This is a genomic window from Caulobacter sp. BK020, from assembly GCF_004342605.1.
Taxonomy (GTDB): domain Bacteria; phylum Pseudomonadota; class Alphaproteobacteria; order Caulobacterales; family Caulobacteraceae; genus Caulobacter.
The window spans coordinates 54,205-135,642 of record NZ_SLZL01000012.1 but is presented as its reverse complement, the minus strand read 5'-3'; the positions used below and the strand labels follow the sequence as shown (position 1 = coordinate 135,642).

Below are 81,438 nucleotides of genomic sequence, written 5' to 3'. Positions count from 1 at the left end.
GCGCGGCGACGTCAACTACGCCTGGCCCACCGCCGAGATCGCGGTGATGGGGGCCAAGGGGGCGGTGGAGATCATCTTCCGCCAGGAGGCCAAGGACCCACAGGCCCTGGCCGCCCGCGAGGCCGAATACAAGGACCGCTTCGCCAACCCGTTCGTCGCCGCCTCCCGCGGCTACATCGACGACGTCATCATGCCCCACGGCACCCGCAAGCGCATCGTCCGCGCCCTCAAATCCCTCAAGGGCAAGGAATTGTCCAACCCCTGGAAGAAGCACGACAATATCCCGCTCTAGGCGAGGTCGTCGCTACTTCACGACATCCATCCGCACGCTGAGCGTCCCGTCGGGATTGCCGGGCGACTTGGGCGCGCCGCCGAACGCAGCGGCATAGGCCGGAGCCAGCAGCGTCTGGAAGGCCGAGAGAGGCACGACGACCTCGTAGTCGCCCTCGGCGTAGGGGCCGACCACATAGGGATCGATCAGCACCGTCAGCCCGCCGATCTTGCCCGGGATCGTCGACGGGGCCAGGACCACCACAGTCTGGTTCCACTTGGGGCAGGCGAACATGGCGCTGAAGGGGACGGCTCCCTCGCGATGAGTCTTGGCCTGGGCCACCGCGTCGCAGATCGCCTTGTCCAGCACGGACATGTCGGCGTTCGGGCGGAACAGGGCCTTGGGCTGGACCTCGCGCCGGGCGGCGTCGTCCCAGACCAGGCTGGAGCCGCCGTGGTTGGGGTGGGCCCCGCCGGTGTCCTCGAACCACAGGGCCCGCAAGCCGACCAGCGGCGGGGTGTCGGCGACCAGGAACCACTGGCTCTGGCGGGCGTAGGGCCGCCAGGGGAACTTGCCGTCCGAGGCCTTGCGGTCGGCCTGGGCCTTGGCGGCGAAGGTCTTCAGGCCCGCCGTCTCGCGGTCGTAGAGCAGGGCGTGCAGGGCGGGATGGTTGGCGATCTCGGCCGGCAGGCGCAGGGCGACCTTGGCCGCCTCGTCGGACTGGTCGAAGGCCAGGGGACGAGCCATGGCGGGGGACGCCGGAGCGGCCTTCGACACCGCGACCGGCGCTTGCGGCGGCGCGGCCGGCTTGCGCCCGCAGGCGGCCAGGACGACGACCAGGCCGAGGGCGGCGAAGGGCAGGGTTTTGATCGACGGCATGGACATTCCTCCAGAACGCCGCCCCCGCCAGCTGGCTCCACCCTGCCTTGCACGGCTCGAACCGTCCATGGACCCTTTCCAGCGTGATGACTCGTCGCCCAATCGGCCGAACGCGGTTAGATCGACGCGGCGAAACGGGGGCGAGCATGAGACCTCAGGGGTTGTGGCTGATGCTGGCGGCGAGCGCCGCGGTGCTGGGGGCCTGTTCGACGACCACCCCGCCGACGGGGCCGGCGACGGCCCCCGCCGGCATGAAGTGGAACGCCTTCGCCACGCCCGACGCCGAGCAGCGTCTGGCCTACGGCCTGCCCGACAGCGACGCGGTCGGAATCATCTTCTCCTGCCGGCGCAAGGCGACCAGCGTCGGCTTCCTCACCAACCTGGTCGAGGGCAAGCCAGGGTCCGGGAGCGTGCGTCTGCGGTCCGGCAAGGTCCAGGGCCGCTACGCCGCCAGGCTGACCCGATCCGAGATCGCCGACGGCCTGGATGCGACCGGCCAGATCCCCCTGGCCGATCCGGTGTTGGCCGCCTTCGAGCAGACCGGCCTGATCAGCCAGATCGAGGACAGGGCCTACCCGCAGGATGCGCGTACGTCCGCCGAACGGGCCGACATCAGGCGCTTCTTCGGCTTCTGCCGGGGCTGACCGGCGCTTTCGGTTGACGCCCGCCGGGCGCGCCCGTCAAATGCCCAAGCCCGCGTGGGGGTGGATAGCCGGTGGCGACCGCGAGATGGACGACCAGGTCGCCTTTCTCCAGAGAACCGAAGCCTTGCGCGCCGCGGTCGATCGGCGGCTGGCCGAGCTGGCCCCGCCCGTGGGCTCGGCGCCGGACCGCCTGGTCGAGGCGGTGCGCTATGCGCTGCTGGCCCCGGGAAAGCGCTTCCGTCCGATGGTGACCTTGCTGGCCGCCGCCGAGCTGGGCGCGCCCGAAGGCGCGGCGCTGGACGTGGGCTGCGCGTTCGAGATGATCCACGCCGCCTCGCTGATCCTGGACGACCTGCCGTCGATGGACGACGCGGGCCTGCGTCGCGGCCTGCCGACCATCCATCGGGCCTTCGACGAGGCGACGGCCATCCTGGCCGGGGTGGGGCTGCTGAACCAGGCCTATGCGGTGATCGCCGCCGACCGGGGCCTGCCGGCCGCGCTGCGATCCGAATTAGCGGGGCGCGCGGCCCAGGCCGTCGGCTTTTCCGGCCTGATCGCCGGCCAGGCCCGCGATCTGTTCGATCGCGACCAGTTGCGCGATCCGGCCGTCCTGGAGCGGCTCAATCACCAGAAGACCGGCGTGCTGATCGTCGCCGCCGCCCAGGGCGGGGCGCTGGTGGCCGGCGCGCCCCCGGCGGCGGTCGAGGCGGTGGGCGTCTTCGCCCGCCATATCGGCCTGGCCTTCCAAATCCGCGACGACCTGATCGACGTCCAGGGCTCGGTCGAGGCGGCGGGCAAGGACGTCGGCAAGGACGTGGCCATGGCCACGGTGGTCTCGACCCTGGGTCCAGCCGGCGCCCGCCAGGCCATGGAGGCGCACCTCGCCAAGGCCTCCGACGCTCTGGCCCAGGCCGGGTGCAGCGGCCTGCTGGGCCGCTATGTCGGCGAGCTGTTCGCCCGACGCAAGGCGGCGGCGTGACGGGCCAAACCGTTTCGCCGGACCCCATCGCAACGGTCAGCGGCGCGGTCCACGCCTATGGCGGTCGGCCCGTGCTGCGCGGCGTCGACCTGGTCCTGCGTCCGGGCGAGATCTACGCCCTGCTGGGCCCGAACGGGGCCGGTAAGACCACCCTGGTCCGCGTCCTCTGCGGGCGCATCCGACCGGACGGCGGCGCGGCGCGGCTGAACGGCCGCGATCCCGCCCGGGTCCCGGCGGCGCGCGCAGGCCTGGGCCTGGTTCCCCAGGAGATCGCCCTCTATCCGAACCTGACGGTGGCTGAGAACGTCAGGACCTTCGCGGTCCTGGCCGACGTGCCGCGCGCCGGACTGGCCTCGGCCGTGACCCGGGCTCTGGACCTGACCCGCACGACCGACCGGGCGCAGACGCCGGTCAAGCATCTGTCGGGCGGCTACCAGCGCCGGGCCAACATCGCCGCCGCCATCGTCCACCAGCCGAGCCTGCTGATTCTGGACGAGCCCACGGTCGGCGTCGACCTGGACGCCCGCGAGGCGCTGGACGCGGTGATCCGCGGCCTGCGCGACCTGGGCGTGGCGGTGCTGATGACCACCCACGACCTCGACCAGGCCGCGGCCCTGGCCGATCGCGTCGGCTTCCTGCGCGAGGGCGAACTGGTGCTGGAGGGGGCGCCGAAAGCCCTGGTCGCCGAGGCGTTCGGCGAGCGGATGGAGATCCAGGTTCACCTGGCCGAGGAGGTCGACGCCCTCGCCCAGGACCGCCTGGCCGCCGAGGGGCTGGAGCGCACGAGCCGGCCGACGGTGTGGATCCGGCTGGACGCCGACGGCTACGCGGCGGCGGGCCGGCTGGACCAGCGCCTGCGCGCGGCGGGGCTGGCCCCGCGCGAGATCCGGGTACGCGCGCCGTCCCTGGCCCAGCTGTTCAGTCGGGTGGCCGGGCGGGCGTCAGCGGCGTGATGCGGGCCTTGCGGAAGATGGCCGCCATGGCGCGTGTGATGGCGCTGGGCCTGTGGCGCGACCGCGGCGCGCTGCTGATGACCTTTCTGCTGCCGCCGCTGGTGTTCCTGATCTTCTCCTCGGTGTTCGCCGGGACGACGGGCGACGATATCCAGCTGAAGCTGGCCGTGGCCGACACGGCCCATACCCCAGACTCCGGCCGGTTGGCGGCGGCGCTGGTCCGCTCGCCCGAGGTCCGCGCCGAGCTCGCCCCGACGGCCGACGCCGTGCGGCGACGTGTCAAGGCGGGACAGGCCGACGCTGGCTTGGTGATCCGCGCCGACCCGGCCTCGGCCGACAAGCCGTTTCTGATCATCGCAGACCCCAGTCGCGCCGTGGCCGCGCCCCTGGCGCAGGCCCGGGTGCAGCAGGTCCTGGCCGACGCCCTGCCGGATGTCACCCTGCGGCGCACGGTCGCCCAGCTGGAGCCCGCCCTCGGCGGCTTCACCGACGAGCAGATCGAGAACGCCGACAGCGCCGCGGCCCTGATGCGCCAGGATCCCGAGCACGACGACGGCGGCTTCTTCGAGCGCGAGGCGGTCAAGGACGCCAAGGTCGGCGGCGGGGTGATCGCCTATTACGCCGGGGCGGTGATGATCCTGTTCGCCCTGTTCTCGGCCATGCAGGGCGCGCTGGGCCTGATGGACGAGCGGAGCACGGGCGTGGCCGACCGCCTGCTGGCGGGCGCGGCGGGCATGGGGCCGGTGGTCAGCGGCAAGTTCGTGTTCCTGGTCGGGCAGGGGATGGTGCAGGCGCTGGTGATCTTCGCGGCCGCCCAAGTCGTGTATGGCGTGACGGCGGTCCAGCATGCGGTCCTGTGGCTGCCGACGACCCTGGCCGCCAGCATCTGCGCGGCCGGGCTGGCCCTGGGGCTGGTGTCGGTGTGCCGCACGCGCGAGCAGGCCCAGATGCTGTCGACCTTCGTGATCCTGGTCCTGGCGGCGATCGGCGGCAGCATGGTCCCGCGCTTCCTGATGCCGCCCTGGCTGCAATCGGTGGGCTGGCTGACCCCGCACGCCTGGGCTATCGAGGCCTATCAGGCGATCCTCTGGCGCGACGCCGGGGTCGGGGCGGTGTATAAGGCCTGGTGCGTGCTGACCGCCGCCGGCCTGGCCGGCCTGGTCGTCGCGCAACTGCTGGCGTGCCGGATTCGGCGATAGACAGGACGACGATGGCGACCCTTGGTCTGCACCTGGCCCTGTTCCTGGCGGCCCTGGCCTTCATGGAGGGCTTCGCCTGGGTCATGCACCGCTACGTGATGCACGGCTGGCTGTGGGTTTGGCACCGTTCGCACCACGAGCCGCGCACCGGCCTGTTCGAACTCAACGACCTGTTCGCCGTGGTGTTCGCCGCCCCCGCCATCGTGGCGATCTATTTCGGCGTCCACGGCGCGCCCTGGCTGCTGCCGATCGGCCTGGGGATCACCGCCTATGGCGCGATCTATTTCGTGTTCCACGACGGCATGGTGCACCAGCGGTTCAAGGTCCCCCTGGGCCGGTCGCGCTACTGGAAGCAGCTGATCCAGGCCCACCGGATCCACCACGCGGTGCACACCAAGCACGGCGCGGTGTCGTTCGGCTTCCTGCTGGCCCGGCCGGTACGGGAGCTGAAGGCGAAGCTTCGGGAGCGGGACGCCGACGGCGCACTTCCGTAGACCATCAACCGTCGGCGGTTTCGGGGAGGGAACCATGACCGAGACAGTGATCAGGACGCCCTGGCACCTGTGGCTGGTGGGCGTCATCGCCGTGCTGTTCAACGCCATCGGCGTCTTCGATTTCGTGATGAGCATGACGCGGGGCGCGGCCTACATGGCCGGCGCGGGCATGACGCCGGAGCAGATCGCCCACTACCAGCACCTGCCGGCCTGGATGACCATCGACTGGGCCGTCGGGGTGTTCGGCGCCTTGACCGGCTCGGTGCTGATCGTGTTGCGCCACCGGCTGGCCTGGCCCGCCCTGGCCGTCTCGCTGGCGGCGTTCCTGGTCAGCGTGGCCTACACCTACCTGCTGTCGGACGGCGGCCGGATCATGGGGCCGCAAATGGCGGTCATGAGCGCGGTCATCGCGGGGCTGCTGGCGGTCTTCACGGCCTATGCGTGGTGGATGACGCGACGTGGCGTGTTGCGGTAGGGGGCGGGAACCTCCTCTGTGGGCGCTGTCGGCGAAGCTGACTGAGGGGGCTTACCCTAGATCTTCGACCACAACGCTGGCCGTTGCGGGGTCGGACCCCAGCGGTCCAGGGTCGCCGAGCGCAGGGCCACGACGCCGCCTTCCAGCGCCCGCCAGGCCTTCATCCGGCCGCTGACCACCACCCGCTCGTTCCAGGCGTGCTCGCCGGCCTTGACGACGTCCAGCCCGATCTGACGATAGACCCCGCGCGCCGCCCCGATCGCCCAGGCGCAGCGGACCGGCAGGTCGCGCAGGCCCCAGCGGGCCGAGGCGTAGTAGGGCTCGGCGGCGTCGACCAATCGCCTGGCCAGGGCGGCCACGGCGGCGCGATGGGCGGTATTGGCGACCGCGTCCTCAGGTATGGAAAGCTCGACCAGCCAGTCGCCGGGGACGTAGACCCGGCCGTTGCGGGCGTCCTCGACGATGTCGCGGGCGATGTTGGTCAGCTGGAAGGCCAGGCCCAGGTCCTGGGCGCGGCGCAGGGTGGCCACGGCGTCCGGCTTCACGCCCATGACCAGGGCCATCATCGTTCCGACCACCCCGGCCACGCCCCAGCAGTAGTCGAGAAGCTCGTCCAGCGTGGCGTAACGCCGGCCGGCCACGTCCATGGCGAAGCCGTCGATCATGTCCAGCGCGTAGCGTTCGGGAATGCCGCGGCGCAGGGCGACGGTCTGGAAGGCGGCGAACACAGGGTCGGTCGGGGTCTCGCCGGCCATGGCCGCGCGGGTCTGGGCGTACAGCGCCTGCAGCCGGGCCGGGGCGTCGGCCACCGGGCTCATGCCGTGGCCCAGGGTCTGGCCGTCGATCACGTCGTCGCAATGGCGGCACCAGGCGTACAGCATCTCGGCGTCGGCCCGGGTCTGGGCGTCGAACAGGGCGGCGGCGGCGGCGAAACTCTTGCTGCCCTTCTGGATCGCCTCGCGGCTTTGAGCCTCCAGATCACTCATGCGTCGGCGGTCGCGTAGTCGTCGATCATCAAGCCCGCGGTCGCCTTAGCCGAGCCAACCACGCCGGGGATGCCCGCGCCCGGATGGGTGCCGGCCCCGACAAAATAGAGGTTGGGGATCACGTCGTCGCGGTTGTGAGTGCGGAAAAAGGCGCTCTGGGTCAGGATCGGCTCCAGCGAGAAGGCCGCGCCTTTCCAAGCATTGAGATCGGCCACGAAGTCGTCCGGGGTGATGAAGCGGCTGGTGACCAGGTCGGCGGTCAGGCCCGGAATGTAGTGCTTCTCAAGATAGGCCAGGATCTTGTCGCGGTACTTCGGCCCTTCTATCGACCAGTCGATGTTGGCAGTCTTCAGGTTGGGCACCGGCGACAGGGCGTAGAAGGCCGAGCAGCCCTCCGGAGCCATCATTGGGTCGCTGGCGGTGGGATGGTGCAGATACAGCGAGAAGTCGTCGGCCAGACCGTCCTTGCCATAGATCTCGCCGATCAGCTCGCGATAGCGGGCGCCAAAGCAGATGGTGTGGTGACGGATCTCCGGGTGGGTGGTCTTCAGCCCGAAATAGACCACGAACAGCGATGGGCTCCAGCGCTTGGCTTCCAGGGCCTTGCCCACCTTGGCGCCCCTCGGATCGTCGGCGAGAAGCTCGCGATAGGTGTGCATGACGTCGGCGTTGGAGGCGACGGTGTCGAAGGCCTCGAACCGGCCGTCGGCGCGGATCACGCCGGTGACGCGGCCGGCCTGGGTGGTGATCTTCTGGATCGGCGCCGACAGGTGGACCGTCCCGCCCAAATCCTCGAACAGTTTCACCAGCGCCCGGATCAGGGCGTGGGTGCCGCCGCGCGGGAACCAGACGCCGCCGCGGCGCTCCAGGGCGTGGATCAGGGCGTAGATCGACGAGGTGGCGAACGGGCTGCCGCCGACCAGCAGGCTGTGGAACGACAGCGCCTGGCGCACATGCTCGTCCTTCACGAAGCCAGCCACCTTGTCATAGACGCTGCGCCAGGCCTGCAGCTTCATCAGGGCCGGAGCCGAGGCGATCATGCTGCCGAAATCGAGGAAAGGCACGGCGCCCAGCTCGACATAGCCCTTCTGGTACAGCTCTTCGGAATAGGCGTGGAAGCGGCGATAACCCTCGACGTCGGCGGGGTTGCGGGCGGCGATCTGGGCGTCGAGCTTCTCCTGGTCGTTGACATAGTCGAAGACGTCGCCGTCCTCCCAGACCAGGCGATAGAACGGGTCGACCGGCAGCAGCTCGACATAGTCCTCGATCCGGCGGCCGGAGAGCGCGAACAGGTCCTTCAGGCAGTCGGGATCGGTGACCACCGTCGGGCCGGCGTCGAAGGTGAAGCCCTGGTCATGCCAGACATAGGCCCGGCCGCCCGGCTTCTCGCGGCCCTCGAAGACGGTGACGTCGAAGCCCGAGGCCTGGAGGCGGATCGCCAGGGCCAGGCCCCCGAACCCCGCGCCGATCACCGCGGCCTTCGGCTTGGTCTGGGTCATGCGTCTTGTCCTCCGAACGCCGAGCTTTCATCGATGCACTTGATGGCCGCCGCGATCGGCACGGGCGGCTTGCCGATCAGGATCCGCGCCTTGTCCCATCGGCTCAGGCGGGCGGCGTAGAAGCGCTGGATCAGCCCGGCGGGCAGGCGGTAGAAGCGCTCCAGCACCTTGTAGCGGTCCTGCGGCGCGCAGGCCCGGAACAGCATGCGGTTCAGCAGGCGCAGGAAGCGCCGTTGCCGCCAGACGGCCTTGGACCGGGCCTCGACGCAGGCGCGGACGCTGGCGCTGGTGATGCGGGGCAGGGCGGCGATGGTCTCGGCCAGGCGGGCGGCGTCGGGCAAGGAGTAGCCAGTGGTCGGCTGGAACAGGGCCGCGCGCAGGCCCACTTCGGCGACGTGCGGCCCGGCCTCGCGCCAGTAGGCGTCGATGTCGCCGCCCAAGGCGATGGGCAGGATGCCGTCCTCCTCGCGCTCGACCTCGGCGATGGTCCAGCCCTGGGCCTTGGCGTAGGCGGCGATGGCGCGGCGCAGGGCGGGACGATCCAGGGCCGGGCCGTCGCTGTAGCGGGTGTCCTCGATCAGCAGGCGCGTGGCGTCCAGCGGCAGGACATAGACGAAGCGATAGCCGTCCTCCTGCGAGACCGTGGCGTCCATGATGATCGGCCTGGTCAGGCCGTGCGGCCCGGTCAGCCGCACGCCCTGGCCGACGAACTTCTGGTAGCCCAGCGCCAGGCTGGGGCTCTTGCGCGGGCCGCGTCCGTCGATCACCGCGCCGGCCGCGATGGTCAGGCCGCCGGCCAGGGTCACCTGGTGCGGATTGATCTCCACCACGCTCGCTGACAGCCAGGCGTCGGCCCTCAGGGCGGCCGTCACCACTTGGTGCAGGCGCTCGGAGGTGATGGCCACGTAATCGGTCGGCAGCCGCCGCTGGTGGGCGGGAAACCGCACCTCATAGCCCGACCAGCGATGGACGATCAGCGGCCGCAGCCAGCCGGCCTCGACCGCGTCGACATCGGTGGCGAAGTGGCACCAGGTATGCTCGCCCCCGACCGTCGGACCCTGTTCCAGCAGGATCACGCGCAGCCGCGGCCGCAGGCTTTTCAGCCGCAGGGCGATCAGGCCGTTGGCCAGCCCGCCGCCCACCAGGACGACGTCGGCGCGTTGGGTCGGAGGCGCGGAGACCATCGTTCGGCTCTAGCATGATTGGGCGAAGCTCAAGCGACTTCCTGCGCGTCGCGGCGGATATTGCGCGGCGCGAGGGTAGGGGCTAGGCAACGCCAAACAGGAGACGGCGATGTCGCAAGCCAAAATCATCGACGGCAAGGCCTTCGCGGCCCAGCTGCGCGAGCAGGTCGCCGCCGAGGTCGTCAGGCTGAAGGCCGAGCACGACCTGACGCCGGGCCTGGCCGTGGTGCTGGTCGGCGAGGATCCCGCCAGCCAGGTCTATGTGCGCAGCAAGGGCGAGCAGACCCTGGCCGCCGGCATGCATTCGGAGACCCACCGCCTGCCGGCCGAGACCTCGCAGGCCGAGCTGCTGTCGCTGGTCGAGCGGCTGAACGATGATCCCGCCATCCACGGCGTGCTGGTGCAGTTCCCCGTCCCCGACCACATGAGCCAGGCGGCCATCGTCGCCGCCATCTCGCCGGACAAGGACGTCGACGGCCTGACCGTGACCAACGCCGGACGCCTGGCCAGCGGCCTGCCGGCCCTGACCGCCTGCACCCCGGCCGGCTGCATGGTGCTGCTCAGGGACGTGGTCGGCGACCTGCGCGGCAAGCGGGCGGTGGTGGTCGGGCGCTCCAACCTGATGGGCAAGCCGATGGCCCAGCTGTTGCTGGCCGCCGACTGCACCGTGACCATCGCCCATTCGCGCACCCAGGACCTGGCCGCCGTCTGCCGCGAAGCCGACATCCTGGTGGCCGCCGTCGGCCGGCCCCAGATGGTCAAGGGCGACTGGATCAAGCCGGGCGCGACCGTCATCGACGTCGGCATCAACCGCATCCCCAAGGACGACGGCAAGACCCGCCTGGTCGGCGATGTCGATTTCGAGGAGGCCAAGGCTGTGGCAGGGGCCATTACGCCGGTGCCGGGCGGCGTCGGGCCGATGACCATCGCCATGCTGCTGGCCAACACCGTCAGCGCGGCCAAGCGGCTGAACGGCATCGCGGAGTAGGGCTTCGGTCCCGCGCGGGTCCGAACGGCGTCAGGCCGGGATCTTGCCGGTCCAGCAGACTTCGAGCTTCGGCAGGGCCGCGTCCCACCAGTCGCCGACGGGCGAGCCGACATTGCCTTCCATGCGCAGATCGCCGCGGGCGTCGTTCGGATAGATGGCCCAGTTCAGCCAAAGGTCGTGACTTTCCCCGTCGGCCACCACCGACAGCTCCCGGGGCGCGCCGACCCCCGGAACGTCGGGACGCGGCGCCCGCAGGCCCTGCAAGCCTTCCAGTATGGACCGTACGGCCGGGCAGGACCGGGAATCCGCCCACTGCACGATTGGCGCCTTCAGCCTTGACCCCGTAACGCGCCGGACGATCCAGTAGGCCGTCCTGGACGAGTCCGTCCCGGTCCAGTCGACATAGAAGGTGTTCACCGACCAACTGCCGGTTCGCGCCGCCATGGTGTCGAGCCCGCCGAAGGGCTGGCGCTGACCTACCGAGATTTCGACGGCCTCGGTCCTGGTCTTCTGGAAATCATCGTCCGGCGCGGCCAGGGCGCCGGGCGCGATCAGCGTGGTCGCCAGGGCGGCCGCCAGCCAGGATTTGGTCATGCCTCGTCTCCGTCGCCGAAGCGCCGAGGCTAGCAGTCCGGGCAACTCGCGCCTAGCGCGTATGGTGTTCGCCGCTCAGGCCGCCGCCAGGAGGACGTGGCCGCCGCGCTCCGGCATGGGGCGCTCGACGTGCGGCCAATAACGGCGGGCCAGATCAGGCGGCCCCAGGTCCTCGATGGCGGTGAAGCCCAGGTCGCCCAACAGCGCGTGCAAGGCGGCGGGTTCGAAATAGCTGAGCCAGGGTTCGCCTAGGGCCGCGACGCGCTCGGCCCGGAGGACGTGGGCGGCGCGCGCTTCGCTCGAAAGCATCCCGGGCGGGTCGGCGTAGTCGAACACCACGGCCGAGTCGGGCAGGGCGCCGATCATGGCCAGGGTGGCGCGTACGGCCTCCAGGGTCAGGTAGGGCACGACGCCGAGGCAGATGAAGAACGCGGGGCGGCGATCGTCGAATTCTGCGCTTCGCAGGCCGTCCAGCAAGGTGTCACGCTCGAAATCGACGGCGGCGTAGACGACCTTGTCCGGCGTGGCGATGCCAGCCTCGCCCAATCGGCGGCGCTTCCAGGCCTGGGTGGCGGGATGATCGACCTCGAATACCGTGACGCGCTCGGGGAAGGCATGGCGATAGGCCAAGGTGTCCAGCCCCGCGCCCAGCACCACTACCTGGTCCAGGCCGTGATCCTCGACGGCGCGGGCGAGGGCGTCTTCGGCGAAGGCCGACCGGGCGGCGATGAAGGCCCGCATGGCGCGGCGTTCCGGAGGGGCCAGGGCGTCGCTCGCGACCGCCTCGGCGCCCAGGCCCAGGATCGGCAAGGCCAGCGGATCGGCGAAGATCCGGCCGTTCTCAAGCAGCTGATGCGCCGCGCGGTGTGTCGCCGCCATCCAGGCCGTGCGGCTGGGCTCCCTCTCGATCATGCGCCTTGTCCCGTCGATCCTGTCGCCGACATAGGAAGCCGATCTATCCTCGACGAGGCGAGGCCAAAGAAAAAGCCCCGGCGTCGCCAGGGCTTTTCAAGATCTGCGATGTGGATCTGATCAGTTCGCCAGATAGTCGGCCACGCGGCCTTCCAGCTCGGCGGCCAGGACCTTGCCCACCGGGTGGGTGTCGACCTTGATATCGTCGCGGACGCAGGCCTTGATGGCGTCGATGTGGGCGTCGACCAGGAACATGGGGGCGGACAGGCGTGTCGCCGGATCGTCGATCAGCTTGCACAGCGAGCCGGCCAGGCGCGTGATCAGCGGGAATTCGTAGGTGGCCCCAAGGCCCTTCAGGTCGTGGGCGCGCAGGTAGAGGGTCTCGACCGTTTCGGGGGTCAGGCCCTGGGCGCGAACCTCCTGGCGGGCGGCCTCCAGCTTGACGATCTCGTCGTTCAGCCACTGGGCGAAGTTGCCCGACAGGCTTTTCAGGGCGGCTTCGGCCTTGGCGATGGCCGCCATGTCGATCCCGCCTCGTCCGCCAACCTTGAGCTTGAGCATGTTCGGCACCTGAATCACTTCCGCGGCGGACTTGTTGGTCACGGACGCTTCTCCCTGGGCATTGGTCTGGAATATAGGATCAAGGCGTTAACATTAGATGAGACGCCCGTTTTAATCTGACCAATGGGCGGGTGGCGCCCTGACCAATAGTGCTCCGTGTTGTCAGGCCGAGAACTGCTCCGTCAGAACCCGCTCTTCTAGGCTTCGACCTGCGTCGAAGAGCATGGAAAGGCTGGCGCTGCTGTCCTCGGCGATGTGAACCTCGACGACGTCGCGAACCTCGAAATTGTCGGCCACGGCGCTTACCGGCCTTTTATCGCACTCAAGCACCTCGAACGTCACCCTGGCGCTCTGCGGCAAAAGCGCGCCACGCCAGCGGCGCGGGCGGAAGGCGCTGATCGGAGTCAGGGCCAGCACCTGGGCGCCGATCGGGATGATCGGGCCATGGGCCGACAGGTTGTAGGCCGTCGAGCCGGCCGGGGTGGCCAGCAGGGCGCCGTCGCAGACCAGTTCGCCCATCCGCACCTTGCCGTCGATGCTGATCCTCAGCTTGGCGGTCTGGCGGGTCTGGCGCAGCAGCGACACCTCGTTGATGGCCAAGGCCCTGTGCTGCTTGCGGTTGGCGTCGATGGCCACCATGGCCAGCGGATGGATCACGGCCCGCTCGGCGGCGTTGATCCGCTCCAGCAGGCCGTCCTCGCTGTACTCGTTCATCAGGAAGCCGACCGAGCCGCGGTTCATGCCGTAGATCGGCGTCTGGCGCTGCAGGGTGTCGTGCAAGGTCTCCAGCATGAAGCCGTCGCCGCCCAGGGCCACGATCACCTGGGCGTTCTCGTCGCCTGCGTCACCATAGCGCGCCGCCAGCCGCTCGCGCGCCTCCTGCGCCTCGGGGCGGTCACTGGCCTTGAAGGTCAGGCGAGTCACGAAGGGCAGGGGCTGGAACATCGCGCCAAGTGGCTGGATCGGCGGCGGGTTGTCAAACCTGGGTTTTGGACAGTCCTCGACGCGCCAGCCGTTGTCGTCCCGGACAGCGCCGCGCGCTTCCGGGGCGACAACCGTCTTCAGCGAACTATCGCCTCAGGCCGCGCCGAGCGCTCGCCGGAAGGCCATGGCCGCGATGTCCGGGGCGAACGGACCGAAGGCGCCGCTGGCCTTGCGGGCGGCTTCGGCGCCGCCGCCCGGACGGCCGCCGTTCAGTTCGCGCACATGGGCCAGGATGGTGGGGAAGACGCTGCGGTCGATGCCCACGGCCGAACAGGCCAGGGCCAGCAGCTCGGGACGGTCGCTGTCGACCGCCCGCCGCACCTGGCGGATGTCGAAGCGGCCCAGGCGCGCCAGGGCGAACAGGAACAGCGGCAGGCGGCGCTCGCGCAGCACCCGCAGCAGGTAGCCGGGCCGCAGCTGGCCGGCGGCGTCCAGCTTCTCGACCAGGGCCGCCTCCATCTCCTCGCGGTCCTCGGCCTGCTCCACGACCGGCCGGTCGTCGACGGTCTCGGCCCCCGAATGGGCGCCGCGCAGGGCGGCCTCGACGGCCTTGGCCATCCGGTCGGGGTCCAGCTGGAAGCGCGCCGTCAGGGCGTCGCGCAGGGCGCGGCCGACCCACAGGTACAGCTGTTCGGCCAGGTCGCCGGAAAGGTTGGGGTGCCGCGACAGGGGCGAGCGCAGGGCGACCACGTCGCGGGCCTTGTCGACCAGCTGGCGCAGGCCTTCGGGCGAGATCTGGGCGGTCGGGTTGGAGGCCAGGGCGGTCAGCACGGCCGAGTCGTCCTTGGCCAGGATGGCCTCGACCACCGCTGGCGACAGCTGCGGGCGGCGGGCGATCTCGATCTGGTGCTCCAGGGTGGCCTGGACCAGCAGGCGGATCAGGTCGTGATCCTGCAGGATCGGGCTGCGGGCGATGATCGGCCGAGCGATCTCGATCTCGTCCAGGGCCAGGATGTTGATCAGGGCCGGCGGGGCCCAGGCGGCGTCGGCCAGGCTTTGGGCCAGGCGGGCGCGGATGTCGCGCTCGGCCTCGACCACCAGGGTCATGAAGATCGAGTCCAGCAGGATCTGGACCTCGGGCGCGGTCGGACGGCCCGCGGCCTGGCCGGCGTCGCACATCTCCACGATGCCGACGAGCAGGCGTTCGCGATCGGCCGGCTCGCGGCTGCGGGCCAGGGACAGGAGCTGCGCGGTCTGGGCGGAAGGGCTCACCAGCCTCCTCGAAATCCGAGCTTAACCAAGAGGGACCTTGGCGGCGTCAGATGAAAACATGCTTAAACAGGGGAATCCACGCACGGACGACGACAAGCGTCGCGATGCCGCGGAAAGACGATCGCCAGGGAGATGCTGACGCATGGGCCAACCTCTGATCCTCGCGCTCGATCAGGGCACGACCAGCACCCGGGCCATCCTGTTCCAGGCCGACGGCAAGCCGGTGTGCGAGGCCAGCCGGCCGCTGCGCCAGAGCTATCCGCGCGACGGCTGGGTCGAGCACGACGCCGACGAGATCTACGCCGCCTGCGTGGGCGTGCTGCGCGACACGGTCGAGAAGTGCGACCGCGACAGCGCCGACATCGTCGCCCTGGGGATCACCAACCAGCGCGAGACGGTGGTGGTCTGGGACAAGGCCACGGGCCGCCCGATCCATCCGGCCATCGTCTGGCAGGACCGGCGCACCGCCGACATCTGCGACCGCCTGCGGGCCGAGGGGCGCGAGCCGGTGGTCACCGCCGCCACCGGCCTGCTGCTCGACCCTTATTTCTCGGGCGCCAAGATCGCCTGGATCCTCGACAAGGTCCCTGGCGCGCGGCGGCGATCCGAGGCGGGCGAACTGCTCTGCGGCACGATCGACTCCTGGGTCATCTGGCGCCTGACCGGCAACAGGGCCCACGTCACCGACGCCACCAACGCCTCGCGCACCCTGCTGTTCGACATCCAGGCCCAGGACTGGTCGGACGAGATGCTGGCCCTGTTCGACGTGCCCCGCGCCCTGTTGCCGGCGGTGCTGGACTGCGCGGCCGACTATGGCCAGGTGACGCCGGACATCCTGGGCCGGCCGCTGCCGATCCGCGGCGTGGCCGGCGACCAGCAGGCGGCGCTGATGGGGCAGGGCTGCATCCATCCGGGCGAGATGAAGGTCACCTACGGCACTGGCGGCTTCATGCTGGTCAATACCGGCGAGACCCGGCCGCATTCGGCGTCGCGGCTGCTGACCACGGTGGCCGCGCGGGTGGGCGGGCGCACGACCTACGCCCTGGAAGGCTCGATCTTCGTGGCCGGGGCGGCGATCCAGTGGCTGAGCGAGGGGCTGGGCGTGACCGGCGGCCCGCGCGGGGCGGAGGCCCTGGCCCGCACGGCGCGAGCCGACCACGGGGTGGTGGTGGTGCCCGCGTTCACCGGCCTGGGCGCGCCCTGGTGGGACGCCCAGGCGCGCGGCGCGGTGTTCGGCCTGACCCGCGACGCGGGCCTCGCCGAGATCGCCCAGGCCACCTTCGACTCCTGCGTCTTCCAGGGCCGCGACCTGATCGAGGCGATGCGCGCCGACGCGCCCTCGGCCTTTGACGACGCGGCGCTGCGCATCGACGGCGGCATGGCCAAGAGCGCCTGGTTCAGCCAGCGTCTGGCCGACCTGACCGGCCTTCCCGTGCACCGGGCCAGCTACCAGGAGACCACCGCCCTGGGCGCGGCCCTGTTCGCCGGGGTGGGCGCGGGGGTCTACGGCTCGCTCGAAGAGGCGGTGAAGGCGCGGCCGGAGGCGGAGGTGCTGACGCCGGCGGTCAGCGTCAACGCGCGGGAGGAAGCCTACGCAAGATGGCTGGACGCTTTGCCAAGGGTGAGATCGTGAGACCGCCCATGGCCTATCCGCCCATCGGCCAGATCCACCGCCTTTCCCCGAAGCTCGACGCCGTGATCGCGCCGGGCGCCGAGATCGAGCAGCTGGCCGACGGCTTCATCTGGACCGAAGGCCCGGTCTGGGTGCGCGACGGCGGCTATCTGGTGTTCTCCGACGTGCCGGGCAACGTCATGTACCGCTGGAGCGCGGCGGACGGGGTCAGCGAGGTCCTGAACCCGTCAGGCTATGACGGCCCGCCCACCGACGCCTTCGCCGAGCCGGGCCAGAACGGGATGGCCTTGGACGCGACTGGTCATCTGCTGGCCTGCGACCACGGCAACCGGGCCCTGGCCAGGATCGACCTGAAGACGCGGCGGAAGACCTTCGTGATCGACCGCTACCAGGGCAAGCGGTTCAACAGCCCCAACGACCTGGCCGTCGCCAGCTCGGGCGCGATCTATTTCACCGATCCGACCTACGGTCTGAAAGGCCGCAACGCCTCGCCGCTGCGCGAGCTGGACTTCAACGGCGTCTATCGCTTGGCGCCGGACGGGACGCTGGACCTGCTGGACGCCGAACTGACCTTCCCCAACGGGATCGCCCTGTCGCCGGACCAGAGCCGGCTCTATGTGTCGGTCTCGGATCCGGAAGACCCCAAGCTGGTGGTCTACGACCTGGGCCCCGACGGCCTGCCCATGGCCAAGACGCTGTTCTTCGACGCCATGCCCTTGCGCGCGGCCGGCGGCCCGGGCCTGCCGGACGGCATGTGCCTGGACACCGAGGGGCGGCTCTACGCCACGGGACCAGGCGGGGTGTCGGTGCTGACGCCGCAGGCCGAGCTGATCGGGGTCATCGAGACGGGCGCGGCCATCGCCAACTGCGCGTTCGGCGAGGACGGCCGCACCCTGTTCCTGGCCTCGAACCACACCCTGGCGCGGGTGCGGCTGAAGACGACGGGGCTGGTGTGGTGAACCGACCGGGGACCGGCGCATGCGCCGGTCCCCGTCTCGGGGCGCGACGCTACGGATTGCTGTCCAGATACGCCTTCACCCGCGCGAAAAGCTCTTCGAACATCGGCGTCGTCAGGCGGCCGGTGTTCGTGTTCAGCCGCGAGCAGTGGTAGCTGTTGAACACCCGGTAGGGACCGGCCTGGAACTCCGTGCCGTGGCCGGGCAGGCCGGCCGAGGCCTTCAGGCCCAGGGCCTTGAGCAGGTTGCGGCGGGAGACGTCGCCCAGGGTGACGATGGCCTTGAGTTTGGGGAACATCTCCAGCCGCGCGGTCAGGAACGGCCGGCAGTTGTTCTCTTCCGACGTCTCGGGCTTGTTGCCGGGCGGGGCGCAGCGGACGGCGTTGGTCACCGCGCTGCCGATCAGCCGCAGGGAGTCGTCGGGCCGGGCCTCGAACTTGCCGGTGGCGAAGCCGTACTTGATCAGGGTGTCGTAGAGCAGGGTCCCGGCATAGTCGCCGGTGAACGGCCGGCCGGTGCGGTTGGCGCCCTTGCGGCCGGGCGCCAGACCCACGACCAGCAGCCGCGCCTCGTGGTCGCCGAACGACGGGGCCGGGCCGTTGAACCAGTCCGGATAGAGTTCCTGGTTCTCGCGGCGATAGGCCACCAGCCGCGGGCAGCGCGGGCAGTCGCGCGGGGGTTCGGCGGGCGAGGGCACGACCTCGCCGACGATGTTGGAGGGCTGGCCCATGCTCAGTCTTCGTCGTCGTGCGGGTCGGCGCCGCGGGCCGGGTCGGTGACGAAGCGGGGCAGGCTGCTGGAGCGCTGCGGGCGGCCGATGATATTGCCGAGGTCCGCGAGGTCCACGAAGTTGTCGGCCTGGCGGCGCAGATCGTCGCTGGTCATCGGCGGCTGGCTCTTCATCGTCGAGACCACGGTGACGCGGCGGCCCTTGCGCTGCACCGCCGCGACCAGGGATCGGAAGTCGCCGTCGCCCGAGAACAGCACCAGGTGGTCGACGGTCTGGGCCATCTCCAGCATGTCGACGGCGATCTCGACGTCCATGTCGCCGCGCCAGCGCTTGCGGCCCTGGCTGTCGGTGAACTCGCGGGCCGGCTTGGTCACCAGGGTGAAGCCGTTGTAGTCCAGCCAGTCGACCAGCGGCCGGATCGGGGAATACTCCTCGTTCTCGGCGATGGCGGTGTAGTAATAGGCGCGCACCAGCACGCCGCGCTTGCGGAACTCGTCCAGCAGCTTGCGGTAATCGATGTCGAAGCCCAGCGCCTTGGCGGCGGAGAAGAAATTGGCCCCGTCGATGAACAGCGCCAGGCGCTCGGTCGGGTAGAAGGTCACGTGATCGGAATTCCTTGAAAAATCAATGCGATCAAAGCGAGCTCGATCAGGCGGTGGTGGTCGCCCTGGGCTGCAGCCTGCCCGGAGCATACCCGAGTCGCGAGGTCTTGCTCGACGCGGCCGTCGACGCTCTGGCGTTGGAGGGCCTGGCCGTGGCGGCGCGGTCCTCGTGGTGGACCTCGGTCGCCTGGCCCGACCCGTCCGCGCCAGCCTATCTCAACGGAGTCGTGCTGGTCGAGACGCGACTGTCGGCGAGCGAGGTCCTGGGCGCCTTGCATCGCGTTGAGGCCCGCTTCGGGCGGGTGCGCGCCGAGGCCAACGCGCCCCGCACCCTGGACCTGGACTTGATCGCCCATGGCCGCGCGGTGCTGGACGGGGCGGTGGTCGCGCCCCATCCCAGGGCCCACGAGCGGTTGTTCGTGATGGGACCGCTGGCGGAGATCGCGCCGGACTGGCGACATCCGGTCAGCGGGCGGACGGCGGCGGACCTGGCGGCGACAGCCAGCGTGGGGGTGGACGCCAGGCCGCTGACATAGGGCGGATCAATACCCTTTCATCCGTCATCTCGGGCCTTGTGCCCGGGACCCCTTTGTCCGCCGCAGGTGCGCGAGCGTGGCGCGCTGGCGCGCCAAGGCGCTTCACCGTCAGCTGAACCAGGGGTTCCGGGCACAAGGCCTGGAATGACGAATGAATTTTAGATGTGCGATCCACCCTGGACGGATCGCATGCCCCACATTGCCAAACTTTAATTCGCCCCCTGGCCAAGGCCGCCGGATAGTCCGGGCCAAAACGTGCTGAGCGCCGCCGTGCTCGCGCCTTCTGGGACCTCCTGCATGACCCTGACCCGCCACCTGCTCGCCTGCGCCGCCGCCTGCGCGGTGCTGGCCTCCGCGCCCGCCTTCGCCGCCGACCTGAAGAGCGGCGTCGACAAGTCCGCTTTCGACACCGCGACCAAGCCCGGCGACGACTTCTGGACCTACGCCAACGGGACGGCGATCAAGGCCAATCCGATCCCCGCCGACCGCAGCAGCTACGGCGTCGGCGCCATCCTGACCGAGCAGGCCGCCAAGCGCACGGTCGACCTGATCCAGGCGGCCGCCAAGGACGGCGGTTCGCCCGAGGCTCGCAAGGTCGGCGACTACTACGCCAGCTACATGGACGAGGCGGCCATCGAGAAGGCCGGTCTCGCGCCGATGACGGCGGGCCTGGCGCGGATCGCGGCGATCAAGACCCGCACCGATCTCGCCACCGTGCTGGGCGGCAATATCCGCGCCGACGTCGACGCGCTGAACGCCACCGACTTCTACACCGACAACGTCCTGGGCCTGTGGGCCTCGCCGGCGTTCGACGACACCAGCAAGTACGCGCCGTTCCTGCTGCAAGGCGGCCTGGGCATGCCCGACCGCGAATACTACCTGTCGGACAAGGCGGCGATGAAGACGGTGCGCGAGAAGTACCTCGCCCACATCGCCAGGATCCTGACCCTGGGCGGCGTCGCCGACGCCGAGGCCAAGGCCGCGCGGATCATGGCCCTGGAGACGAAGATCGCCCAGGCCTCGGGCAGCCGCGCCGACAGCGCCGACGTCCAGAAGGCCAACAACAGCTGGACCCCGGCCGACTTCGCGGCCAAGGCCCCGGGGCTGGACTGGAAGACCTTCTTCGCCGCCGCCGGCCTGGCCGACCAGCCGCGCTTCATCGTCTGGCACCCGACCATGGTCGTGGGCCTGGGCAAGGTCGCCGCAGACGAAAGCCTGGACACCTGGAAGGACTACCTGGCCTTCCACTATCTGGACCACTATTCGAACCTGCTGCCCAAGGCCTTCGTCGACGAGCGCTTCGCCTTCTACGGCCAGGCCCTGCAGGGCACGCCGCAGCTGTCGGCCCGCTGGAAGCGCGGCGTCAACTCGACCAACGCCGTGCTGGGCGAGGTGGTCGGCAAGCTCTATGTCGAGAAATACTTCCCCGCCCGGTCCAAGGCCGAGGTGTCGGCCATGGTCGACAACATCAAGGCCGCGTTCGTCACGCGCATTGACGGCCTGGACTGGATGGCCCCGGAGACCAAGGCCGAGGCCCGCCGCAAGGTCGAGGTGCTGAAGGTCGGGGTCGGCTATCCCGACACGTGGCGCGACTATTCGGCCCTGGAGATCGTACGCGGCGACCCGGTCGGCAACGTCCAGCGCTCGGAACGGTTCGAGACCGCCTACTGGATCGGCCAGCTGGGCAAGCCCGTCGATCGCGGCCAGTGGGTGATGACGCCCCAGACCGTCAACGCCGTGAACCTGCCGATGCTGAACGGGCTGAACTTCCCGGCCGCCATCCTGCAGGCCCCGTACTTCGACGCCGACGCCGACGCGGCGGCCAATTACGGCGCCACCGGCGGCACGATCGGCCACGAGATCAGCCACAGCTTCGACGACCAGGGCGCCCAGTTCGACAGCCAGGGGCGCCTGCGCAACTGGTGGACGCCGGCCGACCTGGAGCACTTCCAGAAGGCCGGCGCGGCCCTGGCCGACCAGTTCGACGGCTACAAGCCGTTCCCCGACCTGGCGGTGAACGGCAAGCAGACGCTGAGCGAGAACATCGCCGACGTCGCCGGCCTCGCGGCCTCGCTGGACGCCTACCACGCCTCGCTGGGCGGCAAGCCGGCCCCGGTGATCGACGGCCTGACAGGCGACCAGCGGTTCTTCCTGGCCTACGCGCAGTCCTGGCGCGGCTACAGCCGTCCGGAAGCCGAGCGCCAGCAACTGGTCACCGACGGCCACGCCCCCGACCAGTACCGCGCCGACACCGTGCGCAACCTCGACGCCTGGTACGCCGCCTTCGACATCAAGCCGGGCGACGCCCTGTACCTGCCGCCGGAAAAGCGCGTGAAGGTCTGGTAGGGAAGGTCTCGCCGTCGTCCCGCGCCGCTCCGGGACGACGCCGCCTGTCGAGGACAATTGATGGCCGCCATCGAGGTCGATCCCGCACACGTCCGCGAGTTCGTCGATTCCGACGCCTTCTATGACTGGCTCTCGCGTCACCACGACCAGGAGCGCGAGGTCTGGATCAAGATCCACAAGGTCGGCTCGGGCCTGCCCTCGATCACGCCCAAGCAGGCGATCGACGTGGTGCTGTGCTGGGGCTGGATCGACGGGGTCAAGAACAGCTTCGACGAACGCAGCTTCCTGCAGCGCTATACGCCACGCGGCCGGAAGAGCATCTGGAGCCAGATCAACGTCGACAATGTCGCCCGGCTGGTCGCCGAAGGCCGGATGACGCCGCACGGCCTGCGCGAGGTCGAGGCGGCCAAGGCCGACGGCCGCTGGGATCGCGCCTATGGCAGCGGCAAGGGCCTGAAGATCCCCGACGACCTGCAGGCCGCGATCGACGGCAGTCCGGCGGCCACGGCGATGCTGGGCAAGCTCACCGAGCAGAACCGCTTCGCCCTCGCGTTCCGCGTCCACAACCTGAAGACGGAGGTGGGGCGCCGGAAGAAGATCGAGACCTTTGTCGCCATGCTGGAGCGGGGCGAGACGATCTATCCGCAGAAGGCGCGGTAGGGTTCGCGAGCTTATTGCGCCAATGGCGGAGTCGCGTGGGAAGGGGCCGTTGCGCCAAACGTCACCTTACAATACCCCAAGACGAATATTCAGCTTGGGATCGTGCATGCGCTTAGCTTTGGTCGTGCTCATTCCGGTCGCTGCAGCGATTGCAGGCTGCCAGCCGAGGCAGGTGTGGCTTTCGCCGCCTGGGCCAAAGGCCGCGCTTTGCCGGAGCTTGGCGACGAACCTGACCCGCAACAATGACACTCTAAAGTCGACCTTCGACGATCCGCGAAAGCCGCCGCCCTTCGAGGAGCTGCAAGATGAAGCCGTCCTACCAGGGGGGCGCACTTATGTGTCGATGGTGACCAATCTGAGCGACGCCGAGCTTCTTCGGGCGATCGACCACCACGAAATAACGCCCTCGTACGTCTACGAGTACGCCGAAAGGCTTTATCGGCGTGGTCGCCCAGAAGCGGCTCTTCCACTGGCATGGGCGGGTACTATTTCGCCGTCACCTCAGAGATACCGGATGTCGAAAAAGGGAATTCAGTATTCAGAGGCGACCGTAAATCAGATCGGCGGCGACATGGCTTCCGAATGCCTCGCGACCGAAATCTGCAAGGATTTGATAGCAGAGCGCCCCCTTTACTGGGACCACTGTCAGGCGATGCGGTACAGGAACCCGACGCGGTAGGTCGTAGAGTCCGCTCAGGGTCCGAAAGCTCCCCGGCTTAGCCCGGTTGGTTTAGGATATTGTCCCTAACCGGGTCGTCGAGACGCTCCGCGCCACGGGCAGCTGACGCCCGGCGTCGTTCCGCTGGACTTCTCCGGCCAAACCCGGCATAAGCGCCCCCTCGCGAAAGCCGGGACTTTAGCCGCTGCGGCGTTGTGCAACGCCGCCCAAGGTCCTATTTTGCGATAACCAAGGCTCATAGCCCGAGGAATTCATGGCCCGCGTCACCGTCGAAGATTGCGTCGAGAAGGTTCCCAACCGCTTCGCTCTGGTCCTGCTGTCCGCCCATCGCGCGCGCGGCATCTCGGCCGGCGCCTCGCTGCTCGTCGACCGCGACAACGACAAGAACCCCGTCGTCGCCCTGCGCGAGATCGCCGACGACGTGGTCGACCACGAGGGCCTGAAGGAACAGCTGATCACCACGCTGCAGCGCGTGGACGAGCACACCGAAGCCGAGGAAGAGGCCGAAACCCTCGCCCTGCTGGCCGATCCCACCCACATGCAGATGAGCGAACTGGAACTGGTCCGCGCCCTGCAGAGCGACCGCGATGGCGGTCAGGAGGAGCGGTACTGAGCCCCGACGGCGCAGACCCTCTCATTCTCGAAGCGGCGCCCGCCGCCGCTCCTTCCGAACGCGCGCCCGATTCCGAATCGGGCGCGTCTTCGTCTCTGCCGGCCGCCAACGACACGGCCCCGGCGACTCCAGCCGCCGCCAAGCCCCGCCAGAAGTTCCTGCGCCAGTACGAGCTGATCGAGCGCGTCCACGCCTACGATCCGACGGCGGACGAGGCGCTGCTGAACCGCGCCTATGTCTACGCCATGCGCATGCATGGCAGCCAGACCCGGGCCAGCGGCGATCCCTACTACGCCCACCCGATCGAGGTGGCCGGCATCCTGACCGAATACCGGCTCGACACCGCCACCATCGTCACGGCCCTGCTGCACGACGTGATCGAGGACACCCCGGTCACCAAGGACGAGATCGCCAAGCTGTTCGGCGACGAGATCGGCGAGCTGGTCGAGGGCGTCACCAAGCTGTCCAAGCTGGAGCTTCAGGCCGAACACGCCCGCCAGGCCGAGAACCTGCGCAAGTTCATCCTGGCCATCTCCAAGGACGTCCGCGTCCTTCTGGTCAAGCTGGCCGACCGTCTGCACAACATGCGGACGCTGCACTTCATCAAGAGCCAGGCCAAGCGCGAGCGCATCGCCCGCGAAACGCGCGACATCTACGCGCCGCTGGCCCGCAACATCGGCTGCCACCGCATCTGCACCGAGCTGGAGGAGCTGTCCTTCGAGCACACCAACCCGGTGGCCCGCAACGCAATCATCCGCCGCCTGGACACCCTGCGCGCGGAGCAGGGCGGGGCGGTGGCCCTGGTGAGCCAGGAGATCTCGGCGCGGCTGGAATCCGCTGGCCTGCCGGCCCGGGTCTTCGGCCGCGAGAAGTCGCCCTATTCGATCTGGCGCAAGCTGCAGCGCAAGTCGATCGGCTTCTCGCAGATGTCCGACATCTACGCCTTCCGGGTGATCGTCGACAGCGAGGAGGACTGCTACCGCGCCCTGGGCGTGGTGCATCGCGCCTGGTCCAGCGTGCCCGACCGCTTCAAGGACTTCATCTCGACCCCCAAGCGCAACAACTACCGCTCGCTGCACACCACGGTGGTGGGGCCGCGCGGGATGCGCATCGAGATGCAGATCCGCACCGAGGCCATGGACCGGGTCAACGAGGAGGGCGTGGCCGCCCACTTCCGCTACAAGGACGCCTCGTACGGCCTGGACCTGGAAGGCATGGAAGCCGCCGGCGGCCGCGACCCGCTGGCCAACCTGCGCCAGCTGGTCCAGGTGCTGGAGCACGGCGGCGACGCCGAGGAACTGGTCGAGCACGCCAAGCTGGAGATGTTCCTCGACCAGGTGTTCGTGTTCACCCCCAAGGGCAAGCTGGTCAGCCTGCCGCGGGGCGCCATGCCGCTGGACTTCGCCTATGCGGTCCACACCAGCGTCGGCGACACCTGCATCGGGGTGAAGATCAACGGCGAGCTGAAGCCGCTGCGCACCCTGCTCAACAACGGCGACGTGGTCGAGGTGGTGCGGGGCTCCAAGCCGGTGGTGCCGCCGGATTGGCGTTCCTTGACGGTGACCGGCCGGGCCCGCTCGGCCATCCGCCGCCACATCCGCCAGACCGAGAAGGAAGAGTTCCTGCGCCTGGGCCGGGCCTCGGTGGAGCAGGTGTTCGAGCGGGCCGGCAAGAAGCTGAAGGACGTGTCGCTGCGGCCGATCCTGGAACGCTTCGCCCTGGAGACCGAGGACGCCCTGTTCGACGCTGTCGGCCGAGGGCGGGTCTCGCCCAGCCAGGTGCTGGAGACGGCCTTCCCGGGCATGAAGGACACCGATGTGGCGGTGGCCACGGCGCGGCGCAAGATCGAGGGCGGCACGGCCGCGCGGCTCTATGTGCGCGGCGGCGGCCTGACGCCCGGCGTGTCGCTGCACTTCGCCCACTGCTGCAGCCCGGTGCCGGGCGACCGCATCGTCGGCATCCTGCGCGAGGACGGAGAGGGGCTGGACGTCCACACGATCGACTGCCCCAAGCTGGCTGAATACGAGGACCGCGAGGATCTCTGGCGCGACCTGAACTGGACCCCGGAGGCCGAGCGCGAGACCGTCTCCCTGGCCCGTCTGCACGCCACCATCGGCAACGCCCCGGGCGTGCTGGGCCAAGTCTGCACGATCATCGGCGAGGCCGGCGGCAACATCGTCAACCTGCGCATGCACCACCGCCAGAGCGACTTCTTCGACGTCGACATCGATGTCGAGGTCCGCGACGCCAAGCACCTGACCAACATATCGGCCGCGCTGCGCACGTGCCCGACGGTGGAGACGGTGGATCGGACGCGGGGGTAGGGCGTTCAGCGCCTTTCCCGATCATCTCCCAATAGATCCGTCATTCCGGGCCTTGTGCCCGAAATGACGGCTCAAAAATGGAGAGAAGCTCGGCGAGCTTACGCCCGCACCGCCCCGTGCAGCGCCTTCAGCGTCTTCAGGAGGCCCGCCGCGTCGTTCAGCGGCAGGCAGCTGGGGCCGTCGCACAGGGCCTTGTCGGGGTCGGTGTGGAACTCCAGGAACACCCCGTCCGCCCCCGCCGCCACGGCGGCCTTGGCGATGACCGGCACGCCTTCGCGGCGGCCGCCGGTCGAGCCGCCGGCGGTGCGCGGGTCGGCGCCGGGCAGCTGGACGGCATGGGTGGCGTCGATGGTCACCGGCACGCCCAGGCCCTGCATCTGCGCGATGCCCAGCATGTCGACCACCAGGTTGTTGTAGCCGAACGAGGCGCCGCGCTCGCACAGCACGATCTGCAGGTCGGGCGCGGCCTCGCGGGCCTTGTGGACGATGTTCTTGCAGTCCCAGGGGGCGATGAACTGGGCCTTCTTGACGTGCAGCCAGCCGCCTTGGGCGGCGGTGGCGCGCGAGGCGGCGACGATCAGGTCGGTCTGGCGGCACAGGAAGGCGGGGATCTGCACCAGGTCGGCGACCGCCGCCACCGGCTGCGCCTGGTCGACCTCGTGAATGTCGGTGGCGATCGGCACGTCCAGCTTGGCCTTGACCTCGGCCAGCATGGCCAGGCCGTCCTTCAGGCCAGGACCGCGATAGCTGGTGATCGACGAGCGGTTAGCCTTGTCGAAGCTGGCCTTGAACACATAGGGCAGGCCCAGCTCGGTCGTGATCGCCTTCAGCTCGCGGCCGACCTCCAGGGCCAGGTCCAGGTTCTCCAGCACGTTCAGGCCGGCGATCACCGCCAGCGGCTGGCCGGCGCCCATCGACAGGTTCCAGCGCTTCAGGGTGACGACGGACATGGCGGATCTTCCTCGCAAATCGGTGGCGCTGCTTATGCCTTAAGCGCGGCGACCGCGTCGAGCGTCGCGGCGGTCAGGGGCGAAGGCAGGGTGTCCAGCGAAAACCAGCCCCAGTCGGCCAGGGCGTGCGGTTCCCGGATCGCCGGCTCGCCCGTGCAGCCGTCGGCGCGATAGGTGACGGCCACCCAGTGGCTGTCCTGCGCGATCATGTCGGTGACGCACAGCACGGGGCCGGCGACGATGGCGATCCCCAGCTCCTCGAGGATCTCGCGCTCGGCGCAGGCGCGGCCGGCCTCGCCCCAGTCCAGCTTGCCGCCGGGCTGGCCCCAATGGCCGGCCTCGGGCTGGCGGCGGCGCTGGACCAGCAGGATCCGACCCTGGCCGTCGAGGATGGCCGCGCCGCAGCCGACGCGGGGGCGGGGAGAGGAGGTGTCGTTCACGCGGAGGATCCGGTCACTTGAAGCCTGGCGCGCCGAGGCGCACCTTAGGCGGACATCTGACACAAGGCGCGACCGATGGCGACCAGCGTCCAACTGCCCGACGACCTTGAACGCTTCGCTCGCGACTGTGTGGACGCGGGACGGTATGACACGGTGACGGACGTGGTGGCGTCGGCGCTCAATCTGATGCGCGACATCGAGCGTCAGCGCGCCGAATTTAACGTCATGCTGGCCGCCGCGACCGCCGAAGCCGATCGGGATGGTGCGTTCACGGCGGAGGAAATCTTCGCGGAGATTGACGCAAAGCGCGCCGGCGAGCGTTGAGTCGGGCCGAATTCTCGCCGCTCGCTCGGCGCGACTTGATCGAGGCCGAGGCCTGGATTCGCGCCGACCGTCCTTCCGCGACGACGGCCTTTCGAGCGGCTGTGCTACGCGGGGCGGCGCTTATCGCCGAACAGCCGAAATGCGGCGTCGAGCGGCTGGAAGTCGCCGACGCGCCGCACCGTTTTCTGGTCGTCCAGGGCTTTCCCTATCTGCTGATCTACAATGCCGATCGACGTCCTCCACTGATCGTCAGAGTGCTGCACGGCGCGCGCGATCTGCCCTCGCTACTCCGCGGTTTGTAGACTCGCCGCCACCGGCCTATATCCAGCCCTCATGACCAACGACGACGTCCTCGACGAATTCCGCGCCGCCGGCGCCCTGCGCGAAGGCCACTTCGTGCTGTCCTCCGGCCTGCACAGCCCGGTCTTCCTGCAGAAGAACCTGGTTTTCATGCGGCCCGAGCGCTGCGCCCGTCTCTGCAAGGCCCTGGCCGAGAAGATCGTGGCCACGGTCGGCCGGCCCGACGTGGCCGTGTCGCCGGCCGTGGGCGGGATCATCCCCGGCTACGAGACCGCCCGCTGGCTGGACGTCGCCTCGATCTATGTCGAGCGCGAGGGCGGCGGCTTCAAGTTCCGGCGCGGTTTCCACCTGGAGCCCGGCCAGAAGGTCGTGATGGTGGAAGACATCGTCACCACCGGCCTGTCGTCGCGCGAGTGCATCGCCGCGATCCAGGCGGCCGGCGGCGAGGTGATCGCCGCGGCCTGCATCGTCGACCGTTCGGGCGGCAAGGCCGACGTCGGCGTGCCGCTGGTGGCCCTGGCCAGCCTGGAGGTCCCGGCCTATCCGGCCGACGCCCTGCCGCTGGAACTGGCGGCGATCCCGATCGAGGATCCGGGCAGCCGGCGCCTGAAGGGCTGACGCGCATGCTGCGGCTCGGCGTCAACATCGACCACGTGGCCACGATCCGCAACGCGCGCGGGGCCAGCTATCCCGAGCCGGTGCGGGCCGCCGAGCTGGCCCTGGCGGCCGGCGCCGACGGCATCACCGCCCACCTGCGCGAGGACCGCCGCCACATCAGCGACGCCGACATCGGCCTGCTGACCGATCTGTGCCTCAAGCGCGGCAAGCCGCTGAACTTCGAGATGGCGGTCACCGACGAGATGGTCGGCATCGCCCTGCAGGCCCGGCCGCACGCCGCCTGCCTGGTGCCCGAGCGCCGCGAGGAGGTCACCACCGAAGGCGGCCTGGACGTGGTGCGCGGCGCTAACCGCATCGCCGAGGCCACCGCCCGCCTGCGGACGGTGGGAGCGCGGGTGTCGCTGTTCATCGAGGCCGACCCCGCCCAGATCCAGGCCTCGGCGGAGGCCGGCGCCCAGGTGGTCGAGCTGCACACCGGCGCCTATTGCGACGCCGCCCGCGAGGGTCACGCCGACCGCGCCGCCGCCATCCTGGAACGGCTGAAGGCGGGGGCGGAGCTCGCCGCCGGCCTTGGCCTGGAGGTCCATGCCGGCCACGGCATCGACTACGCCACCGTCAAGCCGATCGCCGCCATCCCGCAGGTCGCCGAGCTCAATATCGGGCACTTTCTCATAGGCGAGGCGATCTTCGTGGGCCTGCCCCAGGCCATGCAGCGGATGCGGGCGCTCATGGATGCGGCTCGCCTGGAGCATGCGGCATGATCATCGGGATCGGCTCGGACCTGTGCGATATCCGCCGGATCGAGAAGTCTCTCGAGCGCTTCGGCGACCGGTTCACGAACAAGGTCTTCACCGAGATCGAACGCAGGCGGTCCGAGCGCAAGCCCGACCGCGCCTCCAGCTACGCCAAGCGCTTCGCCGCCAAGGAGGCTTGCTCCAAGGCCCTGGGCACCGGCCTGAAGCGCGGGGTGCACCTGGCGGGCATGGGCGTGGTCAACCTGCCGTCCGGCAAGCCGACCATGGCCCTGACCGGCGGCGCGGCCGAGCGCCTGGCTTCGATGGTCCCCGAGGGCATGACGCCGGTGATCCACCTGTCCCTGACCGACGACCATCCCTACGCCCAGGCCTTCGTGATCATTGAGGCTGTCTGATCTTCCTTCTCCCCTTGCGGGAGAAGGTGTCGGCGAAGCCGACGGATGAGGGGGCGCACAAACGACGCCGCCGCGACGGGTCCCTCAGCCGCAGCGTTTCCGGTCTTCGCCCCCTCATCCGACCTCCTTCGGAGGCCACCTTCTCCCGCAAGGGGAGAAGGGCGTTCTCCGGCCCCCGCCTTGCAACCTGGATCCCAAGCGCCACCGACGGCGCCGTTCTGGGACGAAAGCCCATGGCCATCTGGAGCGATGTCGACACCAAGGCGGGCCGCGCGCCCCAGCCCAAGCCCTGGCAGGCGCGGCCGTTCGCCTGGCTGCTGGTCGGCTGGGGGTTCTTCGCCCTGGTGCTGGTGGCGATCCTGGCCACAATTTGAGCCTGGATTCCACAGTTAAGCTGGGCCGCGAGTCGAGCGGGGCGCGACGTCGCGCCGCGTACGCCATGACGGCGAGTTAACGGGCGCCACGCTTGCCCCCGTCGTAAACCCCGTCTAGCTAGGCGCGTCGGGTTCGCCCGCCGTCCATTCCGTCGAGAGCCCCGTAGCGCATGACCGAAGCCGCCGACACCGAAACGCCCGAGGACAAGGCCGGGGCGGTCAAGGAGTTCATCGAGATCGTCAAGACGGTCGCCTACGCCCTGGCGATCGCCCTGGTGCTGCGGGTGCTGCTGTTCCAGCCGTTCACGATCCCGTCGGCCTCGATGGAGCCCAACCTCTACCAGGGCGACTACATCATCGTGTCGAAATACAGCTACGGCTGGTCCAAGCACTCGATCCCGTTCAGCCCGCCGCTGTTCGACGGCCGCATCCTGGGCAAGGCGCCCACCCGCGGCGACATCATCGTCTTCAAGCTGCCGCGCGACCCCAATGTCGACTACATCAAGCGCCTGATCGGCCTGCCCGGCGATCGGGTGCAGGTGCGCGGCGGCGTGGTCTACATCAACGGCAAGCCCCTGCCGCGCAAGGAGCTGCCCTCGGCCCTGGTCGACACCGGCTATGGCACCATCCGCGCCGGCCGCTTCGAGGAGACCAATCCCGAGGGCCGCAAATACGCCACCCAGGACTATGGCCCCGACAGCGACGCCGACAACACCGGCGTCTACGTGGTGCCGCAGGGCTGCTACTTCTTCATGGGCGACAACCGCGACAACTCGCTGGACAGCCGCTTCGACCCCGGCGTCTCGGCCTTCAAGACCGGCCCCGGCACGTGCAAGTGGGACTACGCTAACGACCAGTACATCGGCATGCAGGAAGGCGTCGGCTTCGTGCCGGCCGAGAACCTGGTGGGCCGCGCCCAGCTGATCCTGCTGTCATGGAACGCCGACGCCCACCTGTTCAAGCCGTGGACCTGGTTCACCGAGGCGCGTCCCAGTCGCTTCTTCCGCGTCCTGAAGTAGGTTTGGCTGAACGACCTCTCGCGATATCCTCGTCCTTCGACAGGCTCAGGATGAGGATATCGAATGCATCGCCTCGTGGGCTGTGAACGCCCCAGTAGCCCTCATCCCGAGCCTGTCGAAGGACGAGGGCGCACCCAGAGCATTGCCAATGGATAGACGCGCCGTCGCGGTCGGCGACCTGGAGCGCCGGATTGGCCATACGTTCCAGGACCGCCAGCTGCTGGAGCTGGCCCTGACCCACGCCAGCGTGGGCGACGGGGCCAAGAAGACCGGCGACAACGAGGTGCTGGAGTTCATCGGCGACCGCGTGCTGGGTTTGCTGGCCGCCGAGGCCCTGGCCGAGCGATTCCCCAAGGCCAAGGAAGGCGAGCTGGCGCCGCGCCTGAACGCCCTGGTCAGCCGCGAGACCTGCGCCCGGGTGGCCCGCGCCGCCCAGCTCGGGCCCGCCCTGCGCCTGTCGGCCTCGTCCAGCAAGATCGGCGGCCGCGAGACCGACTCGATCCTGGCCGGCGCCGCCGAGGCGCTGATGGCCGCCCTCTATCGCGACGGCGGGCTGGAGACGGCGCGGCGCGTATTCCTCGACCTGTGGGCCGACGAATTCGAGCGCGCCAACCAGGGCAAGCCGCGCGATCCCAAGACCGCCCTGCAGGAATGGGCTCAAGGCAAGGGCAAGCCGTTGCCGACCTACCGCGTGCTGGACCGCACCGGCCCGGACCACGCGCCGGTGTTCACGGTCGAGGCCTCGGTGAAGGACGTCGATCCGGCCATCGCCAAGGGCAAGTCGCGCCAGGAGGCCGAGAAGGCCGCGGCCAAGGCGCTGCTGGAGCGGGAAGGGGCGGGGGTCTAGGCGCCCCTACTGGCCTTCGGCCGTCTTCCCCCAGAGGGGGAAGAGCCTTAGGTGCGAGCGCTCCGCCCCCTATGGGGGCGGACAGACCGCGAAGCGGTCAGGTGGGGGCAAGTGTTAGCCCCAGAGCCCCATCGGTGCTACACGCACCCGCAATGACCGACACCACCTCTCAAAACCAAGCCACCCGCGCCGGCTTCGCCGCCATCATCGGCGCCCCGAACGCCGGCAAGTCCACCCTGGTCAACCGCATGGTCGGGGCCAAGGTCTCGATCGTCACCCAGAAGGTCCAGACGACACGCTTCCCCGTGCGCGGCGTGGCGATCACCGGCGACACTCAGATCGTGCTGGTCGACACCCCCGGCATCTTCACCCCGCGCCGCCGCCTGGACCGCGCCATGGTCCGGTCCGCCTGGAGCGGCGCCGAGGACAGCGAGGTGGTCGTCCACCTGGTCGATGTCCAGGCCGAACTGGCCGTGCGCGACCGCAGCGCCACCCCGGGCGAGCACCGCTCGGTGCAGGACGTCCAGACCATCATCGAGGGCCTGAAGGCCGCCGGCCGCCAGGTGATCCTGGCGCTGAACAAGATCGACGGCGTCAAGCGCGAAACCCTGCTGGCCGTCACCCAGGACCTCTACGACACCGGGGTCTATTCCGAGGTCTTCATGATCAGCGCCGCCACCGGGGCCGGCGTCGACGACCTGATGGCCAAGCTGGCCTCGCTGATGCCGGAGGGGCCCTGGCTCTATCCGGAAGACCAGACGGCCGATCTGCCGGCTCGCCTGCTGGCCGCCGAGATCACCCGCGAGAAGATCTATCTGCGCGTCCACGAGGAGCTGCCCTACGCCGCCTCGGTCGAGACCACGGCCTTCGAGGAACGCCCCGACGGCAGCGCCCGCATCGAGCAGACCATCTATGTCGAGCGCGACGGCCAGCGGGCCATCGTGCTGGGCAAGGGCGGCGAGGTGATCAAGTGGATCGGCAAGGCCTCGCGCGAGGAACTGCAGGACATCCTGGACCGCAAGATCCACCTGTTCCTGCACGTCAAGGTCAAGGAGAACTGGGCCGAGGAGCGCGGCCTGTTCAACGACATGGGCCTGGACTTCGACGTTTAGGACCTTCTCCGATCCGCCCATCCCGGCGTTTCCATCCGGGTTCGGCATGCGCGGCGATGAGCGGCGTGAGGAAGGCTTGACTTCGCCGCGCGCACCCTGTCCTTGGACCGTGAACAGACAGGGAATATCGCGCCCGTGAGCAAGCTCGACATCGCGCCCGCCGAGGCCGCCCAGCCTTCGGTCGACCTGGACGCCTATTTCGCCCGCATCGGCTATGACGGCCCGCGCGAGCCGACGCTCGATGTGCTGCGCGCCCTGCACCAGAAGCACCCCGACGCCATCCCGTTCGAGAACCTCGACGTGCTGCTGGGCAAGGCGATCAGCCTGGATCCGGCGCAGGTCGACGCCAAGCTGATCGCGGCCGGGCGCGGGGGCTATTGCTACGAGCAGAACGGCCTGTTCAAGCGGGTGCTGACGGCGCTGGGCTTCGAGGTCACGGGCCTGATGGCGCGGGTGCTGTGGATGGTTCCCGACCACCTGCCGCCGCGCCCGCGCTCGCACATGGTGCTGGCCGTGCGGATTCCCGGCGACGACACGACCTGGCTGGCCGACGTCGGCTTCGGCGGCTGCGTGCTGACCGGGCCCCTGGCGCTGTTCTCGGACGCGGTTCAGGCCACGCCCAACGGCGATTTCCGCATCCTGCCGGTCGACGACCTGGGCGGCGAGCGCCAGGTCCAGGCCAGCCTCTCGGGCCGCTGGGCGGCGACCTATCAGGTGGCGCTCGGCGCCTGGGCCGACCAGGACTACGAACAGGCCAATTTCTACACCTACGCCCATCCCAGCTCGCACTTCACCTTCAGCCTGACGGCCGGCCGCACCACCCCGACCGCGCGCTACGCCCTGAAGAACAACCGCCTGACCTGGCGCGACGCCGGCGGCGCCCTGGTCGAACAGCGCGACCTGTCGGCGGAGGAACTGGAAACGACCCTGCGCGAGGTGCTCGGCCTGCCGGTCCAGCCGGCGTGGCGGCCGTTGATCGAGCAGATCGTGGGCTGGGGAACGGCGGCCTAAACGGCATGAAAGCGATTTTGCACCCTCAAAATCCGCTCATCCCGGCGAAAGCCGGGACCCAAGCTGAGCGTGCGGTTTCGCATGGAGCCCAACAGGCCAAGGCCGTTTGGGTCCCGGCTTTCGCCGGGATGAGCGGAGCAAGGGATGGATTGGCGCGGGGGCTGGTCCGCTGATGGAATGGGAGGACGAGGCCTTCGTGCTGTCGGCGCGGGTCCATGGCGAGACCGGGGCGATCGTCGAGCTCTTGACCCAGGACCGCGGCAAGTTCGCCGCCCATGTCTCGGGCGCGGCCTCGCGGCGGATGAAGCCGTTCCTGCAGGCTGGGGCCAAGGTCATCGCCCGTTATCGGGCCCGGGTCAGCGACCAGCTGGGCGCGGCCAGCCTGGAGCCGATCGGCGAGGGGCCTTCCTCGCTGTTCGACGAGCCCTTGGCCCTGTCGGGGCTGTCGGCGGCCGCCGCCGTCGCCGCCGGGGCCCTGCCGGAGCGCGAGGCCCATCCCGGCGCCTTCCACGCGCTCGAGGCCCTGATCGCCGCCCTGGCCATCCCTGACATCTGGCCGGCCGTCTATGTGCGGTTCGAGGCCGGGCTGCTGCAGGACCTGGGCTTCGGCCTGGACCTGTCCAAGTGCGCCGCCACCGGCGCGCTGGACGACCTGGTCTATGTCAGCCCGCGGACGGGCCGGGCGGTCAGCCGGGCGGCGGGCGCGCCCTACCACGACAAGCTGCTGCCCCTGCCGCCGTTCATGCTGTCGGCCCAGGGCGGCCTGGCGGAGGGCGACGTCGGGGCGGGGCTGGACATCACCGGCCATTTCCTCGAGCAGTTCGTGTTCGGTCCCCTGAACCGGCCGCTGCCGCCGGCCCGGGTGTGGCTGCTGGACCGGCTGGGCGAGGCGGGGCGGTTGTGATGACTCGCCCGCTTGCCCCACCTGACCGCTGCGCGGTCTGTCGCGGCGAGGGGGCGGAGCCTTCACGGCGAGGCTCTTCCCCCTCTGGGGGAAGACGGTCGCGAAGCGACCCGCAAGGGGCAAGTCCGCCACATCCCGAACTCTCGAACCCAGCCCGCCACATCTGCTACTGTGCCCTCCACGCGTAACGAATCTCCCCGATGAACAAACCAGTCCTACCTCCCCCCGGCGGCCCGGAAGACGGCCGCATCCTCGACGAGCCGCTGAGCGAGGCGCTGTCCAAGCGCTACCTGGCCTATGCGCTGTCGACGATCGGCTCGCGGGCCCTGCCCGACGTGCGCGATGGCCTCAAGCCCGTGCACCGGCGCGTGCTGCACGCGATGAACAACATGCGCCTCAACCCCGAAGGCGCCGCGCGCAAGTGCGCCAAGGTGGTCGGCGAGGTGATGGGTAACTTCCACCCGCACGGCGACCAGTCGATCTACGACGCCCTGGTCCGCCTGGCCCAGGACTTCGCCCAGCGGGTGCCGCTGGTCGACGGCCAGGGCAACTTCGGCAACATCGACGGCGATAACCCCGCCGCCATGCGCTACACCGAGTGCAAGATGACCGCCGCGGCCATGCTGCTGCTGGACGGCATCGACGAGAACGCGGTCGACTTCAAGCCGTCCTACGACGGCCAGGACGAGGAGCCGGTGGTCCTGCCGTCGGGCTTCCCGAACCTCTTGGCCAACGGCAGCTCGGGCATCGCCGTGGGCATGGCCACCTCGATCCCGCCGCACAACCCGGCCGAACTGATCGACGCCTGCCTGCTGCTGCTGTCCAAGCCCGAGGCGACCACGGCCGAGATCCTGGAGCGCGTGCCGGGCCCGGACTTCCCGACCGGCGGCGTGATCGTCGAATCCCGCGAGAGCCTGCTGGAGACCTACGAGACCGGTCGCGGCGGCGTGCGCACCCGCGCCCGCTGGGAGAAGGAAGACACCGGCCGCGGGACCTACCAGATCGTCGTCACCGAGATCCCCTACCAGGTCAAGAAGTCGGACCTGGTCGAGCAACTGGCCGACCTGATCGACAGCAAGAAGGCCGCCCTGCTGGGCGACGTGCGCGACGAGAGCGCCGAGGACATCCGTCTGGTCCTCGAGCCCAAGTCCAAGAACGTCGAGCCCGAAGTGCTGATGGAGAGCCTGTTCAAGCTCTCGGCGCTGGAAAGCCGCTTCCCGGTCAACATCAACGTGCTGGACGCTAAGGGCACGCCGGGCGTGATGGGGATCAAACAGGCGCTGATGGCGTTCCTGGCCCACCGCCGCGAGGTGCTGACCCGCCGGGCTCGCCACCGCCTGGCCAAGATCGAGGCCCGCCTGCACATCCTGGACGGCCTGCTGATCGCCTACCTCAATCTGGACGAGGTGATCCGCATCGTCCGCTACGAGGACGAGCCCAAGCAGAAGCTGATCGCCGCCTTCGCCCTGTCGGAAATCCAGGCCGACGCCATCCTCAACACCCGCCTGCGCCAGCTGGCCAAGCTGGAGGAGATGGAGATCCGCCGCGAGCACGCCGAGCTGGTGGAAGAGCGCGACGGCATCCTGGCCATGCTGGCCAGCGACCGCAAGCAGTGGGACCTGGTCGGAACGGGCCTGCGCCAGGTGCGCGCCGTGCTGGTCAAGATCAGCCACCCGCACGACAAGCCGCGCCCCACCGGCGTGATCGGCCGTTCGATCTTCGAGGACGCGCCAGTGGTCGACGCCGACGCGGCCCTGGAGGCGATGATCGTGCGCGAGCCGATCACCGTCATCCTGTCGGACCGCGGCTGGATCCGCGCCGCCAAGGGCAAGATCGACGACCCGTCCGAGCTGAAGTTCAAGGAAGGCGACAAGCTGGGCTTCCTGGCCCCGGCCGAGACCACCGACAAGCTGCTGCTGTTCACCAGCGACGGCCGGTTCTTCACGATCAGCTGCGCCAACCTGCCGTCGGCGCGCGGTCACGGCGAGCCCGTGCGGATGATGATCGAGCTCGATGACAAGGTGAAGATCATCGACATGTTCCCGTTCAAGGCTGGGCGCAAGCGCTTCGTGGCCTCGAAACAGGGCTACGGCTTCCTGATGCCGGAGGAGGAGGCGGTGGCCAACCGCAAGGCCGGCAAGCAGGTCCTGACCGTCGACTCCGCCGGCGCGGCTTTCTGCCTGGAGGCGGTCGGCGACCAGATCGCGGTGATCGGCGACAATGGCAAGATCCTGATCTTCCCGCTGGAGGAACTGCCGGAAATGCCGCGCGGCAAGGGCGTCAAGCTGCAGTCCTATCGCGAGGGCGGGTTGCGCGACGCGATCTCGTTCACCACCGAGGGGGGTGCCTTCTGGATCGACACGGCCGGCCGTCGCCGCGACTGGACCGAGTGGAAGGACTGGATCGGCCGTCGCGCAGGCGCCGGCAAGCTGTCGCCCAAGGGCTTCCCGACGTCCAAGCGGTTCCGGCCGAAGTGATGAGGGCGGTGGCCGCGCGTTTCTCCCTCCCCCTGGAGGGGGCATGAACGTGATGCGTCGCACCGCCGGCGCCCTGGCCGCGCTTCTGGGGCTCACCGCCGCCGGTTCCCTGGCCGCCGCGCCCTTGCCCTCGACCCGGCCCGAGACGGCCGGCTTTTCGGCCGAACGGCTGCGCAGGCTCGACGAGACCATGCAGGCCCTGGTCGACCAGGGCCAGATCGCCGGCGGCGTCACCGTGCTGGGCCGCCACGGCCGGATTGTGTCGCTGAAGGCCTTCGGCAAGCGCAGCCTGGAGACCGGCGAGGCCATGCCGGCCGACGCCATCTTCCGCATCCGCTCCGAGACCAAGGCGGTCACCGGGGTGGCGATGCTGATCCTCTACCAGGAGGGGCGGTGGCGGCTGGACGATCCGATCACGGAGTATCTGCCCGAACTGGCGGACCTGCGCGTGGCCTCCGGCGTCGACGCCCAGGGACGACCGATCCTGACCCCCGTCAGCCGTCCGCCGACCATGCGCGAGCTGATGACCCATACGGCCGGCTTCGCCTACGGCTTGGCCGACGATCCGGCCAGCGTCGCCGACCAGGCCTATTACCGGGCCGGGGTGCTGCAGTCCGACAGCCTGGACCACCTGGTGCGCAAGGTGGCCATGCTGCCGATGTACGCCCAGCCCGGGGTGATGTGGCGCTACAGCGTCGCCGCCGACCTGCAGGGGCTGATCGTCGAGCGCCTGTCGGGCCAGACCCTGCCGGTGTTCATGGAGGAGCGGATATTCCGTCCCCTGAAGATGAAGGACACCGCCTTCTGGGCCCCGGCCGAGAAGCTGCCGCGCCTGGCCGCCCTCTATGACGGCGATCCGGCCACCGGCAAGCTGATCCCCGCCAACGAGGGGCCATGGCGCGACGTCTCCCGGCCGCCGGCCGCGCCGTCGGGGGGCGGGGGGCTGCTGTCCACCGCCGGCGACTTCGCCCGCTTCGCCCAGATGATCCTGAACGGCGGCGAGCTGGACGGGGTGCGGATCCTGCGGCCCGAGACCGTGGCCTTGATGCGATCCAACCATTTGCCGTCCAGCTTCCAGGTCACCACCAACGGCACGGCCGGGGTGCTGCGGCCGGACCAGAAGCCGTTCCCGTTCAGCGCCGGCATGGGTTACGGCCTGGACGTGGCCGTGGCGGTCGATCCGCACCTGTCCGGCGCGCCGGTCGGTCCGGGCACGATCAGCTGGGGCGGCAGCGCCGGCACCTGGTTCTGGATCGACCCCAGCAACGACCTGTTCTTCATCGGCATGATCCAGCGCCTGGGCGGGGTGGGCTCGGGCCTGGACGCGACGACGCGCACGGTGGTCTACCAGGCGCTGGAACGCCCGCCGGTCAAGGAGGCGCGGCTGAACTCTTCCTCGCGATAGAACACATGCGAAAAGATTACAGGTCGTTCATTCCATGAATACCACGTCATGAAGCAGACGTAACGCGTATTCGTAGAACAATCCGGTCATTCTACCTCTCGAAGGCGGCGCGGACGGCGTCGCCAGGACGGGGGAGACGGACATGAGCCGGTTCATCGCCAAGCTTTCGACGGCGGCAATCCTGGGCCTCGCGGCCTTGCCGGCCCTGGGGCTTACCCAGGCCGCCCACGCCGCGCCGGCCAGGCCCGCGGTGCTGGCCACGATCCGGATCGGCGACCTGGACCTTTCGCGCCCCGACGACGCTCGCCGGTTCCAGGCCCGGATCGACACGGCCGGCGAGAGCGTCTGTGACGCCCGCGCCCGGGCCGAAAAGCTCGACCGCTGGTCGGCCCGCGCCTGCCGGATCGATATCCGCGACGAGATCCAGTCCAAGCTGTCGCGCCGACAGGCCAGCGCCCTGCGGGCGGCTGGCGGCTAGGTCCGAGATCCTCCCTCCGGGGAGGTGGCGGGAGCGCCGGGCGCGCCACGTGGCCCGGCCGCTTTATCCCTCAGAGCGCTCACGGCGTCGCCTGTCCCCAGCCCCAAGGGGAGACGCCACGAGGCTCCCGCCGAGCTTTATCGCTGGAGCGCGTGTCCCCAGCGGGGGACTTATCCTCGGGCTATCCGGTACGGACCCCAGCGATTTCAACGCTCTGAACTTTCTCGACCCCAATCGATCCTCACCCTTCCTGGGCGCCCTTATTCTGACCTCACCTCGACGCGGGGAAAGGGCGCATGGCCAGCGACCGATGCGGCGGCGGGGGGCGATCGAGCGGGACTGGGCTGGAGGGGGTTACTCCAGCGTGTCCGGGGCCTTCCATCGTTGGGAAGCCCGCCCGCCGTCGGCGTCGAACGGGGATAAAGCGCGTGATTTGCCCATAGGCCCGCGCCCCTGGCGTCCGGTTTCTCCCGAAAGGGATCGAGACCGGGTCCGGCTAAGCCTCAATAGGGCTGCCCACCGGACGCTGGCGGAAAACGAGCGCGCGGAGCGATCGGCTTCGTCGAAACGGTATTTATCAAAAGACCTCCGGACGATGTCCGGCGCTCCGCGTCCCTTTCCACCAACTCAGCGAGAGATCGCGTGAGGTCGCTAACACTTGCCCCCACCTGACCGCTGCGCGGTCTGTCCGCCCCCAGAGGGGGCGGAGCGAGGCTCTTCCCCCAAGGGGGGAAGACGACCGCGAAGCGGTCCGTAGGGGGCAAGGGACGGTGCAGGATCGGCACAAAACGCCTCCCCCGACCGGTCGCTCGTCGCTAATCTCCCCGCCGTCCTCCAGCCTTTGGATTCGCCCGTGTCCCAGATCGCCGTCGCCGACCTCACCAAGGACCAAGCTGACGCCGAACTGGCCTGGCTGGCCGACGAACTGGCGGCGCACGACCTGCGCTATCACCAGCAGGACGCCCCGACGATCAGCGACGCCGAGTACGACGCCCTCAAGCGCCGCAACCTTGAGATCGAGGCGCGGTTTCCCGAGCTGATCCGCGAGAACTCGCCGTCGATGCGGGTGGGGGCGGCGCGGGCCGAGCAGTTCTCAGCCGTCGAGCACGGCGTGCCGATGCTGAGCCTGGACAACGCCTTTTCCAACGACGAGGCGACCGAGTTCGACGCGCGCATCCGCCGCTTCCTGCGCCTTGGGGACGAGCCGGTGTTCTACACCGCCGAGCCGAAGATCGACGGCCTGTCGGCCTCGCTGCGCTACGAGAACGGCGTGCTGGTCCAGGGCGCGACCCGGGGCGACGGCAAGGTGGGCGAGGACGTCACCGCCAACCTGCGCACCATCGCCGACATCCCCCACCGCCTGAAGGGGGCGGGCTGGCCCGAGGTGATCGAGATCCGCGGCGAGGTCTATGTCGAGCTGGAGGCCTTCGCCGCCTTCAACGCCGCCGCCCAGGAGGCCGGACAGCGCACCTACGCCAACCCCCGCAACTTCGCCGCCGGCTCGCTGCGCCAGATCGACCCGAAGATCAGCGCCCAGCGGCCGCTGCGGTTCTTCGCCTATGCCTGGGGCCTGGCCAGCGGCCCGTTCGCGGCCGGCCAGTGGGAGGCGCTGGGAAAGCTCCACGACTGGGGCTTCGTCACCACCGCCCCGCCGGCCCGGCGCGTCCAGGACGCCCAGGGCCTGCTCGACGCCTATGCCGCGTTCGAGGTGCTGCGGCCCAAGCTGCCGTTCGACATCGACGGCGTGGTCTACAAGGTCGACGACCTGGAGCAGCAGCGCCGCCTGGGCTTCGTCTCGCGCTCGCCGCGCTGGGCCATCGCCCGCAAGTTCCCGGCCCAGCAGGCCCGCACGATCCTGGAGGCCATCGACCTGCAGGTGGGCCGCACCGGGGCGATCACCCCGGTGGCGCGGCTCAAGCCGGTGACGGTCGGCGGGGTAGTTGTGCGGAACGCTACTCTGCATAATGAGGATGAGATCGTTCGGAAGGACATTCACATCGGCGATACAGTGGTGCTGCAACGCGCGGGCGACGTTATTCCCCAGATCGTGAACGTTGTAGCGTCGGAGCGACCGCCGAACGCCGAACGTTTTATTTTCCCTAACACTTGTCCCGTCTGCGGTAGCCACGCGATCCGCGAGATTGGAGAAGCTGTGCGGCGATGCACAGGCGGCCTCGTCTGTTCGGCTCAGCTCACCGAAAGGATCAAGCTCTTCATTTCGCGGAAAGCTTTCGACATCGAAGGCTTTGGCGAGACCTACGTCGAGCTGTTTCACGAAAGGGGCCTGCTGAAGGATCCCGCCGATATCTTCCGTCTGCGAAGCCGCGCGAAGGAGGTCAGGGCAGCCATCATCGAGCGCCGCAAGGAGCAAGCCTTGCAGCGCCAAATGCTGAAGGGGGAAGGGGCAGGCGGTAAGACGATCGACGATAGTGATAGAGCCTTTGAGGGGCTAGAGACCCTATTCGACAACATCGACGCCCGTCGTCGGATTTCGCTATCGCGCTTCGTGTTTGCACTAGGTATTCGTCACGTGGGGGAAGAGACGGCGCGCTTGTTGGCTGAGCACTTCGGGTCGCTGGATAGACTGCGCGCCGGCGTGATTTCGGCCGCCGATCATTTCAGGCCACGCCAGCGTTTATTGACCATCGACAAGCTTGGCCCGGTTGTCGCCGAGCGGTTGGCGGCAGCTGCATCACCCTTGGCCGACTGGTTGGAGCAACTTGGTGCTGGAGGAAGCATCTCTCAGCTCTTGGCGGCCCACAAGGTGAAGGGTGTCAGCGCCTCGGTCGCGGCCGGATTAGCCGAAGCCTATCCGTCGGCGCAGGCTTTGTTGGACGACCTAGCCGCTGTGGCCGAACCGCAGTCGAAGGCCTCTTACGAATACCTCACCAGCCTCGACGGCCTGGGTGAGGTAGGGGCGGAGTCGCTGATCGAGTTCTTCCAAGAGCCCCGCAATTTGGCTCTGCTGGACGATCTTATCGCGGCCGTGGTGGTCGAGGACGTCTCAAAAACGGTCGCCGAGTCGCCAGTGACTGGAAAGGTCGTAGTGTTCACGGGAACGCTGGAGCGTTTCTCGCGAGATGCAGCCAAAGCAATGGCGCTGAGTTTGGGTGCAAAGGTTGCCGGTTCGATCTCGGCAAACACCGACTACCTCGTCGCGGGTCCTGGAGCCGGCTCTAAACTCGACAAGGCGCGAGCCCTGAACGTAACGGTCTTGACCGAAGATGACTGGCTGAACCTTATAGGTGAGCAATAGATTTGGCTGTCGGGGGGCGGGCATGAGTGTAGTTGCGATTGATTTTGAGACGGCCAACGAGACTCGAGCGAGCCCATGTTCCATGGGCCTCGCCTGGATTGAAGACGGCCAAGTGTCACGCGTGGAGCATCACTATATCCGTCCGCCTGGCATGAGGTTCGCGCCGTTTAATATCGGGTTCCATGGCATTGGACCAAAACAGGTCGAGGGTGCTGACGAGTTTCCGGAGTTGCTGGAACGTTTGAGGCCAGTGCTCCAAGGCGCTCTGATCCTGGCGCATAACGCCTCGTTCGATATCAGTGTGATCCGTCGAACCTGTGAGCACTACGAGGTTCAACCACCGGAATTCGACTACATGTGCACTGTTCAGATGGCGCGGAGCGTTTGGCCGGAGCTGTCATCACACAAGCTGAACGTGGTCTGCGGCCATCTGGGGGTGGATTTCGACCATCATGACGCGAGCGCTGACGCTTATGCCTGCGGACAGGTGGCCCTGGCCGCTGCGGCGTTGAATGGCGTCACGCACCTGCGTGACTTGCCGAGCAGGATCGGAATGACGTTGGGAAGGCTTGATCACACTGGCTATGTGCGACCGCAGGGGGCGTATATTCCTCGTTCGTATGCGCAGGTGGAGTCGGTACGCGTCGCGCCGCTCGTGGGGCGGCAAAGCCTTTTGGGGGGGTGTACCATTGTCTTCACCGGCTCGCTGGAGACAATGACCCGCGACGAGGCCAAGGCCCAGGCCGAGGGGCTGGGGGCCAAGGTCGCCTCGTCGGTGTCCAGGAAGACCGACCTGGTGGTGGCCGGTCCCGGCGCCGGCTCGAAGCTGAAGACCGCCTCCGAGCTGGGGATCCAGGTGATGACCGAGGACGAGTGGCTGGAGATGGTGGCGGGATAGGGCGAGCCTTGTTCGAACTTGGCCATCAATTCATGGCCGGTTCAGGCGAACGCGCGTTAGAAAGGGGCAACAACCCGGGAGGAAGACCCCATGAAACTGCCTATCCTAGCCGCCACGCTGGCGCTCGCCGTCGCCGCCCCGGCCTTCGCCCAGGACGTCACGGGCCTGTGGCAGACCCAGACCAACGGCGGCCAGGTCGAGATCAGCAGGTGCGGCAACAGCCTGTGCGGCAAGCTGGTCAGCTCGGATCACATCAAGAGCGACCCGGCCGTGAAGGACACCAAGAACAAGGACGCGTCCTTGCGCAACCGGCCGCTGAAGAACATGCAGATGCTCTACGACTTCACCGGCGGGCCGACCAAGTGGACCGGCGGCAAGGTCTACAACGCCGCCGACGGCGGCACCTATTCGGGGACGATCACCCTGATCTCGGCCAACGAGCTGAAGCTGAAGGGCTGCATCGTCGCGCCGCTGTGCAAGACCGAGAAGTGGACGCGGATCAAATAGTCGTCCGACTGCGGGGCAGGCCGGCGGGCCTGTCCCGGCCGGCCGTCTTACCCCGTCACCGTATAGATCATGATCCCGGTGGCCACCGACAGGTTCAGGCTGTCGGCGCGGCCGCGCATCGGGATCTTGACGTTGACGTCGCAGGCGGCGGCCAGTTCGGGCGGCAGGCCCTGCTGCTCGTTGCCCATCAGGATCAGCGACGGCTTCACATAGTCGGCGCTCCTGTGGTCGACCGTGGCGGTCAGCAGGGTGCCGATCACGCTGCCGGGCCAGGTCTCGCGCCAGGCCAGGAACTCGGCCACCGAGGCCTTGGCGATCTTGACCGCGAAGATCGAGCCCATGGTGGCCCGCACGCCCTCGACCGAATAGGGGTCCACGCAGTCGCCGACCAGGATCACCCCGCCGCAGCCGGCCGCGTCGGCGGTGCGGATCACCGTGCCCAGGTTGCCGGGGTCGCGCACGGCCTGCATGGCCACCCAGCACGGGGCGCTCTCGGGCACGATGGCGCTGAGCGGCGCATAGACCTGCTTGAACACCCCGACTACGGCCTGGGGATTGTCGCGGCGCGAGACCTTCTCAAGGATCTCGCGATTGACCTCGATGACCTCGCCGCCGGCCTTCAGGCAGGCCTGGCTGGCCTTCTGCAGCATCGGATGGTCGGCGGCGTCTCGGCCGTACATCAGGATCCGGGGGGCATGGCCGCAGTCGATCGCCTCGATGACGATCTTCAGGCCCTCGGCCAGGAACAGGCCGCTCTCCTCGCGCTCCTTGCGCATGTGCAGGGCGCGGACGGCCTTGACTGTGGCGTTCGACAGGGAGGTGACGGTCTTCGGCGCTTGGGGGGCGTTCATCGCATCACTCCGAGGCCCAGCGGGCGAAGAACGACAGGCCGATCTGGCGGTCGCCCTTCTCCTCGACCAGCGATAGCTCGCCCCAGTCGATCACCCCGCCGCGTCCCTTCAGCTCCTGGGCCAGCAGGCCCGACATCGCCGCGCCCGAGACCCGGGCGGCATAGGCGTTCATCAGCAGGAACGAGGCGTCGGGAGCCAGGATCTGCGCGCAGTTGGCGGTCAGTTCGGCCAGGTCCTCGAACAGGCGCCACACCTCGCCGTCGGCCCCGCGGCCGAACTTCGGCGGATCCAGGATGATCCCGTGATACTGCGAGCCGCGCCGCACCTCGCGGGCCACGAAACGGCGGGCGTCCTCGACGATCCAGCGGATCGGCTTGTCGGACAGGCCGGCGAAGGCGGCGTTCTCGCGAGCGAAGCCGACCGACTTCTTGCTGGCGTCCACGTGAGTGACGGCCGCCCCGGCGGCGGCGCAGACCAGGCTGGCCACGCCGGTATAGCCGAACAGGTTCAGCACCTTGGGCTGGCGGCCCCCCGGAGCTTGCGAGACGGCGCGGACCCGCTGGTCCTGCCAGGCCCAGTTGGCGGCCTGTTCTGGGAAGAAGGCCAGGTGCCGGAACGGCGTGAACTGGCCGTGGAACTTCGCCTCGCCCCAGGCCAGGGGGAACTTCTCCAGCGGCTTGCCCTTGAAGCGCCAGCGGCCGGCCTCGTCCTCGTCGGTGGGGTCGAACACCGCGTCGGCGGCGTCCCAGGCCTTCGGGGCGAGACGCGGCGCCCAGAAGCATTGCGGCTCGGGGCGCACGACGGTGTAGCGGCCATAGCGCTCCAGCTTCCGGCCATGGCCGCTGTCGAGCAGGGCGTAGTCGGCCCAGCCGGTGGTGCGCATGACGAGAGGGGCGGCGGCGACGGTCGGATCCATGACCCCGCCAATACGCGCTCAGGGCAAGGCCCGTCCAGTCCGCGCCAGCAGTCGGGGAAGCAAAGGATTGGCGCTGCGCGGCGTGTGCGGGGTCTTGTCCCAATGGAACGGCGCGACGATGAACTGGCTAAGCGCCTTGGCCGCGGCCAGGCTCTGCAGCGGCCAGTAGAAGATCGCGCCCAGCAGCGGCAGGGGCCGCTGTCGATGCCCCGCCCGCCGCTGGGCCTCGGCTCCGGCGATCGCGATGCAGGTCCAGCCGAAGAACACCAGCATCCAGTCCATGGCCGGTACGGCGGCCCAAAGGTCCAGCCGCGATCCCGCCCACTGCACCAGGAGCCAGAGGAACAGCGGACCGTGCAGGTGGGACGAGACGAGCGGCAGGGCCAGGGTCAGGATCAGGGCGGCGGCCCCTCGCGGGGTGTGCATCACCCGGCCTCGGGCATGGACGGCCAAGGTTTGGAGGTGACCCTTGATCCAGCGCGCCCGTTGCGGCGTCCAGATCTTCAGCGTGGCTGGGGAGGTCTCAAGGGTGGGACGAGTGATGACGTCCAGCCTGTAGCCCTGGGCGGCCAGGCGAAAGCCAATGTCGGCGTCCTCCGTCACGTTGTAGGGATCCCACCCTCCGATGGCGCGCAAGGCGTCGGCCCGAAAATGATTGCTGGTGCCGCCCAGCGGGAAGGCCAGGCGCCAGCGCGCCAAGGCCGGCAGGAAGACCTCGAACAGCACGGCGTATTCGAGGGCGAACTGGTCGGGCAGGAAGCGCGGGTCCGGCTCGATCCGTAGCGGCGCCTGCAGGCAGGCCAGGCTCGCGTCGTCCTGGGCGAACCGCGCGGCGGCTTCACGTAGCTGGCCGGGATGGGGCGCATCCTCGGCGTCGTAGATAACCACCAGGTCGCCGTGGGCCCGCCCCAGGGCGACGTTGCAGGCGCGGGGCTTTGTCTGCGGCGAGCCGGGCGGCGCGATCAACACCTGGAAGCCGGCCGGAAGGTCCAGGGCCGCGAAGGCCGCCTGGGTCTCGTGATCGTTGGCTTCCAGGGCGATCAGCACCTGCAGGCGGTCGCGCGGATAGTCCAGCCGCGTGAGATTGGCGACCAGCTCCGCCGCCACCGCGGCTTCCCGATACAAGGGAGCGATGATCGTGTAGGCGGGCAGGGCTTCGTCGGGTAGCGAGGTCGGGGTCATCGGCGCTCGCGGTGTGAAGGCGGCGACCAGCTTGACTCCCGAATGGCCCATGAACCCGACGAAGAACAGCATGTGGAGGGCCTCCCACGTGGCGTGGGTCTGCAACGTCGCCAGGAGCAGCAGCAGCGCCAAAAGGATCGCCAGTCCCGCCATCTGGCCCCGAGATAGCCGCCGATGGGCGCCGTCGGGCAACGGTGCGGCGGCCTGGGCGGCGCCGTTCTCCTGAACCTTGATCCGATGCTTGACGCCTGGCTTTGCGCCGAACCCGCGTCGCTGGTCTCTTTCTTCTCGCGCCATCGCCCCCGCCACGCACAATCGGATCCGGCGAGCAGTTAGCGAATCTTCAACCTGAAAGTGTCAAACGGAAAAACACGCGTTTCGAGGAAATCCAGAGGAGTTGCGGCGTTTGGGTGATTCCCGTTTAGTGTGACATTCGGGGACGAGGCAGGGGAACGCCATATCGTGACGGTCGCGTTGAAGAAACCGCACAAGTCGGCCCGCAAGCCGAAGGGCGACGGCCACCTGCGTCGCGGAGAGATCCTGGCCGCGGCCGAACGCATCTTCATAGCCGAAGGCTACGCCGGGGCGACGATCCGCAAGATCGCCGACGCCGTGGGGGTCTCTTCGACCGCCCTTTACATGCACTTCCGCGACAAGGACCAGATCCTGCTGGAGATCGGCGACGACGCGATCGGCCAGCTCCTGGCGGTGAACGTCGATATCGCGCACCGGCCGATCGACGCGGTGGAGCGGGTTCGGCTGATGCTCGAGGCGTACATGAAGTTCGCGCTCGACAATCCCAACACCTACCAGCTGGTGTTCTGCGGATCGCGCGACGTGATCTCCAAGGAAAAGCAGGCCGCCACCGCCGAACTGGGCGACCGCTGCTTCGCCGAGTTCAGCGGCCCCATCCACGAAATCGCTGCCGCCGGGCGACTGCGCACCGGCTCCGGCGAGAGCGCGGCTCAGGTGCTGTGGGCGGCCTGTCACGGTCTGGTGGCCCTGCTGATCACCATGCCTGACCGCAATTGGGCGCCCCGCGAGGAACTGATGAAGGTCACGCTGGACGGTCTGCTGCACGGCCTGGTCACGGACTGATCCCATGCGCGCGGCCTTGCTCGCCGGCCTCGTCGTCGGCCTGGCGGCGGTCGCGGAGCCCGCCGCCGCCCGGATGGCCGCCGAGCGGGTAATGTCGCTGGATTCCTGCGCCGACCAATATGTCCTGGCCCTGGCTGCGCGCGAGACCATCGTCGGCGTGTCGCCGCGCGCCGGTGCGCCGGATTCCTTCCTTCGCGCCAAGGCCGCCGGCTTGCCGAAACGGCGAACGACGCTGGAGGCGGTCCTGGGCGCCCGCCCCGAGGTCGTGGTGCGCCAGTGGGGTGGCGACGCCCGGCTGACGGCGGCGCTGGCCCGGCGCGGCGTGCGCACGATCAGCCTTGGCGACGCTACCGATTTCGACGGCGTGCGGGCCAATGTCCGGCAGGTGGCCCGGGTGTTGAACCGCGGGGCGGAGGGCGAGGCGTTGCTGGCGCGGATGGACGCCGACCTGGCGAGGGCGGCTGGCGCCGGCCGGGGACGGGCCGCCTTCTACCTGACGCCGGGCGGTTACACGGCCGGGCCCAATACGATGATCGACGCCATGCTGCGGGCGGCCGGCTTCGCCAACGCCTCGGCCCAGCCGTATTTCTCGCCCGCGCCGCTGGAGAAACTGGTGCTGGACCCGCCCAAGGCGGTGGTGCTGGGCTTCTTCGACCTGACCCGGGCCGGCGCTGACCGATGGGGCCCCGGGCGTCACGAGGCGCTGCGTCGGGCCAGGCGAGGGCGGGTGGTGGCCTCCTTGCCTGGCGCCATGCTGGGCTGCTCGGCCTGGTTCGCCGCCGACGGCGCCCGAGCCCTGGCGGAGGCGGCGCGATGAGCCCGCGTCGCCTGGAGCTTTGCCTGCTGCTGGCCCTGATCGCTGCGGCGGCCGTCGCCGTCAGCCTGGGCGAAAGCCCGCTGAGCGCCGCGCAATACCATCAGGCCCTGACCGATCTGGCCTCGCCGCCGGCCGAGGTGCTGTGGACCATCCGCCTGCCGCGGGTTCTGATGGCCGCCCTGGTCGGGGCGGGTCTCGGCCTGGCGGGGGCGACGATGCAGGGGTTGCTGCGCAATCCGCTGGCCGAGCCCGGGGTGCTGGGCGTCTCGGCCACGGCCGGCCTGGGCGCGTCCCTGGCCATCGCCAGCGGTTTGGCGGCGTTCCCGGGCGCGATCGAACTGGCCGCGCTGGCGGGAGCCCTGGCGGCCGGCGCGGTGGTGGTCGGCCTGGCGGCGCGGTTCCGCGAGCCCGAGGTGCTGATCCTGTTCGGCGTGGCCCTGTCGGCCTTCGCCGGCGCCCTGACCGCGCTGGTGTTCAACCTGTCGCCGTCGCCGGTGGCCATCGCCGAGGTGCTGGCCTGGCTGATGGGCTCGGTCGAGAACCGCGACCTGACCGACATCCTGCGGGCCCTGGGGCCAATGGCGGTCGGGGCGGGGCTGTGCCTTTACGCGGCCAAGGGCCTGCGGATGCTGACCTTGGGCGAGGAGGCGGCCCAGATGTCGGGCCTACCGATGGCGCGACTGCGGGTGGCGGCGGTGGCCGGTTCGGCCCTGCTGGCGGGCGCCTCGGTCGCGGCGGCCGGGGTGATCGGCTTCGTTGGCCTGGCCGCGCCGCACCTGGTGCGGGCCGCCGTGCGCGACGATCCAGGCCGGCTCCTGCGGCCCTCGGCTTTGGCGGGCGCGGTGCTGCTGGTCGCCGCCGACCTGGCCGCCCGCCTGATCCCGACCGAGCAGGAGCTGAAGCTGGGCGTGGTCACCGCCCTGTTCGGCGCGCCGGTCTTCGCCCTGCTGGCCTGGCGCGCGGCGCGGAGCTGGCGGTCATGACGGCGGCCTGGACCCTGACGGAGATCAAGGCCCGGCGCGGCAAGGCGCTGGTGCTGGACGGCGCGTCCTTACACGTCGCGTCCGGCGAGGTCCTGGGCGTGGTCGGCCCGAACGGCGCGGGCAAGACCAGCCTGCTGCGGGCGGGCCTGGGCCTGATGCCGCTGGAGGCGGGACAGGCGCAGCTGGGCGATCGCCCGGTCGGCGAGCTGAGCCCCGTCGAGCGTGCCCGTATGGTGGGCTACCTGCCGCAGGAACGCCGCCTGGCCTGGAACCTGCCGGCTTTGGAGGTCGCCGCCCTCGGCGCGCCCGACCTGCCGCCCCGCCAGGCCATGGCCGTCGCTCGCGAGCGCCTGGAGCGGGTGGGTGTCGCCGACCTGGCGGAGCGGGGTGTACTCGACATGTCGGGCGGCGAGCGGGCCCGTGTGTTGCTGGCCCGCCTGCTGGCGACGCGCGCTCCGCTGCTGGTCGCCGACGAACCCGTGGCGGGGTTGGATCCCGACGCGCAACTTCTGACGCTGGACCTGTTGCGCGCCGAGGCGGCGGCTGGGGCTGCGGTGGTCGTGACCCTGCACGACCTGGGCCTGGCGGCGCGGTCCTGCGACCGGGTGCTGGTGCTGGACCAAGGCCGCGTGGCGGCGGAGGGGGCGCCGCGCCAGGCCTTGTCGTCCGACGTGCTGGCCAAGGTGTTCCGGCTTGACGGGGCGCTGGTCGAGACGCCAGCCGGTCTCGTCGTGGCGGCGCGACGTTCGGGGACGCCGTCGCGCTAGGTCGCGCTAGACGGCTAGCGCGTGCCGGGCACGTAACCGCCCTGCGGGATCGCCGTGGACGATCCGCCGATCGGCGGCAAGCCGCTCGGCGTCGTCCCTGTTGGCCCCGCATAGCTGTAGCCCCCGCGCTTGAGGTCGCTCGACAGGGTCAGCGGGGCCACGCCGCCGTTCAGGCGGGCGCGGTAAACCATGGTCGTCTCGATGGTCCGCATCACATAGTTGCGGGTCTCGGAGAACGGGATGCACTCGATGAAGTCCAGCGGATCGGTGGTCGCGCCGCGCGGGTCGCCGCACAGGGCGACCCACTGGGCCGGACGGCCGGGGCCGGCGTTGTAGGCGGCGGCGGCCATGATGTAGGAGCCGCTGAAGTTGCTGACCATGCTACCCAGATAGGTCGAGCCCAGGCGCATGTTGTAGAACGGGTCGGACAGGCGATCGACGCTGTGGCTCTCGCCCAGCTGGCGCGCGACGATGGCGGCGGTGGCCGGCATCAATTGCATCATGCCGCGGGCCCCGGGGGCGGAGCGGGCGTTGGGGTCGAAATTGCTCTCCTGGCGCGAGATCGAATAGACGAAGGCCGTCTCGGCCGCGCCCGGCCCCGGGGTGAACAGGTGATCCAGCAGCGGATAGCCGCGCTCGGGCAGGGTGAAGCCGCGCTGGGCGGCTGTGCGGACCGCGCGCATGGCCAGGTCCGGGTCGCCGTAGCTGCGGGCCAGATCCACCAGCAGCGCTTCTTCCTCGGCGGAGGGCAGCTGGTCGTCGATGAACAACACGAAGATCCGCACCTGGTCGCGCGCGCCGGCCGCCATCAGGGTGCGCACCGCCCGCACGAGCTCGCGGCCCTCGAAGCGGGCTCGGTCGGCCTGGGTGATCGTCGGGTCCTTGTCGAGGCGGATCTCCTTGATCCCCGCCTTCTCGGCGGCCAGCTGGCCGTAGAAGGTGGTGATGTAGCGCGCGCCCTCGGCATAGAAGGCCTGGGCGGCGATGCGGTCGCCCTGGGCCTCGGCGGCGCGGCCCTGCCAATAGAGGGCGCGGCCCCGTGTGATCGGCGAGGCGCCGATCTCGGCGATGCGGGCGAAGTGGGCGGCGGCGCGGTCGGCGTCCTTCAGCCGGGTCAGGGCGATCCAGCCGGCGTAGAACTCGCTTTCGGCCGCGTCGGCTCCCGCCTTGAGGCGGGCGTTGGCCGCGGCGTAGGCGCTCGCGCCGTCGCCGTTCTTCAGGGCCGAGACCACCAGCTGCTTGCGCTCGCGCCAGATGGCGGAGGCCGCGTCGTCGCTGGGCGGCGGGGCGGGGAACTGGCCGACCAGCGGCAGGGCAAGGGTGTCCAGGCCCCTGCGGCGCAGATAGGCGGCGCGTTCGAAGACCACGCCGGGCAGGGCCTGCTGGGCGGGCGACAGCGCGGCGTAGAGGTCGTTGGCGTTGCTGGCGTTCGAGCGGAAGGCGATGCGCGCTTGGGCCGGGGCCTGCTGGTCGTAGGGCAGCAGGGCGACCATGTCGCGTGCGGCGGGGCCTTGCGGTCCGTACAACAGGACATCGGCCCGGCGGACGTGGTCGTCGCTGGTCAGCGACGTTCCGAACCGCGCCAGCATGGACCGCTGGGCGTCGAGCTCGAACACCTGGTCGCGCCACCAGCGGCGAATCAGGTTGGTCGCGTCGCCGGTGCGGCCCGCGGCCTGGTAGGCGGCGGCCAGGGCCATGGCGCCCTCGGCGGTCTGCGGATCGCGGCCGCCGAACCAGGCGATCATCCGCTGGGCGTCCAGGCCGGAGGTGATCAGCGCCTTCTCGGCGGCGTTCTCGCGACGCTGGGCCCGGGGCCAGCCCGAGAGGTCGCGGCGCGCCTGGTCCAGTTCGAAGAAACTCATGCTCTCGGCCCCGGCGTCGACCAGCGACCAGAGGGCGATCTTGCGCGACAGCGGGTCCTGGATGCTCGACATCGCCATGCGGATCGTGGCGGGGTCGCGGCTGGTCACCGCCATGCGCAGGTTGGCGGCGTCGGCCTCGGCGGGCGTGGCGAAGGTCGCGGTGGGCGGCGTGGTGATCAGGCCCTGGGGCGTGGCGCTGCCCGTATAGGGCTGGGGCGCGCGGGGGAGGTCGACGTCATCCTGGGCCAGCGCCACACCGAAGAGCGCCACCACCGCGGACCCGCCCAACAACACCTTGCCCAACCCTGACGCCAAAACGTCGTCTCCTTCGATTCTCCGCCCCGCGGGGCTGTATTCTCGCCGTTTTCGGATGAACGAGGGGCCGATTTGCGGCGCTTGCGACCCTGATTGGCGCTTATAGACCGCTTCGCGGCGGATTGACCCTTGCAGAAACGTCCCCAAATCGGTGCAGACCGTCACGGACCGGTTGCGGGACATGGGGAGCGGGACATATTGTCCGCCCCCATCCTCAGGCCGCAACCGTCGCGGCGCGTTTCTCACGGCAAATTGCAAGTCATGGCTCATTCTCCGTTCAAGGGCGTCATTCCGGCGCTGGTCACGCCATTCCGCGACGGCGCGGTGGACGAGAAAGCCTTCGTGGCCCTGGTCGAGCGCCAGATCGCCGGCGGGGTGCACGGCCTGGTGCCGGTCGGCACCACCGGCGAGACCGCGACCCTCAGCCACGACGAGCACAAGCGCGTCGTCGAGCTGTGCGTGCAGACTGCTCGCGGCCGCGTGCCGGTGATCGCCGGCGCCGGCTCCAACTCGACCGCCGAGGCGATCGAGCTGGTCGCCCACGCCAAGGCCGTCGGCGCCGACGCGGCCCTGGTGGTTTCGCCCTACTATGTGCGTCCCAGCCAGGAGGGCGTCTACCAGCACTACAAGGCGATCAACGACGCCGTGCAGTTGCCGGTGCTGGTCTACAACGTGCCGGGCCGCACCGGCTCTGACATCGCCAACGAGACGCTGGAGCGGCTGTCCAAGCTGCCCAACATCGTCGGCATCAAGGACGCCACCGGCGACCTGACCCGCGCCAGCTTCCAGCGGATCATGTGCGGTCCGGACTGGGTGATGCTGTCGGGCGACGACCCGACCGCGCTCGGCTACGTCGCCCACGGCGGCCATGGCGTGATCTCGGTGACCTCGAACGTCGCGCCGGACGCCTGCGCCACCTTCATTAACGCCTGCATGAACGGCGAGTGGGAGACCGCGCTGTACTGGCAGGATCGCCTGGTGCGGCTGCACAAGGCGTTGTTCCTCGACGCCTCGCCGTCGCCGACCAAGTTCGCCATGGCCCATCTGGGCCTGTGCGAGCCTGACGTGCGCCTGCCGATCGCCCCATGCAGCGACGCGGTGAAGCCGGCGATCCTGGAGGCCATGCGCGAGGCGGGTCTGGTCTGATGACCAAGCCGATCGCCGAGAACCGCCGCGCGCGGTACGATTACTTCATCGAGGAGACTGTCGAGGCCGGGCTGATGCTGACCGGCACCGAGGTGAAGTCGTTGCGCGTGGGCCGGGCCAACATCGCCGAGTCCTACGCCTCGGTCGAGGGGCGCGAGATCAAGCTGATCAACGCCGACATTCCGCCCTACGGCCACGCCAACCGCTTCAACCACGAACCCCGGCGCCACCGAAAGCTGCTGCTGCACCGCAAGCAGATCGACAAGCTGATCGGCGCTGTCCAGCGCGACGGTCGCACCCTGATCCCGCTCAAGCTCTATTGGAACGAGAAGGGCTTGGCCAAGCTGGAGATCGGCCTGGCCAAGGGCAAGAAGAACCATGACAAGCGCGAGACCGAAGCCGCCCGTGACTGGCAGCGCGACAAGGCGCGGCTGATGAAAGGCGACCGGGGGGACTAATCGCCGCCCCGCTGTTGGCGTGCCGGCGGCGAAACCGCCAGGCGGGCAAGTGTTTGCGGACACGGCTCTTCGACCTCGGGCTTTCGCGGCGAGTGGGTGGGGAGGCGCGGAGCGGTCCGGGCCCAGCCCGGATGACCGTGAGTTTTGTTGTGCGTTTCGGCTTGGCTCGACCGCTCCGCGAAACCGTTCTTCTCAAGGGACGGCGACTGAGGGCCTGTTTCATCCCGATCGACGTTTCCCCTCGGGCGGGCAGGATCAAAGTCGCCCGGAAGGGGCCGTCGGCGACTCCGACTGATCCTGGAACGGGCCGGTTTTTGCTTCCCGGCCCCGTCGACCCGATTGTCCCGCCATCGTCCGCCCCGGACCTTGGGACCTTCTGAGCCCCGCCTCCCGAAACGACCCGACCGCCAGGCCCAGCCGGCCCCGCTCGGTTCCATCCCCATCGCCTGCTTGGGCCGGTACCAAGAGCCCTCCCCCGCGATGGGGACCTGCTCAGTATGGGCTGGGTTTGAGGTCCGAGGACCGGTGACGCTGATTTTTCTTCAGGGCGTTGGAAAGGTTGGGTTTCTTCCTGTCGTTCGCCGGGATAGATGCGGCTCGATCCCCGCGCCGGGTAGGCGCGCTCACGCCAAGACCTCGCGAGCCGATCCGCCCGTTGAACCGTCGAGTCCGTCGGTGTACACTAGTTGCGTACACATGGAGGCGCGCATGGCGGATCCGACCACTCCCGTTGGCGTCCGAGCGCTCCGGGAAAATCTCAGCGACTATTTGCGTCGCGCCCAGCAGGGAGCGTCCTTCGTGGTAATGTCCCGGGGCGAGGCGGTGGCTGAGTTGCGGGCGCCGGAGCGTCCGGCCTTGGCGCAGCGCCAGCCGGGCGCCTTGAAGGGACGCATCGTCATGGCGGAGGATTTCGACGCCTGGCCTGACGACCTGCTCGACGCATTTGAGGGCAGCGACGGGTGAAGGTGCTGCTGGACACCAGTGCGCTAATCTGGTGGCTGTCGGATTCTCCGCGTTTGCAGACCGAGGCGCGGGCGACGATCTCGGATCCGGGCAACGAAATCCTTGTCAGCGTCGTCTCCCTTTGGGAGATCGCGATCAAGGTCCGAATCGGCAAGCTCCAGGCCGAGATCGAGGAGATCGAAAACCAGGTCGAGCGCGAGGGCTTTCGGCGGCTCGCGATCCAACCTGCGCACCTGCGAACACTGATGTCGCTGCCGCAACATCATCGTGACCCGTTCGATCACCTCCTGATCGCCCAGGCCATCGACGAGGACGCGATTTTCCTGACCGGCGATCGGCAAGCGACCCGATATCCCGTGCGAATGAGCGCGGCGGACTAAGGCGCGGTCGCCATCCAGATCACGTGCCGCGCGCCACGGCCCTTGTGGGCGCGGACGCCGATCTCTTCGACGGCGTATCCCGCCCGCTTCAGCCGTGCGGTGAAGCTGTTGTCGCGGGTCGACGACCAGACTTCAAGGACCCCGCCGGGCCGCAGGGCGCGCTTGGCGGCGGCCAGGCCCATCGGGCTGTAGAGGCCGTCGTTCTCCTTGCGGGACAGGCCGCCGGGGCCGTTGTCGACGTCCAGCAGGATGGCGTCGAAGGCCGTCTCTCCAGCGCGGATCCGTTCACCGACGTCGCCCTCGTGGATGCTGACGCGGGGGTCGTCGAGGCTGGCGCCGTGAAGCGCCGCCAGCGCCCCCCGGGCCCAGGTGACGACGCCCGGTACGAGCTCGGCGACGACGATCCGCGCGTCGGGCCCGAAGGCGGCGAGCGCGGCGCGCAAGGTGAAGCCCATGCCCAGCCCGCCGATCAGCACCCGGGCTCCGGGGCGCTGACCAATTCGCTCGAAGGCGAGGGCGGCCATGGCCTCTTCCGAGCCGCTGAGCCGGCTGTTCATCAACTCGATGCCGCCGGTCATGATCGAGAACTCGGTCCCGCGCCGCATCAGCCGCAGGTCTTCGCCGTCGCCGGGCACCTGGACGGTGTCGAGATGCTGCCAGGGGATCATGGGGGACTCGCGGGTTGGGGACGCACACTCATGGCCCACGTAGAGGGTCATGATCAACGGCTGTGGAATGAGTGAGTGTCCCCCGCCACAACGGCCGCTTGACGCAAGGACCCAGCGGCGCGACCTTCAAACCTAACAACGATAACCTACGGAGGATCCGCTCATGGCCGACGGTGCATCGCCCATCGCCACGTCGCTCAAGGACCAGGTCGGCGAGGCCGAATGGAAGGCCCGCGTCGATCTCGCGGCGCTCTATCGCCTGGTCGCCGTCCACGGCTGGGACGACATGATCTTCACCCACATCTCGGCCCGCATCCCCGGGCCGGAGCATCATTTCCTGATCAATCCCTACGGCCTGTTCTTCGGCGAGATGACTGCCTCGTGCCTGGTCAAGGTCGATCTGGACGGTAATGTCATCGACAAGACGCCGTACTTCATCAACCCGGCGGGTTTTACGATCCACTCGGCGGTCCACGCCGCCCGCGAGGACGCCCATTTCGTCATGCACTTGCACACCGACCAAGGCGTGGCGGTGTCCGCGAACAAGGAAGGTCTGCTGCCGCTGTCGCAGCATTCGCTAATTGTCTTGCCACAGCTCGCCTATCACGATTATGAAGGCATTGCGCTCAACCTTGACGAACGGGAACGCTTGGTGGCCGACCTCGGCGAGAAAAAGCTGATGATGCTGCGCAACCACGGCACCTTGTCGGTGGGGGCGACGGCGGCCGAGTGCTGGCTGGGCATGTTCTTCCTGGAACGGGCCTGCGCCCAGCAGGTGATGGCGCTCAGCGCTGGCCGCGACAACGTGCTCGAAGCGCCAGACGCCGCCCAGGCCGAGGTCCGCAGCCAGACCGGCATGGGCATGGGCATGATCGCCGGCCTGGCCTGGCCGGGCTGCCTGCGCAAACTCGACCGGGAGTCCCCCGGTTACACGGATTGACGCCCAGGCGTCGAAAACGAAACGCCGCCGTGGCCCTGGGGACCGCGGCGGCTTTCTTTTGCGCGCTGGGCCGGGTGTCCGGACCGGCTTGGGCCGGCGCCTGGCCCATGAAGGATGGCGAGGGGCTGGCCATCCTCAAATATGAGGATCAGAAGGCCGACACGGGCTTCGATCCGAACGGCGTGGAGGTGGCGATCGCCCGGCGCCGCGACCAGACCTTGTCGCTCTACGGCGAATACGGCCTGACCGACCGTCTGACCTTGCAATCCAAGGCGGGGCTGACTCGCGGCCACGACGATTTCGTCGATTATGAGGGACTGGGATCCGTCGAACTGGGGCTGCGGTACGCCTTGCTGCACACGGATCGATCAGTCATCAGCCTTTATCTGGGCGCCGCCCGGGATGGTGTGGGGCGCAACGCCGGCTATGCGGCGCCAGGACAGGGCGACGCCGACATCGAGGCGCGACTGCTGGCGGGAACCTCTGGCCAGTGGCGAACCATGCAGGCCTTCGCCGAGGTGCAGGTCGCGCGTCTGAGGCGGAGCGGCCTGGCCGACGAGACCAGGGTCGACGTCACGGCGGGCCTCAAGCCTCGGCCCCGCTGGCTGTTGATGGTTCAGACCTTCGCCGGCCAGGCCGATTCCCAGCCGGTAAGATCGCGTTGGTGCAAGAGCGAAATATCCGTGGCGCGTGATCTGGGCGTCTGGAGCCTGCAGGCCGGATGGCGGCAAGCCATACTGGGGCGTGAGACCCCGGCTGACCATGGCCCGGTCTTGGCGGTGTGGCGGCGGTTCTGATATTTCAGAACTGTAATATTTGGTCATCCGTGTGTCACTGGACGCAGGCTACGGCTGGCGGCTAATGAGCCGTTTTGTATTAGCTGAGCCGTTACATCCCGGCGCCCGGAGCTTTTCGTGATCCGCAGACATTTCTTCCTGGTCGGGGCGGTGGTCGCTGTTCTGCTGATGCTGCTGGCTGGCGGGCTGAAACTGGCCTTTGGCGGCAAGGCGACGGGGCAGGGGGGCGCTGCTGGCGGCGGACGCGCGACACCCGTGTCGCAAGTGGTCGCCCAGCCGCGGGCCTTCACCGACCGGATCGAGGTGCTGGGCGTGGCCAAGGGCCGCCAGTCGGTGACCATCACCTCGAACACGGCCGAGCTGATCACCGCCGTCCACTTCCGCGACGGACAGACCGTATCCAAGGGGCAGGTGCTGGTCGAGCTGAAGGCCGACCAGGAGACCGCGGGCATCGCCGAGGCCCAGGCCCAGCTGGCCCAGGCCGAGCGTGAATACACCCGGTGGAAGACCCTTGCCGATCGCGGCATCGCCCCGCGCGCCTCGGCCGAGCAGTACATGGCCGCGCGCGACACCGCCCGCGCCGCCCTGGCCGCGGCCAGTGCCCAGAAGCTGGACAAGGTGATCCGCGCGCCGTTCTCGGGCCGGGTGGGCATATCGGACATCGCGCCTGGGGCCCTGATCAGCCCCGGAACGCCCATCGTCAGCCTGGACGACGTCTCGGTGATCCGCGTCGACTTCTCGGTGCCCGACCGTTACCTGCCGATCCTTCGCGAGGGGCTGACGATCACCGCCAAGCCCGACGCCCTGCCGGGCGAGAGCTTCATTGGCCGCATCGCCCAGATCGACACGCGGATCGACCCGGCCACGCGCGCGCTCAAGGCCCGGGCCGAATTCCCCAACGCCGACGGTCGCCTCAAACCCGGCATGCTGATCAAGGTCGGCATCGACCAGGGCCGGCGCCAAGCCGTGGCGGTGCCCGAGGCCGCCGTGCAGTTCGAGGGCTCCCAGGCCTCGGTGTTCCTGGTCACCAAGGGGCCCAAGGGCCTGGTCGCCCGCCGCGCTTCGGTGCAGACCGGCGTCGATGCGGACGGCTTCATCGAAATCACCTCGGGCCTGAAAGCTGGCGACAAGCTGGTCGGCGACGGTCTCAACCGCGTGCAGGACGGCGCGCCGGTCAATGTCGGCGGCGGAAAGCCCCAGGCCGGCCAGGGTGATCGCAAGCAGAAGGCCGGCTGATGCTTTCCGACCTTTCCGTTCGTCGGCCGGTCTTCGCCGCGGTCGCCGCGATCATCCTCTGCGTCATCGGCCTGGCAGCCTTCAAGAGCCTGCCGATCCGCGAACTGCCGAGCGTCGATCCGCCGGTGGTGTCGATCTCGACCGCCTATCGCGGCGCCTCGGCCGAGGTGATCGAGGAGCGGATCACCCAGGTCATCGAGCGCCAGGTCGCCGGGATCCAGGGCATCGACCGGGTCAACAGCTCCTCGCGTGACGGTCGCTCGCAGATCACCATCACCTTCACGCTCGATCGCGACCTCGACGCGGCCGCCAACGACGTGCGCGACGCGGTCAGCCGGGTGGCGGCGAACCTGCCCGACCAGGCCGACCCGCCGCAGATCGCCAAGGCCAACGCCGACTCCTCGCCGATCATCGTCCTGAACCTGACCTCCAGCACCCTCAGCACCCTGGAGCTGGCCGACTACGCCGACCGCTATCTGGTCGAGCGGATGTCGACGATTCCCGGCGTGGCCCAGGCCAACCTCTACGGCGCGCCGCTCTACGCCATGCGCATCTGGCTGGACGCCGACGCCATGGCGGCGCGCGGTGTGACGGTCGACGATGTCGAGAATGCCCTCAACGCCCAGAACGTGGAACTCCCCGCCGGCGCCCTGGAAGGCGCCGCCAAGGACTTCACGATCCGGGTCAGTCGCGCCTATTCCAAGCCCGAGGACTTCCTGAAGCTGCCGCTGCGCGCCGGGGGCGCCGAGGGCTTCGTGGTCCGCCTGGGCGACGTGGCGCGGGTCGAGGAGGGGGCGGATGAACGCCGCAAGCTGTTCCACGGCAACGGCGTTCCGCAGGTCGGCATCGCCCTGACCCGCCAGTCGCAGGCCAACGACGTCGCGATCTCGGACGCGGTCCGCAAGGAAGTGGCGACCATCAACCAGACGCTGCCGGCAGGCACCAAGATGATCGTGGCGATCGACAACTCGGTGTTTACCGCCGAGGCGATCCACGAGGTGTGGATCACGATGGGTATCTCGATCGCCCTGGTGGCCCTGGTCAACCTGCTGTTCCTGGGCAGCTGGCGCTCTGCCCTGATCCCGTCGATCGTCGCGCCGATCTGCATTCTGTCGACCTTCATCGTCCTGGCCCCGCTGGGCTTCTCGCTGAACCTGCTGACCCTCCTGGCCCTGGTGCTGGCGGTCGGCCTGGTGGTCGACGACGCCATCGTCGTGGTCGAGAACATCCAGCGCCGCGTCGATGAGGGCGAGCCCTCGACGGTGGCGGCCCTGCGCGGCACTCGCCAGGTGTTCTTCGCGGTCGTGGCCACCACCATCGTGCTGATCTCGGTGTTCGCCCCGCTGATGTTCCTGCCCGGCTATATCGGCCGGCTGTTCGTCGAGCTGGCCGTGGCCATCGCCGCGGCGGTAGGCTTCTCGGCCCTGCTGGCCTTGAGCCTGTCGCCGATGATGGCGTCCAAGCTGCTCAAGCCCGCCAGCGCCAACTGGCTGTCGCGCCGGGTCGACCAGGCTATGGACGCGCTGAAGGACAGCTACCGCCATTCGTTGGAAGGCCTGCTGGGCAAGGGCTCGGCCACCCTGGTCACGGGTCTGTCGGTGCTGGTCCTGGCGGTCTGCGCCAGCGGACTGTTCGCCCTGCTGCCTCAGGAACTGGTGCCCGCCGAGGACCGCGGCCGCGTCGACGTGTCGATCAATGGGCCGGAGGGCAGCGGGTTCGACGCGACGGTCAAGGTCGCCGACAGGATCGAGAAGATCCTCGACCAGTATCGGCGCGACGGCGTGGCCGAGCGTACGATCATCACCGTGCCGCGTTTCGGCCAGAACCAGTTCAACACCGGCAACGCGGTCGTTGCGCTTAAGCCGTGGGGCGAGCGCGACAAGTCGGCCGACGAGGTCGCCGCCGAACTCAACAAGAGCCTGTCGAGGATCACCAGCGTCCGCGCCGTGGCCTCGGTGCGCGGCGCCTTCCAGCGCGGCGGCGGCGGCGGTGGCGGCGGCGGCGGCGGCACCAATGTCGACCTGATCGCCGTCGGCAACGACTACGTCCAGCTGGCCAACTGGCTCAAGCCCATCCTCAGCGCTTCCCAGGCCAATCCGGGCCTGTCGCGGCCGCGCCTCGACTATGAGCCCACCGCGCCGCGCCTGTCGGTGCAGATCGACCGCGACAAGGCCGCGACCCTGGGCGTCTCGGCCCAGTCGATCGGTCGGGCGCTGGAGACCATGTTCGGCTCGCGCCAGGTGACGACCTACATCAAGTCCGGCCAGGAATATGACGTCATCCTGCAGACCGCGCTGGACCAGCGTCGCGGCATCGAGGACCTCAACCGCCTGCAGGTGCGGACTCAGTCGGGCACCCTGGTGCCGCTGTCGACGGTGGTCACCACCGAGCTGCGCGGCGACACGCCCGACCGTCCGCGCGTCGATCGCCTGCGGGCGGTGACCCTGACCACCCAGCTGAACCCCGGCTATACCGTCGCCGACGCCGTCAAGTTTTTCCAGGACCAGGCCGCCGCCCACCCGACGCCCGGGGTCAGCGTCAAGTGGGGCGGCCAGGCCAAGGACTACCTGGAAGCCTCCGGCGCGGTGGGCCTGGCCTTCGGCCTGGCGCTGCTGCTGGTGTTCCTGGTCCTGGCCGCGCAGTTCGAGAGCTGGATCCACCCGGCGGTGATCATGCTGACGGTGCCGCTGGCGGCGTTGGGCGGGCTGTTCGGCCTGCTGATCACCGGCTCGACGATCAACACCTACAGCCAGATCGGCCTGATCATTCTGGTCGGCATCGCCGCCAAGAACGGGATCCTGATCGTCGAGTTCGCCAATCAGCTGCGCGACGAGGGCCTGAAGGTCCGCGAGGCGGTGATCGAGGCCGCCGCCCTGCGCCTGCGTCCGATCATCATGACCTCGATCTCGGCGGCCATGGGCGCCTTGCCGCTGATGCTGTGGGCGGGAGCCGGCGCCGGCAGCCGCAAGACGATCGGGGCGGTGATCTTCACCGGCGCGATCTTCGCGACCCTGCTGACGCTGTTCGTGGTTCCGGTGTTCTACAACCTGCTGGCGCGCTTCACGAAGTCTCCGGAGTGGACTTCGCGGCAAATCGAGGACTATGAAGCCCGCGAGAAGAGCGGGGAGGGGCATGCCTCACCCGTCTGAACCGGGTGAGGAAGCATGGCCGAGGCCGTATTGGCGGCGAAGCGGTAGGAGCTTGCGCTTCTGCGACGCATCGAGGAACGCATTCTCTGGCTGGCCTCGTGGACGATCCACAACGCCAACCATCTGCGTGAAAGCCGCGACGGGCTGAAGGTCGGCGGCCACCAGGCGTCCTGCGCCTCGATGACCACCCTGATGACGGCGCTCTACATGAAGGCGTTGCGGCCGCAGGACCGCGTGGCCGTCAAGCCGCACGCCAGTCCGGTGTTTCACGCGATCCAGCATCTGTTCGGTCGCCAGAGCCTGGAGAAGCTCAAGGCCTTCCGCGCCCTGGGCGGCGCCCAGTCCTATCCCTCGCGCACCAAGGATACCGACGACGTCGACTTCTCGACCGGCTCGGTGGGCCTGGGCGTGGCCATGACCGCCTTCGCCTCGCTGGCCCAGGACTATCTGGCCGCGCGCGGCGCCGTGAAACCCGAGAAGATGGGACGGATGATCTCGCTGCTGGGCGACGCCGAGCTGGACGAAGGCAACATCTACGAGGCCCTGATCGAGGCCTGCAAGCACGACATCCGCAACACCTGGTGGATCGTCGACTACAACCGCCAGAGCCTGGACGCGACCACCCAGGACCGGATGTTCACCCGCTATGGCGAGATCTTCGAGGCCGCCGGCTGGACGGTCGAGACGCTGAAATGGTCCAGGCGCCAGCGCGAGGCCTTCGCCAAGCCAGGTGGCCCGGCGCTCCAGCAATGGATCGAAACCGCGCCCAACGACCTCTACGCGGCGCTCAGCTACCAGGGCGGCGCGGCCTGGCGCGAACGGCTGAACGCCGACCTGGCCGGCGACGCCGACGCCTTGAAGCTGATCGCGGCCTACAAGGACGTCGACCTGGGCGAGCTGATGACCGAGCTGGGCGGCCATTGCATGGAAACCATCCTGGAGGCCTTCGACAGGGCCAGCCAGGATGACGCGCCGCGTTTCTTCATCGCTTACACGGTCAAGGGCCTGCGCCTGCCGTTCCAGGGGCACAAGGACAACCATGCCGGCCTGATGACCGAGGCCCAGATCGCCGAACTGCGCGCGCGGCTGGGCGTGATCGAGGGCGAGGAATGGGATCCGCTGTCGGGTCTCTCGGCGGCCGAGCACACGGCTCTCAAGGGGCTGGTGGCCAGGGCGCCGTTCGCGGCCAATACCGAGCGCGAGCATGTCGCGCCGGCGATCCAGGCGCCATCCCCCGACGCCTTGCTGGCGGCCGTCTCCGGCGGGGGCGAACAGTCCACCCAGGCCGCCTTTGGCAAGGTGATGTTCGAGATCGCCCGCCGGGACGACGAATTCGCCGGCCGGGTGGTGACCACCTCGCCGGACGTCACGGTCTCGACCAATCTCGGCGGCTTCGTCAATCGTCGGGGCGTGTTCCAGCGGCGGGCGCACGACGACGTGTTCAAGCGTCGGCGCATACCGTCGGCCCAGGTGTGGTCCAAGGCCGAGACCGGCCAACATGTCGAACTGGGCATCGCCGAGAACAACCTGTTCATCGCCCTGGCGGCCCTGGGCCTGACCGCGCCATTGTTCGGCGAGCGGCTGTTCCCGGTCGGCACGCTCTACGATCCGTTCATCGCCCGGGGCCTGGATGCGCTGAACTACGCCTGCTACCAGGACGCCCGCTTCCTGCTGGTCGCCACGCCCAGCGGCCTGACCCTGGCCCCCGAAGGCGGCGCGCACCAGTCGATCGGCTCGCCGCTGATCGGCATGAGCCAGCCGGGCCTGGACAGCTACGAGCCGGCCTTCGCCGACGAGACGGCGGTGCTGATGGCGCACGCCTTCGACCGGATCCAGGCCAAGGACGGAGCCTCGACCTATCTGCGGCTGTCGACACGGGTGATCGCCCAGCCCGAGCGCGCCGACGACGCCTGGCGCCAGGGCGTCGTCGATGGAGCCTACTGGCTGCGTCCGCCGGCTCCCGACGCTCGGCTGGCCATCGCCTATGCCGGCGCACTGGCGCCGGAGGCGCTGGCGGCTTTCGAGGCGGTGCAGGAGGACGAACCGGGCGCGGGCCTTCTGGCGGTCACCTCGGCGGATGTCCTGCATCGCGACTGGACCGCCGCCGGCCGTTCGCGCTGGACGGACGGCGTTGCACGCCCCTCGAAGATCGAAGCCCTGCTGGCGCCGCTGTCCCGCGACGCGGGCCTGGTGACCGTGATCGACGGCGCGCCTTCGACCCTGTCCTGGCTGGGCTCGGTGCGCGGCATGCGGCTGCGCGCGCTGGGACTGGAGACCTTCGGCCAGTCCGGCGACCTGCCGGACCTCTACGCCCGATACCGCCTGGACGCCGACGCCATTCTGGACGCCTGCGCCGATCTGCTGCTCTAGGTCGGCGGCTTACAGCCCGTGCACGATCGTCATGCGGCGGATCAGGCCGTCCTCGAAGGTGAAGCGCAGGCGCACCCGGGTGTCCGACCACAGTCCGCCCTGGGCGTCGCGGACGGCGTACTGCGCGTGGACGATCGCCTGGTCCTCGCCCACTGGCGTGATGTCGATGATCCGGGCGTCGGCCTGCATCAGGGCGAACTGACGGCGGAAATAGTCGACCACTGTCTGGCGGCCGTGCAGCGCGCCGCCGTCCAGCAGGTCGGGCCATTCGACGTCCGCATGGAGGGCCCGGCCCAGGGCTTCGAGATCCCGTGCGTTGAAGGCGTCGTAGACCTCGGCCAGCAAGCGGCGGCGGGCGGGCATCGACTAGCCGATCCCGCCAGACGCGCGCCCGCCTTCGGCGTTCCAAGTCTTGGTCGGCGGAAAGGGCGGCTCCATCATCCGATCAGCTCCCGGGCTTGTAACCGGTCTCGACCTTCAGATAGGCGATCAGGTCGATGCGGTCCCTGGGATCGTGCAGGCCGGCGAAGGTCATCTTGGTGCCCGGCATGAACCCGCGGGGGTTGTCCAGCCACTTGTCGAGATGCTCGGCGTCCCAGTTGAAACCGGCGGCCGCGACGACGGGCGAGTACTTGTAGTCAGGCTTGCTGCCCGCCTTGCGTCCGAACACGCCGTACAGGTTGGGACCCGTCATGTTCGGACCGCCTTCGGTGATGGTGTGGCACGAACGGCAGAGGGCGAACTTGCTCTGCCCGTTCATCAGGTCGCCGGTGTTGTACGGAGCGGGAAGGGCGGCCAGCAGGGTCTGCTTCTGGGCGTCGGTCGGCGCCGCCGTGGGGCTCGAACTCGCCGATCCGCCGTCGGAAGTTCCCCCGCCGGGCTTCGAGCAACCGGTCAGAATGACGCAAACGACCGCCGCGGCGGCGAGATGAACCTGACGCATTCACGCGTTCCCAACTGACATTATGCCGCAAGCTGTGCGGCGCGGCGCCACATTCATTTTCTGGCCCAACTGTGGGCTTCGCATCCAATATATAACGTCGTTATCCGGTCAAGGTCTCGCCACGTTTCAGCGAACGCCCTGCGACAACGCGCGTTATCTCACAGAATGTAAAAGCAAAATGCCCAATTACAAACCGTGGGTATGCACATAAAAAATTGACCGGAATTAACCATAAACGTACCCAGAGAGCGCCGGAGGGGCTGCTCCGGCGACCGGGCAGGAAAACAAGATCATGGACTGGAACGAAGAGCGGACCGCCACGCTTCGCAAACTGTGGCTTGAGGGCATGAGCGCGAGCCAGGTGGCGCGCCAGTTGGGCGGCGTCAGCCGTAGCGCGGTGATCGGCAAGGTGCACCGTCTGGGCATCACGGTTCGCGAGGTTCCCACCCGTCAGCGCAGCGCGGTGCGCACCGCCGTTCGGGCCCAGCCCCGGACCCGCGCGGTTCGCGACGCCGCTCCCGCCCAACGCTCGGCGCTTCGCCTGCTCGAAATCGCCGAGATGGCGCCGACCGCGAACATCCTGGGCCTGGAGATCCATTCCTGCCGTTGGCCGATCGGCAATCCCGACTCCCACGACTTCGGCTTCTGCGGTCGCGAAAAGACCGCCCGCGGTTCCTACTGCGACGAGCACGCCCGCGGCGCCTTCCGCAAACTGGCCTCACCGTCCGAGGTGAAGGCTTGGGCTCGCCAGCCGGCCGCCCGCATCGAACACCACACCGCCTGACGCCAGCGCGAACCCAAGCACCAGGACATCCCCCATGAACATGGTCTTGATCGAGAACACCGCCGGCAGCAGCCAGGTGATCACCATCATCGAAGAGTTCGCCGGTCACTCGGTGTCGCGCGATCTCAATCCGGGCGAGCATACCCGCATCCCCGTCGGTCAATTCAAATCGATCGTCGTGCGCGAGACCTATCCCGACGACTGGTTGGCCCGGGCCCGTGCGCGCAACGCCACGATCCCCGACGCGATCGCCAGCTACGCGGCCTGATCCGCTTTCCGCCTCTTTCGAGAGCAAGCTATGCACGACCCCCGCGAACTTGCTCGCGGGGGTCGTTTCGTCTGGAACCCTATGGTTGACGTAGCGTTAGCCACGGTCGAACGATGTTCGCTGTCGTTCGCGCCAGGGGGAACGGCGTCGGGTTCCAAATGTATGCAAACGCCCGCATTCCGTTCGCGGGTAGGCGGAGCTGCGATTGTGTGCGGCTTGCGCGTGTGACATGAAGGCGCGCCATTTGGCGTGGGGGGAACCATGTCAGAGCAGAAGCAAGGGGAGGGGCGCGGTTTGCCGTTGCCGACCTATGTCAGCTATCTGATGTACCAGACCGAGCAGCACCGGCGCGCCCTCGCCGCCGACTGCATCGCGCAACACGGCTTGAGCTTCGCCAAGTGGGTGGCGCTGGCGTCGCTGGCGCGGTTCGGCGAGTGTTCGATGACCCGCTTGGCGCGGCTGTCGGCCGCTGATCGCACGACCTTGACCCGTTCGATCGACGGGTTGATCCGCGACGGTCTCGTCGAGCGCGGGACCCAGGCCTCCGACCGCCGCAAGGTGGTGGTGCGCCTGACCGCGGAAGGCCACGAGGTGCTAGGTCGCGTTCGGGAGGACATCCACCCGATCAACCAGGAAGTCTGCGCCGAGCTTACGGAGGAAGAGCAGGTCAACCTCGCGACCTATCTCCAGAAGATCCTCGGCGGACTGATCACCGAGCCGGAATGGAAGCACGAGGTGCTGTCGTTCGGACGCGGCTCGGTGGAGGCGGCCGCCAAGGCTAGCGCCTCGGCTTAGTCGTCGCCCTTCGGACGTCCGCGCAACGCCTTGACGCCCGCTCGCTTGCCCTTGGTCTCCAGCCGCTTGAGCTTGCTGGAATAGGTCGGCTTGGTCGGCCGGCGAGGCTTGGGCTTTTCCGTCGCCCGGCGGATCAGCTCGACGAGCCGGTCGCGGGCGTCCTGTCGGTTCATCTCCTGCGACCGGCTGCCCTGGGCGAACAGGACGATCACGCCGTCCTGGGTCAGCCGACTGCCGGCCAGGGCCTCGAGCCGCACCTTCACGTCGTCGGGCAGGGTGGGGGAGTTGCGCACGTCGAAGCGCAGCTCGATCGCCGTGCTGGTCTTGTTGACGTGCTGGCCGCCGGGACCCGAAGCGCGCATAGCCTTTTCGACGATCTCGTCGTCGTCGATCCGCAGCCACGAGGTGATCTCGATCATCGGACCACGCGCTTGGCCTTGACCACGGCGGTGTCCAGCGCCTGCAGGAACCTGGAGCGATCGGCGGGACCGAACGCCTTTGGGCCGCTGGTTGTCTCGCCCATCGAGCGCAGGTGCTCGCCGATCATCCGAGAGGCCAGGGCCGAGCCGATGGTGTCGACGGTGAACAGGCGGCCGGTGGTTCCAAGCGCCTGGCCGCCGGCCTTCAGCACTCGGTCGGCCAGCGGAATGTCGTTGGTGATCACCACGTCGCCGGGGCCGGCCCGCTCGGCGATCCAGTCGTCCGCTACGTCGGGGCCGGCATCGACCACGATCTGCTCGATGGCGAGCGTCTGAGGGACGCGGATCCAGCTGTTGGAGACCACGAAGGTCTTCAGGCCATAGCGGGCGGCGACCTTGTAGACCTCGTCCTTCACGGGGCAGGCGTCGGCGTCGATGTAGAGAACGGTCATGCGCCGTCTCGTAGCGCCTTCCCCAGCCGTTCGCCAAGCGCCGCCTAGAATCGGCTCGCGTCGAACAAGCCCCTCGCATCCTTGTCTTCGCCGTCCGAACCGAAGTTTCCGCCCAGGGTTTGGGCGCCGGTCGTGCTGTTGCACGCTTTCCAGACAAACGAAGGTTCTCCACAGCTTCACCTTGGGGGGCGACGATCCCGCCCTTGATTGATGGCTCGAGCGCATTAGCTATCAACCCGTGGAGCCGCCGTTGGCGCTCCTGCCCTTCCTGGGCGTTTCCTCCCTAATGACTGCCCGGCCTTTGCGCCGGGCATTTTTTTGGCCGTTTCGTGGCCCGGAGAGCCGTGGGGGGCGACGGCGTCGAAACACGCCGCAACACCGCGACAACATGGCGATGGGACGGTGCGCATGACCGCTTTCGGTCGCCGCCGCCTGGAGGACATGACGCCCATGACTTTCCCAAAGCTGTTCGGAACCGCCACGATCGCCTTCGCCGCCTTGAGCCTGGCCGCCGCCGCCCCCGCTTCGGCCCGTGAGCGTGACATGCGCCACCGCCATGAGCACAGGGTCTGCAAGTGGGAGCGTCATCACGGCCACAAGCAGAAGGTCTGCCGCTGGGTGCATAACTAAGGCCGTGTCCGGGCGGGGCGGGCGCCCGGATATTCCTTACGGGTCATAGTTTGATCGACGCGCTCCGACGCGCGCCGTAAACTCGGAGTTCAAGCGATCCCGCCGCCGTGAACTCGGCGGTCGCACTGGAGACCGGGTATGGACAAGGCCGAAATCAATCGCGTCGTCGAGCGACACAAGGCCGAGCAGGAGGCCCTCGATCAGCGCCTGGAAGCCCTGCGCAGCGGCAAGCTGCAAGTGGGGTCGCCGACCGAGGACGGCGGCGTGCGAGATGAGACCCACGCTCACATCAGCGAACTGGAGCGCCTGCGCCAGTGGCTGGCCGAGAACGTCGCCCGCTACGAGGCGCTGCTGGGCGCTTGAGCCTCGGCCTTCGCACCCAGGTCCCGCTTCTTGGGATAGACGATCATCGCCTTGATGGGGGAATGGTGCCGGATGCAGGGATCGAACCCGCGACCTTCGGTTTACAAAACCGCTGCACTACCGCTGTGCTAATCCGGCCCACCGCTTGCCGAACGGGGCGTTCTCCTTAGCCGCAAGGGCGGGGGCAGGGCAAGGGCGGCCGCAACGTCGTCCATTGCCGCGCCATCAAAGCAAGCTAAGGTGGTTCCAAACAATCGTTTGGAGGGGCGGATGCGGATTCGGCTGACGATGGCGGCGGCGTTGGCGATCGCCCTGGCTCCGATAACGGCGCACGCAGCGCCCGAGTCCGCGCCGGCCGCGATCCTGGCTCTGGAAAGGCCCGACGCCGCGGGCTTCTCGCCCGAGCGCCTCAAGCGCCTGGACGGCTACATGCAGGGACTCGTCGACCAGGGACACCTGCCGGGCGCGATCACCCTGGTCGCCCGCCACGGCAAGGTCGTCAGCTACCAAACCTTCGGCAAGACGGCGATCGGCGGGAAGCCGATGACCAGGGATACGATCTTCCGGATCTATTCCCAGACCAAGCCGGTGACCGGCGTGGCCATGATGATCCTGTTCGAGGAGGGGCGGTGGCGCCTCGACGATCCGGTGACCAAGTTCGTGCCCGAACTGGCCAACCTGCAGGTCTACAAGGGCCAGAACCCGGACGGGACCTTCATCACCGAGCCGGCGGCGCGACCGCCGACCCTGCGCGAGATCATGAGCCACACCGGCGGCTTCGCCTACGGCCTGCGCACGGATCAGCCGGTGGAGAAGGCCTATCGCGACAGCGGGCTGCTGGGCTCCAAGACCCAGGCCGAGTTCCTGACCGCCCTGGCCAAGCTGCCCCTGGCGAGCCAGCCGGGGACCGAATGGCGCTACAGCGTCTCGGTCGACCTCCAGGGGCTGATCGTCGAGCGGCTGTCGGGCATGAGCCTGGCCGACTTCATGAAGAGCCGCATCTTCGACCCGCTGAAGATGACCGACACCGCCTTCTGGGTTCCGGCCGCCAAGAGCGATCGTCTGGCGGCGCTCTACATGATCGATCCCAAGGCGCGGAAACGGGTTCCGGCCGACGGCTTCATGGTGCTGGACGTCAGCAAGCCGCCGGCGATCGCCTCGGGCGGCGGCGGACTGGTCTCGACCACGGCCGATTACGCCCGGTTCGCCCAGATGCTGCTGAACGGCGGCGAGCTGGACGGCGCCCGCATCCTGGCGCCCGGTACGATCGAGCTGATGGCCTCCAACCACTTGACCGACATCGTGATGGCCGTTCCTGACGCGGCGTTTTCGCCGGCCAAGGGCGAGGGCTTTGGACTCGACTTTGCGGTGGTCACTGACCCGGCCCGGGCCGGCACGTTGCGCGGCAAGGGGACCTACAGCTGGGGCGGCGCGGCCGGCACCTGGTTTTGGATCGACCCGAAGAACGACCTTTTCATGCTGGGCATGATCCACATCCTGGGCAAGGACGCCGATCCGGCCCTGGCCCATATCGACGAGAACGCCGCGACGCTGGTCTACCAGGCCCTGGTCGACCCGGCGAAGTGACAACGGGAACGCGCCCGGCCCCGAGCATGCTGGGGAGCCGGAGTCATCGACCCGCCCTTCGACATCACCCAACGGCTGGGCGCGCTTGGCGTCGGCCGCCATTCCGAGAGGCCGCGACCATGATGCAGAACCTGTTTTCCCTGAAGGGCCGCGTGGCCCTGGTCACCGGCGGTTCGCGCGGGATCGGTAAGATGATCGCCGAGGGCTTCCTGACCTATGGCGCGCGCCGCGTGTACGTCTCGGCCCGCAAGGCCGCCGCCTGCGACGCGACCGCCGAGGAACTGTCGGCGATCGGCGAATGTGTCTCCCTGCCGGCCGACGTTTCGACTCTGGAAGGCATCAACGGGCTGGTGGCGCGGATCGCCGAGCGCGAGGACAAGCTGGACATCCTGGTCAACAACGCCGGCGCGGCCTGGGGCGCCGAGTTCGACACCTTTCCCGAGAGCGGCTGGGACAAGGTGGTGGACCTGAACATGAAGACGCCGTTCTTCCTGACCCAGGCGCTGATCGGCCATCTGCGGGCGGCGGGCAAGGAGCATGTGGCCAAGGTGATCAATATCGCCTCGATCGACGGCCAGTCGGTGACGACCGACGAAACCTATCCCTATGGCGCCTCCAAGGCCGGCCTGCTGCACATGACCAAGCGCATGGCGTTGCGCCTGGCGGCGGACAATATCGCGGTCAGCTGCATCGCGCCGGGGGCCTTCGCCTCGGACATGAACAAGGTGGCCCGCGACCATGCCGACGCGGTCGCCAAGATGATCCCGGCCGGCCGGATCGGCACGACCGAGGACATGGCGGGCGCGGCGATCTATCTGGCTTCGCGGGCCGGGGACTATGTGACGGGGTCGGCCGTCACCGTGGACGGCGGGGTCAGCTTCGCGCGCTGAAGCTGCTTTTGGGGACAGGCGCCTGCGTCTGTCCCCAAACCGTAGCTAGGGCTTGCCGGGTGAGGGGAAGCCCCCCAGTTCGGCCGGCTCGGCGTCGCTGAGCTCGACCCCGGCGTTGGCGCCGCAGCCCACCGGCTTGGGCGGGCGGGCGCCGCGCTCGCGGGCCGACATCAGGGCCCAGCCGCCGGGCTTGAGGATCTCCAGCGGCGAGAAGCGGGCCTTGTAGGCCATCTTCTCGCTGCCGGGCACCCAGTAGCCCAGATAGACGTAGGGCAGGCCGTTCAGCTGGGCCTGCAGGATGTGGTCCAGGATGATGAACGAGCCCAGGCTGCGCTTGGTCAGGCTGGGGTCGTAGAAGCTGTAGACCAGCGACAGGCCGTCGGCGAGCACGTCGACCAGCACGCAGGCGATCAGGTCGCCCGGCCCGCGGTCCTGCGAGCGCAGGCGGTATTCGATCAGATGGGTGCGGACCGCGGTGTCCTCGACCATGGCCACGTAGTCGGGCCAGGTCATCTCGGCCATGCCGCCGTCGGCGTGGCGGGTCAGCAGGTAGCGACGCAAGAGCTCGAACTGCTCCAGCGTGGCCTCGGCCTCGACCAGGTGGCGTTCCAGGTCGGTGTTGCGGGTCAGCACCTTGCGTTCCGAGCGCGAGAAGACGTAGTCGGCGGCCGCGGCGCGAGCCGACTGGCAGGCGCGGCAGGTCTCGCAGGCGGGCCGGTAGGCGATGTTCTGCGAGCGACGGAAGCCGACCTGGGTCAGGCTGTCATTGACCGTCGGGCCGTCGGACAGCGGCAGGTGGGCGAAGACCTTGCGCTCCTCGCGGCCGGGCAGGTAGGGGCAAGGCGTGGGCGCCGTGAGGAAGAAGCGCAGCTGTCGCGTCGGAAAATGCTGCGTCACGGAAAGCGTCCGTTCCTCTAGTGGCCTCGCCCTCGAAATCGGGTCGATAAGGGATTAGGCGGCATCCGCGGCGGTTGCGCAAGCGCCGCGACGCCGCTGAGCGTCATCACGCCGCAGGCTGCGTCAAAGGCCATCGGGCAGCACCGGCTTTTCGCGCAGGAGCACGATCGAGATTCGGCGGTTGCCGGGCAGGGTGGGGTCGTCCGCGTACAGCGGCTCGGAATTGGCCTTGCCCGAGACCTGATAGATGCGGTCCTCGTCGACCCCGGCGCCGCGCAGCACCTGGCGCGAGGCGTCGGCGCGCTCGGCCGACAGGGCCCAGTCGCTGTCGGCGCGCTTGCCGGCGGCGCTGGCGCTGGTGTGGCCCGAGATGGTGATGCGGTTGGGCAGCTGGTTGATCACCTTGGCCACGGCGCGCAGCAGGATGCGGGCGCGGTCGTTGGGCTCGCGCGAGTTCTCCTTGAACATCGAGCGGCCGTCCTGGTCGATCAGCTGGATGCGCAGGCCCTCGGGGGTCTGGTCGATCATGATCTGCTTGGACAGCTCGGCCAGTTCCGGCATGTCCTGCAGCGACTGGCGCAGCGACTGGGCGGCCGAGGCGAAGCTGTCCTGCTCCTTCTTGGCCAGGGCGTCGCGCAGGGCCTGCTCGCTGGCGGAGTCGAGGCTGGCCGAGGTCGAGCTCTGGCCGTCCTTGTCGGTCTCGGTGGGGGCTTCGGGAGCCATCTGCTGGATCACCGACATCTTGCCGTCGGCCTTGGCGCCGTCGTCGCCCAGCGAGGTGCCGCCCAGGATGCCGCCCGAGCCGCTGGTGCTGGACGAGATCGAGGCCGGGGCGAAATAGTCGGCGATGCCCTGCTTCTGTTCGGGGCTGGTGGTGTTGAGCAGCCACATCAGCAGGAAGAAGGCCATCATCGCGGTCACGAAGTCGGCATAGGCCACCTTCCAGGCGCCACCGTGGTGCCCACCGCCGACGACCTTCTTGACCTTCTTGATGACGATCGGCTGTTCGCCGCTGACGGCCATTGCGCTTAAGCCTGCTTAACCCTGTTCGGACGAACCTGACGGCTGGACGTTAAAATGCCGTTGCGATCGGGGCCGCGAAGGGCGATGGACGGCCGCTGCCATGAGGAGTTTCGCGGATGAAGACGGCGTTTATCGGCCTGGGCGTGATGGGTTTTCCGATGGCCGGCCACCTGAAGGCCGCGGGCCACGCGGTGACCGTGTTCAACCGCAGTCCCGACAAGGCCGCGCGCTGGGTCGAGCGGCACGGCGGCGCCAGCCGGCCGACCATCGCCGAGGCGGTGGCGGGGGCGGAGCTGGTCTGCCTGTGCGTGGGCAATGACGACGACGTGCGCGACGTCGTGGCGCAGGTGTTGCCGGCCATGGCGGAGGGCGGGGTGATCGTCGACCACACCACGACCTCGGCGACCGTGGCGCGCGAGATGGACGCCGCGGCCCGCGCGGTCGGCCGAGGGTTCGTCGACGCCCCGGTGTCGGGCGGCCAGGCCGGGGCCGAGAACGGCCAGCTGACGATCATGGCCGGCGGCGACCCGGTCGCCTACGCCCGGGTCGAGCCGGTGCTGACGGCCTACGCCAAGGCCATCCGCCTGCTGGGGCCGTCGGGCGCGGGCCAGCTGACCAAGATGTGCAACCAGATCGCCATCGCCGGCGTGGTCCAGGGCGTGGCCGAGGCGCTGCACTTCGCCAAGCGCGCCGGCCTGCCGACCGACGACGTGCTGGCCGCCATCTCCAAGGGCGCGGCCCAGTCGTGGCAGATGGAGAACCGCTGGAAGACCATGGCGGAGGGCCGGTTCGACTTCGGCTTCGCGGTGGACTGGATGCGCAAGGACCTGGGCATCGCCCTGGCCGAGGCGGCGGCCAACGGCGCCAACCTGCAGGCCACGGCGATGATCGACGGCTTCTACGGCGAGGTGCAGGCGATGGGTGGTCATCGGTGGGACACCTCCAGTTTGGTGGCGCGGTTGGAGAGGTAGGAGGCGGCGCAAGCCCCCTCCGGCCCTTCGGGCCACCTCCTCCAGAGGGGGAGGATCTGATCGGCGAACGCCGCACCGCGTAGATGCTCCCCCTCTGGGGAGCTGTCGGCCCTCCGGACCGGCCTCTGGCCGGCCGCAGGATAAACTCCGCCGACTGAGGGGGCCTTTGGCAGGCACGATCTCCCGTCCTCACGCGGCTGGCCGCTGAGTTGATGGAAAGGGTCGCGGAGCGCCGGACATCGTCCGGAGTTTGAAAAAGAATACCGTTTCGACGAAGCCCGATCGCTCCGCGCGGTCGTTGTCCGGAAGCGTGCAACGCCGAGCCCTGTTAGGGCCTCGCCGCCTTGAAGCCTCCGACGGGCGGGCCAGGTCAACGACACCCGGTCCCGGACCGCGAGCGCGTCACCGCCCGCCTGTTGCTAAGTCAGCCCTTGCATCACGTCGTATCTGTATAACAGGCCCGACCGGCACCAGAGACGCAAGGTTTGGTCCCGTCCTTACGCACGCGGACAGCACCGCCGACAGAGCTTCCCGCTCGATCGCCCCCCGCCGCCGCATCGGTCGCTGGCCATGCGCCCTTTCCCTGCGTCGAGGTGAGAGCAGGATAAGTCCTCCGGGAAGGGCGGGGATCAAATCGGGTCGAGAAAGTTCAGGGCGTTGATTTTGCTAGGGTTCATCCCCGCCACCCCGAGGATAAGCGCCCCCTGCTGGGGACACGCCGCAAGGGCGTGTCCCCGCGCGAGAAGGCGGGGACAGGCACGCAGGGCAAGGCTCAACAGGCTTGCCGAAACCTTGGGGTGCGTGCCTGTCCCCTAAGTCGTCCACGGCGTTGGATCATGCGTCCCCAAGAGCGGTTCAAGGCAGGACTCAGCGGATCAAGGAGGGGACACGCACTCACACCAAAGGCCCTGCAAACCATCCAGCGCATCGCCGTGAGTGCGCGTCCCCGGCATGTTCAAAATCCCGGAGCGGCCTCTCGGCCGTCCGGGACTTCGTTTCGCCAGGGTGGCCGCCGGTTCTAGATGTAGCGGCGCAGCGAGCGGGCCAGTTCGGTCGGGCCCGACTTCTTCTTCGTCTGCTGCGGCTGGTAGGCGATGCGGGCGTGCTCGCCGCAATAGGGGCCTTCCGACGAGCGGCGGCCGCAGAAGGTGAAGCCGTCGGTCGACGGGTCGCCGATCGGCCACTTGCACATGTGGGCGCCCAGGGTCAGCACGGTGGCCGAGCCCGGCTCCTCGGCGCGGAACGCCGGGACCGACGGCTGCTGGGCCACGGCCGGCAGCGGCGCGGGCTCGGCGGCGATCACCCGGCGCGGGGCCGAGGGCATCGTCGTGGCGGCCGGGCGCGCCGGACGCGGAGCCTTGAAGGCCGGGCGGGCCGGCTGCGACGGCGCGGCGCGGCCCGACAGGCCCAGGCGGTGCACCTTGCCGATCACGGCGTTGCGCGTGACGCCGCCCAGCTGTTTGGCGATCTGACTGGCCGAAAGGCCGTCCAGCCAGAGCTTCTTCAAGGTGGTGACCCGTTCGTCAGTCCAGCTCATTGCCCATCTCCGCCTTAAAAAGAGTCCAAAGCGGGTTTCCCCGACTCGCTTCGACCCCTACATCTGGTGTACGGACGACCCCGCCGGCCGCTCGCCTACTAGATAGTGTAAAGAATACGTTAAAACACACAATAGGCGCCAAGGGCTCTGTCCACAGAAACAACATATTGATTCTGCCGGAGCGCCGCTTGCGCCGCAGCCGCCTCGGGCGCACATGCGCAGGGCGCAGCTGATCCAGGGCCTTGGCGGAGCCAAGCCCTCGGGCAGTTCGATCGAGACCTTCAGGACGCCAGGCCCATGAAAGACGTGACGGCTTCCGTCATCCCCCCGCAGCCGCGCGACTATCACGGCTGGAACTGGAGCGGGTTCTTCACCCTGTACCAGCGCGAGATCCGCCGCTTCTGGAAGGTGGGCACCCAGACGGTGGCCGCCCCGGTGGTGACGACCCTGCTCTACATGCTGGTGTTCGTGGTGGCGGTGGGCGCCAGCCGGCCGGCGGTGGGCGGGGTGACCTTCGGCCATTTCGTGGCCCCGGGCCTGATCATGATGGCCATCCTCAACAACGCCTTCGCCAACTCGTCCTCGTCGCTGATCCAGGCCAAGATGATGGGCCTGACGCCGGACTTCCTGACCCCGCCGCTGTCGCCGCTGGAGCAGGTGGCGGCGTTCGGCCTGGGGGCGGCGACGCGCGGCATCGTGGTCGGGGCGGTGACGGCCCTGGTGATCGGCGTGCTGCCCGGCGCGGGCCTGCAGGTCAGCCACCTGTGGGCGATCGTCTATTTCGCGGTCGGCGCCTCGGTCATCCTGGGCCTGGCAGGCGTGCTGGCCGGCCTGTGGTCGGAAAAGTTCGACCAGCTGGCGGCGGTGACCAACTTCGTGATCATGCCCATGACCTTCCTGTCGGGCACCTTCTACCTGGTCGACAAGCTGCCCGAGCCGTTCCGCTCGGCCAGCCACTTCAACCCGTTCTTCTATCTGATCGACGGCTTCCGCTACGGCTTCATCGGCCACGCCGACGGTTCGGTGGCGATCGGGGCGGTGGTCACGGCGGCCCTGTCGGTGGGGCTGTTCCTGTGGTGCTGGGGACTTTTCCGGACCGGATACCGGCTGAAGAGCTAGATTCCGCCGCCGCGCCGCCGATGTGACCGCAAACAGTGTGGCGCAACCGTCCCTGACACCCAAAATTCACCCGGGCTTTGTTGACAGGGCCCGGATACGCGCCGACAACCCTGGGCCTTCCGGTCCCCGTGCTTTCGAGCACGGGGGCTTCTTTCCTTTTTGGGAGGCCGTCTTGAGCACGTCGACGTCGTCTAGCCCCGCGCAACACCACATCATGGGCGTCTACAACCGCGCCCCGCTGGCGTTCGAGCGAGGCCGAGGCGCGCGCCTGTTCTCGACCACCGGCGAGGAATATCTGGACTGCGTGGCCGGCATCGCCACCTGCGGCCTGGGCCACGCCCATCCGGTGCTGGTCGACGCGCTGAAGACCCAGGGCGAGAAGCTCTGGCACGTCTCCAACATCTACACGATCCCCGAGCAGGAGGCGCTGGCCGACCGGCTGTGCGCGGCCACCTTCGCCGACGTGGTGTTCTTCACCAATTCGGGCACCGAGGCGATCGAGTGCGCCCTGAAGGCCGCCCGCCGCTACCACGTGGTCAACGGGCAGCCCGAGCGGGTCGACATCATCGGCTTCGACGGCTCGTTCCACGGCCGCTCGTACGCGGCGGTCAACGCCTCGGGCAACGCCGGCTACCTGGACGGCTTTGGGCCGCGCCTGCCGGGCTATGTCCAGCTGCCGTTCGGCGACTGGGACGCCCTGAAGGCCGCCATCGGCCCGACCACGGCCGGCGTGATCATCGAGCCGGTGCAGGGCGAGGGCGGGGCGCGGGCCCTGACCGACGCCCAGCTGAACGCGCTGCGCCAGATCACCCGCGACGCCGGCGTCCTGCTGATCTTCGACGAGGTGCAGAGCGGCATGGGCCGGACCGGCAAGCTGTTCGCCCACGAGTGGGCCAGCGACGCCGCGCCGGACATCATGGCGGTGGCCAAGGCCCTGGGCGGCGGCTTCCCGGTCGGCGCGTGCCTGGCCTCCACCGAGGGCGCGCGCGGCATGACCCCGGGCGTCCACGGCTCGACCTACGGCGGCAACCCGCTGGCCATGGCGGTGGGCAAGGCGGCGTTCGACGCGATCAACACCGACGAGATCCTCGACAACGTCAAGACCGTCGCCGGCTTCTTCACCCAGCAGCTGAACGGCCTCAAGGACCGCTTCCCGGACGTCATCGTCGACATCCGCGGCAAGGGCCTGCTGATCGGGATCAAGGTCGTGCCGAACAATCGCGAGTTCATGGTCCTGGCCCGCGACCAGAAGCTGCTGATCGCCGGCGGCGGCGACAATTGCGTGCGCCTGCTGCCGCCGCTGAACCTGACGGTCGAGGAAGCCTCCGAAGCCATCGCCAAGCTCGAAAAGGCCTGCGAGGCCGCTCGGACCAAAGCCGCCGCCTGACCGGCCGCGATCGATCAAACCGCTCGTTCCGGCGCGGCCGGGACGGGCGGGCAGGGGGATTTGCCATGACTGAGCCCAGACACTTCATCGACCTGTGGAAGCTCGACGGGCCGACGCTGCGCCTGATGCTGGAGGACGCCAAGGCCCGCAAGGCCGCCCGCGCCGGTTGGCCCAGGGGCCGCGTCGACGCCGACGCACCGGCCAAGGACCGCGTGCTGGCGATGATCTTCCAGAAGAACTCGACCCGCACCCGTTTCTCGTTCGACGCGGCGATCCGCCAGTTGGGCGGCGACGCGATCATCTCGACCTCGGCCGACATGCAGCTGGGTCGCGGCGAGACCATCGAGGACACCGCCAAGGTGCTGTCGCGGATGGTCGACGCGGTGATGATCCGCGCCAACAGCCACGCCGACGTCGAGCGCTTCGCCCAGGTCGCCACCGTGCCGGTGATCAACGGCCTGACCGACAAGAGCCACCCGTGCCAGGTCATGGCCGATCTTCTCACGATCGAGGAGCACCGCGGCGACGTCGGCGGCAAGACCATCGCCTGGGTCGGCGACGGCAACAACATGTGCTCCAGCTTCATCCACGCCGCCCCGCTGCTGGGCTTCAAGCTGAACATCGCCTGCCCGGCGGTCTATCACCCGGATCTGGTCGACCTGGCCCGCGCCCAGGAGCGCCAGGGCCAGATCGTCATGACCGACGACCCGCGCGAGGCCGTGCGCGGCGCCGACGTGGTCGTGGCCGACACCTGGGTGTCGATGGGCGACACCGACCACGACGAGCGGCTGGCGGCGCTGGAACCCTACCAGGTCGACGATGCCCTGATGGACCTGTCCAAGCCTGACGGCGTCTTCCTGCACTGCCTGCCGGCCCACCGCGGCGAGGAGGTCACCGACAGCGTGCTGGACGGCCCGCGCTCGCTGGTGTGGGACGAGGCGGAGAACCGCATCCACGCCCAGAAGTCGGTCCTGGCCTGGTGCTTCGGGGCGATCGGCTAGGCCATGGCCAGGATCGAGTTCAACAAGCAGAAGCGCGACGCCTTGCTCGACAAGCTGACGCGCTATCTGGACCGCGAGCTCGACTGCGAGGCCAGCCCGCTGCAGGCCGGCTTCCTGCTGGACTTCATCTCCGAGCAGATGGGACCGTACTACTATAACCAGGGCGTCCAGGACGCTCAGGCTCTGTTCCGCGAGAAGCTGGAAGACGCGGTCTACGAGATCGAGAAACCGTTCGCGGATTGAGCGGCTAACACTTGCCCCCACCTGGCGACTACGTCGCCTGTCCGCCCCCACAGGGGGCGGAGCCGCTCTTCCCCCTGTGGGGGAAGACGGCCGCGCAGCGGCCCGTAGGGGGCAGGTGATCGTCGCACCCCCTCGCAATTTTCGCCGAACCGCCTATCTAACCGCCCCATGACCGACACCGCCGCCCAAACCACCCTTGACGACGCCCCCGACGACCTTGTCTCCGCCTTCCAGATCGAGGGCCTGCCCGTGCGCGGCCGGGCCGTGCGCCTGGGCGCGGCGGTCGACGAGGTGCTGACCCGCCACGACTATCCCGAGCCCGTCGCCAACCTGCTGGGCGAGGCCTGCGCCCTGGCGGCCCTGGTCGGCTCCAGCCTGAAGTTCGAGGGCCGGCTGATCGTCCAGGCCCAGGGCGACGGCCCGGTGCGCTATGTGGTGGTCGACTACGACACCAGCGGCGGCCTGCGCGGCTACTGCCGGTTCGATCCCGACGAGGTGGCCGCCGTCTCCGAAGGCTTCGCGCGGCCCGGGGCCAAGACCCTGCTGGGCGGCGGCACCTTCGTGATGACCGTCGACCAGGGCCCGGACATGGACCGCTACCAAGGCATCACCCCGATCGAGGGCGAGACCCTGGCCCTGTGCGCCGAGCAGTATTTCGCCCAGTCCGAGCAGACCCCGACGCGGGTGCGCCTGGCGGTCGGCCAGGCCGACGTGGGCGACGGCCCCAAGTGGCGGGCCGGCGGCATCCTGATCCAGGCCATCGCCGGCGACGAGAGCCGCGGCGGGACGAAGGAGGCCTGGACCCACGTCCAGGCCCTGTTCGAGACCACCGGCGAGGACGAGCTGATCGATCCCACGGTGCCGACCACCACCCTGCTGTGGCGGCTGTTCAACGAGGACGGCGTGCGCCTGCTCGAGGAAAAGCCGCTGCGCGCCTTCTGCCGCTGCTCGGAAGACCGCATCGGCGCGGTGCTGGGCTCGTTCACAGCGCAGGAAGTGGCCGAGATGGTCGAGCCCGACGGCAAGATCCACGTGACCTGCGAGTACTGCTCGCGGGTCTATGCGCTGGCGCCGACGACGGCCGCCGGCTAGCTGTACTCCACGACGAAGGTCCCGCTGGCGTTCTGGATCACCGTCGCGGTGGTCTGGGGCTTGCCCGTGAAATCGACCGCGATCGAGCCCGAAATCTCCGTCACGTCGATCACCTGGCCGGGAACGGAAGCATAGTCGGTCACGAAGACCTGGTTGCCCGGCGTGAAGGTGAAGAC

Annotated in this window: 85 protein-coding genes, 1 tRNA gene and 1 pseudogene (1 of these 87 only partly in view); 60 read left to right on the top strand and 27 right to left on the bottom strand. The window is 69.0% G+C overall.

What is annotated here, in order from left to right:
- The coding region (locus EV278_RS16160) for a carboxyl transferase domain-containing protein (protein ID WP_279389379.1) at nucleotides 1–292 on the top strand (292 nt) is incomplete at its 5' end.
- Nucleotides 293–304: 12 nt separating this feature from the next.
- Here EV278_RS16160 and EV278_RS16155 read toward each other — a convergent pair.
- Nucleotides 305–1,150 carry a DUF3298 and DUF4163 domain-containing protein gene (locus EV278_RS16155; RefSeq protein ID WP_243692215.1) on the bottom strand — a complete coding sequence of 282 codons (846 nt, stop codon included), beginning with the start codon at nucleotides 1,148–1,150 and terminating at the stop codon, nucleotides 305–307.
- 146 nt (nucleotides 1,151–1,296) lie between these two features.
- On the opposite strand from EV278_RS16155, the gene EV278_RS16150 reads away from it, so the two are divergent.
- The 6 genes from EV278_RS16150 (at nucleotide 1,297) to EV278_RS16125 (ending at nucleotide 5,894) form a co-directional block, all read left to right on the top strand.
- Nucleotides 1,297–1,794, top strand: coding sequence for a hypothetical protein (locus EV278_RS16150; protein WP_165916668.1), 498 nt, complete (start codon nucleotides 1,297–1,299; stop codon nucleotides 1,792–1,794).
- An 85-nt stretch (nucleotides 1,795–1,879) separates the two neighbouring features.
- Nucleotides 1,880–2,773, top strand: a complete 894-nt coding sequence (locus EV278_RS16145) for a polyprenyl synthetase family protein (RefSeq protein WP_132093582.1) — start codon at nucleotides 1,880–1,882, stop codon at nucleotides 2,771–2,773.
- A complete protein-coding gene (locus EV278_RS16140; protein ID WP_132093579.1) occupies nucleotides 2,770–3,726 on the top strand; it encodes an ABC transporter ATP-binding protein in 957 nt (318 codons plus the stop codon). The genes EV278_RS16145 and EV278_RS16140 overlap by 4 nt, the downstream gene beginning before the upstream one ends.
- A 26-nt stretch (nucleotides 3,727–3,752) precedes the next feature.
- On the top strand, nucleotides 3,753–4,925 hold the full coding sequence (locus tag EV278_RS16135; protein ID WP_243692214.1) for an ABC transporter permease: 1,173 nt from the start codon (nucleotides 3,753–3,755) through the stop codon (nucleotides 4,923–4,925).
- Between the two features lie 11 nt (nucleotides 4,926–4,936).
- Nucleotides 4,937–5,419 (top strand): sterol desaturase family protein, encoded by a 483-nt coding sequence (locus tag EV278_RS16130; RefSeq protein WP_132093573.1) that lies wholly within the window; start codon nucleotides 4,937–4,939, stop codon nucleotides 5,417–5,419.
- 34 nt (nucleotides 5,420–5,453) lie between these two features.
- Nucleotides 5,454–5,894 (top strand): hypothetical protein, encoded by a 441-nt coding sequence (locus tag EV278_RS16125; RefSeq protein ID WP_132093570.1) that lies wholly within the window; start codon nucleotides 5,454–5,456, stop codon nucleotides 5,892–5,894.
- Between the two features lie 56 nt (nucleotides 5,895–5,950).
- On the opposite strand, the gene EV278_RS16120 is transcribed toward EV278_RS16125, so the two are convergent.
- Genes EV278_RS16120 through crtY form a run of 3 tightly spaced genes read right to left on the bottom strand, consistent with a single transcriptional unit; the run spans nucleotide 5,951 to nucleotide 9,563 of the window.
- Entirely contained in the window at nucleotides 5,951–6,880 is a 930-nt protein-coding gene (locus EV278_RS16120; protein WP_132093567.1) for a phytoene/squalene synthase family protein, read from the bottom strand.
- Nucleotides 6,877–8,379, bottom strand: a complete 1,503-nt coding sequence (locus EV278_RS16115; RefSeq protein ID WP_132093564.1) for a phytoene desaturase — start codon at nucleotides 8,377–8,379, stop codon at nucleotides 6,877–6,879. The genes EV278_RS16120 and EV278_RS16115 overlap by 4 nt, the downstream gene beginning before the upstream one ends.
- Nucleotides 8,376–9,563 carry a lycopene beta-cyclase CrtY gene (gene crtY / locus EV278_RS16110; RefSeq protein ID WP_132093561.1) on the bottom strand — a complete coding sequence of 396 codons (1,188 nt, stop codon included), beginning with the start codon at nucleotides 9,561–9,563 and terminating at the stop codon, nucleotides 8,376–8,378. The genes EV278_RS16115 and crtY overlap by 4 nt, the downstream gene beginning before the upstream one ends.
- 109 nt (nucleotides 9,564–9,672) lie before the next feature.
- On the opposite strand from crtY, the gene folD reads away from it, so the two are divergent.
- Nucleotides 9,673–10,551 (top strand): bifunctional methylenetetrahydrofolate dehydrogenase/methenyltetrahydrofolate cyclohydrolase FolD, encoded by an 879-nt coding sequence (gene folD / locus EV278_RS16105; protein ID WP_132093558.1) that lies wholly within the window; start codon nucleotides 9,673–9,675, stop codon nucleotides 10,549–10,551.
- Nucleotides 10,552–10,581: 30 nt separating this feature from the next.
- Here folD and EV278_RS16100 read toward each other — a convergent pair whose 3' ends face one another.
- The 5 genes from EV278_RS16100 to EV278_RS16080 form a co-directional block, all read right to left on the bottom strand.
- Nucleotides 10,582–11,145, bottom strand: a complete 564-nt coding sequence (locus tag EV278_RS16100) for a hypothetical protein (protein WP_132093555.1) — start codon at nucleotides 11,143–11,145, stop codon at nucleotides 10,582–10,584.
- Nucleotides 11,146–11,220: 75 nt separating this feature from the next.
- Complete coding sequence (locus tag EV278_RS16095; RefSeq protein ID WP_132093552.1) at nucleotides 11,221–12,057, bottom strand: class I SAM-dependent methyltransferase; 837 nt, start codon at nucleotides 12,055–12,057, stop codon at nucleotides 11,221–11,223.
- A 120-nt stretch (nucleotides 12,058–12,177) separates the two neighbouring features.
- Nucleotides 12,178–12,660: an Hpt domain-containing protein gene (locus tag EV278_RS16090; RefSeq protein ID WP_132093550.1), complete on the bottom strand. Its 483-nt coding sequence runs from the start codon at nucleotides 12,658–12,660 to the stop codon at nucleotides 12,178–12,180.
- Between the two features lie 120 nt (nucleotides 12,661–12,780).
- On the bottom strand, nucleotides 12,781–13,563 hold the full coding sequence (locus EV278_RS16085) for an NAD kinase (protein WP_132093547.1): 783 nt from the start codon (nucleotides 13,561–13,563) through the stop codon (nucleotides 12,781–12,783).
- 132 nt (nucleotides 13,564–13,695) lie between these two features.
- Nucleotides 13,696–14,784: a DUF2336 domain-containing protein gene (locus tag EV278_RS16080; RefSeq protein ID WP_132093617.1), complete on the bottom strand. Its 1,089-nt coding sequence runs from the start codon at nucleotides 14,782–14,784 to the stop codon at nucleotides 13,696–13,698.
- Between the two features lie 172 nt (nucleotides 14,785–14,956).
- Here EV278_RS16080 and glpK point away from each other — a divergent pair, with 172 nt between their 5' ends.
- Both glpK and EV278_RS16070 read left to right on the top strand, forming a co-directional pair.
- Entirely contained in the window at nucleotides 14,957–16,447 is a 1,491-nt protein-coding gene (gene glpK, locus EV278_RS16075) for a glycerol kinase GlpK (protein ID WP_132093544.1), read from the top strand.
- An 8-nt stretch (nucleotides 16,448–16,455) separates the two neighbouring features.
- Nucleotides 16,456–17,406 carry an SMP-30/gluconolactonase/LRE family protein gene (locus EV278_RS16070; protein WP_132093540.1) on the top strand — a complete coding sequence of 317 codons (951 nt, stop codon included), beginning with the start codon at nucleotides 16,456–16,458 and terminating at the stop codon, nucleotides 17,404–17,406.
- Nucleotides 17,407–17,455: 49 nt separating this feature from the next.
- Here the strand turns inward: EV278_RS16070 and EV278_RS16065 are convergent, their stop codons facing one another.
- Together EV278_RS16065 and EV278_RS16060 are read right to left on the bottom strand one after the other, a co-directional pair.
- Entirely contained in the window at nucleotides 17,456–18,133 is a 678-nt protein-coding gene (locus tag EV278_RS16065; protein WP_132093537.1) for a uracil-DNA glycosylase, read from the bottom strand.
- Nucleotides 18,134–18,135: 2 nt separating this feature from the next.
- On the bottom strand, nucleotides 18,136–18,735 hold the full coding sequence (locus EV278_RS16060; protein WP_132093534.1) for an NYN domain-containing protein: 600 nt from the start codon (nucleotides 18,733–18,735) through the stop codon (nucleotides 18,136–18,138).
- Nucleotides 18,736–18,749: 14 nt separating this feature from the next.
- Here EV278_RS16060 and folK point away from each other — a divergent pair, with 14 nt between their 5' ends.
- The 6 genes from folK (at nucleotide 18,750) to EV278_RS16030 (ending at nucleotide 25,893) form a co-directional block, all read left to right on the top strand.
- A complete protein-coding gene (gene folK, locus EV278_RS16055; RefSeq protein WP_243692213.1) occupies nucleotides 18,750–19,271 on the top strand; it encodes a 2-amino-4-hydroxy-6-hydroxymethyldihydropteridine diphosphokinase in 522 nt (173 codons plus the stop codon).
- A gap of 297 nt (nucleotides 19,272–19,568) precedes the next feature.
- Nucleotides 19,569–21,617 carry a M13 family metallopeptidase gene (locus EV278_RS16050; protein ID WP_132093531.1) on the top strand — a complete coding sequence of 683 codons (2,049 nt, stop codon included), beginning with the start codon at nucleotides 19,569–19,571 and terminating at the stop codon, nucleotides 21,615–21,617.
- A gap of 60 nt (nucleotides 21,618–21,677) precedes the next feature.
- Nucleotides 21,678–22,277 carry a YdeI/OmpD-associated family protein gene (locus EV278_RS16045; protein ID WP_132093528.1) on the top strand — a complete coding sequence of 200 codons (600 nt, stop codon included), beginning with the start codon at nucleotides 21,678–21,680 and terminating at the stop codon, nucleotides 22,275–22,277.
- A 106-nt stretch (nucleotides 22,278–22,383) separates the two neighbouring features.
- On the top strand, nucleotides 22,384–22,956 hold the full coding sequence (locus EV278_RS16040) for a hypothetical protein (RefSeq protein ID WP_132093525.1): 573 nt from the start codon (nucleotides 22,384–22,386) through the stop codon (nucleotides 22,954–22,956).
- Between the two features lie 253 nt (nucleotides 22,957–23,209).
- Nucleotides 23,210–23,569: a DNA-directed RNA polymerase subunit omega gene (gene rpoZ / locus EV278_RS16035; protein WP_007671240.1), complete on the top strand. Its 360-nt coding sequence runs from the start codon at nucleotides 23,210–23,212 to the stop codon at nucleotides 23,567–23,569.
- 95 nt (nucleotides 23,570–23,664) lie between these two features.
- Entirely contained in the window at nucleotides 23,665–25,893 is a 2,229-nt protein-coding gene (locus EV278_RS16030; RefSeq protein ID WP_132093612.1) for a bifunctional (p)ppGpp synthetase/guanosine-3',5'-bis(diphosphate) 3'-pyrophosphohydrolase, read from the top strand.
- Between the two features lie 98 nt (nucleotides 25,894–25,991).
- Here the strand turns inward: EV278_RS16030 and kdsA are convergent, their stop codons facing one another.
- Nucleotides 25,992–26,843: a 3-deoxy-8-phosphooctulonate synthase gene (kdsA, locus tag EV278_RS16025; protein ID WP_132093522.1), complete on the bottom strand. Its 852-nt coding sequence runs from the start codon at nucleotides 26,841–26,843 to the stop codon at nucleotides 25,992–25,994.
- Between the two features lie 32 nt (nucleotides 26,844–26,875).
- Nucleotides 26,876–27,283 carry an NUDIX domain-containing protein gene (locus EV278_RS16020; protein WP_132093519.1) on the bottom strand — a complete coding sequence of 136 codons (408 nt, stop codon included), beginning with the start codon at nucleotides 27,281–27,283 and terminating at the stop codon, nucleotides 26,876–26,878.
- Nucleotides 27,284–27,358: 75 nt separating this feature from the next.
- Here EV278_RS16020 and EV278_RS16015 point away from each other — a divergent pair, with 75 nt between their 5' ends.
- From EV278_RS16015 to EV278_RS15935, 18 genes and pseudogenes are all read left to right on the top strand, one after another.
- Nucleotides 27,359–27,607 carry a type II toxin-antitoxin system ParD family antitoxin gene (locus EV278_RS16015; RefSeq protein WP_132093515.1) on the top strand — a complete coding sequence of 83 codons (249 nt, stop codon included), beginning with the start codon at nucleotides 27,359–27,361 and terminating at the stop codon, nucleotides 27,605–27,607.
- Nucleotides 27,604–27,909 (top strand): type II toxin-antitoxin system RelE/ParE family toxin, encoded by a 306-nt coding sequence (locus EV278_RS16010; RefSeq protein WP_132093512.1) that lies wholly within the window; start codon nucleotides 27,604–27,606, stop codon nucleotides 27,907–27,909. The genes EV278_RS16015 and EV278_RS16010 overlap by 4 nt, the downstream gene beginning before the upstream one ends.
- Before the next feature lie 31 nt (nucleotides 27,910–27,940).
- A complete protein-coding gene (gene pyrE / locus EV278_RS16005) occupies nucleotides 27,941–28,525 on the top strand; it encodes an orotate phosphoribosyltransferase (RefSeq protein ID WP_132093509.1) in 585 nt (194 codons plus the stop codon).
- 5 nt (nucleotides 28,526–28,530) lie between these two features.
- Nucleotides 28,531–29,286, top strand: coding sequence for a pyridoxine 5'-phosphate synthase (locus tag EV278_RS16000; RefSeq protein ID WP_132093506.1), 756 nt, complete (start codon nucleotides 28,531–28,533; stop codon nucleotides 29,284–29,286).
- Nucleotides 29,283–29,675: a holo-ACP synthase gene (acpS, locus tag EV278_RS15995; protein ID WP_132093503.1), complete on the top strand. Its 393-nt coding sequence runs from the start codon at nucleotides 29,283–29,285 to the stop codon at nucleotides 29,673–29,675. Before EV278_RS16000 ends, acpS begins: the two co-directional genes overlap by 4 nt.
- Nucleotides 29,676–29,908: 233 nt before the next feature.
- Nucleotides 29,909–30,049: a hypothetical protein gene (locus tag EV278_RS24060; RefSeq protein WP_165916663.1), complete on the top strand. Its 141-nt coding sequence runs from the start codon at nucleotides 29,909–29,911 to the stop codon at nucleotides 30,047–30,049.
- A gap of 170 nt (nucleotides 30,050–30,219) precedes the next feature.
- Nucleotides 30,220–31,068, top strand: a complete 849-nt coding sequence (lepB, locus tag EV278_RS15990; protein WP_132093500.1) for a signal peptidase I — start codon at nucleotides 30,220–30,222, stop codon at nucleotides 31,066–31,068.
- A gap of 148 nt (nucleotides 31,069–31,216) precedes the next feature.
- A complete protein-coding gene (gene rnc / locus EV278_RS15985; protein ID WP_132093497.1) occupies nucleotides 31,217–31,915 on the top strand; it encodes a ribonuclease III in 699 nt (232 codons plus the stop codon).
- Nucleotides 31,916–32,067: 152 nt separating this feature from the next.
- Nucleotides 32,068–33,027, top strand: coding sequence for a GTPase Era (gene era / locus EV278_RS15980; protein WP_132093494.1), 960 nt, complete (start codon nucleotides 32,068–32,070; stop codon nucleotides 33,025–33,027).
- 135 nt (nucleotides 33,028–33,162) lie between these two features.
- Nucleotides 33,163–34,038, top strand: coding sequence for an arylamine N-acetyltransferase (locus tag EV278_RS15975; RefSeq protein ID WP_132093491.1), 876 nt, complete (start codon nucleotides 33,163–33,165; stop codon nucleotides 34,036–34,038).
- 172 nt (nucleotides 34,039–34,210) lie between these two features.
- Nucleotides 34,211–34,942: a DNA repair protein RecO gene (gene recO / locus EV278_RS15970; RefSeq protein ID WP_132093488.1), complete on the top strand. Its 732-nt coding sequence runs from the start codon at nucleotides 34,211–34,213 to the stop codon at nucleotides 34,940–34,942.
- 200 nt (nucleotides 34,943–35,142) lie between these two features.
- Nucleotides 35,143–37,419: a DNA topoisomerase IV subunit A gene (gene parC, locus EV278_RS15965; RefSeq protein WP_132093485.1), complete on the top strand. Its 2,277-nt coding sequence runs from the start codon at nucleotides 35,143–35,145 to the stop codon at nucleotides 37,417–37,419.
- Nucleotides 37,420–37,462: 43 nt separating this feature from the next.
- Nucleotides 37,463–38,824, top strand: a complete 1,362-nt coding sequence (locus EV278_RS15960) for a serine hydrolase domain-containing protein (protein WP_132093483.1) — start codon at nucleotides 37,463–37,465, stop codon at nucleotides 38,822–38,824.
- 142 nt (nucleotides 38,825–38,966) lie between these two features.
- Nucleotides 38,967–39,302, top strand: a complete 336-nt coding sequence (locus tag EV278_RS15955; RefSeq protein WP_132093480.1) for a UrcA family protein — start codon at nucleotides 38,967–38,969, stop codon at nucleotides 39,300–39,302.
- An 853-nt stretch (nucleotides 39,303–40,155) separates the two neighbouring features.
- On the top strand, nucleotides 40,156–42,558 hold the full coding sequence (gene ligA, locus EV278_RS15945; RefSeq protein WP_132093478.1) for an NAD-dependent DNA ligase LigA: 2,403 nt from the start codon (nucleotides 40,156–40,158) through the stop codon (nucleotides 42,556–42,558).
- A gap of 22 nt (nucleotides 42,559–42,580) precedes the next feature.
- A pseudogene (locus tag EV278_RS24170) lies at nucleotides 42,581–43,132 on the top strand (3'-5' exonuclease); the annotation flags it as partial.
- The gene (locus EV278_RS24640; protein WP_279389380.1) at nucleotides 43,112–43,456 is read left to right on the top strand and encodes a BRCT domain-containing protein; all 345 of its coding nucleotides are present in this window, start codon (nucleotides 43,112–43,114) and stop codon (nucleotides 43,454–43,456) included. The pseudogene EV278_RS24170 and the gene EV278_RS24640, both read left to right, overlap by 21 nt.
- 90 nt (nucleotides 43,457–43,546) lie before the next feature.
- Nucleotides 43,547–43,963, top strand: coding sequence for a DUF2147 domain-containing protein (locus tag EV278_RS15935; protein WP_132093472.1), 417 nt, complete (start codon nucleotides 43,547–43,549; stop codon nucleotides 43,961–43,963).
- Between the two features lie 47 nt (nucleotides 43,964–44,010).
- Here EV278_RS15935 and EV278_RS15930 read toward each other — a convergent pair whose 3' ends face one another.
- From EV278_RS15930 to EV278_RS15920, 3 genes are read right to left on the bottom strand one after another with little or no spacing between them, the layout of a single operon-like run.
- Nucleotides 44,011–44,814, bottom strand: a complete 804-nt coding sequence (locus EV278_RS15930; protein ID WP_132093469.1) for an RNA methyltransferase — start codon at nucleotides 44,812–44,814, stop codon at nucleotides 44,011–44,013.
- 4 nt (nucleotides 44,815–44,818) lie between these two features.
- On the bottom strand, nucleotides 44,819–45,730 hold the full coding sequence (locus EV278_RS15925; RefSeq protein ID WP_132093467.1) for a class I SAM-dependent methyltransferase: 912 nt from the start codon (nucleotides 45,728–45,730) through the stop codon (nucleotides 44,819–44,821).
- Nucleotides 45,731–45,748: 18 nt separating this feature from the next.
- The gene (locus EV278_RS15920; RefSeq protein ID WP_132093463.1) at nucleotides 45,749–47,209 is read right to left on the bottom strand and encodes a glycosyltransferase; all 1,461 of its coding nucleotides are present in this window, start codon (nucleotides 47,207–47,209) and stop codon (nucleotides 45,749–45,751) included.
- A gap of 165 nt (nucleotides 47,210–47,374) precedes the next feature.
- Here EV278_RS15920 and EV278_RS15915 point away from each other — a divergent pair, with 165 nt between their 5' ends.
- The 4 genes from EV278_RS15915 to EV278_RS15900 are packed head-to-tail and all read left to right on the top strand — an operon-like array spanning nucleotide 47,375 to nucleotide 50,577.
- The gene (locus EV278_RS15915; protein WP_132093460.1) at nucleotides 47,375–48,010 is read left to right on the top strand and encodes a TetR/AcrR family transcriptional regulator; all 636 of its coding nucleotides are present in this window, start codon (nucleotides 47,375–47,377) and stop codon (nucleotides 48,008–48,010) included.
- Between the two features lie 4 nt (nucleotides 48,011–48,014).
- Entirely contained in the window at nucleotides 48,015–48,827 is an 813-nt protein-coding gene (locus tag EV278_RS15910) for an ABC transporter substrate-binding protein (protein ID WP_132093457.1), read from the top strand.
- Complete coding sequence (locus tag EV278_RS15905) at nucleotides 48,770–49,810, top strand: iron ABC transporter permease (RefSeq protein ID WP_132093609.1); 1,041 nt, start codon at nucleotides 48,770–48,772, stop codon at nucleotides 49,808–49,810. The genes EV278_RS15910 and EV278_RS15905 overlap by 58 nt, the downstream gene beginning before the upstream one ends.
- Nucleotides 49,807–50,577: an ABC transporter ATP-binding protein gene (locus EV278_RS15900; RefSeq protein WP_132093454.1), complete on the top strand. Its 771-nt coding sequence runs from the start codon at nucleotides 49,807–49,809 to the stop codon at nucleotides 50,575–50,577. Before EV278_RS15905 ends, EV278_RS15900 begins: the two co-directional genes overlap by 4 nt.
- Before the next feature lie 14 nt (nucleotides 50,578–50,591).
- Here the strand turns inward: EV278_RS15900 and EV278_RS15895 are convergent, their stop codons facing one another.
- A complete protein-coding gene (locus tag EV278_RS15895) occupies nucleotides 50,592–52,754 on the bottom strand; it encodes a lytic transglycosylase domain-containing protein (protein ID WP_132093451.1) in 2,163 nt (720 codons plus the stop codon).
- 261 nt (nucleotides 52,755–53,015) lie between these two features.
- Between EV278_RS15895 and dapA the strand changes: the two genes are divergently transcribed.
- From dapA to EV278_RS15875, 4 genes are all read left to right on the top strand, one after another.
- A complete protein-coding gene (gene dapA / locus EV278_RS15890) occupies nucleotides 53,016–53,900 on the top strand; it encodes a 4-hydroxy-tetrahydrodipicolinate synthase (protein WP_132093448.1) in 885 nt (294 codons plus the stop codon).
- Nucleotides 53,900–54,358, top strand: a complete 459-nt coding sequence (smpB, locus tag EV278_RS15885) for an SsrA-binding protein SmpB (RefSeq protein WP_056759915.1) — start codon at nucleotides 53,900–53,902, stop codon at nucleotides 54,356–54,358. The genes dapA and smpB overlap by 1 nt, the downstream gene beginning before the upstream one ends.
- A gap of 708 nt (nucleotides 54,359–55,066) precedes the next feature.
- A complete protein-coding gene (locus EV278_RS15880) occupies nucleotides 55,067–55,321 on the top strand; it encodes a hypothetical protein (protein ID WP_207905496.1) in 255 nt (84 codons plus the stop codon).
- Nucleotides 55,318–55,701, top strand: coding sequence for a type II toxin-antitoxin system VapC family toxin (locus tag EV278_RS15875; protein WP_132093442.1), 384 nt, complete (start codon nucleotides 55,318–55,320; stop codon nucleotides 55,699–55,701). The genes EV278_RS15880 and EV278_RS15875 overlap by 4 nt, the downstream gene beginning before the upstream one ends.
- On the opposite strand, the gene EV278_RS15870 is transcribed toward EV278_RS15875, so the two are convergent.
- On the bottom strand, nucleotides 55,698–56,369 hold the full coding sequence (locus tag EV278_RS15870) for a spermidine synthase (RefSeq protein WP_132093439.1): 672 nt from the start codon (nucleotides 56,367–56,369) through the stop codon (nucleotides 55,698–55,700). The two genes, EV278_RS15875 and EV278_RS15870, sit on opposite strands and share 4 nt — an antisense overlap.
- A gap of 163 nt (nucleotides 56,370–56,532) precedes the next feature.
- On the opposite strand from EV278_RS15870, the gene EV278_RS15865 reads away from it, so the two are divergent.
- The 5 genes from EV278_RS15865 (at nucleotide 56,533) to EV278_RS15845 (ending at nucleotide 64,861) form a co-directional block, all read left to right on the top strand.
- A complete protein-coding gene (locus EV278_RS15865; RefSeq protein ID WP_132093436.1) occupies nucleotides 56,533–57,309 on the top strand; it encodes a class II aldolase/adducin family protein in 777 nt (258 codons plus the stop codon).
- A gap of 29 nt (nucleotides 57,310–57,338) precedes the next feature.
- Nucleotides 57,339–58,106, top strand: coding sequence for a hypothetical protein (locus EV278_RS15860; RefSeq protein ID WP_347812828.1), 768 nt, complete (start codon nucleotides 57,339–57,341; stop codon nucleotides 58,104–58,106).
- 117 nt (nucleotides 58,107–58,223) lie between these two features.
- Nucleotides 58,224–59,342 (top strand): efflux RND transporter periplasmic adaptor subunit, encoded by a 1,119-nt coding sequence (locus EV278_RS15855; protein ID WP_132093433.1) that lies wholly within the window; start codon nucleotides 58,224–58,226, stop codon nucleotides 59,340–59,342.
- Nucleotides 59,342–62,491 (top strand): efflux RND transporter permease subunit, encoded by a 3,150-nt coding sequence (locus tag EV278_RS15850; RefSeq protein ID WP_132093429.1) that lies wholly within the window; start codon nucleotides 59,342–59,344, stop codon nucleotides 62,489–62,491. Before EV278_RS15855 ends, EV278_RS15850 begins: the two co-directional genes overlap by 1 nt.
- Before the next feature lie 60 nt (nucleotides 62,492–62,551).
- A complete protein-coding gene (locus tag EV278_RS15845; protein WP_243692218.1) occupies nucleotides 62,552–64,861 on the top strand; it encodes a transketolase in 2,310 nt (769 codons plus the stop codon).
- A gap of 9 nt (nucleotides 64,862–64,870) precedes the next feature.
- Here EV278_RS15845 and EV278_RS15840 read toward each other — a convergent pair whose 3' ends face one another.
- Both EV278_RS15840 and EV278_RS15835 read right to left on the bottom strand, forming a co-directional pair.
- Nucleotides 64,871–65,224, bottom strand: a complete 354-nt coding sequence (locus tag EV278_RS15840) for a nuclear transport factor 2 family protein (protein WP_132093426.1) — start codon at nucleotides 65,222–65,224, stop codon at nucleotides 64,871–64,873.
- Between the two features lie 82 nt (nucleotides 65,225–65,306).
- Nucleotides 65,307–65,804 carry a cytochrome c family protein gene (locus EV278_RS15835; RefSeq protein ID WP_132093423.1) on the bottom strand — a complete coding sequence of 166 codons (498 nt, stop codon included), beginning with the start codon at nucleotides 65,802–65,804 and terminating at the stop codon, nucleotides 65,307–65,309.
- Between the two features lie 292 nt (nucleotides 65,805–66,096).
- Here EV278_RS15835 and EV278_RS15830 point away from each other — a divergent pair, with 292 nt between their 5' ends.
- From EV278_RS15830 to EV278_RS15820, 3 genes are all read left to right on the top strand, one after another.
- Nucleotides 66,097–66,588: a GcrA family cell cycle regulator gene (locus tag EV278_RS15830; protein WP_132093421.1), complete on the top strand. Its 492-nt coding sequence runs from the start codon at nucleotides 66,097–66,099 to the stop codon at nucleotides 66,586–66,588.
- 34 nt (nucleotides 66,589–66,622) lie between these two features.
- Nucleotides 66,623–66,856 carry a hypothetical protein gene (locus tag EV278_RS15825; protein ID WP_057183553.1) on the top strand — a complete coding sequence of 78 codons (234 nt, stop codon included), beginning with the start codon at nucleotides 66,623–66,625 and terminating at the stop codon, nucleotides 66,854–66,856.
- Between the two features lie 261 nt (nucleotides 66,857–67,117).
- Nucleotides 67,118–67,651 (top strand): MarR family transcriptional regulator, encoded by a 534-nt coding sequence (locus EV278_RS15820; protein WP_132093419.1) that lies wholly within the window; start codon nucleotides 67,118–67,120, stop codon nucleotides 67,649–67,651.
- On the opposite strand, the gene arfB is transcribed toward EV278_RS15820, so the two are convergent.
- The gene (gene arfB, locus EV278_RS15815) at nucleotides 67,648–68,070 is read right to left on the bottom strand and encodes an alternative ribosome rescue aminoacyl-tRNA hydrolase ArfB (protein WP_132093416.1); all 423 of its coding nucleotides are present in this window, start codon (nucleotides 68,068–68,070) and stop codon (nucleotides 67,648–67,650) included. The two genes, EV278_RS15820 and arfB, sit on opposite strands and share 4 nt — an antisense overlap.
- Nucleotides 68,067–68,522: a YaiI/YqxD family protein gene (locus EV278_RS15810; RefSeq protein WP_132093413.1), complete on the bottom strand. Its 456-nt coding sequence runs from the start codon at nucleotides 68,520–68,522 to the stop codon at nucleotides 68,067–68,069. The genes arfB and EV278_RS15810 overlap by 4 nt, the downstream gene beginning before the upstream one ends.
- Nucleotides 68,523–68,930: 408 nt before the next feature.
- On the opposite strand from EV278_RS15810, the gene EV278_RS15805 reads away from it, so the two are divergent.
- Both EV278_RS15805 and EV278_RS15800 read left to right on the top strand, forming a co-directional pair.
- Nucleotides 68,931–69,152 carry a hypothetical protein gene (locus EV278_RS15805; protein WP_132093410.1) on the top strand — a complete coding sequence of 74 codons (222 nt, stop codon included), beginning with the start codon at nucleotides 68,931–68,933 and terminating at the stop codon, nucleotides 69,150–69,152.
- A 138-nt stretch (nucleotides 69,153–69,290) separates the two neighbouring features.
- Nucleotides 69,291–69,515, top strand: a complete 225-nt coding sequence (locus EV278_RS15800; RefSeq protein ID WP_132093407.1) for a hypothetical protein — start codon at nucleotides 69,291–69,293, stop codon at nucleotides 69,513–69,515.
- Between the two features lie 63 nt (nucleotides 69,516–69,578).
- On the opposite strand, the gene EV278_RS15795 is transcribed toward EV278_RS15800, so the two are convergent.
- Nucleotides 69,579–69,653, bottom strand: a tRNA-Thr gene (locus tag EV278_RS15795).
- Nucleotides 69,654–69,785: 132 nt separating this feature from the next.
- Here EV278_RS15795 and EV278_RS15790 point away from each other — a divergent pair.
- Entirely contained in the window at nucleotides 69,786–71,102 is a 1,317-nt protein-coding gene (locus EV278_RS15790) for a serine hydrolase domain-containing protein (RefSeq protein WP_132093404.1), read from the top strand.
- Between the two features lie 122 nt (nucleotides 71,103–71,224).
- Nucleotides 71,225–71,992, top strand: a complete 768-nt coding sequence (locus EV278_RS15785) for an SDR family oxidoreductase (protein ID WP_132093603.1) — start codon at nucleotides 71,225–71,227, stop codon at nucleotides 71,990–71,992.
- Between the two features lie 45 nt (nucleotides 71,993–72,037).
- Here EV278_RS15785 and EV278_RS15780 read toward each other — a convergent pair whose 3' ends face one another.
- Nucleotides 72,038–72,889: an arginyltransferase gene (locus EV278_RS15780; protein WP_132093401.1), complete on the bottom strand. Its 852-nt coding sequence runs from the start codon at nucleotides 72,887–72,889 to the stop codon at nucleotides 72,038–72,040.
- 123 nt (nucleotides 72,890–73,012) lie between these two features.
- Entirely contained in the window at nucleotides 73,013–73,912 is a 900-nt protein-coding gene (locus EV278_RS15775; protein WP_132093398.1) for a flagellar motor protein MotB, read from the bottom strand.
- A 116-nt stretch (nucleotides 73,913–74,028) separates the two neighbouring features.
- Between EV278_RS15775 and EV278_RS15770 the strand changes: the two genes are divergently transcribed.
- Nucleotides 74,029–74,883 carry an NAD(P)-dependent oxidoreductase gene (locus EV278_RS15770; RefSeq protein WP_132093395.1) on the top strand — a complete coding sequence of 285 codons (855 nt, stop codon included), beginning with the start codon at nucleotides 74,029–74,031 and terminating at the stop codon, nucleotides 74,881–74,883.
- 1,018 nt (nucleotides 74,884–75,901) lie between these two features.
- Here EV278_RS15770 and EV278_RS15765 read toward each other — a convergent pair.
- Nucleotides 75,902–76,420 carry a GcrA family cell cycle regulator gene (locus tag EV278_RS15765; RefSeq protein ID WP_132093392.1) on the bottom strand — a complete coding sequence of 173 codons (519 nt, stop codon included), beginning with the start codon at nucleotides 76,418–76,420 and terminating at the stop codon, nucleotides 75,902–75,904.
- A 297-nt stretch (nucleotides 76,421–76,717) separates the two neighbouring features.
- Here EV278_RS15765 and EV278_RS15760 point away from each other — a divergent pair, with 297 nt between their 5' ends.
- From EV278_RS15760 to EV278_RS15740, 5 genes are all read left to right on the top strand, one after another.
- Nucleotides 76,718–77,539: an ABC transporter permease gene (locus EV278_RS15760; RefSeq protein WP_132093389.1), complete on the top strand. Its 822-nt coding sequence runs from the start codon at nucleotides 76,718–76,720 to the stop codon at nucleotides 77,537–77,539.
- 172 nt (nucleotides 77,540–77,711) lie between these two features.
- On the top strand, nucleotides 77,712–78,926 hold the full coding sequence (locus EV278_RS15755) for an aspartate aminotransferase family protein (RefSeq protein ID WP_132093386.1): 1,215 nt from the start codon (nucleotides 77,712–77,714) through the stop codon (nucleotides 78,924–78,926).
- A gap of 65 nt (nucleotides 78,927–78,991) precedes the next feature.
- A complete protein-coding gene (gene argF / locus EV278_RS15750; protein WP_132093383.1) occupies nucleotides 78,992–79,927 on the top strand; it encodes an ornithine carbamoyltransferase in 936 nt (311 codons plus the stop codon).
- Nucleotides 79,928–79,930: 3 nt separating this feature from the next.
- Nucleotides 79,931–80,170, top strand: coding sequence for a DUF2164 domain-containing protein (locus EV278_RS15745; protein ID WP_132093380.1), 240 nt, complete (start codon nucleotides 79,931–79,933; stop codon nucleotides 80,168–80,170).
- Between the two features lie 168 nt (nucleotides 80,171–80,338).
- Entirely contained in the window at nucleotides 80,339–81,262 is a 924-nt protein-coding gene (locus tag EV278_RS15740; RefSeq protein WP_132093377.1) for an Hsp33 family molecular chaperone, read from the top strand.
- On the opposite strand, the gene EV278_RS15735 is transcribed toward EV278_RS15740, so the two are convergent.
- Nucleotides 81,259–81,438 carry the end of a hypothetical protein gene (locus EV278_RS15735; RefSeq protein WP_132093374.1) on the bottom strand. The gene runs 453 nt beyond the window's last position, so 180 of the gene's 633 nt are visible here — the last part of the coding sequence; its start codon lies off the right edge, out of view; it ends in the stop codon at nucleotides 81,259–81,261. The two genes, EV278_RS15740 and EV278_RS15735, sit on opposite strands and share 4 nt — an antisense overlap.

What these genes read in the sequence shown, in the direction of transcription:
- EV278_RS16155 (WP_243692215.1), bottom strand. Translation starts at nt 1,150, where the DNA reads ATGCCGTCGATCAAAACCCTGCCCTTCGCCGCCCTCGGCCTGGTCGTC.
- EV278_RS16150 (WP_165916668.1), top strand. Translation starts at nt 1,297, where the DNA reads ATGAGACCTCAGGGGTTGTGGCTGATGCTGGCGGCGAGCGCCGCGGTG.
- EV278_RS16145 (WP_132093582.1), top strand. Translation starts at nt 1,880, where the DNA reads ATGGACGACCAGGTCGCCTTTCTCCAGAGAACCGAAGCCTTGCGCGCC.
- EV278_RS16135 (WP_243692214.1), top strand. Translation starts at nt 3,753, where the DNA reads ATGGCGCGTGTGATGGCGCTGGGCCTGTGGCGCGACCGCGGCGCGCTG.
- EV278_RS16130 (WP_132093573.1), top strand. Translation starts at nt 4,937, where the DNA reads ATGGCGACCCTTGGTCTGCACCTGGCCCTGTTCCTGGCGGCCCTGGCC.
- EV278_RS16125 (WP_132093570.1), top strand. Translation starts at nt 5,454, where the DNA reads ATGACCGAGACAGTGATCAGGACGCCCTGGCACCTGTGGCTGGTGGGC.
- EV278_RS16120 (WP_132093567.1), bottom strand. Translation starts at nt 6,880, where the DNA reads ATGAGTGATCTGGAGGCTCAAAGCCGCGAGGCGATCCAGAAGGGCAGC.
- EV278_RS16115 (WP_132093564.1), bottom strand. Translation starts at nt 8,379, where the DNA reads ATGACCCAGACCAAGCCGAAGGCCGCGGTGATCGGCGCGGGGTTCGGG.
- crtY (WP_132093561.1), bottom strand. Translation starts at nt 9,563, where the DNA reads ATGGTCTCCGCGCCTCCGACCCAACGCGCCGACGTCGTCCTGGTGGGC.
- folD (WP_132093558.1), top strand. Translation starts at nt 9,673, where the DNA reads ATGTCGCAAGCCAAAATCATCGACGGCAAGGCCTTCGCGGCCCAGCTG.
- EV278_RS16100 (WP_132093555.1), bottom strand. Translation starts at nt 11,145, where the DNA reads ATGACCAAATCCTGGCTGGCGGCCGCCCTGGCGACCACGCTGATCGCG.
- EV278_RS16095 (WP_132093552.1), bottom strand. Translation starts at nt 12,057, where the DNA reads ATGATCGAGAGGGAGCCCAGCCGCACGGCCTGGATGGCGGCGACACAC.
- EV278_RS16085 (WP_132093547.1), bottom strand. Translation starts at nt 13,563, where the DNA reads ATGTTCCAGCCCCTGCCCTTCGTGACTCGCCTGACCTTCAAGGCCAGT.
- glpK (WP_132093544.1), top strand. Translation starts at nt 14,957, where the DNA reads ATGGGCCAACCTCTGATCCTCGCGCTCGATCAGGGCACGACCAGCACC.
- EV278_RS16070 (WP_132093540.1), top strand. Translation starts at nt 16,456, where the DNA reads ATGGCCTATCCGCCCATCGGCCAGATCCACCGCCTTTCCCCGAAGCTC.
- EV278_RS16065 (WP_132093537.1), bottom strand. Translation starts at nt 18,133, where the DNA reads ATGGGCCAGCCCTCCAACATCGTCGGCGAGGTCGTGCCCTCGCCCGCC.
- EV278_RS16050 (WP_132093531.1), top strand. Translation starts at nt 19,569, where the DNA reads ATGACCCTGACCCGCCACCTGCTCGCCTGCGCCGCCGCCTGCGCGGTG.
- EV278_RS16045 (WP_132093528.1), top strand. Translation starts at nt 21,678, where the DNA reads ATGGCCGCCATCGAGGTCGATCCCGCACACGTCCGCGAGTTCGTCGAT.
- EV278_RS16040 (WP_132093525.1), top strand. Translation starts at nt 22,384, where the DNA reads ATGCGCTTAGCTTTGGTCGTGCTCATTCCGGTCGCTGCAGCGATTGCA.
- rpoZ (WP_007671240.1), top strand. Translation starts at nt 23,210, where the DNA reads ATGGCCCGCGTCACCGTCGAAGATTGCGTCGAGAAGGTTCCCAACCGC.
- kdsA (WP_132093522.1), bottom strand. Translation starts at nt 26,843, where the DNA reads ATGTCCGTCGTCACCCTGAAGCGCTGGAACCTGTCGATGGGCGCCGGC.
- EV278_RS16015 (WP_132093515.1), top strand. Translation starts at nt 27,359, where the DNA reads ATGGCGACCAGCGTCCAACTGCCCGACGACCTTGAACGCTTCGCTCGC.
- pyrE (WP_132093509.1), top strand. Translation starts at nt 27,941, where the DNA reads ATGACCAACGACGACGTCCTCGACGAATTCCGCGCCGCCGGCGCCCTG.
- EV278_RS16000 (WP_132093506.1), top strand. Translation starts at nt 28,531, where the DNA reads ATGCTGCGGCTCGGCGTCAACATCGACCACGTGGCCACGATCCGCAAC.
- acpS (WP_132093503.1), top strand. Translation starts at nt 29,283, where the DNA reads ATGATCATCGGGATCGGCTCGGACCTGTGCGATATCCGCCGGATCGAG.
- EV278_RS24060 (WP_165916663.1), top strand. Translation starts at nt 29,909, where the DNA reads ATGGCCATCTGGAGCGATGTCGACACCAAGGCGGGCCGCGCGCCCCAG.
- lepB (WP_132093500.1), top strand. Translation starts at nt 30,220, where the DNA reads ATGACCGAAGCCGCCGACACCGAAACGCCCGAGGACAAGGCCGGGGCG.
- rnc (WP_132093497.1), top strand. Translation starts at nt 31,217, where the DNA reads ATGGATAGACGCGCCGTCGCGGTCGGCGACCTGGAGCGCCGGATTGGC.
- era (WP_132093494.1), top strand. Translation starts at nt 32,068, where the DNA reads ATGACCGACACCACCTCTCAAAACCAAGCCACCCGCGCCGGCTTCGCC.
- recO (WP_132093488.1), top strand. Translation starts at nt 34,211, where the DNA reads ATGGAATGGGAGGACGAGGCCTTCGTGCTGTCGGCGCGGGTCCATGGC.
- parC (WP_132093485.1), top strand. Translation starts at nt 35,143, where the DNA reads ATGAACAAACCAGTCCTACCTCCCCCCGGCGGCCCGGAAGACGGCCGC.
- EV278_RS15960 (WP_132093483.1), top strand. Translation starts at nt 37,463, where the DNA reads ATGAACGTGATGCGTCGCACCGCCGGCGCCCTGGCCGCGCTTCTGGGG.
- EV278_RS15955 (WP_132093480.1), top strand. Translation starts at nt 38,967, where the DNA reads ATGAGCCGGTTCATCGCCAAGCTTTCGACGGCGGCAATCCTGGGCCTC.
- EV278_RS24640 (WP_279389380.1), top strand. Translation starts at nt 43,112, where the DNA reads ATGACGTTGGGAAGGCTTGATCACACTGGCTATGTGCGACCGCAGGGG.
- EV278_RS15935 (WP_132093472.1), top strand. Translation starts at nt 43,547, where the DNA reads ATGAAACTGCCTATCCTAGCCGCCACGCTGGCGCTCGCCGTCGCCGCC.
- EV278_RS15930 (WP_132093469.1), bottom strand. Translation starts at nt 44,814, where the DNA reads ATGAACGCCCCCCAAGCGCCGAAGACCGTCACCTCCCTGTCGAACGCC.
- EV278_RS15925 (WP_132093467.1), bottom strand. Translation starts at nt 45,730, where the DNA reads ATGGATCCGACCGTCGCCGCCGCCCCTCTCGTCATGCGCACCACCGGC.
- EV278_RS15920 (WP_132093463.1), bottom strand. Translation starts at nt 47,209, where the DNA reads ATGGCGCGAGAAGAAAGAGACCAGCGACGCGGGTTCGGCGCAAAGCCA.
- EV278_RS15910 (WP_132093457.1), top strand. Translation starts at nt 48,015, where the DNA reads ATGCGCGCGGCCTTGCTCGCCGGCCTCGTCGTCGGCCTGGCGGCGGTC.
- EV278_RS15900 (WP_132093454.1), top strand. Translation starts at nt 49,807, where the DNA reads ATGACGGCGGCCTGGACCCTGACGGAGATCAAGGCCCGGCGCGGCAAG.
- dapA (WP_132093448.1), top strand. Translation starts at nt 53,016, where the DNA reads ATGGCTCATTCTCCGTTCAAGGGCGTCATTCCGGCGCTGGTCACGCCA.
- smpB (WP_056759915.1), top strand. Translation starts at nt 53,900, where the DNA reads ATGACCAAGCCGATCGCCGAGAACCGCCGCGCGCGGTACGATTACTTC.
- EV278_RS15880 (WP_207905496.1), top strand. Translation starts at nt 55,067, where the DNA reads ATGGCGGATCCGACCACTCCCGTTGGCGTCCGAGCGCTCCGGGAAAAT.
- EV278_RS15870 (WP_132093439.1), bottom strand. Translation starts at nt 56,369, where the DNA reads ATGATCCCCTGGCAGCATCTCGACACCGTCCAGGTGCCCGGCGACGGC.
- EV278_RS15865 (WP_132093436.1), top strand. Translation starts at nt 56,533, where the DNA reads ATGGCCGACGGTGCATCGCCCATCGCCACGTCGCTCAAGGACCAGGTC.
- EV278_RS15850 (WP_132093429.1), top strand. Translation starts at nt 59,342, where the DNA reads ATGCTTTCCGACCTTTCCGTTCGTCGGCCGGTCTTCGCCGCGGTCGCC.
- EV278_RS15840 (WP_132093426.1), bottom strand. Translation starts at nt 65,224, where the DNA reads ATGCCCGCCCGCCGCCGCTTGCTGGCCGAGGTCTACGACGCCTTCAAC.
- EV278_RS15835 (WP_132093423.1), bottom strand. Translation starts at nt 65,804, where the DNA reads ATGCGTCAGGTTCATCTCGCCGCCGCGGCGGTCGTTTGCGTCATTCTG.
- EV278_RS15830 (WP_132093421.1), top strand. Translation starts at nt 66,097, where the DNA reads ATGGACTGGAACGAAGAGCGGACCGCCACGCTTCGCAAACTGTGGCTT.
- EV278_RS15825 (WP_057183553.1), top strand. Translation starts at nt 66,623, where the DNA reads ATGAACATGGTCTTGATCGAGAACACCGCCGGCAGCAGCCAGGTGATC.
- EV278_RS15820 (WP_132093419.1), top strand. Translation starts at nt 67,118, where the DNA reads ATGTCAGAGCAGAAGCAAGGGGAGGGGCGCGGTTTGCCGTTGCCGACC.
- arfB (WP_132093416.1), bottom strand. Translation starts at nt 68,070, where the DNA reads ATGATCGAGATCACCTCGTGGCTGCGGATCGACGACGACGAGATCGTC.
- EV278_RS15810 (WP_132093413.1), bottom strand. Translation starts at nt 68,522, where the DNA reads ATGACCGTTCTCTACATCGACGCCGACGCCTGCCCCGTGAAGGACGAG.
- EV278_RS15805 (WP_132093410.1), top strand. Translation starts at nt 68,931, where the DNA reads ATGACCGCTTTCGGTCGCCGCCGCCTGGAGGACATGACGCCCATGACT.
- EV278_RS15800 (WP_132093407.1), top strand. Translation starts at nt 69,291, where the DNA reads ATGGACAAGGCCGAAATCAATCGCGTCGTCGAGCGACACAAGGCCGAG.
- EV278_RS15790 (WP_132093404.1), top strand. Translation starts at nt 69,786, where the DNA reads ATGCGGATTCGGCTGACGATGGCGGCGGCGTTGGCGATCGCCCTGGCT.
- EV278_RS15785 (WP_132093603.1), top strand. Translation starts at nt 71,225, where the DNA reads ATGCAGAACCTGTTTTCCCTGAAGGGCCGCGTGGCCCTGGTCACCGGC.
- EV278_RS15775 (WP_132093398.1), bottom strand. Translation starts at nt 73,912, where the DNA reads ATGGCCGTCAGCGGCGAACAGCCGATCGTCATCAAGAAGGTCAAGAAG.
- EV278_RS15770 (WP_132093395.1), top strand. Translation starts at nt 74,029, where the DNA reads ATGAAGACGGCGTTTATCGGCCTGGGCGTGATGGGTTTTCCGATGGCC.
- EV278_RS15765 (WP_132093392.1), bottom strand. Translation starts at nt 76,420, where the DNA reads ATGAGCTGGACTGACGAACGGGTCACCACCTTGAAGAAGCTCTGGCTG.
- EV278_RS15760 (WP_132093389.1), top strand. Translation starts at nt 76,718, where the DNA reads ATGAAAGACGTGACGGCTTCCGTCATCCCCCCGCAGCCGCGCGACTAT.
- argF (WP_132093383.1), top strand. Translation starts at nt 78,992, where the DNA reads ATGACTGAGCCCAGACACTTCATCGACCTGTGGAAGCTCGACGGGCCG.
- EV278_RS15745 (WP_132093380.1), top strand. Translation starts at nt 79,931, where the DNA reads ATGGCCAGGATCGAGTTCAACAAGCAGAAGCGCGACGCCTTGCTCGAC.
- EV278_RS15740 (WP_132093377.1), top strand. Translation starts at nt 80,339, where the DNA reads ATGACCGACACCGCCGCCCAAACCACCCTTGACGACGCCCCCGACGAC.